General features: G+C 42.2%; 110 protein-coding genes and 5 tRNA genes (2 of these 115 only partly in view). 23 read left to right on the forward strand and 92 right to left on the reverse strand.

Annotated features, from left to right (window positions below; all coding sequences use genetic code 11):
* Together thrS and GM182_RS05830 are read right to left on the reverse strand one after the other, a co-directional pair.
* Positions 1 to 1,507: the 5' portion of a threonine--tRNA ligase gene (thrS, locus tag GM182_RS05825; RefSeq protein ID WP_449186171.1), read on the reverse strand. Its footprint begins 434 nt before the window's first position; only the first 1,507 of its 1,941 coding nucleotides appear in the window; its start codon is at positions 1,505 to 1,507; its stop codon lies beyond the left edge, outside the window.
* A 62-nt stretch (positions 1,508 to 1,569) separates the two neighbouring features.
* Positions 1,570 to 3,252, reverse strand: coding sequence for a DEAD/DEAH box helicase (locus GM182_RS05830; protein WP_449186172.1), 1,683 nt, complete (start codon positions 3,250 to 3,252; stop codon positions 1,570 to 1,572).
* Positions 3,253 to 3,352: 100 nt separating this feature from the next.
* Between GM182_RS05830 and GM182_RS05835 the strand changes: the two genes are divergently transcribed.
* From GM182_RS05835 to GM182_RS05845, 3 genes are read left to right on the forward strand one after another with little or no spacing between them, the layout of a single operon-like run.
* Positions 3,353 to 4,591 (forward strand): adenosylhomocysteinase, encoded by a 1,239-nt coding sequence (locus tag GM182_RS05835; RefSeq protein WP_449186173.1) that lies wholly within the window; start codon positions 3,353 to 3,355, stop codon positions 4,589 to 4,591.
* A gap of 1 nt (position 4,592) precedes the next feature.
* The gene (locus GM182_RS05840; protein WP_449186174.1) at positions 4,593 to 5,978 is read left to right on the forward strand and encodes a TrkH family potassium uptake protein; all 1,386 of its coding nucleotides are present in this window, start codon (positions 4,593 to 4,595) and stop codon (positions 5,976 to 5,978) included.
* An 11-nt stretch (positions 5,979 to 5,989) separates the two neighbouring features.
* Positions 5,990 to 8,383, forward strand: a complete 2,394-nt coding sequence (locus GM182_RS05845; protein ID WP_449186175.1) for a DUF2254 family protein — start codon at positions 5,990 to 5,992, stop codon at positions 8,381 to 8,383.
* A 3-nt stretch (positions 8,384 to 8,386) separates the two neighbouring features.
* On the opposite strand, the gene GM182_RS05850 is transcribed toward GM182_RS05845, so the two are convergent.
* The 28 genes from GM182_RS05850 to GM182_RS05985 all read right to left on the reverse strand — a co-directional run bounded on the left by GM182_RS05850 (position 8,387) and on the right by GM182_RS05985 (position 28,981).
* Positions 8,387 to 8,968: a metal-dependent transcriptional regulator gene (locus tag GM182_RS05850; RefSeq protein WP_449186176.1), complete on the reverse strand. Its 582-nt coding sequence runs from the start codon at positions 8,966 to 8,968 to the stop codon at positions 8,387 to 8,389.
* Positions 8,953 to 9,207, reverse strand: a complete 255-nt coding sequence (locus tag GM182_RS05855; RefSeq protein ID WP_449186177.1) for a FeoA family protein — start codon at positions 9,205 to 9,207, stop codon at positions 8,953 to 8,955. The genes GM182_RS05850 and GM182_RS05855 overlap by 16 nt, the downstream gene beginning before the upstream one ends.
* Before the next feature lie 59 nt (positions 9,208 to 9,266).
* Positions 9,267 to 11,189 (reverse strand): ferrous iron transport protein B, encoded by a 1,923-nt coding sequence (gene feoB / locus GM182_RS05860; RefSeq protein ID WP_449186178.1) that lies wholly within the window; start codon positions 11,187 to 11,189, stop codon positions 9,267 to 9,269.
* Positions 11,190 to 11,280: 91 nt separating this feature from the next.
* Complete coding sequence (locus tag GM182_RS05865; RefSeq protein WP_449186179.1) at positions 11,281 to 13,365, reverse strand: primosomal protein N'; 2,085 nt, start codon at positions 13,363 to 13,365, stop codon at positions 11,281 to 11,283.
* A complete protein-coding gene (gene metK / locus GM182_RS05870; protein WP_449186180.1) occupies positions 13,337 to 14,584 on the reverse strand; it encodes a methionine adenosyltransferase in 1,248 nt (415 codons plus the stop codon). Before metK ends, GM182_RS05865 begins: the two co-directional genes overlap by 29 nt.
* A 3-nt stretch (positions 14,585 to 14,587) precedes the next feature.
* The gene (locus GM182_RS05875) at positions 14,588 to 14,917 is read right to left on the reverse strand and encodes a hypothetical protein (RefSeq protein WP_449186181.1); all 330 of its coding nucleotides are present in this window, start codon (positions 14,915 to 14,917) and stop codon (positions 14,588 to 14,590) included.
* A gap of 6 nt (positions 14,918 to 14,923) precedes the next feature.
* Positions 14,924 to 15,763, reverse strand: coding sequence for a bifunctional 5,10-methylenetetrahydrofolate dehydrogenase/5,10-methenyltetrahydrofolate cyclohydrolase (locus GM182_RS05880; RefSeq protein ID WP_449186182.1), 840 nt, complete (start codon positions 15,761 to 15,763; stop codon positions 14,924 to 14,926).
* Between the two features lie 29 nt (positions 15,764 to 15,792).
* Positions 15,793 to 16,767 (reverse strand): riboflavin biosynthesis protein RibF, encoded by a 975-nt coding sequence (gene ribF, locus GM182_RS05885; protein ID WP_449186183.1) that lies wholly within the window; start codon positions 16,765 to 16,767, stop codon positions 15,793 to 15,795.
* Positions 16,758 to 17,666, reverse strand: coding sequence for a tRNA pseudouridine(55) synthase TruB (gene truB, locus GM182_RS05890; protein ID WP_449186184.1), 909 nt, complete (start codon positions 17,664 to 17,666; stop codon positions 16,758 to 16,760). Before truB ends, ribF begins: the two co-directional genes overlap by 10 nt.
* Complete coding sequence (locus GM182_RS05895; RefSeq protein ID WP_449186185.1) at positions 17,663 to 18,367, reverse strand: hypothetical protein; 705 nt, start codon at positions 18,365 to 18,367, stop codon at positions 17,663 to 17,665. The genes truB and GM182_RS05895 overlap by 4 nt, the downstream gene beginning before the upstream one ends.
* A complete protein-coding gene (locus GM182_RS05900) occupies positions 18,357 to 19,358 on the reverse strand; it encodes a DHH family phosphoesterase (RefSeq protein ID WP_449186186.1) in 1,002 nt (333 codons plus the stop codon). The genes GM182_RS05895 and GM182_RS05900 overlap by 11 nt, the downstream gene beginning before the upstream one ends.
* Positions 19,333 to 19,710: a 30S ribosome-binding factor RbfA gene (gene rbfA / locus GM182_RS05905; RefSeq protein ID WP_449186187.1), complete on the reverse strand. Its 378-nt coding sequence runs from the start codon at positions 19,708 to 19,710 to the stop codon at positions 19,333 to 19,335. Before rbfA ends, GM182_RS05900 begins: the two co-directional genes overlap by 26 nt.
* A gap of 4 nt (positions 19,711 to 19,714) precedes the next feature.
* Complete coding sequence (locus GM182_RS05910) at positions 19,715 to 20,002, reverse strand: DUF503 domain-containing protein (RefSeq protein ID WP_449186188.1); 288 nt, start codon at positions 20,000 to 20,002, stop codon at positions 19,715 to 19,717.
* Position 20,003: 1 nt separating this feature from the next.
* Positions 20,004 to 22,067 carry a translation initiation factor IF-2 gene (gene infB / locus GM182_RS05915; protein ID WP_449186189.1) on the reverse strand — a complete coding sequence of 688 codons (2,064 nt, stop codon included), beginning with the start codon at positions 22,065 to 22,067 and terminating at the stop codon, positions 20,004 to 20,006.
* Complete coding sequence (gene nusA / locus GM182_RS05920; RefSeq protein WP_449186190.1) at positions 22,060 to 23,214, reverse strand: transcription termination factor NusA; 1,155 nt, start codon at positions 23,212 to 23,214, stop codon at positions 22,060 to 22,062. The genes infB and nusA overlap by 8 nt, the downstream gene beginning before the upstream one ends.
* A gap of 15 nt (positions 23,215 to 23,229) precedes the next feature.
* Positions 23,230 to 23,691, reverse strand: a complete 462-nt coding sequence (gene rimP / locus GM182_RS05925; RefSeq protein WP_449186191.1) for a ribosome maturation factor RimP — start codon at positions 23,689 to 23,691, stop codon at positions 23,230 to 23,232.
* Between the two features lie 117 nt (positions 23,692 to 23,808).
* Entirely contained in the window at positions 23,809 to 24,189 is a 381-nt protein-coding gene (gene rplL / locus GM182_RS05930; RefSeq protein ID WP_449186192.1) for a 50S ribosomal protein L7/L12, read from the reverse strand.
* A gap of 57 nt (positions 24,190 to 24,246) precedes the next feature.
* Positions 24,247 to 24,792 (reverse strand): 50S ribosomal protein L10, encoded by a 546-nt coding sequence (rplJ, locus tag GM182_RS05935; protein WP_449186193.1) that lies wholly within the window; start codon positions 24,790 to 24,792, stop codon positions 24,247 to 24,249.
* Positions 24,793 to 24,951: 159 nt separating this feature from the next.
* Complete coding sequence (rplA, locus tag GM182_RS05940) at positions 24,952 to 25,668, reverse strand: 50S ribosomal protein L1 (RefSeq protein ID WP_449186194.1); 717 nt, start codon at positions 25,666 to 25,668, stop codon at positions 24,952 to 24,954.
* A gap of 53 nt (positions 25,669 to 25,721) precedes the next feature.
* Positions 25,722 to 26,165, reverse strand: a complete 444-nt coding sequence (rplK, locus tag GM182_RS05945) for a 50S ribosomal protein L11 (RefSeq protein ID WP_449186195.1) — start codon at positions 26,163 to 26,165, stop codon at positions 25,722 to 25,724.
* Positions 26,166 to 26,178: 13 nt separating this feature from the next.
* Positions 26,179 to 26,733 carry a transcription termination/antitermination protein NusG gene (gene nusG, locus GM182_RS05950; RefSeq protein ID WP_449186196.1) on the reverse strand — a complete coding sequence of 185 codons (555 nt, stop codon included), beginning with the start codon at positions 26,731 to 26,733 and terminating at the stop codon, positions 26,179 to 26,181.
* Between the two features lie 15 nt (positions 26,734 to 26,748).
* The gene (gene secE, locus GM182_RS05955; RefSeq protein ID WP_449186197.1) at positions 26,749 to 27,018 is read right to left on the reverse strand and encodes a preprotein translocase subunit SecE; all 270 of its coding nucleotides are present in this window, start codon (positions 27,016 to 27,018) and stop codon (positions 26,749 to 26,751) included.
* Positions 27,019 to 27,047: 29 nt separating this feature from the next.
* Positions 27,048 to 27,124: transfer RNA gene (locus GM182_RS05960), tRNA-Trp, on the reverse strand.
* A gap of 49 nt (positions 27,125 to 27,173) precedes the next feature.
* The gene (gene rpmG, locus GM182_RS05965; protein WP_449186198.1) at positions 27,174 to 27,338 is read right to left on the reverse strand and encodes a 50S ribosomal protein L33; all 165 of its coding nucleotides are present in this window, start codon (positions 27,336 to 27,338) and stop codon (positions 27,174 to 27,176) included.
* A gap of 87 nt (positions 27,339 to 27,425) precedes the next feature.
* Positions 27,426 to 28,673 carry an elongation factor Tu gene (gene tuf, locus GM182_RS05970; protein ID WP_449186117.1) on the reverse strand — a complete coding sequence of 416 codons (1,248 nt, stop codon included), beginning with the start codon at positions 28,671 to 28,673 and terminating at the stop codon, positions 27,426 to 27,428.
* 58 nt (positions 28,674 to 28,731) lie between these two features.
* Positions 28,732 to 28,806: transfer RNA gene (locus GM182_RS05975), tRNA-Thr, on the reverse strand.
* Between the two features lie 5 nt (positions 28,807 to 28,811).
* Positions 28,812 to 28,886 (reverse strand) — tRNA-Gly (locus GM182_RS05980).
* Between the two features lie 9 nt (positions 28,887 to 28,895).
* Positions 28,896 to 28,981: transfer RNA gene (locus tag GM182_RS05985), tRNA-Tyr, on the reverse strand.
* A gap of 121 nt (positions 28,982 to 29,102) precedes the next feature.
* On the opposite strand from GM182_RS05985, the gene GM182_RS05990 reads away from it, so the two are divergent.
* Positions 29,103 to 29,177 (forward strand) — tRNA-Val (locus GM182_RS05990).
* Between the two features lie 31 nt (positions 29,178 to 29,208).
* Here the strand turns inward: GM182_RS05990 and GM182_RS05995 are convergent.
* Complete coding sequence (locus tag GM182_RS05995; protein WP_449186199.1) at positions 29,209 to 30,048, reverse strand: DMT family transporter; 840 nt, start codon at positions 30,046 to 30,048, stop codon at positions 29,209 to 29,211.
* A 12-nt stretch (positions 30,049 to 30,060) separates the two neighbouring features.
* On the reverse strand, positions 30,061 to 30,861 hold the full coding sequence (locus tag GM182_RS06000; RefSeq protein ID WP_449186200.1) for a DODA-type extradiol aromatic ring-opening family dioxygenase: 801 nt from the start codon (positions 30,859 to 30,861) through the stop codon (positions 30,061 to 30,063).
* A 91-nt stretch (positions 30,862 to 30,952) separates the two neighbouring features.
* Between GM182_RS06000 and GM182_RS06005 the strand changes: the two genes are divergently transcribed.
* The gene (locus GM182_RS06005) at positions 30,953 to 31,534 is read left to right on the forward strand and encodes a hypothetical protein (RefSeq protein ID WP_449186201.1); all 582 of its coding nucleotides are present in this window, start codon (positions 30,953 to 30,955) and stop codon (positions 31,532 to 31,534) included.
* A gap of 494 nt (positions 31,535 to 32,028) precedes the next feature.
* On the opposite strand, the gene groL is transcribed toward GM182_RS06005, so the two are convergent.
* The 14 genes from groL to GM182_RS06075 all read right to left on the reverse strand — a co-directional run bounded on the left by groL (position 32,029) and on the right by GM182_RS06075 (position 50,494).
* Positions 32,029 to 33,654, reverse strand: a complete 1,626-nt coding sequence (gene groL, locus GM182_RS06010) for a chaperonin GroEL (RefSeq protein WP_449186202.1) — start codon at positions 33,652 to 33,654, stop codon at positions 32,029 to 32,031.
* Between the two features lie 28 nt (positions 33,655 to 33,682).
* Positions 33,683 to 33,973 (reverse strand): co-chaperone GroES, encoded by a 291-nt coding sequence (gene groES / locus GM182_RS06015; protein ID WP_449186203.1) that lies wholly within the window; start codon positions 33,971 to 33,973, stop codon positions 33,683 to 33,685.
* Between the two features lie 552 nt (positions 33,974 to 34,525).
* A complete protein-coding gene (locus GM182_RS06020) occupies positions 34,526 to 36,247 on the reverse strand; it encodes a GmrSD restriction endonuclease domain-containing protein (protein WP_449186204.1) in 1,722 nt (573 codons plus the stop codon).
* Between the two features lie 5 nt (positions 36,248 to 36,252).
* Positions 36,253 to 36,801, reverse strand: a complete 549-nt coding sequence (locus GM182_RS06025; protein ID WP_449186205.1) for a M48 metallopeptidase family protein — start codon at positions 36,799 to 36,801, stop codon at positions 36,253 to 36,255.
* Positions 36,794 to 40,105 (reverse strand): type I restriction endonuclease subunit R, encoded by a 3,312-nt coding sequence (locus tag GM182_RS06030; protein WP_449186206.1) that lies wholly within the window; start codon positions 40,103 to 40,105, stop codon positions 36,794 to 36,796. The genes GM182_RS06025 and GM182_RS06030 overlap by 8 nt, the downstream gene beginning before the upstream one ends.
* Positions 40,086 to 41,339, reverse strand: coding sequence for a restriction endonuclease subunit S (locus GM182_RS06035; RefSeq protein ID WP_449186207.1), 1,254 nt, complete (start codon positions 41,337 to 41,339; stop codon positions 40,086 to 40,088). Before GM182_RS06035 ends, GM182_RS06030 begins: the two co-directional genes overlap by 20 nt.
* Positions 41,317 to 41,826, reverse strand: coding sequence for a hypothetical protein (locus tag GM182_RS06040; RefSeq protein WP_449186208.1), 510 nt, complete (start codon positions 41,824 to 41,826; stop codon positions 41,317 to 41,319). The genes GM182_RS06035 and GM182_RS06040 overlap by 23 nt, the downstream gene beginning before the upstream one ends.
* Before the next feature lie 9 nt (positions 41,827 to 41,835).
* Complete coding sequence (locus GM182_RS06045) at positions 41,836 to 43,572, reverse strand: N-6 DNA methylase (RefSeq protein ID WP_449186209.1); 1,737 nt, start codon at positions 43,570 to 43,572, stop codon at positions 41,836 to 41,838.
* Between the two features lie 107 nt (positions 43,573 to 43,679).
* Positions 43,680 to 44,591 (reverse strand): NAD-dependent epimerase/dehydratase family protein, encoded by a 912-nt coding sequence (locus tag GM182_RS06050; RefSeq protein WP_449186210.1) that lies wholly within the window; start codon positions 44,589 to 44,591, stop codon positions 43,680 to 43,682.
* A 12-nt stretch (positions 44,592 to 44,603) separates the two neighbouring features.
* Positions 44,604 to 46,667: a phospholipase D-like domain-containing protein gene (locus GM182_RS06055; protein WP_449186211.1), complete on the reverse strand. Its 2,064-nt coding sequence runs from the start codon at positions 46,665 to 46,667 to the stop codon at positions 44,604 to 44,606.
* Positions 46,660 to 47,412, reverse strand: coding sequence for a hypothetical protein (locus GM182_RS06060; protein WP_449186212.1), 753 nt, complete (start codon positions 47,410 to 47,412; stop codon positions 46,660 to 46,662). The genes GM182_RS06055 and GM182_RS06060 overlap by 8 nt, the downstream gene beginning before the upstream one ends.
* A complete protein-coding gene (locus GM182_RS06065) occupies positions 47,402 to 48,130 on the reverse strand; it encodes a hypothetical protein (RefSeq protein WP_449186213.1) in 729 nt (242 codons plus the stop codon). The genes GM182_RS06060 and GM182_RS06065 overlap by 11 nt, the downstream gene beginning before the upstream one ends.
* Before the next feature lie 24 nt (positions 48,131 to 48,154).
* Positions 48,155 to 49,093 carry an MJ1477/TM1410 family putative glycoside hydrolase gene (locus tag GM182_RS06070; RefSeq protein WP_449186214.1) on the reverse strand — a complete coding sequence of 313 codons (939 nt, stop codon included), beginning with the start codon at positions 49,091 to 49,093 and terminating at the stop codon, positions 48,155 to 48,157.
* A 186-nt stretch (positions 49,094 to 49,279) separates the two neighbouring features.
* Positions 49,280 to 50,494: an iron-containing alcohol dehydrogenase gene (locus tag GM182_RS06075; RefSeq protein WP_449186215.1), complete on the reverse strand. Its 1,215-nt coding sequence runs from the start codon at positions 50,492 to 50,494 to the stop codon at positions 49,280 to 49,282.
* Between the two features lie 415 nt (positions 50,495 to 50,909).
* Here GM182_RS06075 and GM182_RS06080 point away from each other — a divergent pair, with 415 nt between their 5' ends.
* On the forward strand, positions 50,910 to 51,266 hold the full coding sequence (locus GM182_RS06080) for a NifB/NifX family molybdenum-iron cluster-binding protein (protein ID WP_449186216.1): 357 nt from the start codon (positions 50,910 to 50,912) through the stop codon (positions 51,264 to 51,266).
* 24 nt (positions 51,267 to 51,290) lie between these two features.
* On the opposite strand, the gene GM182_RS06085 is transcribed toward GM182_RS06080, so the two are convergent.
* The 13 genes from GM182_RS06085 to GM182_RS06145 all read right to left on the reverse strand — a co-directional run bounded on the left by GM182_RS06085 (position 51,291) and on the right by GM182_RS06145 (position 69,698).
* The gene (locus GM182_RS06085) at positions 51,291 to 52,883 is read right to left on the reverse strand and encodes an S-layer homology domain-containing protein (protein WP_449186217.1); all 1,593 of its coding nucleotides are present in this window, start codon (positions 52,881 to 52,883) and stop codon (positions 51,291 to 51,293) included.
* A 60-nt stretch (positions 52,884 to 52,943) separates the two neighbouring features.
* Positions 52,944 to 54,311 carry an MATE family efflux transporter gene (locus GM182_RS06090; RefSeq protein WP_449186218.1) on the reverse strand — a complete coding sequence of 456 codons (1,368 nt, stop codon included), beginning with the start codon at positions 54,309 to 54,311 and terminating at the stop codon, positions 52,944 to 52,946.
* 196 nt (positions 54,312 to 54,507) lie between these two features.
* Positions 54,508 to 55,278: an ABC transporter permease gene (locus tag GM182_RS06095; protein WP_449186219.1), complete on the reverse strand. Its 771-nt coding sequence runs from the start codon at positions 55,276 to 55,278 to the stop codon at positions 54,508 to 54,510.
* Positions 55,265 to 56,116: an ABC transporter permease subunit gene (locus GM182_RS06100; RefSeq protein WP_449186220.1), complete on the reverse strand. Its 852-nt coding sequence runs from the start codon at positions 56,114 to 56,116 to the stop codon at positions 55,265 to 55,267. Before GM182_RS06100 ends, GM182_RS06095 begins: the two co-directional genes overlap by 14 nt.
* Positions 56,113 to 57,543 (reverse strand): ABC transporter substrate-binding protein, encoded by a 1,431-nt coding sequence (locus GM182_RS06105; RefSeq protein WP_449186221.1) that lies wholly within the window; start codon positions 57,541 to 57,543, stop codon positions 56,113 to 56,115. Before GM182_RS06105 ends, GM182_RS06100 begins: the two co-directional genes overlap by 4 nt.
* A gap of 133 nt (positions 57,544 to 57,676) precedes the next feature.
* The gene (locus GM182_RS06110) at positions 57,677 to 59,986 is read right to left on the reverse strand and encodes a thiamine pyrophosphate-binding protein (protein ID WP_449186222.1); all 2,310 of its coding nucleotides are present in this window, start codon (positions 59,984 to 59,986) and stop codon (positions 57,677 to 57,679) included.
* A 143-nt stretch (positions 59,987 to 60,129) separates the two neighbouring features.
* The gene (locus tag GM182_RS06115; protein WP_449186223.1) at positions 60,130 to 60,492 is read right to left on the reverse strand and encodes a hypothetical protein; all 363 of its coding nucleotides are present in this window, start codon (positions 60,490 to 60,492) and stop codon (positions 60,130 to 60,132) included.
* Between the two features lie 249 nt (positions 60,493 to 60,741).
* Positions 60,742 to 61,563, reverse strand: coding sequence for a hypothetical protein (locus tag GM182_RS06120; RefSeq protein ID WP_449186224.1), 822 nt, complete (start codon positions 61,561 to 61,563; stop codon positions 60,742 to 60,744).
* Positions 61,529 to 62,110 carry a molybdenum cofactor guanylyltransferase gene (mobA, locus tag GM182_RS06125; protein ID WP_449186225.1) on the reverse strand — a complete coding sequence of 194 codons (582 nt, stop codon included), beginning with the start codon at positions 62,108 to 62,110 and terminating at the stop codon, positions 61,529 to 61,531. The genes GM182_RS06120 and mobA overlap by 35 nt, the downstream gene beginning before the upstream one ends.
* A gap of 52 nt (positions 62,111 to 62,162) precedes the next feature.
* Positions 62,163 to 62,960, reverse strand: a complete 798-nt coding sequence (locus GM182_RS06130; RefSeq protein ID WP_449187296.1) for a formate/nitrite transporter family protein — start codon at positions 62,958 to 62,960, stop codon at positions 62,163 to 62,165.
* A gap of 115 nt (positions 62,961 to 63,075) precedes the next feature.
* Positions 63,076 to 67,287, reverse strand: a complete 4,212-nt coding sequence (gene fdhF, locus GM182_RS06135; protein WP_449186226.1) for a formate dehydrogenase subunit alpha — start codon at positions 67,285 to 67,287, stop codon at positions 63,076 to 63,078.
* A 5-nt stretch (positions 67,288 to 67,292) separates the two neighbouring features.
* Positions 67,293 to 69,125 carry an NADH-quinone oxidoreductase subunit NuoF gene (locus GM182_RS06140; protein ID WP_449187297.1) on the reverse strand — a complete coding sequence of 611 codons (1,833 nt, stop codon included), beginning with the start codon at positions 69,123 to 69,125 and terminating at the stop codon, positions 67,293 to 67,295.
* Positions 69,126 to 69,188: 63 nt separating this feature from the next.
* Positions 69,189 to 69,698 carry an NADH-quinone oxidoreductase subunit NuoE family protein gene (locus GM182_RS06145; RefSeq protein WP_449186227.1) on the reverse strand — a complete coding sequence of 170 codons (510 nt, stop codon included), beginning with the start codon at positions 69,696 to 69,698 and terminating at the stop codon, positions 69,189 to 69,191.
* Positions 69,699 to 69,893: 195 nt separating this feature from the next.
* Here GM182_RS06145 and rpmB point away from each other — a divergent pair, with 195 nt between their 5' ends.
* Entirely contained in the window at positions 69,894 to 70,094 is a 201-nt protein-coding gene (rpmB, locus tag GM182_RS06150) for a 50S ribosomal protein L28 (protein ID WP_449186228.1), read from the forward strand.
* A gap of 67 nt (positions 70,095 to 70,161) precedes the next feature.
* Here rpmB and cobO read toward each other — a convergent pair whose 3' ends face one another.
* On the reverse strand, positions 70,162 to 70,710 hold the full coding sequence (cobO, locus tag GM182_RS06155; RefSeq protein WP_449186229.1) for a cob(I)yrinic acid a,c-diamide adenosyltransferase: 549 nt from the start codon (positions 70,708 to 70,710) through the stop codon (positions 70,162 to 70,164).
* Between the two features lie 72 nt (positions 70,711 to 70,782).
* On the opposite strand from cobO, the gene GM182_RS06160 reads away from it, so the two are divergent.
* Positions 70,783 to 71,559, forward strand: a complete 777-nt coding sequence (locus tag GM182_RS06160) for an undecaprenyl-diphosphate phosphatase (RefSeq protein ID WP_449186230.1) — start codon at positions 70,783 to 70,785, stop codon at positions 71,557 to 71,559.
* A gap of 23 nt (positions 71,560 to 71,582) precedes the next feature.
* Here GM182_RS06160 and surE read toward each other — a convergent pair whose 3' ends face one another.
* Positions 71,583 to 72,341, reverse strand: coding sequence for a 5'/3'-nucleotidase SurE (gene surE, locus GM182_RS06165; protein WP_449186231.1), 759 nt, complete (start codon positions 72,339 to 72,341; stop codon positions 71,583 to 71,585).
* Between the two features lie 182 nt (positions 72,342 to 72,523).
* Between surE and GM182_RS06170 the strand changes: the two genes are divergently transcribed.
* The 3 genes from GM182_RS06170 to GM182_RS06180 are packed head-to-tail and all read left to right on the forward strand — an operon-like array spanning position 72,524 to position 74,963.
* Complete coding sequence (locus tag GM182_RS06170) at positions 72,524 to 73,249, forward strand: response regulator (protein ID WP_449186232.1); 726 nt, start codon at positions 72,524 to 72,526, stop codon at positions 73,247 to 73,249.
* Positions 73,250 to 73,254: 5 nt separating this feature from the next.
* Positions 73,255 to 74,352, forward strand: coding sequence for a sensor histidine kinase (locus tag GM182_RS06175; RefSeq protein WP_449186233.1), 1,098 nt, complete (start codon positions 73,255 to 73,257; stop codon positions 74,350 to 74,352).
* Positions 74,349 to 74,963, forward strand: a complete 615-nt coding sequence (locus GM182_RS06180; protein WP_449186234.1) for a hypothetical protein — start codon at positions 74,349 to 74,351, stop codon at positions 74,961 to 74,963. The genes GM182_RS06175 and GM182_RS06180 overlap by 4 nt, the downstream gene beginning before the upstream one ends.
* Here GM182_RS06180 and GM182_RS06185 read toward each other — a convergent pair.
* From GM182_RS06185 to GM182_RS06245, 13 genes are all read right to left on the reverse strand, one after another.
* Positions 74,956 to 75,615: an N-glycosylase/DNA lyase gene (locus GM182_RS06185; RefSeq protein ID WP_449186235.1), complete on the reverse strand. Its 660-nt coding sequence runs from the start codon at positions 75,613 to 75,615 to the stop codon at positions 74,956 to 74,958. The genes GM182_RS06180 and GM182_RS06185 overlap by 8 nt on opposite strands.
* A gap of 71 nt (positions 75,616 to 75,686) precedes the next feature.
* Entirely contained in the window at positions 75,687 to 76,931 is a 1,245-nt protein-coding gene (locus GM182_RS06190) for an aminotransferase-like domain-containing protein (RefSeq protein ID WP_449186236.1), read from the reverse strand.
* Positions 76,932 to 77,008: 77 nt separating this feature from the next.
* Positions 77,009 to 77,668, reverse strand: a complete 660-nt coding sequence (locus GM182_RS06195; RefSeq protein ID WP_449186237.1) for a 5' nucleotidase, NT5C type — start codon at positions 77,666 to 77,668, stop codon at positions 77,009 to 77,011.
* A gap of 3 nt (positions 77,669 to 77,671) precedes the next feature.
* Positions 77,672 to 79,081, reverse strand: coding sequence for a S41 family peptidase (locus GM182_RS06200; RefSeq protein ID WP_449186238.1), 1,410 nt, complete (start codon positions 79,079 to 79,081; stop codon positions 77,672 to 77,674).
* Complete coding sequence (holA, locus tag GM182_RS06205) at positions 79,078 to 80,085, reverse strand: DNA polymerase III subunit delta (protein ID WP_449186239.1); 1,008 nt, start codon at positions 80,083 to 80,085, stop codon at positions 79,078 to 79,080. The genes GM182_RS06200 and holA overlap by 4 nt, the downstream gene beginning before the upstream one ends.
* A 1-nt stretch (position 80,086) precedes the next feature.
* The gene (locus tag GM182_RS06210) at positions 80,087 to 80,857 is read right to left on the reverse strand and encodes an inositol monophosphatase family protein (protein WP_449186240.1); all 771 of its coding nucleotides are present in this window, start codon (positions 80,855 to 80,857) and stop codon (positions 80,087 to 80,089) included.
* On the reverse strand, positions 80,757 to 81,695 hold the full coding sequence (locus GM182_RS06215; protein ID WP_449186241.1) for a YihY/virulence factor BrkB family protein: 939 nt from the start codon (positions 81,693 to 81,695) through the stop codon (positions 80,757 to 80,759). The genes GM182_RS06210 and GM182_RS06215 overlap by 101 nt, the downstream gene beginning before the upstream one ends.
* Entirely contained in the window at positions 81,682 to 82,476 is a 795-nt protein-coding gene (locus GM182_RS06220) for a hypothetical protein (RefSeq protein WP_449186242.1), read from the reverse strand. Before GM182_RS06220 ends, GM182_RS06215 begins: the two co-directional genes overlap by 14 nt.
* 71 nt (positions 82,477 to 82,547) lie before the next feature.
* Entirely contained in the window at positions 82,548 to 82,790 is a 243-nt protein-coding gene (locus GM182_RS06225) for a hypothetical protein (RefSeq protein WP_449186243.1), read from the reverse strand.
* A 14-nt stretch (positions 82,791 to 82,804) separates the two neighbouring features.
* The gene (locus GM182_RS06230) at positions 82,805 to 84,397 is read right to left on the reverse strand and encodes a sodium:neurotransmitter symporter family protein (RefSeq protein WP_449186244.1); all 1,593 of its coding nucleotides are present in this window, start codon (positions 84,395 to 84,397) and stop codon (positions 82,805 to 82,807) included.
* Between the two features lie 166 nt (positions 84,398 to 84,563).
* On the reverse strand, positions 84,564 to 86,258 hold the full coding sequence (gene glgP / locus GM182_RS06235) for an alpha-glucan family phosphorylase (protein WP_449186245.1): 1,695 nt from the start codon (positions 86,256 to 86,258) through the stop codon (positions 84,564 to 84,566).
* Between the two features lie 113 nt (positions 86,259 to 86,371).
* Complete coding sequence (locus GM182_RS06240) at positions 86,372 to 87,280, reverse strand: hypothetical protein (RefSeq protein ID WP_449186246.1); 909 nt, start codon at positions 87,278 to 87,280, stop codon at positions 86,372 to 86,374.
* Positions 87,270 to 88,952, reverse strand: a complete 1,683-nt coding sequence (locus tag GM182_RS06245; protein WP_449187298.1) for a uridine kinase family protein — start codon at positions 88,950 to 88,952, stop codon at positions 87,270 to 87,272. Before GM182_RS06245 ends, GM182_RS06240 begins: the two co-directional genes overlap by 11 nt.
* 120 nt (positions 88,953 to 89,072) lie before the next feature.
* On the opposite strand from GM182_RS06245, the gene asnS reads away from it, so the two are divergent.
* Together asnS and GM182_RS06255 are read left to right on the forward strand one after the other, a co-directional pair.
* A complete protein-coding gene (asnS, locus tag GM182_RS06250) occupies positions 89,073 to 90,377 on the forward strand; it encodes an asparagine--tRNA ligase (RefSeq protein ID WP_449186247.1) in 1,305 nt (434 codons plus the stop codon).
* A gap of 1 nt (position 90,378) precedes the next feature.
* Complete coding sequence (locus tag GM182_RS06255) at positions 90,379 to 91,377, forward strand: NAD(P)H-dependent glycerol-3-phosphate dehydrogenase (protein ID WP_449186248.1); 999 nt, start codon at positions 90,379 to 90,381, stop codon at positions 91,375 to 91,377.
* Here the strand turns inward: GM182_RS06255 and GM182_RS06260 are convergent.
* From GM182_RS06260 to GM182_RS06300, 9 genes are read right to left on the reverse strand one after another with little or no spacing between them, the layout of a single operon-like run.
* Positions 91,374 to 91,892, reverse strand: a complete 519-nt coding sequence (locus tag GM182_RS06260) for a type IV pilin protein (protein ID WP_449186249.1) — start codon at positions 91,890 to 91,892, stop codon at positions 91,374 to 91,376. The genes GM182_RS06255 and GM182_RS06260 overlap by 4 nt on opposite strands.
* A complete protein-coding gene (gene rpe / locus GM182_RS06265; RefSeq protein ID WP_449186250.1) occupies positions 91,837 to 92,541 on the reverse strand; it encodes a ribulose-phosphate 3-epimerase in 705 nt (234 codons plus the stop codon). The genes GM182_RS06260 and rpe overlap by 56 nt, the downstream gene beginning before the upstream one ends.
* Positions 92,514 to 93,434 carry a ribosome small subunit-dependent GTPase A gene (rsgA, locus tag GM182_RS06270; RefSeq protein ID WP_449186251.1) on the reverse strand — a complete coding sequence of 307 codons (921 nt, stop codon included), beginning with the start codon at positions 93,432 to 93,434 and terminating at the stop codon, positions 92,514 to 92,516. The genes rpe and rsgA overlap by 28 nt, the downstream gene beginning before the upstream one ends.
* A complete protein-coding gene (locus GM182_RS06275) occupies positions 93,397 to 94,137 on the reverse strand; it encodes a PASTA domain-containing protein (protein ID WP_449186252.1) in 741 nt (246 codons plus the stop codon). Before GM182_RS06275 ends, rsgA begins: the two co-directional genes overlap by 38 nt.
* Entirely contained in the window at positions 94,134 to 95,165 is a 1,032-nt protein-coding gene (gene rlmN, locus GM182_RS06280) for a dual-specificity RNA methyltransferase RlmN (RefSeq protein ID WP_449186253.1), read from the reverse strand. The genes GM182_RS06275 and rlmN overlap by 4 nt, the downstream gene beginning before the upstream one ends.
* On the reverse strand, positions 95,158 to 95,796 hold the full coding sequence (locus GM182_RS06285) for a hypothetical protein (protein WP_449186254.1): 639 nt from the start codon (positions 95,794 to 95,796) through the stop codon (positions 95,158 to 95,160). The genes rlmN and GM182_RS06285 overlap by 8 nt, the downstream gene beginning before the upstream one ends.
* Positions 95,787 to 96,704: a methionyl-tRNA formyltransferase gene (locus tag GM182_RS06290; RefSeq protein ID WP_449186255.1), complete on the reverse strand. Its 918-nt coding sequence runs from the start codon at positions 96,702 to 96,704 to the stop codon at positions 95,787 to 95,789. Before GM182_RS06290 ends, GM182_RS06285 begins: the two co-directional genes overlap by 10 nt.
* Positions 96,701 to 97,225, reverse strand: coding sequence for a peptide deformylase (def, locus tag GM182_RS06295; RefSeq protein ID WP_449186256.1), 525 nt, complete (start codon positions 97,223 to 97,225; stop codon positions 96,701 to 96,703). The genes GM182_RS06290 and def overlap by 4 nt, the downstream gene beginning before the upstream one ends.
* Positions 97,226 to 97,230: 5 nt before the next feature.
* Complete coding sequence (locus GM182_RS06300; RefSeq protein ID WP_449186257.1) at positions 97,231 to 97,827, reverse strand: phosphatase PAP2 family protein; 597 nt, start codon at positions 97,825 to 97,827, stop codon at positions 97,231 to 97,233.
* Between the two features lie 65 nt (positions 97,828 to 97,892).
* Between GM182_RS06300 and GM182_RS06305 the strand changes: the two genes are divergently transcribed.
* Together GM182_RS06305 and GM182_RS06310 are read left to right on the forward strand one after the other, a co-directional pair.
* On the forward strand, positions 97,893 to 99,569 hold the full coding sequence (locus GM182_RS06305) for a two-component system sensor histidine kinase NtrB (protein WP_449186258.1): 1,677 nt from the start codon (positions 97,893 to 97,895) through the stop codon (positions 99,567 to 99,569).
* Positions 99,566 to 100,879, forward strand: a complete 1,314-nt coding sequence (locus GM182_RS06310; RefSeq protein ID WP_449186259.1) for a hypothetical protein — start codon at positions 99,566 to 99,568, stop codon at positions 100,877 to 100,879. The genes GM182_RS06305 and GM182_RS06310 overlap by 4 nt, the downstream gene beginning before the upstream one ends.
* Here GM182_RS06310 and GM182_RS06315 read toward each other — a convergent pair.
* Positions 100,836 to 101,522 (reverse strand): metal-dependent hydrolase, encoded by a 687-nt coding sequence (locus tag GM182_RS06315; protein ID WP_449186261.1) that lies wholly within the window; start codon positions 101,520 to 101,522, stop codon positions 100,836 to 100,838. The genes GM182_RS06310 and GM182_RS06315 overlap by 44 nt on opposite strands.
* Before the next feature lie 79 nt (positions 101,523 to 101,601).
* On the opposite strand from GM182_RS06315, the gene GM182_RS06320 reads away from it, so the two are divergent.
* Genes GM182_RS06320 through panD form a run of 6 tightly spaced genes read left to right on the forward strand, consistent with a single transcriptional unit; the run spans position 101,602 to position 105,471 of the window.
* Positions 101,602 to 102,114 (forward strand): heme NO-binding domain-containing protein, encoded by a 513-nt coding sequence (locus GM182_RS06320; RefSeq protein ID WP_449186262.1) that lies wholly within the window; start codon positions 101,602 to 101,604, stop codon positions 102,112 to 102,114.
* Between the two features lie 11 nt (positions 102,115 to 102,125).
* Positions 102,126 to 102,662, forward strand: coding sequence for a [protein ADP-ribosylglutamate] hydrolase (locus GM182_RS06325; protein ID WP_449186263.1), 537 nt, complete (start codon positions 102,126 to 102,128; stop codon positions 102,660 to 102,662).
* Positions 102,663 to 102,666: 4 nt separating this feature from the next.
* Positions 102,667 to 103,455: a Rossmann-like and DUF2520 domain-containing protein gene (locus GM182_RS06330; RefSeq protein WP_449186264.1), complete on the forward strand. Its 789-nt coding sequence runs from the start codon at positions 102,667 to 102,669 to the stop codon at positions 103,453 to 103,455.
* Positions 103,436 to 104,218 (forward strand): 3-methyl-2-oxobutanoate hydroxymethyltransferase, encoded by a 783-nt coding sequence (gene panB / locus GM182_RS06335; protein ID WP_449187299.1) that lies wholly within the window; start codon positions 103,436 to 103,438, stop codon positions 104,216 to 104,218. The genes GM182_RS06330 and panB overlap by 20 nt, the downstream gene beginning before the upstream one ends.
* A gap of 13 nt (positions 104,219 to 104,231) precedes the next feature.
* Complete coding sequence (gene panC / locus GM182_RS06340) at positions 104,232 to 105,107, forward strand: pantoate--beta-alanine ligase (protein WP_449186265.1); 876 nt, start codon at positions 104,232 to 104,234, stop codon at positions 105,105 to 105,107.
* Entirely contained in the window at positions 105,097 to 105,471 is a 375-nt protein-coding gene (gene panD, locus GM182_RS06345; protein ID WP_449186266.1) for an aspartate 1-decarboxylase, read from the forward strand. The genes panC and panD overlap by 11 nt, the downstream gene beginning before the upstream one ends.
* Before the next feature lie 71 nt (positions 105,472 to 105,542).
* On the opposite strand, the gene GM182_RS06350 is transcribed toward panD, so the two are convergent.
* Genes GM182_RS06350 through infC form a run of 6 tightly spaced genes read right to left on the reverse strand, consistent with a single transcriptional unit; the run spans position 105,543 to position 112,462 of the window.
* On the reverse strand, positions 105,543 to 107,939 hold the full coding sequence (locus GM182_RS06350; RefSeq protein WP_449186267.1) for an endonuclease MutS2: 2,397 nt from the start codon (positions 107,937 to 107,939) through the stop codon (positions 105,543 to 105,545).
* Positions 107,940 to 107,942: 3 nt separating this feature from the next.
* Positions 107,943 to 110,252, reverse strand: coding sequence for a phenylalanine--tRNA ligase subunit beta (gene pheT, locus GM182_RS06355; RefSeq protein WP_449186268.1), 2,310 nt, complete (start codon positions 110,250 to 110,252; stop codon positions 107,943 to 107,945).
* 14 nt (positions 110,253 to 110,266) lie between these two features.
* Positions 110,267 to 111,280, reverse strand: a complete 1,014-nt coding sequence (locus tag GM182_RS06360) for a phenylalanine--tRNA ligase subunit alpha (protein ID WP_449186269.1) — start codon at positions 111,278 to 111,280, stop codon at positions 110,267 to 110,269.
* A 2-nt stretch (positions 111,281 to 111,282) separates the two neighbouring features.
* Positions 111,283 to 111,633 (reverse strand): 50S ribosomal protein L20, encoded by a 351-nt coding sequence (gene rplT, locus GM182_RS06365; protein WP_449186270.1) that lies wholly within the window; start codon positions 111,631 to 111,633, stop codon positions 111,283 to 111,285.
* A gap of 13 nt (positions 111,634 to 111,646) precedes the next feature.
* The gene (gene rpmI, locus GM182_RS06370) at positions 111,647 to 111,853 is read right to left on the reverse strand and encodes a 50S ribosomal protein L35 (RefSeq protein WP_449186271.1); all 207 of its coding nucleotides are present in this window, start codon (positions 111,851 to 111,853) and stop codon (positions 111,647 to 111,649) included.
* 3 nt (positions 111,854 to 111,856) lie between these two features.
* Positions 111,857 to 112,462, reverse strand: coding sequence for a translation initiation factor IF-3 (gene infC, locus GM182_RS06375; protein ID WP_449186272.1), 606 nt, complete (start codon positions 112,460 to 112,462; stop codon positions 111,857 to 111,859).
* A gap of 310 nt (positions 112,463 to 112,772) precedes the next feature.
* On the opposite strand from infC, the gene GM182_RS06380 reads away from it, so the two are divergent.
* Positions 112,773 to 113,255 carry a type II secretion system protein gene (locus tag GM182_RS06380; RefSeq protein ID WP_449186273.1) on the forward strand — a complete coding sequence of 161 codons (483 nt, stop codon included), beginning with the start codon at positions 112,773 to 112,775 and terminating at the stop codon, positions 113,253 to 113,255.
* A gap of 95 nt (positions 113,256 to 113,350) precedes the next feature.
* Positions 113,351 to 113,887, forward strand: coding sequence for a type IV pilin protein (locus GM182_RS06385; RefSeq protein WP_449186274.1), 537 nt, complete (start codon positions 113,351 to 113,353; stop codon positions 113,885 to 113,887).
* An 83-nt stretch (positions 113,888 to 113,970) separates the two neighbouring features.
* Here the strand turns inward: GM182_RS06385 and GM182_RS06390 are convergent, their stop codons facing one another.
* Positions 113,971 to 115,107, reverse strand: coding sequence for an iron-containing alcohol dehydrogenase family protein (locus tag GM182_RS06390; RefSeq protein WP_449186275.1), 1,137 nt, complete (start codon positions 115,105 to 115,107; stop codon positions 113,971 to 113,973).
* Positions 115,108 to 115,109: 2 nt separating this feature from the next.
* On the reverse strand, positions 115,110 to 115,343 hold the final stretch of the coding sequence (locus tag GM182_RS06395) for an HD domain-containing phosphohydrolase (protein ID WP_449186276.1). It continues 2,319 nt past the right edge of the window; 234 of the gene's 2,553 nt are visible here — the last part of the coding sequence; its start codon lies off the right edge, out of view — the gene reads right to left on this strand; the stop codon is at positions 115,110 to 115,112.

Raw genomic sequence — 115,343 nt, forward strand, 5'->3', positions numbered from 1 at the left:
CATCTGGCCCGATATATGTCATGCCAAAACGCCTTGGTAGGTTGAAGTCTAGCTGAACAGTTGCTGCCTGCCAGCTACGACCAATGGCATCTTTCAGTTTGATATCAATAGCCGGTCCATAGAACTTGGCCTCTCCTTCCATTCTCTTGTAAGGAAGTTTCATGTCTTCTAAAGCTTTGACAAGAGCCTTTTCTGCTATCTCCCAAATCTCATCTTCACCTACATAACCTTTTTTATTGGTGTCATCTCTTACAGATAGCTCTATGTCATACTCATCAAATCCAAATGTACGGAACATAAACAGTGCAAGGTCCAAAACTTCTTTAATTTCATCTTCAATCTGATCTGGTGTACAGAAAACATGGGCATCATCTTGGGTAAAACCTCTAACCCTCAGCAGTCCGTGAAGCACACCGCTCTTTTCATATCTATAAACGGTACCCATCTCTGCCCATCTTAGTGGCAACTCTTTATAAGAACGTTGTCTACTCTTATATATCTGTATGTGGAATGGACAGTTCATAGGCTTCACCATATATTCATGTCCTTCAACATCCATTGGTGGAAACATATTTTGCCTATAATGGTCAAGGTGACCAGAGATATCCCACAGATGAATCTTAGCTATGTGTGGTGTATAGACAAAGTCATATCCCCTTTGCCAGTGAACCTCTCTCCAAAAATCTTCAATAACCTTACGCACCATACCACCACGCGGGTGCCACAGCACAAGACCCGGTCCAATATCCTCCTGAATAGAGAACAAGTCCTGCTCTTTACCTATCTTCCTGTGGTCTCTGCGTATGGCCTCTTCACGCTGGTGAAGATATGCCTCAAGGTCTTCTTTCTTCGCCCACGCTGTACCGTATACACGGGTTAGCATCTCTCTGTTTTCATCACCACGCCAGTAAGCACCACTGACAGACAGAAGCTTAAAGTGTTTGAGGAAACCGGTAGATGGAATGTGCGGACCACGACACAGGTCTACAAAGTCTCCCTGCTTGTACAGAGACACTGTATCGCCCTCTATATCGTCAATAATCTCGAGCTTAAATATTTCACCGGCCTCCTTCATAATACGCTTTGCCTCTTCTTTAGAAACCTCGATGCGCTCAAAGGGATAATCTGCCTTGACAATATTCCTCATCTCTTCCTCTATCTTGGGAAGGTCTTCTGCAGAAATACCACCTGGAACAAGCATGTCATAGTAAAAACCATCTTTAATGGTTGGACCCACACCGAGCTTTACATCTTTTCCATACAAGTGCTTAACAGCCTGAGCCATAATGTGGGCTGCAGAGTGTCTGAGAATATCAAGTCCTTCTTCACTGTCAATATAAATCCACTCTACATTTTCCCCGCCTGTTACTGTATAAGAAAGGTCAACTGGTGTGCCATCAACCTTTGCCGCAATAATTTTCTTCTTCTTGCTTACAGGCACAAACTCAAATAGCTGTTTCTGTCCTTCAAACTCATACTCTTTACCGTCAATCTTTACGACTGCCATATCAAGCGCCCCCTTTCAACTGCTATGCTACTATTTTAAATCATTAATGAAAGAAAACAACCTTAGTCTTCTTCTGCCACTTCAAGTCTTTCCTTTAGTGGGTCTACCGATTCTACAACATCTTCTGCATCTTCAAGGGCAAACACCCTGAATAGCTCAGGATCTCTCCTATTTATAGATTTTAACCATTTTAGCCTTTGTCTTGCAGCATATAATGTTTTACCACTGATACCACCTTTCTCCATCTTCTCCTCAAGTAGTGGCAAGGCAATCAGTGGATAGGCGTCTATCTCATAATATACACCATTCCAACCACCGGCAATATATGGAAGACCTGTTTCAAAGAACCAAGAGCGACCTTCTCTCCAGCCCTCCATAAGCTCATCACCCCAAGCCTTTAGCACATGACCGGCAAACTGATTTATAGGAATACCCGTTTGCTGTGAAAGGCTGAGAAGCACAGCTGCCACTCTCTTATAGTCTGCGGGGAACACCTTCATAGGCTCAGCACCATATGTAATACTGGCAAGAAAGGCATTCTCCTGTCTGGCCACCTTTCTCATTGTCTTTTTATCTGTCTTACCCGTTTCATACACGGCCTCTACAAATGGTCTGGGAGATGGCTGTGGCAGAAGCACAAATCTGGGCTTAGCCTCCTTAAGCATCCGGGCCACCCACTTGTGTACGCTCTTTTTAAATCCACCAATAAGACCAACATCAGACAGTCCCGGTCTTCCTGCCCTTCCCGCCATCTGTAAAAACTCATTGGCAGTATAAGGCGTTCCATCGTATCTACGAGAAGAGTTAAACACAACGACATCAGCTGGCATGTTAACACCATACGCCAGCGTTGTTGTACCTACAACAACATCAACCACACCTTCTCTAAATGCTATTTCCATGGCTATCTTCTCACCTGGTAGGAGATTACCGTGATGCATTCCTACTCCCCTTTTTATAAGCTTAGCCCTTATATATCCAGATCTCTCGCCACCAACATCTTCAAGAATCTCCTTAAACCTTTTCCACTTACTTCTCACAGGAACTCTGTAAGATGCTATCTTCCGTGCTACCTCAAATGCCTCTTTATAAGAATTGACAAACACCAGTGCCTTCCTGAGTTTCTTCATGGAAAATGGATTTCTCGGCACTTTCAGTGGTACCGGTCTTTTAGTATGCACATACAGGGCAGGCTTCTTGGCCGCCAGCGATGATAAAAACTCTAACACCTCATCCATCTCTTCCCTTGTTGGAGCCAGCGTAGCCGTTAGTAGCATAGGTATGGCGTCCATATCTGCCTCACCCATCATAAGGAGCACTTCGGCAAATGTACGAGCCCTATCGGGGCTAATAGAGACATAGTGCACCTCATCAAATACAACAAGAGAGTGCTGCATCAGTCCCGGAGAGTTTCTTAGTATCTCCGTTGTTACCATTAGAAGTTGACTGGATGTGTTGACATCAACATCGCCGGTAATAATACCGGGTTCCACCCCTTCAAGCATAGAGTACTTCAGTTCCATAAACCGCTCATTAGATATGGCCTTTAGGGGAGATGCGTATATCACCCTTCGCCCCTGCCGAAGTCCCCTTTTCATCATCTCATAGGCAACAGGCGTCTTACCCGCACCTGTTGGAGCTACAACAGCAAGCATATGCTTTCCATCCATATGAGAAGAGAGATAATCTACTGCCTCTCTTTGCCATTTTCTCAAATTAATCTTTTTTCCATATATGTTATACATATATTCACCTCCATCTTTTATATAAGATACAATAACATGCCAGTTTATAAGTAAATATATACCTCGTGCTAAACTTATGGTATGAAGGGAGGGATACAAAATGGCACATGTTAAAGATATATCACTGGCACCGCACGGTTGGAAAAAGATAAACTGGGTGAAAGCCCATATGAAAGTTATGCCCCTTGTAAAAAAGAGGCTTGATGAAAAAGGCATCTTTAAAGGCGTTCGCATAGGTATGTCTATACACCTCGAGGCAAAAACGGCATACCTTGCCCTGACATTAAAGGAGTTGGGGGCATTCGTTGCCATAACATCGTCAAATCCACTGTCCACCCAAGATGATGTAGCAGCAGCCCTTGCTGATGCTGGCATTGAGGTGTTTGCATGGCGTGGAGAAACACCAGAAGAATATATGGAAAATCAGAGGAATGTTCTTCGCACAGAACCTAACCTCATACTTGACGACGGACTTGACCTGACAACGACCGTATCCAATGAAATGCCACACCTGGCCAAAAACATATGGGGAGCATCTGAAGAAACCACCACAGGCGTGCATAGGGCCCGCGCCCTTGCTCAGGCAGGCAAGCTTCCCTATCCACTCATCGCACTTAACGATGCATATATCAAGTATCTATTTGATAACAGATATGGCACAGGTGAAAGTGTACCTGTTGCCATTTCCAGAGGCACAAACCTACTTATTGCAGGCAAAACCGCCGTTATAGCCGGCTATGGCTGGTGTGGTCGAGGGGTTGCAAGAGTCATGAAAGGTATGGGAGCTCACACCATTGTTACAGAGGTAGACCCCATCAGAGCTCTTGAGGCCATATACGATGGACACCAGGTCATGACAATGGATGAGGCAGCAAAGATTGGAGATATCTTTGTTACAACAACAGGAATGAAAGATGTCATTACCGGTAGACATCTGGAATCCATGAAAGATGGTGCCATACTGAGCAACGCCGGGCATTTCAATGTAGAGATAGATGTCAAGTATTTAGAGGAAAATGCCTTAGAAAAGTGGGAAGCCCGTGACAATGTCATGGCATACAAACTGAAAAGTGGAAATACTGTATACCTTCTTGGTGAGGGTAGACTTGTTAACCTTGTTGTAGGCGATGGTCACCCAGCAGAGATTATGGATCTGTCTTTCTCCGCACAAATGTTTGCACTTGCATACATTATAGAAAACAAAGGAAAACTGGAAAACAAGGTCTATGAGTTTCCTCATCAGTACAGTATAGAAATAGCCAAGCATAAACTGCAGAGCATGAACATTCAAATAGATTCACTGACAAAGGAGCAAATAGAGTATCTAAGTAGGTGGTAATATGGCAAAGGGTAAACTCGATCCAGTAACAGAGGCAAGACGCAACATTGTAATGGGTTTTTTAGCCGTCATACTAACGGGAACTGTTCTTCTTATGCTTCCCATATCACAGGCCCAGGGTAAATTGACAAACTTTCTTGATGCCCTCTTCACATCTACATCCGCCGTGTGTGTTACAGGTCTTGTAGTGAAAGATACGGGCACATACTTCTCATTTTTTGGGCAGCTCATCATACTTCTACTTATACAAATAGGTGGTTTGGGCTATGTTACTATGATGACCCTGATATACCTTGCCCGTGGTGATCAAGTGGGGCTGAGACAAAAGATATCTGTAGCCGTTCAGCTTAACAAACCAGACTTTGGTGGCGTTACCAATCTTCTCTTGTTTTCTCTAAAAGTTTCTCTATTCTTCGAAGTCATAGGAGCTTTTTTACTATCTTTTAGGTTTATACCGCAATTTGGCCCTGTTGAAGGACTATGGGCTTCTATATTTCACTCTGTATCTGCATTCAACAACGCCGGATTTGATATTATGGGAGGCTTTAAATCCCTTATAGACTATGTATCAGACCCATTGGTAAATATTACTATCATGGGTCTCATTATTGCAGGTGGATTGGGTTTCATCGTATGGGAAGAACTCCTTGAATATTCAAAGTCATTTATAGCCGGCCTTAAGGGTGAAGGTAGACGTATGAAGATAAATGACCTATCCATTCATACCCGCATTGTCATTTCAGCAACGGTAGTGCTCATTATTGTGCCGGCTATCATGCTTCTCATCTTTGAATGGGTTAATCCCCATACCATCGGCAACCTTCCTCTTAGTGGCAAACTCTGGGCATCACTATTTCAGGCAGTCACCCCTAGAACAGCTGGTTTTGCCACACTGGATATGAGTAAGATGATGCTTCCCAGCATACTGCTTATAACCTTCCTCATGTTTGTTGGTGGTTCACCTGGAGGTACAGCTGGTGGTATTAAGACAACAACATTTGTAGTAGTACTCCAGTATCTACAAAGCATTATGCAAAATAAAAAAGCCGTTATACTCAGAAGCAGACGTATAGCAGAGGACACTGTAAGACTGGCACTAGCCATATTCATACTTCAGCTCATAACAGTTAGCATTAGCATATTGTTCCTTAGTATAGCCATGCCTAACTCTCCGTTTGAAGATATCTTCTTTGAAGCATTCTCAGCTATCGGAACGGTAGGTCTGTCAAGGGGCCTAACAACACAGCTTAACAGCCTCGGCAAGGTTATAATAATAATAACAATGTTTATGGGTAGAGTTGGAACCATATCTATACTGGCAGGCTATATCTTCACACCAACTAGAGAACTTTACACTCTACCTGAAGACGATATAGCCGTAAGCTGAGGTGAAAGTGTATGGGTGAAAGACACGAAGACATATTTGTTCACCTTCCCGAGCTTGGCAAATATGTAGAAGTATTTGAAGATGGTGAGGAAAAACCCCACAGACTGCTTGTTATCAATGTCAACCACAAGGACCGTATCGTATATTTGGCTGTACCATTTGACCTTGCATCTCATCACTGGGGCGAAAATATAAAGGTTCGTTTTGAGACAGAGGAAGGAATCTTTACATATGAAGCACATGTATATTTACCCGATACTTCACAAACCATATTGGCCCTGAAACTCACAAAACAACTAGAGGCTATTGTCAGAAGTTCTGTGCGTATTCCCATAGAAACAGAGGTTTATATCTATAAAATTAGTAAATCTCTCGGTCTTGTTCCACATTCAACAAAGATTATCACCAAGGGTAAAACAACCGACCTATCAGAACATGGAGCTGGTATCAAAGTAGACAAAGATGCTATCAAAGATAACATATTACAAAAAGGCGATATCGTATATCTCAAATTTCCTTTACCCGGAAACAGTAAACGCAGTATATATGTGAAAGCCGAAATTCGCAGTGTAACTCCGTTAGAAGATGGTTCCTACAAGTTAGGGGTAAGATTCCTCAGTCAAAGCAAAGCTGTAAAGGATGGGCTGAGATACATTATCAAATACTATACAACAGGAGAAATTCCTACTATAAGCAGATGGTGGCGACCAACCAAATACGACCATCTCATACCCGCAGCCATTGTTATGTTTGTCATTCTACTTATTACCTATCTTATATGGGTATATCAGTTTTACATGCCACAGCCAGAAAAGATATATCCTTTCTGGCCATCTAACCCTAAAAATCCTATCAACTTTATATTCTGGGGTGACCAAGACACGGCCAGATATACATACTCTGCAACGGCAACAGCCCTTGCCGCACTGGTCGGTGTCATGATATCAATGTCCATGGTAGCCGTGCAGATGATGGCATCAAAATATACCCCAAAGGTTACCACATACTACTTCAAAGACCCATGGAACATGGTTGTGTACTCTGTATCTGCATTTACCATCATTCACTCATTCTTGCTACTCGGTAGGACAAACAACAACATACCCTTACCTCTTCCTCAGATGAACTGGAATCTGTGGCTTATGTTTGGCAATATCATCTTGCTATTTGCATATGTCTACCATATAATTAAGATCCTAAACATTCAGGTTATAGCAGATAAAATTAATAGCGAAATACACTTGTATCTTGAGCTAGGGGAATACGACAAAGCTGTACAGGGAGTAGAGGAACTCTCAGATATTGTAAAGAAAAGTACACTTGATAGCGATATTACCACGGCAGAAATGATTACAAAGAAGTACTTTAGAAGCTATCTCTCTTACAACGATAACAGCAAAGAATATGCACATTTCGTCAAACAAACTCTTTATTTTATGGAGACAATCTTCAGAGTCGCCGATGTTACAGGTGAGGTACGCATTGCAGAGACAGTCCTCGATATATATATCAATGCTTTTAAAACATTTATCATCAACAAGAATAACTCGTTACTCATTCTTGCCATCTCTTCGATTAGACACATAGTAGACTTCTATACGGAAAACCCTGAAAATCCTATGACCCCCCGTGTTATAGCCACTAAGCTAAATGCATTCTCAAGAGATTTCATGACTGGCAATTACAACATTGATGTGAAAAATAAAATTACCATACTCATACTGAGCTTTTACTTCCGTATGATTAAAAACCTATATCCCAAAGGGGAGGTCGTACATAAAACAACAATTGATAACTTCATAATTAAGGATGGTCTATCGTATATTGTTGGCAAGCTAACCAAACAGGCAACAGACTTTGTACCAACACTAGAGGCTATATTATCTTTCGTGCTTGATTTGTCTGTCGAGCTTATCAAATCCAGCCGTATAGACATCGCAGCCACTATGCTTGACGCCCTAAGAGATATGTCGTTGAAGATACAGAAAAACTTACCTGACTCACCATTTATATACAAGGCAGCCAAGGCAATGTTTATTATTGGTGGTGTAGCCGTTTACACAGAAAATCCCAACGCCATAAGTCTTACAGTACACAGAGCTTCTACCATCGTGCCTACACACCTCGAAAAAGCCTATAAAGAGCTAATTGAAAACTACAAAGGCATTAGGAAATACTTCGATTATAAGATACCCGTACCATACATAATGGCTTTCTACAAACTGGTGAAAGCCTATACAAGGTTTGTCTTTATGCATCTAACAGACGAGGACAAGTTTATAAAAGAGGTTTCCGAAAAGATGGCTGTCAAGATATTGAAGGACAACTTAGAAAAGTTAAGAGCAGTATTCAGAGGCGATGATCCTGCTAAATATATTCCTGAACTGAGGAAGAATGAGGACTAAGCCTCATTCTTCCTCTTTATGTTCTCCCATCTTAGAAGCAAACGATGCAAGGTCTACATCTCTAAACTCCAACCATTTTTTCATGATATCAGGGTTGTTCTGCATGAAGCAGATAAACTTTGCCACATATCGTCTTTCTTCATCATTCATAAAATGCTCAAGGAAACATGCAATCTCCTTAGAACGCTCTTCGGTAAAGCCAAGAATATCAGCCATTAGCATAACGACTATACGACGTGCATGTAGGCTCTGGGCAAGCTGTGCACCCTTCTCTGTTAAAGTAATGCTTCTGGCATAGGGCTTAAAGTCAACATAGCCAGCTTTGGATAGTCTTCTAAGCACCTGTGAAACGGAAGAGCGACTAACACCAAGAACCTCTGCAAGCTCTTTGGCACGGCAGCATCCCTGATACCTACCTCTCTTACGGGCAATGTACAGGATAGCCACAAGATAATCCTCTGCAGAATGCTTTTTTTCACCGGCAATAAGATAATCAACAGGTAAGATGTCGGCAATGTCATTGATGTTTGTACACTTTTTACCACTCTCTAAAATTTCCTCTGTATTCTCTACTTTTTTAGCCATACCTTACTTGACACCCCTCTCCCTAATGCTATTCTTGTTCCTTCAATATCCACTATTAGTGGACCAAACGCAGAATTTCTTATTACCCTAATACGGGTACCAGGCACTATACCTAGTGCCATCATACGCTGAGCTACTCGATCGCCTCCATCTATATAGGCAACAGTGCCTTCAAACCCTTCCGGGGCCATTTCTAAGTTCATAAGTCCTTCCTTTCCCACTCCCATAGGTGTTAACATTTAGTGGCACCTCCTAACATACATAATACCATAAAAAGTTTCTATCGTTTAACTCTATACTAAACTCCCATAATTACCAATCTGGCAATAAATGCAAACACATATGCCACAGAAAAACTAAAGAGAACAGATAGAAAAACAACCTTCCAACGTTTCGTCACGCTATAGATAGCACCAAGCGTTGCCATACATGGTGTGTAAAGTGTAAAAAATACAAGAAACACAAGTATCTGTGGAACGGTAACAGCATTTTTCAACATCTGAACACCACCATATAGAACACCAATTGTAGCAATCGCAGCCTCTTTAGCGGCAAACGATGGAATCAATGTAGAAACAATACGCCAATCGGCAAGCCCAAGAGGATAAAACAGTGGTGCAATGGCCTTACCCAATATGGCCAGATAGCTATTTTCTGGCTTTACACCAAAAGGCATGTTGACAAGCATCCATATGATAATTGTGGCCACAAAGATAAGTGTACCAGCCTTGTAAATAAACTCCTTAGTGCGTATCCAAGTAGCATAAAGAACTGTCTTAACATGGGGTATATGATACGATGGCAGTTCAATAACCAGAGGCATAGTATCCCTTGCAAGTCCAAACATCTTAAGCACTTTAGCCCCAACAACAACAGCAAAGAAGCCTATAAGATACATTGATACAATAACAAGCGCCCCCGTATAACCTGTGAAGAAAGCCGACACTATAGCACTGTATACAGCAAGTCTTGCACTACATGGCATAAACCCAACAAGGTATACACCAAGCTTTCTCTCCTCCTCTTCCATCGCCGTTGTACCCATTACAGCCGGTACTGTACATCCCATACCGAGTATCAGAGGGAAAAACAGCTTTGCCGGAAGTCCAAGAAGGTGCATGAGCCTATCCATCATAGCTGCAGCACGGGCGATATATCCACTGTCTTCAAGAATAGAATACATAAGAAAGAAAGTAAAGATAATCGGAGTAAATGTTAAAACAGAACCGACACCACCAATAACGGCATCAACAATAAACGATTTCCACAGTTCAGAAGAAATAAAAGTAGACACCGTGTCACCTAGCCAACTAAAAAACATCTCTATAAGACCAGAGAGATATCCACCAAATGTAAATGTAATATAGAACATAAGAAACATGGCAAACATGAACACAACGTATCCCCATATTGGATGGGTGACAATCATATCGATTTTATCGGTAATTGTTTGTTTGGGCTCATACGATTCCACAATAAAAACATCTTTTAGAAGATTTTTCAACCATTCAGCACGAATTTGAGAAATAGCTTGAGGTTGGGGCTCAGGAATGGTAATTCCTTTTTCTTTCAAGAGCTTTATAATCTCCTCATCACCTTCTAAAGCCTTAACCGCTGCAAATTTAGGAGGATATTTACACCCATATTTCGCAAGATATTCTTCAAGAATTTCAACCTCCTGGCCATACACTGGATAAACAGGGTGGAAATGAACTTTACCACGAACAACATCCTTTAGCACCTTTTTCAGTTCATCTATACCTTGGCCTGTCACAACAACACCACCAACAACAGGTATACCCAACTTCTTAGACAACTTTTCAAGGTCTATCTTCACACCTTTAGCCTCTGCTACATCAAGCATATTGACAAAGAGTATCACACGGGGAAACAACTCAAGCAGTTGAATAGTCAACATAAGATTTCTAAATAGATTAGAGGCATCAACGACATTGATAACCACATCAATATCTTCATTGGCCAAAAACTCCCTGGTAACTTCTTCCTCGGGAGATGTCACAGTTAGGGAATAAATACCGGGAAGATCAACTACCTCAACATGGATATCATCTATATCAAAAAAACCCTCTTTTCTTTCAACTGTTTTACCGGGCCAATTTGCCGTGTGTTGATATATACCTGTAAGGACATTAAACAAGGCCGATTTGCCAACATTGGGATTTCCAGCAAGGGCGACACGAAGCCTGTGCAGTGTCTTCACCTGTGGCACCTCCTTTGTTTATATCTCTAAACTTTCAACCGTTTATGATTATACCACACCACAGGAAAATTGATACATACACCTTAACTTCTTACAGAGTGGAGAGATAATACTTCAGAGGATGCGTTCTTTCAATGAAGTCAACAAGGTCGGGGGAAATCTCTTCAACAGACATGCGTATCATCCAGCGATACAACCCATCCTTTTGATACCTACCAATAAATTCCGGAGTCCACACATCACCAAGTTTAGAAGAGACTAAAATCTCATAAAAATGTTCTACTTTAGCTTTGATATCTTTATAGTTTTCACTACCATACTCCATATGAAGGATAGATACATACGGGGGAAAAGATAAAAGCTTTCGTTCTCCTATTTCCCTATCTACAAACGAACGATATCCTTCTTCTAATCTTTCTTTCCATATATCTGCTATGTTTGTGGCAATAACAACCTCTTTTCCTACCATAGCCAGCCTATGCACCCTACGCATAGTTTCTTCCCATACTGTATATTCAGGAATAGCCCACATAAAATCCATATCGGGAATATAGACTATATCAAATCTATCTCCAACAAAGTATCTATAAAACCGAAATGTGGCAAGCACAATAGAACTACTCTCAGGACATTTTCGCCTCTGGTTAGAGCTCTGTACACACAGCATATCGCCAAAGATCTGTCTTAGCTCGCTTTCAACGAGTTCTATACCGGTACCAACCATAACAATATCCGATGAACCGCACTTGGGACAAACACTCATAGAAGGTTCCCTATGCCCGCATCTGTGGCATATCATAGTATCTTCTTTAAGGTGATAAACCATTGTAAAACCACACACCGGGCACCTCTGCACATAACCACAACTACGGCATAGCACGGCAGTTCTATACCCTAGCCTCGAGGCATAGACAAGAACTCTTCCCCCTTGCTCTATAATGTCTTTCATCCTTTCTACAGTTTCACGGTGTAATACTTCCTCTTTAGGCTTATCAACAATAGTAATGTTATCTGGAACGTAACTATCATCGACATTATCTGATATATGGGCAATAGACGGCACAGGAAACGGGGAAATATAATAAACACCATCAACATATTTACTAACAATTGGAACAAGATCAGGTACTCTTACAAAACCACCATCTCTAAAGGGTATAGATATATCATCAATATCATAAAAAATTATGCTATCAAGACCATACCATGGTTTAAAAATATATCCTGTTGGCACAACGAAAACTCCTACCATATCGGAAACAACATAAGACAGTAGCTTTTCCTTATTCAGTGTAGGAGAAATTACCCGGCTAACACCAGCTTTTGCCATTTTCTTGGCCAGCCCAACGGCTACCGAGCGATTTCTAACTACAACAGCAACCTTACCTTTCATTTGCATGACAAGAGATATCACATCGTCTACTGTGCCTTTGATGGTAAACAACCCTTTTTGATGACCATTATTTTCCCCTGCTCTTATAGAAGGCACATAATAAACAATCTTACATTTTCCACTACCAATCATGTGTGAAACAGCCTTTTTTCCAAACGACACAAGTGCCATCTCTAATGGATACTCTTTATCTTGACAAACAAGCCACACACTAGCAGAAACTTTAGGGTTATACATGCGATTACCTATGATTTCCTCTCCACAACCAGCATCCTTTAAACGTTTCCACAATCTACCAGCCTTAGAGCCAAATCTCTTCTTGACATCTCTCCACAAAAGATAACCGTGCTCCTGCAAATCAGACACGAGTATATTGAAATCTGGACTCTTCGAAATGGGACAATCTTTTCCTGTGTACATCAGCAGCCTAATTCGAGATATATCCATGAGTGTTTTATCATAAGAGATGAGAAAAATATTAAATGGGGGAATCAGTAACCTATCGGAAACATCTAAAACAAATTCTACATACCAATGTGGAAAAAGTCCTTGATAGGCAACCTGCAAGATTTCTTTTATCTCTAGAGTATCAGGCACTTCATCGGCATCCCCTACCACAACACCATACTTGGGGGCATCCCCTTTTCCAACAGGAACAACAACGAGATCACCAGTATGTAGTAAAAAAAGAGAGCGGTAGGTAAATACCGACCGCTCTCCTATCAGTGGTGTATCAACTGCAACCTTATAGTATTTATACTCCAAAGTGTTTTCTAAGCTCATCTACAAGATCTGTTGCCTCCCATGGGAAACCTTCTCTACCAAAGTGGCCATATGCAGCTGTCTGGAGATAAATAGGTCTCCTGAGGTCAAATCTCTTGATAATACCTCCTGGAGTCATGTCAATATTCTCCTCAAACCACTTGGCAATTTCTATCTCAGGCACTTTACCGGTACCACGGGTATCTATCATAAGAGATACGGGCTCGGCAACACCAATGGCATATGCAATCTGAACTGTTGCCTCATAGGCAAGGCCAGATGCAACAATATTCTTGGCAATATACCTTGCCATATATGCTGCAGAACGGTCAACCTTGGTTGGGTCTTTACCGCTGAATGCACCACCACCATGACTGGCCATAGAACCATATGTATCTACCATAATCTTACGACCTGTAAGACCTGCATCACCCTTAGGACCACCTATCACAAATCTACCTGTTGGATTGATAAAGATTCTCAATGTATCGCTATCCATGGCTGGGTCATCCTCTGGCACATTGATAACATACTTAGAGGGCATAAGCTCCTCAGGAAGTACAGGAAGAATAACATGCTCAAGAATCTTCTCGCGCAGCTCCTCCATGTCCATATCATCGTGCTGAGCAGATACAACAACATCGGTAATCTTAATAGGTCTTCTAATACCTGTCTCTGTATCAAGCTCATACTCTACAGTTACCTGGCTCTTACCATCAGGTCTGAGAAATGGAAGATCACCACGCTTACGTACATCGGCAAGTCTCTTCACAAGCTTGTGTGCGAGATAAATGGGCAGTGGCATATACACATCGGTCTCTGCAACAGCATAACCTATCATCATGCCCTGGTCTCCCGCACCAATGGTTTCCTCTTCTGTATCAGCTTCTCCCACTTTAGCCTCAAGGGATTTATTAACACCCATGGCTATGTCGGGAGACTGGCGTTTCAGTCCAAATATGATACCTACAGAATCTGCGGCAAACCCATACTCAGCCTTGGTATAGCCTATATTTCTTATGACATTGCGTATAACCTCATCAAGGTCAGGATTTGCCTGAGATGTAATCTCACCAAATACATAGACAGTACCCGTATTAACTGCAGTTTCTGCAGCAACACGGCTGTAAGGATCACCTGCAAGGTAGGCATCAAGAATAGCATCAGAAATCTGGTCGGCTACCTTATCAGGATGCCCCTCTGTAACAGACTCAGATGTAAAACGGAAATATCTCTTCACTCTCTACACCTCCTTCATAAAGCGATTTACAAGGGTATCAAACAGTAATTGTATATCAACTTCGTCTTTTTTACAAGTCTCATCAAAGTCATCAAAGATGTTATTCGGAAAATACGCTATATATTTACGCGATACAAGATAATATCCTTGCCCCTCTCTAACTATTAGGATACCATCATAGTTCTTTAGAACCTTTTCAAAAAAGCCATGTCTATCAAAAACCGTGCCAAATAAAGGCTCATCGATAAGTGCTGAATCCATACATACAACCTTTACCTCACTTCTCTTCTTTTGCCAAAATCGATGCCAGTCTTTAACTGTTCTTATATACATGGCAGTTCAGCATACATGTTTTTCCAGTAATCTCAAGAACGATGACACAATTAGTGCCGTTGTCAATGTTCCTACTCCACCGGGTACCGGAGTGTACGCAGCAGCCTTATCTTCAATAGAATAAGCATCAACATCTCCTACAATCTCATCACCTATGTAATGAATACCTATATCTACAACATAGGCCCCCTCTTTTATCATGTCACCTTTGAGAAACCGTGGACGCCCAACAGACACAAAGACTATATCTGCCATCTTTGTGTATTCTGTAATATCTGGTGTCTTTGAGTGCACTGTAGACACAGTGGCATTCATATGTGTAAGAAGAATTGACAGGGGCATACCCACAGTAGGAGATCGACCTATAACAACGGCCTTTTTACCGGCAAGGGTGACCCCATAGAACATAGGAATTAATGCCGCAGACCAAGCTGTTGCAGGGATAACATTGTATCTTTTCAAGACAAGACCTCCTATAGAGGCCTCTTTAAGGCCCTCGATATCTTTCGTATATGGAATCATACCAAGCACCTTTTTATAGTCAAGATGTTTATGAAGAGGTCTGTGTAGAAACACACCATCGGCCCACTCTATCCACTTGATAACATCTTCATAGACAGTGTCAGCAGGAATATCTGCTGGATAATGAACAAGAGATACATCAACTCCATGTTTCGTAAAAGACTTTTTTTGCATATGGGCATACCCATGAGATGAGGGATCATCTGTAAGAAGCAATATGGCAAGCCTTGATGGTCTTCCCATCTTCTCATGGCAAATTTGAAACCTTGTGCCATTAACCTTATTTATAGCCTTGGCAAACTTTCTTGTCTTCCATAACTCCATGGCAGTCCCCTCCCCTCCCAATTAGAGGCCTATCTACCATATCCAAATGGAATAACAGACATACTCCTCCATATGGTGTACGGTAAAAATGCACGATAAAAACCATGTATAAACTCGGGATCATATAACGAGATAGCCTTCTTTAAGTCCATATCTATCTGGTGCTTTAACTCATCAACACTGTCAAATTTTCTTTCTTCTCTAATAAAATGCTGAAACACAAATAGTGCCTTCTCAGGATGCAGTTCCCCCATCACCTCATCAAGGACATGGACTTCCAGTCTAGGCTCTTTTCTACCAAATGTGGGCGCCTCTCCCCAGTTGGCAACAGCCCAGACAACTTTTCCATCATCTGTGGCAAGTAATCCACTATATACCCCATAAGGAGGCATAATCTTATCAGATGGCACCTGTATGTTTATTGTGGGAAAACCCATCTTCGTGCCTATACCCCTCTCCCTAATTACAGGACCAGAGGCAAAGTAAGGATAACCAAGCATTATGCGTGCCTCTTCCAATTTGCCCTCTTCTATACTCTGGCGAATATTACTACTGGATATAATAATATCTCCCTCCATCTCAGGCTCCATAACAATGATTTTCTTGTCATGGAGTTTACCCCATTCCTTCAACATTTCAATATCTCCCTGCCTATCTCTTCCAAAACGGAAATTAAAGCCTACCACAATAATATCTACATAAGGTTCAAGCTTCCTAAGAAACTCTTCTGCCTCCATATTTCTAATACGCTCATCTTTGAAGTTCAGTACAAATATATTGTCAAAGCCCATGCCAGAGAAACCTGCTACTTTTTCCCAAAGCACAGTAATATGACCTACTCCCTCTTTAACAGCCTTGGGAACGGGATAAAAAGTTAGTACACTATCTACCCCAAATTTTCTCGCCAAACCTAACAGCGCCACATGGCCCCTGTGCAGTCCATCAAAGCTACCTATTACAACACCTTTAACCTTATATGTCGGCAGAGAGTATCTTATAACCATAGTTTTACCTTTAACACCCCTTCCTTCATTTCTGCAAGCCCAACAAACATACCGGCAGTATTTTTCACTCTAAATATGGCATCCACGCTTCCCTCATCACCAAGGGGAAGCCCCCTACCAGAGCGGAGCATATTGATATCGGTATCAGAAAGCACAATCTCAGGATATGTTCTGAGTCCGTATTCAATAGGCACAATATAATCAAGAGGATGGTCTGTCTGCCACAGCATATTCATCGTCACAGCACTATCAAGCTTAAACGGACCTGTAATCGTACGCACAAGTCCGTGCATATAACCACCAGTACCAAGTATTTTCCCCAAATCCCTGGCAATAGCCCTAATATATGTACCCTTAGAGCAACGGATACGCACAAACAGATGACCTAATCCATCCTTAATCTTGTAATCAATAATCTGCATCTCGTATATAAACACTTTGCGGGGCGGTATTTCTACCTCCCCCTCACCTTTGCCATCATCGTAAAAATACTCATGGGCCCTTCTACCCTTTACCCTAACGGCAGATACCAGTGGCGGCACCTGCATGATTTCTCCCATAAAATGCTCGCTAAGGGCATCAACAACAGTGTTTCTGTCAGGGATAGGTCCTTCGTGGACATATGTAACTTCACCTTCTATATCATGGGTCTTTGTGGATTTACCAAGCACAATATGAGAAACATATTCTTTATCCCACGATGTAAAAAAGGAGGTAAACTTACATGCTTTACCTACACACAGCGGAAACATTCCAGCCGCCATCCTGTCAAGGGTACCAGTATGGCCCATCTTTATTTTCTTACCATAGACTTTTTTCAGCCTGTGTTTGATTCTATCCACAACCTCCATAGAACGCATGCCAACAGGTTTTATCACAGGAAGTATGCCATCTGTCATATGCTATCCACCATCCCGCGAGAACCATCGGCATCAAAGTACTCATAACCCTGCTCTCTCTTCACATATACTCTGCCCTTCCCTGTGTAACGTGCCAGATAGGAAGCAACTTTAAACCATTCGGGCGGTATAAGGGTATCGTCTTTTTCGTAAACAGATACAACAATATCATCCTTCAGCTGGGCATTTTGCATAACTTCACCCCAGACATGAAACACATCAGGAGAGGAAATAACATATATGAGGTCCACATACTTGTAGTGTGGAAATCCTTTCTCCAGCAGCCTCTGAAACCACTGAAGCACTTCATCAGAAACATCATCCATTGCAAAGCCTCTGGTACCTGCATATAGTGAGACAAACAGTGCTGCAAGCACATCATCAGGCTCATCAAGTCCATCTATAAGTAGCTCTGCAGGGGTATATTTATAAGAAAACTCTTTTCCATTGAGTACAACTTTGTTCTTTTCTATGCTAACAGTAGCACCTTTTCCATCGCCAGCTAGTGGCATAGGGAAAACCCTGTTTGCCGCCGGTGGTAAATGTCCGGGCCAACTTACACATACAGTATTACCACTTTCTTCTAAAAGCTTATAGAGTGCATAAACGGCACTATAGATAACAATATCTCCCTCAAATCGGGGAGATACCCTTATACATACATCACCTTTGATATCCTTCAGATACTCCCTAAATGTCATGCTTCATCAACTCCTGTGTTAGGCGTTTCTTTACCCTCTCAAGCACAATCTCTATAGGCTCTCCCTCTACACGGGCACCGGCTGCACGGGGATGTCCACCACCGCCAAACTCTTTGGCAAGAATATGAACTTCTACAGGTGCACTACTTCTGAAACTGATACGCACCTCATTTTTATCGTCATCATATGCCTCAGACAACAATGCCACTCCATAAACCCCATCGGGGCTTCTCAGGGCAGACACAAGGCCGGCAATATCTTCCTCAAAGGTACCTGTCTTCTTCATATCGTCTCTCTTGATATAGGAGACAACTCCTCTACCCTCTGCTATAGACTCTGCACGGGAAAATCCTATACCCCACAGGTGAATCTTGCCAAATCTACTCCACCTGTCAAGATTTTCTCGCACGGTAGATATAGAAGCACCATAACTTCTCAGCTTTCTGACAACCTCTACAGTACGAGGCTTTACGCTCTCGTATGCCATAAAACCGCTATCTGTCATAATGCCATTAAGCAGAGCTTGGGCAATGTCCTTGTCAATAATGTCTTCAAAGAAGAAATAGATAATCTCTGCAGCAGCCGCAGCATCTGTGTCAACAATATTGATATCGCCAAAGCGCTCATTGGAAACATGGTGGTCTATAACAAGTACTGGTGCATTTGGAGAAGCTTCCTTAACCTGAAACCATATATCTCCCATGCGATTTTCACCTGTTAGGTCAATTGTGAGAAGAATATCATAGCGTTTTTTTACAGGCTCATGCTTGATATCATCACTGTGGGGAAGATACTTATATACATCTGGCACTGGGTCATTTAGGTAAACTTCCACATCTTTTCCCAGTTTTTTCAGCTTCATATATGCTCCTAGTATAGAACCTACACAATCACCATCGGGGGCAAGGTGGCCAAATATAGCTATAGAGTTTGCCCCCTGTATTTTTTCTTCTATTTTCTTAAGTTCATTCTTCAGTGTCTGCGTGTCCATCCTCTGCCTCCTCCTCAGAAGAAGAAATCTTCTTCAGAAGCTCAATAACTTTAAAGCCCCTATCAAGAGAATCGTTGTATATAAACATAAAGCGGGGGGTAATACGAAATCTATGTTTGCGGGAAATTTCTCCCTGCAGCTTTCTACCCAATCTCTCCAGTTTTTCCTGTATTTTAGCCTGATCGGCATCACCAATAATACTGTAATAGATACGGGCATATTTCATATCATTGGTCACTTCGACATCAAAGATGTTTACCATCTTAAGGCTCTCGTCACTACCTGTAACAAGAGCTGAAGCCACTTCATTTTTTATAATCTCCTGCATTCTATCCAGTCTTCTGGGCTTCATATCCTCACCCTCTTTCTCTCCATATGAATACTTCATCTTCTATGATGTCGCCACCACCGGCGTTATACCACTCTACTTCAAGCTTTGACAATATACTCTCCAGTAGAGCCTTGTCTGTTCCGACAATGGCAACGGTAATACCTGCCCTGTCAAGGGCATCTTGGTGGGTTGTCTCCGCGACAACCACCGGATACTTCTTCATAGCCCTATCTTTAAATGAGCGTATAACCATACGCTTTTCTTTTAGAGACATGGCCTCAACAGACAGCAGACCATACCATATAAGAACCATATTATTCCTCCTTCACCATCTCTATAACATAGGCCTCAAAGATATCTCCTTCTTTAATATCGTTGAACTTTTCAAGGCCCATACCGCATTCATAGCCTGCGGCAACCTCTCTGACATCTTCTTTGAATCTCTTAAGAGAGAGTACTTTGGTATCGGCAACAATAACACCATCTCTGATAACCCTAATACGGGCATTACGGGTCATCTTACCATCGGTAACATACAGGCCGGCAACAGTACCAACCTTAGGTACCTTAAATGTCTTACGCACCTCAGCATGGCCAATAACCTTCTCCACTTCTTTGGGCTGTAGCATGCCTTTAAGCATTGCTTCCATCTCTTCCAGTAGCTGATAGATAATACGATAGGTCTTAATAATAATACCTTTGCTCTGGGCCAGCTTCTGAACCTTGCTCGGTGGCCTAACATTGAACCCAAGAATAATGGCCTTTGAAGCCTCGGCAAGCATAACATCGTTTTCAGTAATCGCACCAATACCAGTATGGATAATATTGATATCTATATTTTCTGGCTTTTTCATCTTAAACAGGGCACCCTTAATAGCCTCAAGGGAACCATCGGTATCAGCTCTGAGAATAATATTAAGAACCTGCTTGTCACCTTGATTGACATAAAAGTCTTCAAGAGAAAGCACTTTTTGTCTCTCTTTCTGCTCCTTCTCTTTCCTCTTTTCAAGTTCCTTTTCTGCAAGCTCTCTTGCCAATCTCTCACTCTCAACAACCTTCAGTTTGGCACCGGCAGGTGGAACATCGGACAGTCCCATAATCTCACCGGGAAGCCCCGGTGTAACTTCTTTAATCTGTCTGCGTTTATCATCAAAGATAGCCCTCACTTTACCATAAACTGTCTCGATAACAACAGCATCACCTTTGTGGAGTGTGCCATCTTTAACAATAACAGTGGCAACAGGACCTCTTCCCTTATCAAGCTTAGACTCAATGATAAAACCTCTTGCCGGTGCATCATAGTTGGCAAGGAGTTTGTCTTCAAGCTCGATATCTGCAACAAGGAGAATGGTCTCCAAAAGGTCTTCAATACCTATCTTCTTCAGAGCGGAGACATTAACATATGGAGTTGTACCTCCCCACTCTTCAGGAAGTAGATCATACTGAGACAACTGCTGCTTGACAACATCGGGATTGGCACCGGGCACATCTATCTTGTTGACGGCAACAATAATAGGCACACCAGCAGCCTTGGCGTGGTTAACGGCCTCTATCGTCTGAGGCTTAACACCTTCTGTTGCAGCAACAACAAGAACAACGATATCTGTAACCTGTGCACCACGGGCACGCATAGCCGTAAATGCTTCGTGACCCGGTGTATCGATAAATGTAATCTTCCTTCCATTTATCTCAACAACAGAAGCACCAATACTCTGTGTAATACCACCGGCTTCACGGGCTGCAACCGATGTACCACGAATGGCATCAAGAAGTGTTGTCTTACCATGGTCAACATGGCCCATAACAGTAACAACCGGTGGTCTGGGCTTCAGCTTAGCCCTATCAACAACTTGTATCTCTTCCTCTTCTTCCTCCTCTGCCTCCTCTTTCCACTCATAAAGGAAAGAATATTCCTCAGAAAGCACCTCAAGGACCTCATCGTTTACCTCAGATGTGGGCTTCACCATCATGCCCTTCATAAACAGCACCTTGACAAGATCTGTGGCAGAAACACCTAACATATCTGCCACATCACTGAGTGTTGCCCCTTTTTCTATCTCCAATATCTTGATATCTTCCTCCATACTCTCTTCTTCCTCTATCTCTTCTGTAGCTTCAGACTCTGCTTTCTCCTCTTCCTTTTGTTCCTCAACAGAGGTTATCTCCTTTGTATTTTCTTCGATTTTTTCTTCATCGGAAACAACTTCTACAACTTCTTCCTCTTCACTATAAATTTCCCTTATAGCCTCTGCCGTTTCATCATCAAGTGTAGACATATGACTCTTAACCTCAACTCCTAACTCATCAAGCTTATGCATCAGTTCTTTGCTACTAACTCCTAGCTCTTTTGCAAGCTTATAAACACGAATCTTACTCATTCACACCACCCCCTTCTGTTTCCTCAGGGGCTCCCAATTCTACTATGTCTATATGCCAACCTGTCAGCTTTTCTGCCAGCTTGACATTGAGTCCCTCTTCTCCTATTGCCTGCTTCACATTACTATGATGCACATACACTTTAGCCAGCTTGTGCTCCGGGTCTACAATCTCCACATTGTCTATCTCTGCTGGGGCAAGAGCATTCTTAATATACTCTTCCGGCTCTGCAGACCAGCGTATAACATCTATCTTCTCTCCTCTTAGCTCTCGCTGCACATCTTTAATACGTCTACCCCTTGGACCTATACACACAGCTACCGGGTCTATACGGCTATCAAGGGAGAGAACAGATACCTTTGTGCGTTTACCAGGCTCTCTGGCAATGTCTTTAACCTCAACAAACCCCTTACCTATATCAGGCACTTCTCGCTCAAGCAGTAGCTCAACAAGTTTTGGATCGCTACGGGATATGATAAGGTCAAAATTACCCTTACCCTTTCCTATACGCTTAACTTCCCTCAGGTAAAAGTCATACCACTCACCGCGCTTGTATGTATCACCAATAATCTTGCCATCTTTCTTGTATGCCCTTACCTGTTCTTCAGGTGGAAGCATAGTATCGACACCTTCAATATCAACCCTTACCTTTAGCGTAGGCTGACCTCTATACATCCCCTTCTCTACACCGATAATGCGCCCTCTTACCAAAGTGCCCTCAAGAGACTTCAGATATTCATATTTATGCTCTTTCTGTGCGTTGGCAATACGCTGGTTGAATACCTGCTGAACGATGTTAACCTCATCGCGTGTAAAGTTCTTGGGATCAAACTTCAGTTCTATATGCTGACCAACCTCTGCGTCAAAACCAAGTTTTCTTGCCTCATCAACAGAAATCTGGGTAAGTGGGTCTTCTACATTTTCCACAACCTGTTTCTTATGAATAATATCAATCTCACCTGTTGTCATGTCGACATGGGCCTTCACCAAATCTTTAAGCCTTTCCCTATCCTTCTTGTCTATCCTCATGTGCCTAAAATAGGCAATAACCAAGGCATCTTCCAATGCCTCAACAACCTCATTGATAGACAAATTTTTTAGCCTACTAACATCCTCCATTGCCCTAATAAGCTCTTTTCCTGTTATCATACCCACCACACCCTTTCATATCTGTGGAATAAGTACTGCCTTTTTAATGGAAGACAACGGAATACGATAAAGGCTACCGTCTTTCTCTACAACAAGCTCTTCATCTTGTATGCCCACAAGGGTAGCCTCTGTCGTACGCACTTTACCCTCATCATCGATAAATGTGATACGGGCAATTCTTCCTTTAAAAATGTCGTACTCAAAGTCTCTTCTAATCTTTCTATCAAGTCCTGGAGATGTTACCTCCAGAATATACCTCTGCGGAATAATATCCACAGAATCAAGAAACAGTTCAACCCTTCTGCTAACTTTCTCACAATCCTTCAAGCTAACAGAAGGGTCCTTATGTATAACCACAGAAAGGATAGAAGACCTACCCTCCCTGCGATGCACCAAATCAACAAACATATAGCCTGCATCCTCTACTATCTGTTTAATCTCCGGTTCTATTTTTTCTATTACATCTGCCCAGTTCATCGCAAATCACCTCTTATATAACAAATAAAGTGGGACTCAGCATCCCACTCATAATATTATACAACAAAGGGAGGGGCAAATACCCCTCCCAAATACAATGCAAAAAGATGTTGTAAATTACTTGAGCTCGATAACGGCGCCAGCCTCTTCGAGCTTCTTCTTGATATCTTCGGCCTCTTCCTTGGAAATACCCTCTTTGATTGTAGAAGGAGCGTTGTCGACAAGCTCCTTGGCCTCTTTAAGACCAAGACCAGTAAGCTGACGAAGAACCTTAATAACATTGAGCTTCTTAGGACCGGCCTCTTTAAGGACGACATCCCACTCGGTCTTCTCCTCTGCTGGCTCAGCAGCAGCACCGGCGGCTGGCATAGCAGCCATCATTACAGGAGCGGATGCGGAAACACCAAACTCCTCCTCTATTGCTTTTACGAGATCGACAAGATCCATAACGGTCATACCCTTAAGGGCTTCAATGATCTGTTCCTTTGTGCAGGACATATCTATCTACCTCCTTTTATTCTTTCTTTTTATTTTGTTTTTTAGGTGTTCAGAGCCTTAGGCTCCCTCTTCTTCTTTCTTGTTCTTCAAAGCCTGAAGAACATTGGCAAGATCTCTTACTGGTGCCTGAAGTACGCTTGCCATGTTCTTAAGCGGCGCGGCAAATGCAGCAGCCACCATTGCAAGTGCCTGCTCTCTGGAAGGCATCTCGGCAAGCTGCTCGACCTTCTCAGGACCAAAGACCCTACCCTCAAGAATGAGTAGTTTGGGCTCAAGTACATCATACTGCTTTCTCATATCCTTGTAGAGCTTAGCAGCTACAACAGGATCATCGTAGGCAAAGATCATAGCAGTTGTATACTTAAATGCCTCAGCTGGGATATCCTCGTATCCCTCCTCTTCAAATGCGATACGGATGAGAGTGTTTTTGTAGACCTTCATCTCAAGACCGTTTTTACGAATCTCGGCACGAAGGTCCATCATATCACCGGAGGTAATACCCTCGAACTTTGTGAGAATCACAGCTGTAGCCTTTGCTATCTTCTCTCTAATCTCCTGGACCTTCTTAACCTTCTCTGGTCTGGGACTCTTACCTGTAATCACACTTTCACCTCCTCTCTATGAAAAAAGCCTGCCGACGGAGTCGGCAGGCCTATCACAAACACACCTATTTGCTTTTCGCCTATCCGACCTCCGCCGGTACCCCTTAAACGGGGGTTTGCGACCGACTTCTCAGGTCAAACCGGTTTTTATAATACCATATTATACAGACTTTTTGGTAGCAAAGTCTGTTGCGTCTTTGACATTAACCCTCACACCGGGGCCCATGGTTGGTGCAAGCACCATCTTTTTGATATAGGCACCTTTAGAAGAAGCAGGTTTTGCTGCCAAGACTGCAGCAAGAGCAGCCTTGATATTTTCAAGAAGCTTCTGTTCATCAAAAGAAGCCTTACCTACAGGTATATGAAGGTTTCCAGTCTTATCGTTTCTGAACTCAATTTTACCAGCCTTAAATTCCTTTACAGCGGCGGCAATGTCATTGGTAACAGTGCCAGCCTTGGGGTTAGGCATAAGGCCACGGGGACCAAGTATTCTTGCAATCTTGGAAACCTTTCTCATCTGATCAGGGGTAGCAATGGCTATATCAAAGTCAAGCCATCCCTTCTGAATTTTCTCTATAAGGTCATCAGAACCCACATAGTCGGCTCCTGCCTCTTTAGCCTCCTCAGCCTTTGCTCCCTCGGCAAACACAAGAACCCTCACATTCTTACCTGTACCATGAGGAAGCACAACAGAAGACCTGATATTCTGATCAGGTTTCTTTGGGTCAATACCCATTCTCATGTGGAGCTCGATGGTCTCGTCAAACTTGGCTGTTGCAAGCTCTTTAACAAGCTTTACTGCTTCCTTAATAGAATACTCTGCATTTCTGTCATACTTTTCAAGTAGTGCTTTATATCTCTTTCCTCTCTTTGCCACTGTTCATCCCTCCTTGTGGTTCTATCGGGCAAATGGCCCTCCCACTGTAGTGATTAGTCTACTACCTCAATACCCATGGAGCGGGCAGTACCCTCTATCATGCGCATAGCTGCCTCTATATCATCGGTATTGAGGTCTTTCATCTTGCTCTCAGCAATTTCTTTAACCTGCTTGCGTGTAACTTTTCCTACTTTAACCTTATTGGGCTCAGAAGAACCCTTTGCCACACCGGCTGCCCTCTTCAAAAGGAAGGAAGCTGGTGGTGTCTTAATCTCAAAAGAGAAAGACTTATCTGCATAAACGGTAACATCAACAGGAACAATAACATCACCCATCTGGGCTGTCTTTGCATTAAAGGCCTTACAGAAGGCCATGATGTTAATACCACGCTGACCAAGAATAGGACCAACTGGTGGTGCAGGAGAAGCCTTTCCTGCAGGTAACACCATCCTAAACTGGTCTACTATTTTCTTTTTGCTCTTCTTCTTAGGTGCCATTTTTCAACCCTCCTTACTTCTTCTTTCTCACCTGGACAAAGTCCAGCTCGGCAATAACCTCTCTACCAAAGACATGTATTGCCACATACACTCTCTTACGCTCGTGATCCACTTGGGTAACTCTACCCTCTTTACCCCTAAATGGACCATCAATAACCTCAACCAGGTCACCAACCTCAATATCGAGCTTGGGAGCCTGATCTTCATCGGCATTAAGTACCGCAAGCATCTCCTCATCATCTACAGGAGAGGGCCTTCCATCAACACTAACAAAACCATGAACACCCGGCGTGAACCTAATAAGTGTCCATGTATCACTATCCATAGCACCCTTTGTAGGGTCTATAACAACCTCAACAAACACATAACCAGGATAGATAACCTTCTCTACCTTCCTAGGCTTGTTGTTTTTATACTCAATACGCATCTCGGTAGGCACTTCTACCCTTAGAATCTTATCTTCAAGATGGGCAGAACGCACCCTTTTCATCAGTTCTTCTTTTACCTTTGCCTCATTTCCAGCCGATGTGTGTACCAGATACCACCTGCGATTATCAACTTCAGCCATATGTCAACCCTCCACTTATGGAGTAGATGTTCCTGTGCTACTACCAGTATTGGTAAGCGGTGTTGTAGAAGTAGATGGTGTAGTTGTATTAAATGTCTTATATGGACCAAGGTGGAATACCTTCCAGATAAGAATCATAATCCAGTCAATGACAGCAACATATATACCAATTATCAAAAATAGGCCCAAAACGGCCCCAGCTGCTCTATTTACCTCATCAAAGCTCGGCCAAGTCACCCTCTTAAGCTCTGACTTCACATCTTGGAAGTACTTTTTCAGAGACATCTTTCGGCACCCCTCTTCATTAAAAAATTTGGCAGGGGCGGAGGGACTCGAACCCCCAGCCTGTGGATTTGGAGTCCACTGCTCTGCCAAATTGAGCTACGCCCCTACCAATCTCCCTGCCAGATTTACTCGCAGCAAGCAAAACTTATTATACACTATTTGGTCTCTTTATGCAAGGTATGTCTACCACACTTTGGGCAATACTTCTTAAGCTCAAGTCTACCAGGTGTGTTGTTTCTATTTTTTTCAGTGATATAGTTGCGACTACCGCAGACAGTGCACTCCAGTATAACTTTTACCCTCAACTTGGATTTTGCCATTTCTCATCACCTCTCTAAGGCTCTCTTGTCGGCATAAAAAAGGTCGGGGAAGACCCCCGACCCCTATATATGTCTTCCGTGTATTTATTACTCAATGATCTCGGTGACAACACCAGCACCTACTGTGCGGCCACCTTCTCTGATTGCGAATCTGCTGCCCTCTTCAAGAGCAATCGGATATATAAGCTCTACCTCTAGCTCCAGGTTGTCTCCAGGCATTGCCATCTCTACGCCTTCAGGCAGCTTGATGGTTCCGGTAACATCTGTTGTCCTGATGTAGAACTGTGGTCTGTATCCGGTGAAGAATGGCTTGTGTCTTCCGCCTTCCTCTTTCTTCAAGATATATACCTGTGCTTTGAATTTACGGTGAGGCTTAATGGATCCGGGCTTTGCCAAGACCTGTCCTCTCTCTACTTCGTCTTTACCGATTCCTCTCAAGAGAACACCGATATTGTCTCCGGCGATTGCCTCATCAAGCTCTTTCCTGAACATCTCTATTCCGGTAACTACGGTCTTTCTGATCTCGTCAGACAGTCCTACGATTTCTACCTCATCACCTACATGTAGTACGCCTCTCTCTACCTTTCCGGTAACAACCGTTCCTCTTCCTGTAATGGTGAAGATGTCTTCGATTGGCATCAGGAATGGCTTGTCGGTCTCTCTCTGTGGCTCTGGAATGTAGGTGTCAAGAGCATCTAAAAGCTCCCAGATCTTGTCTACCCACTCGTTCTCGCCCCTCTGGACATTCGGATGTCCTTCTATGTACTCAAGGGCCTTCAATGCAGATCCAGCTACTACTGGTACTTCGTCGCCAGGAAAATCATACTGATTCAGCAGGTCTCTGACTTCCATCTCTACCAGCTCGATTAGCTCGGGGTCGTCTACCATGTCTACTTTGTTGATGAATACGATGATGTATGGCACGTTAACCTGTCTGGCAAGCAGTACGTGCTCTCTGGTCTGGGGCATGACACCGTCTGTTGCTGCTACTACCAAGATGGAACCGTCCATCTGGGCTGCTCCGGTGATCATGTTCTTGATGTAGTCTGCGTGTCCTGGACAGTCTATGTGTGCATAGTGTCTTCCTTTGATCTGCTTTCCATTGACTTCTCTGTCTGGGGTCTCATACTCTACGTGGGCTATGTTGATTGTGATTCCTCTCTCTTTTTCTTCCGGTGCCTTATCAATATCATAGTATCCCAAGAAGTTTGCAAGTCCTAGACCTGCCAATGTTCCTGTGATTGCTGCTGTCAGTGTTGTCTTTCCGTGGTCAATGTGTCCAATTGTTCCCACATTTAGGTGTGGCTTCGTTCTTACAAATTTCTCCTTTGCCATACCTCACTCGCCTCCTTTTTCCCTTTCTGGATTTTGGAAATTTTTACATATACAAAATTGGAGCCCAGAGCGGGGATTGAACCCGCGACCTCTTCCTTACCAAGGAAGCGCTCTACCACTGAGCTATCTGGGCCCCAATGGAGCGGGTGACGGGATTCGAACCCGCGACCCTCAGCTTGGAAGGCTGATGCTCTACCGCTGAGCTACACCCGCCCCTACGTTTGGTGGGGAGGGCTGGATTCGAACCAGCGTAGGCTTTCGCCGCGGGATTTACAGTCCCGTGCCATTGGCCGCTAGGCGACCTCCCCTCACCAAATCGCAAAGTAATTATAACAAGTGCAGGTATTTCTGTCAAGGGGTATGTCTCTCGGGTAGAAGACTTGACAACATAGTCAATCATCTGTATAATTTATTGTGCATGGTAAGGCTGGGTGCGTAGCTCAGTGGGAGAGCGCTACTCTGACACAGTAGAGGTCGGAGGTTCAATTCCTCCCGCACCCACCAAAGCGAAGGAGGGGATAACCCCTCCTTCTTTTCATTTACCAGCCTGCATAACAGACACCATAATGGTGCTACCCAGTAGAAGCATTGCTCCTATCCACTGCGTTGGGGTCAATACCTCACCTAAAATTAGGTAAGAGAAAATATATGCGAATACCGGCTCCATAGTAAAAATCAGAGCTGATGTATTACTAGATACAACCTTTTGATACTTCAGCTGTGCCCATATACCATAGACAGTAGCGGTTAGTGCGGCAAAGATGGCAACACCCCATGTACGCAAAGACACGGCAAAGGAATGACCTGCCATCAGTGCTACTATGCCATTGACAAACCACACCATAAAAAACTGCCAAAACAGCAGATGTTCTTCTTTGACAATACGGGAAAACACCGTGATAAGGACAACATGAAGACCAAATAGTATAGCACATATCAGGGTAAGAAATTCCCCAAGTCCAAACCCCACCTCACCATGAGTAAGAAGAAGTATACCCACCATAGCCACAATAAAGGCAATAACATGGTATACAGTAGGCTTTTTCTTCTCTATAAGATATGAAAAGAATGGTACAAAGATAACAAATAAAGCCGTGATAAAACCACTACGAGACGATGTTGTGAGTGATAGTCCCCATGTCTGAGCTAAATAGCTAATAGCCAGTATCACGCCCAATATAGAGCCATACTTAAAATTACCGGGCCCCCACAAGATAAAAACCACAGCCGAGGCCACGAAAAACCGCAGGGTATTATATACAAACGGCGATACATTTGCATCAAGTACAATTTTCTGTATGGGAAATGTTATTCCCCAAAAGAAAGTGGCTAGCAGAAGAAAAAGTATACCCTTCCAATACTCCTTTTTCTCCACAATTTTCACCCCTTATTTGGCATATGCAACCATATAACCAACACCAAAGGGAGCCTCATAAGACAGCACTTCAGAAGATGCATGTTCTCCTGCAAAGCCCATACCACTGGCAAATGACAGATAGCCACACTCACCGGCATCTTCTCTCAGATCATCAGGTATAGACAAGTATAGGTCCTTGTCCCAATCGCTTATAGCCTTTACCACCAGAGCATCAAATTCTGCACCCCGAGGATTATAACCAGCTGGTGCATCAGGTGTAAGTCTATGAGATAAGTCTCCAGAAGCGAGATATAAAACCTTAAGGCCTGCAAAGTTCTTCTCTATATAGTCCCTAAAGAACATACCCAAGTTGTAATAGTCCTCTCCTGAGGCCAATATATCGTATCCAATAAGCACCATTACCGGCATTTGTCTATTCTGAAGTACATACTCGTCCCATAGATAATACAATGGCACCAAAGAGGCATGGTCAAGGTATGTATAGCCATAAAACTTGATATACGGTGGTCTATCTTTTAGCAATTTCTCTACAAAATCGAGCCATAGTGGCATACCAATAGCAAAAGAGGAGCCAAACTGGTAGAGGTTACCAAGATACTTGCCATGTTCTGGCACAAATATCGGCACAGCCCCTTTATCAACAGGTGCATGGGGCGACACAAGAAGCATAACATCAGGCCTAAACTCTACAACCTTACGTGCCAATTGTTTCATGGCCGTTACTGTTTTCTGGGCTTTGGCAAGCTCTGGCCCTCCTATATCAGGCACTATAATTGGTGGATGCGGTGTAAATGCTGTGAAGAATTCCATATGCATCCCCTCCTTCCCTATATACACTTTACCTAATTTGGTGGATTATTTATAACATATAAATATGAATACTTATGGGCAACTCATACTAATGCTAAAAAAGGCAATGACCGACATTGTGGCACTGAAAAAACATGTGCCCCGCAAATATGACTATGGTCTAAAATTAGAAAGTGCCACACTAAAATGGTTGGGATATTTAGGTATGATTAGTTTTCCCCTTGCACAGCTGCATATAGACGATTTCTCTATATCGTCGCTGGCCTACTACATAGGTATACTGCTGGAAATACCCACTGTATACAATGATGTACTATCTATCCTTACCCACCGCTGGCAGGAAAATATAAAGATAGAAAGCATTGGTGTAGCCCTTGATGTGATAGACAGACTGCTAATAATAGAGAACTACAAAGACAAAGCCGAAGCATCACTAGACGATGCCTACAAATACCTTTTAAAAGACTTCTTCTCCGAACATGCCTATAAATTATCTGCTCTCAACATGCTCGCTATGGCCAAAGTATCAGACCGCGTAGACATACACCCAGATATAAAAAGCCGTGTCATAGATACTATAAGACAATATCACCTTGCCTCACCTGATGATATTAAATACCTTATAAGGCTAAAAGCAGATGGCAGTATACCAGATATGCTGTGGAAACACTAACAGCACACATCCAAACGATTTCTAGGGCAGAAATATAAAACATGGATGATATATATACTGAAAGTAGAAAATACCTACCTTGTCTTAAAGAACCTCAACATTGCAAAACACAGCTGATAGACATATATACACATAAGAGCCCTAGTTTTACTTTGCCATACATATAACGTATCAATACTATACTATCTGAAAAATACTTATTAAAGTCTTTCTACTCCTATCATATATATGTCACGTATATACCTAATGAAGGATATAAATTTTCATAATAAAAACCCACTCTTAAACACAGCAACCTTTGAGTTTTAAGCAAACAGGTTCTCTAGGACCAACCGCCCTACCTCACCATCTTAACTTTGACTATACGCGCATGAGCCAATTCTATAAATGAAACAAGAATTTTCCCCAACTGCCCAGAAAAACTCAACAGTCCTCTCAAAACGAAAAAGGGAGGCGACGCAGGTCGCCTCCCCATTATCTTCTATAAGAGGTTATTAGAAGTCCATTCCGCCCATTCCTGGAGCTGGAGCGGGTGTCTCCTTCTCAGGCTCCTCGGCAACGAGTGCCTCGGTTGTGATAATCATTGCAGCGATAGATGCAGCATTCTGGAGTGCTGCACGGGTGACCTTAGCTGGATCGATGATACCAGCCTCGAACATATTCTCATATTCACCCTTGGCTGCATTGAAGCCTATTGGATACTCTCTCTTCTTCATCTCCTCAACGATGACAGCACCCTCATAACCGGCATTGTCAGCAATAACCCTTGCTGGCCAGTGGAGTGCCCTGTAGACGATGCGCACACCAGTTGCCTCGTCGCCCTCGAGCTCGCTCTCGAGCTCTTCAAGTGTCTTGAGTGTGTGGAGGTATGTTGTACCACCACCGGCAACGACACCCTCCTCGACGGCTGCCTTGGTTGCATTGACGGCATCCTCTACTCTGTGCTTCTTCTCCTTCATCTCGGTCTCGGTTGCAGCACCGACACGGATGACTGCTACACCACCGGCGAGCTTAGCAAGACGCTCCTGGAGCTTCTCCTTCTCATACTCAGAATCGGTCTGCTCCATCTGCTTCTTAATCTGCTCAATACGAGCCTTGATTGCCTCAGGATCGCCCTTACCATCAACGATGATGGTGCGGTCCTTGTTGATACGTACGAGCTTTGCACGACCGAACATATCAGGTGTTGCATTCTCAAAGGTAATGCCAAGTTCCTCAGAGATAACCTGACCGCCAGTCAGGATAGCGATATCCTGGAGCATAGCCTTTCTTCTCTCACCAAAGCCAGGAGCCTTAACAGCAGCAGCTGTGAATGTGCCTCTGAGCTTGTTGACAATCAGTGTAGCAAGAGCCTCGCCCTCGACATCCTCAGCAATGATAAGGAATGTACGGCTTGTCTGCACAATCTTCTCAAGCAGTGGCAGGAACTCCTGGAGATTGGAGATCTTCTTATCGGTGATGACGATAACAGGATCCTCAAGAACAACCTCCATCTTCTCAGGATCAGTGATGAAGTATGGAGAAATGTATCCACGGTCAAACTCCATACCCTCGACAACCTCAAGCTCTATGTCAAGGCCCTTACCCTCCTCAACGGTGATAACACCGTCACGGCCGACCTTGTCCATAGCTTCTGCAATAATCTCACCAATCTTTGGATCCTTAGCAGAAATTGTGGCAACCTCTGCAATCTCCTTCTTGTCCTTAACCTCACGGGCAAGCTTCTTAATCTCCTCAACAACCTTCTCAACTGCTTTCTCAATACCCCTTCTCAGGGCTATTGGATTGGCACCGGCCTCAACATTCTTCAGACCCTCACGAACAAGAGCCTGTGCAAGAACGATAGCGGTTGTTGTACCGTCACCGGCAACATCATTTGTCTTAGAGGCAACCTCCTTAGCAAGCTGAGCACCAAGGTTCTCAAACTTATCGGGAAGGTCAATCTCCTTTGCTATGGTAACACCATCGTTTGTAATCAGAGGAGAACCAAACTTCCTCTCCAGAACAACATATCTCCCTTTAGGACCAAGTGTCCTTTTGACAGCCTCGGCAAGCTTATTTACACCGCGCTCAAGAGCCTTACGACCCTCTACGCCAAACTCGAGCATCTTTGCAGCCATGGCTCCCACCTCCCTTTCTTAATTTTTATTACTCTTCTACGATGGCGAGAACGTCTCTCTCAGAGAGAATGAGATACTTCTCGTCACCAATCTTTACCTCTGTACCGGCATACTTGGAGAAGATAACCTTATCTCCAACCTTTACCTCCATCTCGGCACGCTGACCATTGTCAAGGAGCTTACCCTTACCTACTGCGACAACCTCGCCCTCCTGTGGCTTCTCCTTGGCAGTGTCAGGAATGAGAATACCGCTCTTTGTCTTGACTTCCTTCTCAAGGGGTTTTACTACGATTCTGTCACCTAGTGGTCTCAGCTTCATAGCCCCGTCACCTCCCTATCAGTTTTAGCAATCTTTGTATTTTATTGCTACTCAGGTTCAATTAGATTATACCACAAAGCCATGCAAAATATACATCACTTTTAGCAATATGTTGAAAGTATTGCTAATGCAGTGTGAGAGCGATGTTTACATCAAAAAACACATGTAAATGTCTTAATACCGACCGCTGAGATTTTCAAGAAAAGTAAGAGAAATAGCAGCTCATAGCACTGTTATACCATGAATGAAATAACAAAGGGTTTTCTCTATTCCTTTGACTTTTCCATAGAGTACTACTTTCCATCTGCAACGGTATTATATTCAATGTCCCAGAATACCACTATGGGAATGTAGCCTAACCCGGTCGGCGGAAAAAGAAAAAAACAGATAGGATATAGTCGCTCATATCCACAATGTGTATCACATACAGGACATTTCCCAGAAAAAGTGTCTTACCAGCAGGACACTTTTTGTGGAATTTGTATCACACACAGGACAGACAATAACGCACTACCATCTAAGACAAAACAACCGAATATATTCTCCCAATAGTCACATTACCAAAGTTTTAATTTCCTTTTTTATCAGTTCTTCCCGCATATGAATAAACTCCCTAAACCGTTCTTCTACTATGGAAGCTGGTGTATCATCATCCACACTTTGGAGTATTTCTAGCATCTCACCATTAATAAAATGCTTATCCAGAATAAGTCTTACTGCCTCTTTACTACCATGAATTTTGATCATTTCTTGTATATAAGAAGCCGGAGATTTACTACTAATATGACGATTGGTAGATGATAAGATGAGTGTTCTGTTAAGTACAGAGTCCACCTCTTCCTTTATCCCTTTTCTCTCTAAAAATTTTTTAGGAAATATATGATGGTCATCCAAATCACCCTGAGAAAAGCTAATAGTATCCTTTTCATAGAAATCCCAAGCCCCTTTTCTAAAGAGTAGATTAAATACTCCCTTGTACTTTGAACTACCGGCACTTTTTGTACTAATTTTCACAAGAGGAAACTCATTCCAAAATCTTAAAACAGTTTCTGGGAGCCTTTTATTATCTTTCAGCCATTCTACAAGATCTTTAAAATCTTTTGTAAGTCGAGAATCCGTTGAACTCGAGTATCTTTCAGAAAATATAGCACTCCAATACCACTTATCTATTTTGGAAATATCTATATTCAGTTCGCCTTTTCTATCTTTTAAAAACAATCCAAGGAAAACAGTAATCATTGCAGGATATGAAAACCATTTTCGATCAGGAATACCGTAGTTACTATCAAACAATCTTTTTAAGATCTTCTCTTCTAGAAGATCCACAGCAATAACCCACGAGTCTTCGTTAATAATATCAGAATCAATTTTAACAAGTTCCCTCGCTTTCAAATTCAAATCATGAGATAAGGCAATTCCTTGTACTATATAATATGGAACTTTAGTATTCTTTACATCTTCTCCTGCAAACTTTCTAATGTGATATCCATTCTCATATGCTTGTTCCCATAACCTTCTTAAGTTAATAAACTTGTATAGGCGGGCTGTTAACAAATCAAATACAGACAATTTAACTCCTGTCCTGTTAATTCTCTCAAATAAAACCGCTATTTTATCAGGCTTTTCACTTATGGAAATAGTTAACAGATGAACATGATAATCCATAAGATTACTTAAATAACTATAGATTTTTTCCGCAGTTTTTTCATCGAATACATGTTCAAAATGTTTATACCAATACTTTGAAAAACTCCTCTCACTTTTTAGGAAAGATACAGGTATAATCTTTCTATGGACCAACTTGTCAATATCATAATCTCCATCCCCCATGAGAGCTCTATATTCTCTCCACTCCTTAGACCAGCTAAAGACCGCTTCTTCCACATTACCTTCAGCCAAAGCATCTAGTTTTATAAAAAACACATATGGATTAGATGTATTTTTTAATGGTATATCTGGCTCATACAGAGCATAGAAAATTGAGGTAATACGCTGCTGCCCATCAAGGATAATCATATTAGGATTTGGGGAAAACTCGTTATTGACCATTGTAACTCCCTCTATAGGAATTACATTAAAATGGACATTAGTCGGGTCAACTTGCTGAACAAGAAATGTACCTATAAACATCTTCTCCAATATGGAAACAATAAGCTCCTCTATATCATTTCTAGACCATACAAAACTTCTTTGAAAATCAGGTAAAACAACCTCTCCTCTATATGCCTTCCTAACTAAATCTAACACTTTTTCTTTTCTCCATCCAAGCTCCATGCGTATCACTTCCTTTCTTGTATAGCATATAGGTAAGATGACAATTTCTTATGTATTTTTTCATGGTCTCCAAACAACTCGTCTATAACACGCCAAAAAGCCTTGTTGTGATTTCTATATACAAAGTGGAGCATTTCGTGAAAGACAATGTAATCAATAAGATGTTTTGGCAAATACCGGGCAAGGGTATTTATTGTAATATTGCCCTTTGAAGAATTGCTACCCCATCTTGTACGCATCAGCCTAAACAACACCTTATTAGGTCTGTTTCCAACTATAGGTGCATATTCCTCTATCTTGCTGAGAACATATTCTCTAAACTCAGTCATGGACATAGGATTGATACTAACCTGTTTTGAAAGCCTTGCTATTTCATCCTCCACGCTCTTTATATGCTTTTGCCTATCATCTATTTTCTTCTTATACTTTTCATAGACCATCTTCGCCACTTCATCGCTTGGGGCAATAACAATAATCTCCTGTGGAGTTATCTTAATGCGAGGATGCTTTACCTTTCTATAAACAACCTTGTAGGGCAACCTTCGCTTACTCATTGTCCTCTTCCTCAAGAACATTTCTTATTGTGTCAAGAATCTCATCAATAAAGTTTCCTAAATCGTCAATCTGGTCAACAATTTTGAACTCAGGATCTAAAAGTTCCAGCTCATCAACAATAATCTCGGTCATCATCTTGGTAGAACCAAACGACTCAATTAACCGCTTCACCACCCTCTTCACACCTTCTGCATTTTTCTTCAAAGAAAACTCTGGAAAATATAGTTTCAAAGCCCTATAAACTCTATACTCCTCATCGGTTAAATCGTATTTCTCCCTCTCCTCCAGCACCTCTCTGTAAGCATCAAGAAGCTCTATAACATTGCTCTTTATCTCTTCCTCATACGCCTCTTTACCCCTTCTGAGAATCTTATAAACCCTTTTAATCTTTTCCTTTAAATCAACGGGAACATAGTCAGATATAGACAGCTCCCTCAAGATATCATCAACCGTCATACCGCTCACGGTTATTTCCATCTCAAGAACTGCACCCTTAGCAGGCGTAGCCTTGCCACTAATCTGTTTGACAACTTGCTCCACAAACTGGGCATCTATCCTGGCAACCTTTGAATCCCTTACCTCATCAGGTTCCTCAAATTCCAATGTGGGCATGACAGCAGCCGACACCGATTTCTTGTATCTTCTTGCCAGTTTCCTAACTCCACGATTCATTTTCTCTTCCACTTCAAGAACAAATGAAGTTATCACATAAGCCCTATCAATCACATTTTTTTCATCACGGGAAAGGGACACCTGCACCATCTTAAGCGTGGCAAGTTTGCTTCTTATCTTCTTAGCAAGCATGACAACCTGCCGCCAAATAAGGACCTCTTCATTGTCACTGCCATACAAGCTTTTCTGTGAGGCAATGCGTCTAGCAAGCTCCGCAGAAAGCCAATTTCTCTCATTACTCCCAAGCCTGTAAATATCTTCAACATTTAAATACTCTTCATCTTTCACTCTGATATTCTTCAGCTCTGCGATAAGCCTCACAAGAAGGGCATCTATTTCATCAACAACCTTTTTCGGGTCATTGAAGGTTTTTAACACATCTCCCTTTTCCTGATACTCCAGAAGTGCCCTTTCAATATTCTTAAGAATTCCTACATAGTCAAACACAATACCGCTATCTTTGCCGGGATATGGCCTATTTGTGCGGGCCAGTGCCTGCAGAAGTCCTCCATCTGTCATAAATCTATCAAAATACATAACCCTTAAGACTGGGACATCATAGCCAGTCAAGAGCATATTGGTAACAACAAGTATTCTCGGCTCTGCACTCCTGTCATAATCCCCTCTGAAATTATCTATAAACTCTTTTTTTAGCAATTCATAGGGCTTGCCATACCTCTTCTCAGCATCAAGTATGTATTCCTGAATATACCCTGATGAATGCGTTGCATCATTTTCACTAAAGACAGCCTCTACCCACGAAGGAGAATATTCAACACCCCTTTCTTTCGTCTCTTCTCTAAGATACTTATCAATAAGCATGCGGTACTTTGCCGCAAGCTCACGGGAAGCGGCAACAACAAGCGCCTTGAACTTACCGTTTACCTCATCAAGGAAATGCTTTGTTATATCTCTGGCTATGATATTCATTCTCTGCTCGTGTCCAAGAAAATCCGCAAGCTTCAGATTCTTGGCAACTTCCTCCTCAATATCCCCAACACTGACATAAGCCCCTTCCTGCTTCATAGCCTCCTGAAGTCTTCTACGAACCTCCTTCAGTGCCTCATCAATCTTCTCATCTTTTAGATGCACATCAGGAAGCCTATCCACAAGGACAATGGGAAGTGTATATCCGTCTTCCAATGAATCGGCAATAAAATACCTATCAAGTATTGGTCCAAAAATGCTTGTTGTATCTTTCTCCTCTTTCTCAGAAAACTTCGGTGTTCCAGTAAATGCAAACATCGGGGCTTTTGCAAGGAGGGTTCTCATAAACCTTCCCATTTTGCCAGCCTGTGAGCGATGTCCCTCATCGATGAAAACGGTTATCTTCTTGCTCGTCCTAACAGTCTCGTGTCCGACTCTCTCTTCCTGCTCACACAGCTTTATAAGCTCATCAAAGGCATCCTCTTGAAACTTGTGAATAAGTGTAACAATGTGTCCCCTCTTGCCCTGACAACCAGAGGTCTTTATAGTCTTCACAAGGTCCTCAATGGTCTCCATCATGTAAGGCTTATCTACACCTTTAGGCTCTATGGACATAAGCACCTTGTAAATCTGCTCCGCAAGAGATTTCCTATCCACAACAAAGAAAACAGACTTGGCTATATCTTTACCATCACGAGACACTTCCAACTTCTCGGTGCTGAGCTTGATAGCCGCAAAAGCCATTGTCAAACTCTTACCCGTTCCCTGCCAATGCCATATGACACCACCGGGCTTTTCGTCCTCTGGCATCTCTCCAGAGACATAGCGTTTCACTCGTGTAAATATCTTTGATGCAGCCCTATACTGCATATAGCGGGCAATGATTTTATCCTCTTTATCTGGCCTGACATAGATGTAATATTTGAGGATATCAAGGAGAACAGGGGGATACAGAAAGCCTAAACGATACAGAAGAGGACTTTCCACATCCTTAGAAGTGCCATCGGGCAGTATAAGTTTTGTATCCCATATAGTGGCTATTTTCTCTTTGTCAAGCAATGAATAGCCCCCGTAACTCCGCCACGGCATTGTGGCAAAGTATCGTATACCCCTGTCCTCCGGTTCAATATTTCCCTGTGCTGCCACACCTATTTGAACCATCGTATACAACTCGGGAAATTTTCTCTGATATGCACTAATTTGGTCAAATGCTTCTTCCCAAGACACCTCTTCTCCTCCGGGATTTTTCAGCTCTATATTCACAATGGGAATACCGTTGATGAAAAGCACAATATCAAGCCTGTATCTGTCCACTCTCAGCTGACTGGCAAGCACAAAGCTGTTATTCTCCACCCGCTTAAAGTCAATATATTTGTAGTTGCCACTGTCTGATATATAACCACCTCTTATGAGCCCTAAAAACTCCTTAGCGCTGTGTATAAGACCGGTATCGCTGGCACCAGTGACCTGAACAATCTCCTTCAACCTCTGCACCATCTCAGAAACTATAGCATTGTGGTATGGGGTATCAGAGAGATTATTGATACGTTTTATCTGCCTTCGTAGTTCCTCCTCCCAAACAGGGAAATCGGGGGATACCAGCTCTATATTCTTGCCCGGAACATGCTGCCAGCCCCAAAGGGATAAAGCATCTATAAGGTCTTTTTCATATTCGGCCTCACTACTATATGTTAGAGACTGCATCTACCTTCACCCGCCTTTTACCGGTGATGAGGTCATTCAAAAGTCCCTTTTTCACCTGCTCAAGGTGTTTCTTCTTCTCCCTAAGCGTTTGTATATATTCATCAACAGTGGAGAGTATCTCGGCTATCTTTTTCTGCTCTGGAAGTGGGGGGAGAGGGAGAAGAAGGGACTTTATTTGTTCTTTCGTAACACTTTTAAAAGTACTACCTCCAGAAATATTTTTCAATGTATCACCAAGAAAAGAGAGAAAAGAATAAAACAAATAAAAATTGTCTATTTCTTTTCTACTTCGTAAAGCCGCCAAGCCCCTTCCCAAAGCTATACGCATATTGGATATATTAACTTCTCCAACCGGAGCCCTGACCGATAACAATACATCTCCAACTTCTGAAACTTTGTTATACATAGAGGTATACATGGAAGGATTAGGATAAATCGCACCAAACTCATTCTTACCCTGCATAAAGGGCAATCCTTCTCCCTCTGTATTGTAATATTCCGATGGAGGAGATTGTCCCATTACTACTTCCACCACATTACCTAACTTCACAACTTGCCAATCCTTTGGGATTCTACCAATCTCGGTTTCTTTAAACTCTGTATGGCCTATTCCCTCTGTAAGAAGTTTGCTAAGAAGTCCTTTCTTCATTCTCTCTGCATGCTCTATTTCCCTATCTACCGTTGATATCTCCTCATCAACAGTAGAAAGTATCTCGGCTATTTTCTTCTGCTCTGGAAGTGGGGGCAGGGGAAGGGGAAGATTTTCTATAGAATAAAAATGGATTCGCTTTGAACCAGTTCCATCTGCAAAATTTTCTAACCATGTATAGAACTCAGGTCTAGAAAAGTAATAAAACAAATAATAAGGATCTATCAAACTTATATCTATATCAAAAGCAGGAACATCCCTGGTGGATAAATATCCATCAAGACTATCTGGCACTATACCTAAAGCGCCCTTATGCAAGTTTTGTTTTCCATATATGAATTGTCCTTTTCTTCTGACATAATATGTAGTATTCGGAGAAACCTTAACATCCTTATCTTTGTATTCTCTTTTCACAACACCTTTTACTCTCAACTTAACAGTCAATATTCTGTCTTCTCTAACCACCTGTGCCTTTTCAAATGATTCAGTCAAAACCTCCCCCAAGTTCACAACCCTCCAATCTTCAGGAATACAGCCTATTTCTGTTTCCTTATAGCCTTGCTTACACATCAGAATCACCTTCATTCTCCCTCCCGTAGAATACTGCTTCTATAAAACGGTACTTAGAAATAAACTTCGAAAAGGTCTTTGATAAAAACCATCTTATCCCATAAATAGCTATAATAACTACTATAACCAAAGAAAAAATTACTAATCCTTCAGCAAACGTACCCACTACATAATTCTTAATGAGTTTGCTATAATCTTGCATATCAAATCCAATATAATTACCAACAGAAATTATTACACTCCATATCAGCAATATAAAAAACATGGAAGTAATAATTTTAATAGCCTCTTTAATGACATCAACTAATTGACAAAACAGTTCCCCACTTAAAATAAACAGGCTGATTACGATCACTAACACAATATTAAACCCAAATGCATATCCTCGATCAATCAAAAAGAAAGCTAACCATATCAAAGATAAAACCACAATATTGTATCCTGTAAAAAAAATCAACAAATTATTTACACATCCCAATGTTTTTTCGTCTTTCTTTGCCATATTATTTCCTCACCCCCTTATCCCTATATCTCTCAAATACTCCTCTATCTTCTGCCTCAACTTACTTTCCTTCTCTGTGAGATCCTCTATCTTCTTCCACTCTGAGGCAATATCTATCTCTTCAACTTCAATCTTGGGGAACACATATCTTTGAACGCTGAGGTTATAATCATTCTTCTTTATTTCCTTTATATCCACAATCTTGGCAAAATGGGGCTCCTCTTTCCAGTCTATGGCATGCTCTGCTATCTTTGCCCTCTGCTCTGGTGTTATGGTGTTCAGTTTTCTAACAGTAGGATGGGGAGCATATAGCTCAGAGGCATTGATAAACAGTACCTTACCCTTTCTATCCTCTGCTTTATTCTTGTTGAGAATGATAATAACACCCGGGGCAGATGTGTTGTAAAAGAGTTTTTCAGGTAGCAGAATAATAGTCTCTATAAGGTCCTCTTCAAGTATAGCCTTTCTTATTGCCTTTTCTCTGCTACCTCTGAACAAAAGCCCTGTATCAAAGACAACGGCAATCTTGTTCTTTCCCGTGCTTGATGCAAGCATATGCTGTATCCATGCCCAATCCGCGGAACTCTTTGTAGTGTATCCATATTTAAACCTTTCGTCTGCCATAGGAGAAGAGGCAAGGTCTCCGGGGTCTATACCCTTAAGGTTCCATGGCGGATTGGCTATGACAATGTCAAACTTCATCAGCTTACCATTTTCTATAAACTTGGAGTTTCTGAGGGTATCTCCTTCCTCTATCTTCACCCTCTCTGTGCTTATATCGTGAATAAACAGGTTCATACGGGCAAGAGCTGCCGTCACTGTATTGACCTCCTGTCCGTAGAGCTTTGTTTTTTCTCTCTCATCTTCATAATGGTTTTTCAGATATTTATCAACAGCTATGAGCATACCGCCAGAGCCACAAGCGGGGTCATATACGCTCTGGCCGGGTTTGGGCTCTATAATATCAACCATCAGCTCTATAACTTCACGGGGAGTGTATATTTCTCCCTGTTTTGCCTTTTCTGGGGCAAAGTTTCTCAGTATATACTCATAGGCATCTCCCAAAAGGTCGGTTGAAAAGTCGGCAAAATTCAGGGCATCAAACATATAAAGAAGCTGCAAGATGGTTGCACGGTTATCTTCACTTCTGAGGAAATCCACAAACTCATTTCTGTTGATAACACCGGCAAGTTGAGGGTTTGCCTTGGCTATGGCATTTAGAGCCTCCATAAGTGCGGCAACGGGGTTTTCTGAGCTCATGACATTTTTCCATAAATGCTCTTCAGGCACCACAAAGTTGTGAAGATGCTTCAATTTGGCAAGTTTTTCGGCAACAGGGCGCGGTTTACCCTCAGATACATATCTGTTTACCCTGTCAGTGTATTCCTTTTCCCATTTATCGCTTATGGCTTTGTAGAAGAGTATGACAAGAAGGAATGTATAATCAACCCTGTTTCTAATGGTATCTGTAGCTCTCTTAAGGAGTGCCTCAAGTTCACCCTTGGATGTGATATCTTTGACACTCTCGGTTTCTTTAACTTTGTAAAGCTTCTTACGGCGGTCGGTTTGAGACGGGGTCACCTCAATGAGATCCTCTGCTTTCAGTTCAGACAACACCTTTTTAACTGTCGTTTCATCGTCTCCAAAGGCTTCTGACAAGGCGGATAGTGCATCTTCAAAGCCAAAGGATTTATGGTCATAGTACTCAAGGAGCTTTTCAAATCTCTTTTTCAACCACTCTGTCATAATGTTATCCCCTCCTTATAAGGTTTACACAAAAACATTATACCACCATATAGGTGAGTATAAACCATTTTGCTCACCTATTAGTATTGGAGGGGATATACTTCCATCTACACTTCCGCTTTTTTCCACCACTCTATGGTTTTCTTTATGCCTTCTTCTACAGATACTTCGGGCTTCCAGCCGTGGCTTTGTAGCTTCCCACTGCTCATGACAGAGCGTCTGACATCGCCGGGGCGTGGTTCTTTCTGCTCCACGACAATATCGGGTATCTCCTTTTTTATGGCATCTACGATTTGCCAGAGGTTTGTCTCCACACCGGTAGATACATTGTATATACCATCGGGTAGGTCTTCAAGGGCCAGAAGGTTGGCCCTTGCCACATCTTCTACATATGTATAATCTCTCGTCTGGTAGCCATCGCCAAAGATATAAAGGGTCTTGCCCTGTAGTGCCCTGCTGATGAATTTGCCTATGACACCGGCCTCACCGCCAAGGCCCTGTCTGGGCCCGTATATGTTGGCATATCTCAGAGATACATATGAGATACCCATAAATGTCAGGTACATATCCACTGTCAGTTTATCGGCACCGTAGGGGTTCATGGGGTGAGGAAGATACTCTTCATCGGGCAATACACCCTCGGGCACATCGCCATATATGGCACCACCTGAAGAGGCAAATATAAAGCGTTTGACACCATATTTCTTTGCAAGTGTTATAAGGTTTACCGATGCCCTTATGTTTATGTCTATATCAAGCAGTGGGTTTTCAAGAGATTTCACCACATCTATTTGGGCTGCCTGATGGTTGATAACATCGGGCCTAAAATCCTTCATGAGAGTCTCCATAACATCCTCGTTTGTGATATCTGCTACAACAAGCCTTGCACCACGGGGTACATTTGCCTTCATACCATTAGAAAGGTCGTCTACTATGAGCACATCGTGGCCCTCACTTATATAAAACTCGGCTATGTGTGAGCCTATAAATCCTGCACCACCTGTTATCAATATTTTCATGTTATCCCTCCTTCATCTTTGCCCTTTTCTCATATTAACAAATACTGGAAACGGTAGAGACAAACCGCTAAGAAGTGCCATACCTGTTTTCAGAGATGGTAGTTTACTCAGAACATCGGCACCGGCATATTCTATGGCAGACATCACAGCATCAAGGTCATTTTTATTGACAAGCCTAAAAATGGCATATGTGCCCATCTGAGACAGCACATATTTATTTACTGAGGCCGGTCTCTGGGTGATAATGACCATGCCAAGTCCGAACTTTCTACCCTCTGCGGCAACTTTAGAGATGGCGGTAAGTGACATGTTGTCTTTACTGGCAGAGGTCTCACCATATCCTTTTTCGGGGGCAAAGTTGTGGGCTTCTTCTACCACAAGTATAGTTGAGGCGTCTTCACCTTTGTCTTTCATCTGCCTCATCTTGTTAAAAAATGACATGACAATAAGACCAGCTATATCTGTTCTCATACTGCTATCGAGAACATCGGCAAGGTTGATAACTATGACAGGTTCCTCTGAATCCTCTGTAGTAAGGTCAAACACACTGGCTTTAAGAGAAGCAGCATCTTCTTTTAACACTTCAGAAATCTCTGAGACGACAATATCATCAAGTGGCTTATCCTCTGCATTTTTACCAGAGGTTTTGTATACCTCCTTAAACTGACCTATGGCATCGGCAAGCTCATTAAGAAAATAAGGATAATCACTATCACCCTTGTGATTTCTCAGTATCTCCCAAAACACTTTTTTATTATGCTTTCCTGCCCCATCGCTACCTCCAAATTTGACATCAAATGCCCCAAAAAACTTTCTCCACTGGTCTTCACTATACGACAGTGGCACTGTAAACTCAGGGACTTTTACCTCTTTAATAGGTATAGATTGCTCACGTAGCTTTTCAGACCATTCACCATGAGGGTCTATAACGACGATTTTAAACCAGTCTTTGAATAGTCCTTCTTTACTAACAGTTTCCAAGATACCTGGAACTAAAATCTTCTGGGCAAAAAAGCTCTTACCAGAGCCTGTAGTACCCAACACCGCCATATGTCTTGCCCTATCTCTGCGGGCAAGATAAGATACATCCACATGGATGGGCACCTTTGTACCATAAAGCACACCAATTTCTACAGGTATATCCATAGGGGTACCAGACATATCTTTTCTTAGCATTTCTGCCAACTTACCGCTACTGTCTTTATATACAGGCAAGCCTATTGGTGGGGCAGAAAACAAAGGCTCTATTCTACTCTTATCATCATCCACCACATGAACACCCAGCACACTACACCGTGCCATATAAAAGTTGCTACTCTTTTCTACATATGAAAGCAGTGCTCCCACACGCCATGCATGGGGCTTGTCCTCATCGTTGACAAATGTAATCTCGGCCGGATTGGGAAATATACCAGAGCTCTCACTACCAAATGGATTCAAGAAAAAGCCTGTGTTATAGGCAATAACTGAATCTACCCTGAGGATGATTTCTACCCTACCATCTTCGGTATCCCACGGTACAAGAAGCAGTGTTCCCTCGGGCACTTCATAAGATGGACGAAGGAGAAGCACCTCAAGGTGGGAGGAGCGAGATGGGTTCATTATCATACCTACAAGGTCAGGGCTATACTCGTATGCCTCTTTCCAAATGTTCTGAAAATACTCTGCCAGCTCAGATACAGTATCCTCATCTTCAACAAGTATGGCAACCTCTCTATTGCCATTTTCTGTTAATCCAGAATATGTGATATTGGCAGACCCTATCAATGCCTTTTTGCCATCTACAATTATCATCTTGGCATGAAGGTTGGGATGATATGCGTATTTCACCCCTTCTATATCAAACACGCCGGGGTCCGTTATTTCAAAGTCTTTCTTCTCACTACCCCTGACAACAAGCCTAATATCTACACTATTTCTGTCTATCTTATTGATCAGTCTTCTAAACATACCTCCCTTGACCCATGCAGAGGCAAAGTAAACATAATCTGTAGACTCAGAAACAAGCCTCTCCACATAATTTGTAAAATCCCCCTCTGTGAGCACCTTGCCTTTAATGTCTCTAAAATCACTCATGCCAATACCCCCTTAAATAGTGGTGATACATAATATCTACATCAAGAAGTTCATTGCCCTGAAAGAGTATATACATGCCCCCAGTCCTGCCTTTTATGTTCTGCCATACCTTTTGCCTGAGGATATAAGAAAATATCTGCATATCAGAGCGGGACAGCCACAGTGGCTTGGCAAATAGCAGAACAAAGTAATAGACATCTCTTCCTTTTATAATGCTTTTTTCCAATGTTTCATATGTAGACAGATACTTCTCTATCAGCCTTTCTTGGAGAAAAGACACCTTGCGAACTTTCAGCCTCATTACCTTTTCGTACAGGTTATGCCATACATCCTCTGGCATGGTGCGTATAAACTCCATAAGTGGCTCCACATCTTCATAGCCACGGGGCAAGACAAATGAGGGTTGTCTTAGTTTAAATAGCAGTGTTTTCCACCCACTACCCCATGGTAGTGCCTTATCTGATATCTTGTCATCCTCAAGAAGTCGTTTCACCACACCAAGCACAGCCCTTGGATGTGCAAACCTCTTCACCTCTATAAATATGACACTGTCTTCATAGTCATAAACGGCATCAACAAGAGGTGGTACCCTTCTGTCCTCTCGGTGAGATCGTGCATATTCTTTGAGGTCATCGCCGGCTATACCATCTTTGCTTGAAAGCATAACAAGAAAGGGCTCTCTACCTTCACACTTCATACCATAGAGAATATCGTCTCTGTCCCACACAAAGTGATTACATGGCACCTTCAAGCACCTCTATTGGCACCCTGAGTATAGGGGCATCGTCGGGTATACCTTGAGACATGGGTATAGAGGAAATAACATTCTCGGTAAAGTAGAATATCTTTCCATCGGTTACCTTACTTCTTACATATGTATATACAAAGAAGTCGTGGGTAGTTATAAACACCTGCACACCATCGTGGGCAAGCCCAGAGAGCTTATCTATCCACCACTTCCACAGTATGGCATCAACCCCGGCCTCAGGCAAATCCACAAGAATAATATCTCCACTCTTTATCTCCTGAAGAACTGCCATAAACACCTTTGCCTTCATGAGCCCTCCATATGAGGCAGATATGCCAAGCTCCCTTTCCGCCTGTGCGTCAAAGTCGTAGCCGCGTTTTTTCCATGAATTGTAAACCCCAATGGTCTTACGTATATGCAATGGCAGCTCTGTATAAGCTCCTGATTCAAAGTATGCCTCACAGCTGGGAAAGTAAAACACCGTACCATTAAAGGCAGAGTCAAACTGCAAAAACATCTTTGCATCGCTATCAAACCTCATCTGAGACTTAATCTCTTCTATAGGCACACCGGTTCTCGTATTGCATATAGAGGCAAACAAAGATTTTAGAAAGAGGGTTTTGCCTGTGCCACTACGCCCAATAAGCATGTTAAAACCAGAGGGCTGAAACACATACTCTTTACCATCGGTGATATATGAAATATTTTCTATCATAATGTTCATCTCCCCACAAATATGTTATCTATACAAAAGATAGCACATAGCACACCCAGAATATGAAATAAAAGGCTGGATGGGAAATATGGGATTTACCCCACTAAGAGATTCATCATACCGTGCAATGTATGGAATAAAGCCATGATACAAGTTTTTCCTTATGGCATCTTCTACTCTGCTGGCATTATCTCCTGCAAAGCCACTACCGTCATCTGCATACTCCACAACAAGCACCAGTTTGCCACTACTGTGAAACCGACTTAGATAAAACAGTCTATGGCCGGTGGCACTGTCAGGCTGCGGTGTAGTACCATCATAAAAGAGAGACTCTACCCCTATGCCGTCTATGGCATTTAAAATCTCGTCATTTTTATACCTCACGATATCTTCAGCATTTTGTATAAACACATAAAATGGCTGTTTTTGGATCCTCACATAGCGAGAAATCCTTTCCACAAAGTCTATCATCAAAGAGGCTGTTTCCTCCTCTCTGAGATAGAAACCTTCACCATTATCTTCATCTGCCCAATACTCGTAGATATCCACCTTGTCAAGGTATACACCTTCAAAGCCTTGGGCTATCACCCTGTCAAGATACTGAAAAATAATGCGCTGCCACTGAGGATACCAAAACTTTACGGCATAGTTACCTTGCCAACTGGGGTTTTCCCTACCAAGCCACGGAGGTGGCTCTCTATACCAGCTATCTTGCCAATACCACCTGTAGTCTTCAGCCTCACCAATACTGATATACACAATGGGCACAATACCCGCATCTTTCAGCTTCTGTAAATCTTCAGGGCTATATGCCCCTTCTTCTGTACCATCATATGAGTAATCCATGACGACTATATCCGGATGCATGGCAATAATATCATCAATCTTCCCATCTTGCAAAACATAAACCCAAGAAGAAACTCTATGGACGATATGAGAAGAATATGAAATATTTTCCGCCAAGACATCGAAACCCCAACATAGGCCAATTATCATACATAAAACAACACACACTTTTTTCATATAGATATCACCATAAATATTTTAGAGCCAAAAGAGGAAGGCCGACCCTAAGGTCGGCCTATATATATATACAGGTGCGGGGGAGGGAGTTTATATAAAAGGGGATCCTTGGGAGGTAAGCCCCTTTTAAGCTATAGGCTTCATACTGTCACGATAGATAGCCTCAATAACCTCATCAGTTGCTGGTACAGGAGCCATAGACAACAAGAGGTCAAGTGATGGAGTTGTCTTAGCAAGTTCAACAAGTTTGGGGATATCGTCTTCTGTGAAACCTACATCGGCAAGCTTTTCAGGAACCCCAACAGCCCTGAGCCATGCCTCTATGCCGGCTGCTGCCTTTTCAGCCTCGCCTGCTACACCTTTGATATCTGGCAGTATAGGTTCAAAGATATCTGCAAGGACCTCTGCCTTAGCTGGCCAAATGTACTTCACAACAGCAGGAAGTAGCATAGCAAGTCCAAGACCGTGTGGCAGATTGGGTTTCAAAGCACTCAGTGGATGCTCAAGTGCATGTGTGAAGTGTAGAAGTCCATTGTCAAAGGAAATACCTGCAATGGTAGATGCATACAAGAGATAGTAACGAGCGGTGAGGTCATCAGGATGTGCCAAAGCCTGTGGGAGATACTTGGTTATGAGACGAATGGTCTCCTTGGCAAGAAGAATAGAATATGGGCTTGCCACAAGTGTTGTTGCAGCTTCTGTCACATGGTTAATAGCATCAATGGCTGTATATCTTGTCTGATTGGCAGGCAGTGTTTTGGTAAGCACTGGGTCATCAATGGCAAACATTGGGTAGAGACAATCATATGCAATAGCGGGTTTGTAGTGTTTGTCAAGCAAGGAGACCACAGCAAATCTGTCAACCTCTGTTCCTGTTCCATGGGTGGTATTAATGGCAATGATAGGAGCAGCCTTCTCTGGAACAAACTTAAGTTCATACAGAGTGTGAGCGTTTTCACCTGGATACTCAAGAAGCACAGCAACACTCTTTGCCGTGTCAATGTGACTACCACCACCAACACCAATAACAGCCTTTGCTCCAAAGTCTTTGGCCATTTTGGTTGCCTCATCTACATTCTCAGCTGTGGGATTAGGAACAACTTTGTCAAACAGCACAAAGTCAATTCCCTTAGCTTTCAGAGCCTTCTCAACTTCGACACCTGCACCGGTTACATCGTAGACAATTTTGTCAGTGATGATAATAACTTTGTCAATACCTTTTTTCTTTAGAACCTCCGCAATATCATTAATTTTTTTAATGGCTCCAACGCCAAAGAAACATGTCGTCTTGCATCTGAGCTCCAATACCTGGTTGACATTCATTTTAGATTCCCATTTCATTTTACATACCCCCTTCTGGATATTTTGTTTAGGACCTTTTCGGTCCTTCACCTTATTTATAACAGGTTATAACAATGTAGGAACAAAACGAAAGTGAAAGCACATAATTAACAACAGAGCAGATTTTTCCCATGGTACGGACAATTCAATACTGGTATTATGACAAATGATAAACTTAGGCTAATTGTTCATCTTGCATATATTTATATGTATAAACAATCAGCAATAAACCATTTTTCCTGTTCGGTTGTTTATCATATCGAAAGTAAAGTTTAGTTTGAACTTGCATATGTTTATAGGTATTAATTTTTACAAATAAATGAGCAGTAGCAGTAAAAGTCTCCATACTAAAAGAAAAATCCGTATAATATATGTAGAATGTATGTACATACTGAACTCAGTGAGGTGACCAAACATGAAAATAGCAATACCTGTAAAGGAAAACCGTGGATGGGACAGCTCCATATGTGAACACTTTGGTCATGCACCATACTTTGCCTTTGTAGATACAGACACAGACACTGTTGATGTCATAGCCAATCCGCTCATGGAACATGGACCCGGAGAACTACCCCAGTGGATAGCTTCTCAAAACTGCCACATACTTGTTGTAAGAGGCATAGGAGGTAAGGCAATAGGCTATTTTAACGAGTTTGGCATACAAGTATACAGAGGGGCCAGTGGCACGGTGAAAGATATTGTGGAAGCTATAAAGATGGGACATATTGCAGATGTACCATATGAGGTCAGTGAAAAATTTCACAGACACTGAGAAATGGTGAGGGGACACCTCCCCTCACCTTATCATGCGATAGATAAACACCGCCGTTTGCGCCCTAGTGGCAGGCACACCTAGATGAAACTTACCGTCGGTAATATGTGGATCATTTTTCTTCACAATACCATGCTGCAAAGCCGTTTCTATATACCTATATGACCAGTGAGATTTGGAAACATCGGGGAATGTTGGAGTAGATGGATTTATAAGAGTCCAACCCTTAACTCTAACAATCGTAGTAAGAATTTCTTCCTTCTTGACCTTATTGTTCGGACCAAACCGACCACCACCATAACCCCTCATATAGCCAGCTTTAACAACAGCTGTAACATATGGACAGAACCAATCACCGGCATGGACATCTACATATATTTCCGGTAAAGTATCGTCACATCGGGGATCTAAATTCATAGCCAATGCAAGCATCTTGGCAAATTCTGCACGGGTAACACTTTTTTCTGGTCTGAAAGTTCCATCGGGATAACCGTTGATAATACCCAACTCAGACAAATATCTTATGGCATCGTATGCCCAGTAGTCTTCCGAAATGTCACTGAACTGTAGAGAATTGCTTATAACCCCAATTTTCTTTTCACCGGTGGCAACATAAACGTATCCATCTTTCACGGCTATCGAATAAACGGGCTTTTTCAAATCTATCTGCCAGAGTATACCTACCCTTTCGTGTTTCACATCTACATTAAATGCAAAGATTCTTCCCTTAGGTGTAGCACCATAGAGATATGTGCCATCTGTTGCCACTCTGTATATATTGGCTGGCACTTCAACAGTAAAGCTTTTGCCACTGTCAAGGTCTACAACCCTAATAAGGTCATACTGCTTATCGGGCAACATGACATAATGTTTCCAAACGGTGAAACCACCTTGCATGGCACTATCGGGATCAAGGTCATATCTGCTATCTACATCTTTATCGATATAAGACTTTACAAGCTTAAGGCCTGCTCCGTCTTGCTTAAAGAATAAAACTCCTCCAACTCCAAGACCGACAATATAATCTTTATACGGAAAAACAACATAGAGTGCTATTCCCACATCATTGGTTTGACTGATACTATGCTGAATGTTTCCGGTTAGGTCTGTGAATTTACCATTGGAAAGATCAATAGTCCCTATAGTGCCAAAGCGGGTAGCATAAACTTTTCCATCTATAACACTCATGTCATCAAGTCCAGCACCATTGCCGTATAACTTCGGTTTACTTACCGATAGAGGCCAGATGTAATATCCGTGAATAGTAGAAATAATCATCGTTCTACCTGTATACACTATGGCTGTAACAGGAGCCTCTTCATATTGTTGATAAATGATTAAGGATGTTTTACGCGGTGGCACCCAGTATGTGCTAATGTTTATATTCTCACCAGATATCGTACCTAGTCCCATATCAATAACACGTCTCATAGAATTGTCAACATCGTCATGTGCCATAGTCGTTCCACCAATATAAACTGTTTCACCTTCAAAGACAATATGACTAACCTCGAAGGGAACATCAATCCAACGAATTTTTGTCACAGCATTTGAGGAGAGTAGAAATACCAATGATAGAACTAAAGAGAAAATAACGATAAAAGATAGTTGTTTCATATTAAACACCCCCTACACTAATATTCTATTAATGTATACGCGTGTAGGGGGTGTAGGGTATCAACTTTCGTGAATAATACCTTTTTTCCAATCGGTAAATCGATAGAACAAATAGGCCACAACCATAGCCATAATATTACTTATAAGCATGGCTATAAAAATACCCCTGTAGCCTTCGAGTTTAGAGAGTGTGAAAACAAGAGGAATACGAATGCCCCATAACCTGACAACATTAGCTATAGTTGCCTGCAAAGATTTACCCGCTCCGTTAAGGGCATTGATAAAAATATTCATAGAGCCAAAGAATGGTATAGAAAAAGATACATACTTAAACATCTCAGCTCCTACCTCAATAACCTTGGGGTCATTGATAAAGAAGTGGGTAATATTCTTACCATATAGAAATGTCAAAGTAGACAATGCACCTATAAAGACCATCGTCATCCAAAATGCTGTCCACACTGTTTTCTCTGCATCTTCATACCTACGAGCACCAATAAACTGGCCTACCATAACCGATACGGCCATACCGATCCCCATAGAGAGCATGGTTATAAAACCTATAATACGGTTGCCAATACCATAAGCAGAGACAACAACAGGGCCAAATCTTGCCACGGCCTTCATTACCACGACAAAGCCAAACGATGTGATGACTTGTCCCACACTGCCCGGTACACCAACTTTAACAGCCTTTTTAATAAGATTCCAATCTGGAACAAAGTCCGAGAGGTGAAGCTTAAAACCCCTTTTACCAGTAAAGAGAATATATAGTGCCATGGAAACAGCAACAAGCCTTGATATCGTTGTTGCCCATGCAGCACCTGATACTCCAAATGCAGGTATCGGTCCCCAACCAAAGATAAGGATAGGATCAAGAATAATGTTAACCATAGAAGATATCAGTATAAGCTCCATCGCAAATTTTGCATCACCAAGGCCTCTAAATATGCTCGAAGACACATTAAACAGATAAGCAAATACAATACCATATATAACAATCTTGAAATATCTCAATGCATATGGAAGAACTTCCGCGTTTTCCTTGCCTCCAAGGGCGTAAACCATAGGTTTAGCAAACAGAAGTGCAAATGTAATAACCACAAGACCTATGGCAACCATGATTAACATAACCTGTGCTGCCGATTTTTCCGCTCTTCGTTCATCTCCAGCACCAATATATTGGGCAACTAAAGCACTGCCTGCTACCCCAAATCCCATACCTATTGCGATAAATGTAAATACTAGCGGAAATACCATAGTAGGTGCAGCAAACTCGGTGGTACCTAGCTTGCCCAGAAAGTAGGCATCTACCATGTTATAAACTGTCTGGAATGCAAAAGACAACATCATGGGCACAGATAACTTAAGTAGTGCCTTCCATATAGGCATGTTCAGAATATCTACTCTTTTTCCCCTTCCCCTCATATATACACCTCTCCTTATAACTTCTTTTACCGTTTAGTATAGCATCTCTAAATGTCAATTGCTATTAACAACAGCACCATAACTTTTAAGGCATAGTGATTACCCGTGATCGAGAAAGTGATATAAATTTACAATAGTATGTTAATTTTATACTTTTTGTCACTTCCCCAAAACTCTTACAATATGCTAACACCTTTCATCGAGAAATATGAAGATGAGAAGACAAAACAAGAAGACCAGTTGTCAGGGCCAACAAAAATAGAGGGGGAAATACATACCACCAGAACATAGAGGTATATAGGGCACCAGGGGTAGACACCGCCTCTCTTAACATAGTGCCAAGGCCAGGACGAGACACATCACCCACACCAAGAAATGACATACCACCATCGGCATATACAGCCCAGCCCACAGACACTGCCCATTGACCTACTACAGTAGGCAAAATAGGGCGCAGATAGTAATTAATAAGAAGTCGCCACCCTCTCACACCAACGGCACGAGCAGATTCCATAAATGGCATATGCTTCATGGTTGCCATAGACGATGAAATAACCCTAAGCGCAGGAAATACTATAAGTAAGGCTATGATAATAGCAACAAATACGGTATTGCTGGGAATAAGCATACCCAAGAGTAAAAGAACAAACATGCGAGGTACACTCATAAACACATCGGTGAGACTATCAATGGCATCTTTACCTATCGGATGAAGAGAGGCAAAAGCAAGAAATACGGCAACTAAAATGCCAACAGTAGCGGCAAGCACCCCAACAAGCACGCTATAGTGCCAACTTACAAGTAAAAGAGAGAGTATATCCCTTCCGAGTTTATCAGTACCAAGAATATGGCTATGAGAAGGAGGCATTAAAGTACTATATCCTCCATGTATCGAACATATACAAAGCAAAGGAAAAACAATCACCAGTACACTCAGCCATGTAATAATCTTCTCAATCCACTTCATGATGTCTCACATCCCTATAAGTACGGGATAACATAACAGCAATTAATGAAAACAGGGATACTGCCATAACACAGCCTCTGATAAGGACCAAATCACCAGATACTATTGCCCTAAATGTCAAATATCCAATACCGGCATACGCCCATATAATCTCAACAAATGGCACCCCACCAAGCACATGTGGTAGTTTGGAGGCAAACACTTGCAGTATATGGGGTAGAGCAGGTTTAAGTCCCCTCCTGTATAACCTCAAACCGCCAATACCATAAGCCTCAGCATAGAGCATATATTTATAGGCATTTTCGGTAGTTAGAACACCTCTAATGGCAAGATAAAACGATGAAAGCTCAGAGATAAACAAAGATATAGCTACACCCCAGAGAGGTGATACATATCTAGAAAAGAAGGCGTACAGTAAGAAAGCCCATATAAAAACAGGTACACTGTGCAGTAAGGCCAGCAAGATAAAGGGAACTTTCCGCACCATCCGTATATCTATAATTGCCAATACAACGCCAAGAATAAAAGCTATGACATATGTAGGTATCAACACATAAAGGGTAGCTACGATATGCCTAATCACAATAGATGAGACATCTTCCCCACCGTACAGAATAGAACGTCCCCAATTGAAGGTAAGAAAGTCTTTTAGGCCTTCAACAAATGACTTGTTATATCCAAGCGCATCTTTCAGCATATTAATCGTATCTTCTGACAATCTGAACCCATATTCTCCAGAAAATAAAGTTGTCTCAGAATACAAGTAGATACTGGGAAGAACCCAGATGAGATATAAAATGCCTACCCCCCAGATGAGATAAAATATCAATCTTCTCATTTTCTTATGAATATCACCTTATTAACAGGAATAGGTATACCGGCACCAATACCCCTTGGGGTAAAGAAAAACTCTACAGGTAAATCTTCCTTCTGGAATAACATAACATCCGGTGTATATATAGGAAGAACGGGCACTTCTTCGGAAAGTACGGCTTTTATATTCTCTTTCAGTTCATCTGGGGAATAGAATTTTAACTTCTCTGCTACAACATTCCATTTCTGGGAATGATAACCTTGATAAGGCCAGGTGATATTCACCCATGCAGGACCATAGGCAAGACCACCATGGGCTATTACGGCTATATCAAACTCACCTTTTCTGATAGCCTCATCAGATGCCCCCATAGGAAGCATCTTTACGTTGACATCAACTCCTGCCTTTTTCAGCTGGTCCTTGATAGCCAAAGCTATTGTCTCAAATTTGGGGGAGGTCACCATCTGAAGCGTCTTGATATCTTTGAGGATATTCTGTGCTTCATCTTTTCCTATCTGCACATCTATAAGGTCTGGAACATTTCCATATCCATGGGCTACCTTATCTACAATAGACTGTCTATCTATAACAGATGCCAAGGCCTTTCTTACATAAACAGGCAACTTCTCCGTATTAAATATAAGGAAATACATTAGATAAGATTCTCCTCTTTTGGTCAGAAAGCCTTTACCAAGCACTTTCTTGGCAGAGTATATGTCACTGCCCCAGAGATAAACCATATCCAGTTTACCGGCGGCTGCATCCCCAACAGGTGATGGGCTATTCACAAACTCAACAGTATATGGAATCGTGCCTCCCCACCAGTCTTTCTTCGGTTTATATACATAAAGTCCTGTTGTGGAATCATATTTTTCAAGGATAAAAGGGCCTGTGCCAATAAAAGCATCTTTTTTCGTATATGTATACGGGTTATCCACATGCTCCCATATATGCTTAGGTAGTATAAACACAGTGGAGACTGCAAGGTCTAAAAATTCCGGTGTATCTTTTACAGGCACTATCTTAACCGTATGGTCATCTATTTTGGATACAGACTTCACCATATAAAATGCTCCCCAAATGAAACCTTTGGGCGGATGTTGCTTGTAGTAATTGTATGAGAACACCACATCATCGGCGGTAAAGGGGACCTCATCTGCCCATTTCACATCGTTTCTTAAATGAAATATATATCCAGAGGCAGTTTTTTCATAAGAGGTGGCAAGCCATGGTATGAAACCGTCTTTCCCTTTCCACAAAAGGGTGTCATGTGTCATAGAGACCCTAATAAATGAAGGACCCCTTGGCACCGAGGCAAACGGCGTAGGATATCCAAAATTCCCCATTCCATCTATGCGAATAGTGAGATCACTCGTATTCGTTTGTCCACAAGCAACGAAAACACCTATCAACACGGCTATACCAAGCACTAAGCTTATTAGCCTTTTCATATAACCACCTCCGTATGAAAACCTATAAATTTTTCATACCACTATAAGATATATACCATAAACCACCACAATAGGATACAGAAATAAAAAAGGGACAGGCATATGCCTGTCCCCTAATATCACGGAGGTAGATTTATCTTTCCTCTGGAATATTCAGCTTTCTTCTTCTCTCCCTCTTGTCCTCAACAAATCTCTTGATACCTTCAAGGAGATGCTCAGGATCAAGGTGGGCTTCTTCAACAACCTCTTCAACAGTACCACCTGTACGCCATCTGTTATCCCAATCGGAGGTCATGGCATACTGTTCGGAGACATAGGAAGATACCCACTGTCTCATAACCTTACGGGACTCATTGGAGATAATGGTAGAGTCGAGATAATCTTCTCTTGGTAATACCTTCTCCTTATACTCCTCGGGCTGGAGGTCAAAGAGCTCTCTGGAGATGGCTGCCACAATCTTAAGGTTGTACTTCTCGTCAAGTTCGGGCAGTATCTTCAAAAGATTGTATGTAGACATAGTACCTCTAACTATGAGCACACCATCTTTGGGCTCTCCTTCTTTGAAGTCTCTAATGAGGTAGGCACCCTTAGCTGCCTCAAAGTAATGAGGCATACCAAGCTTCTCTCTATCAGGAACCTCTATCTTAGGTCTTGTCAGATGTAGGGCAACAATATGGAATTTTTCACGGAATGCTGCAGCAAGAACAACAGGAACCTCATTGGCCTCCCATGGATAGAGGTTAACAACATGGCCATCGGGGAACAGCTGTGTCACACCGGTGGCAAATATACCGAAGTGTGTACGGGAATCTTCAGCTGTCTCAGGACCAGAGTGACCTGCTACCCACAGAACCTTACCCAATCTGACCTCACAATCCTGAACCATCTGGCTAAATAGTCTGTATGGACCATACTTCAGATAGGAGAAGGAACCATATGTAGATGTTGCCATTAAGAAACCGGCAAAGTCTTTGTAAACATCTTTGGCTATATTGACAGAACCAACACCCGTGGATATGGCGGCATTGGCAAACTCTGTAATAGCCTGTGGGAGAAGGGCTCCATCTGGATTATAAACTCGGTCATACCAGCCCCAGCCCTCAAACTCTGCATATCCCTCACCAAAACCATGAAGGTTAGTAGACTCTGTTAGGTCAGCAGAAGCGGCAAGGAAGATAGGCTGTCCATATTTCTTCCAGCCAAGGTAGTTGATATATGCACCCCATGTCTTCAGACCATTTCTATTGGCTGCTTTTTCACCGGGCTTGAAGAAGATATCTTCAGGATACTTCTCGTAATCCCAAAGCTCAGGGTCATCAAATATGGTTTTATCGGTAACAACCTTGATGGTCTCCTTAACATCTTCATGAGATGGCACACTCTCGGCAATCTCTATGAGCCTGTCGGTAATAAAGTCAACAAGCTCAGGATACTTATCAAAGAGGCTAAGTGCAATCTGGATATTCTTCCATGTCTGCTCCTTGAATGCCTCGGGGTCAGATGGTGCTGGCTGGAATGCACCTTCAAACTCAATACCATATTTCTCCATGAAGTATCTGCGGCTTTCCCAGAACTCTGGGCTATTGGGTTTATGTGGGCTACCATGAGACTTGTTGTCATACTTTCCATACTTGTAGCCCTTGCGGGTGCGGAACCACATAACATTAGGTCTGTTCTCGGTGGCATTCTCCACTGCATCGGCAATAACTCTGAGAATCTCTTTGTAGTTAGTACCCTCAGGAGTACCTACAACATGCCATCCATATGGCTCAAACCACTCTTCAGGTGTACCGTGAACAACAGAGGAGAATGGTCTGTCGTCGATACCATAGTCGTTCCAGTCAATCATCCAGAAGAGATTACCTACACCAAGACCGTAGGCAGAGTTTTTGGCCTCATGAGAACCACCGGGGGTCAGTCCACCCTCACCCTCAATGGCCCAGACCTTCACACCCCCAAGACCTGCTCTCTTAAGGGAAAATGCCTCTCCTACAGATGCAGGAAGACCATGGCCAGAAGGACCGGTGTTGTACTTGATAAATAGTGTCTTACCGGCAAACTCTGCATGTCCAGACAATCCTCCACGATGTCTAAATTTCATCATGTCTTCGGGAAGAACAATCTTTTCAGGATCAATGTAATACTTCTTGTCACCTGTCTCCTTATATTTTCTGCGGAATGCCTCAGAGATAACGGCAAATGTTGCATATACCATAGGAATAGTATGGCCAGCAGACAGGATAAATCTATCTCCCAGCGGATGCTCAGGATTTCTAATATCGAACTTCATAAAACCGGAGAACATAAGACCCAAGAACATTGGAGTCTTAGAATGAGAACCTCCCGGGTGACCACTCTGACGCCAGTTTAGGGTGAAGTCCATCACCTGGAAGACAAGGTCCTCTATCATCTCAAGATGTTTAAAATGCTTTTCGTTTAGCATGTGCCCGCCTCCTTTCCCCTCACAAAGTTTTTTGTGTGGCACTACTACCTTATAGTTTACCATTTATGTGTAAAAATATAGAACTATAGTGGATTTTCACCACTATGAAAACTTAAGCGATAAAAGTCTTTTCTACAGAGAACCTACTTCTCCCTATAAGCCTTTACCACCCAAATACCCGCCTTACCCTTCTTTACAGGTTGAGTCAGCCACAGCTCAAGGGTTTTCCCATCCTTAAGTTTAACAGAGCAAATGAAATCCTCACCTTTTTCTTTGCACTCTACCTTTGCCCCATCTGCTAAGTGGAATTTATGTTGTGATGCGAATTCATAAGCAACATTTTCCTTATCGAGATATCCCGGCTGATGACCTTCATCTACAGATTTCTGGATAGCCTGAAGCTTGGCATTGTCTAAATTGATATAGGTCCACCCCGAGGAAGAACAAGAAACAAACAACAAGACAACAACAAATAAAATAACAATACTTCTAAAAAACCTCTTCATCTCGCATCCCCCTTAAATATAACTTGCTAAACCATTATATCATTATTTAAATCAAGTTTGTAAGAAAGAGATATAATAAACATAGAGGTGAGCAAGATGAAAAAGGCAATAGCGTTAATCTTGATTATAAGTGTATGCCTATTAATGGGAGGTTGCAGCACAGCAAACACTCAATCTGGTAATACGGCAACGATATCCAACATCGATACATCGGGATGTATTGACCCAAGTATGATAGAAGATCTTGCCTCACAGACAGCTACGCCCTAAAAACATATTTACCCTATCCATAAGCTCATACCAAGGATAGTAACCATGTTTGATCTTGAGAAGAATCTTGCTTTCAGGTAGTGGAAAGAACACCTCAGAAAATACGCTGTAGGCCGAAAACTCAGCAGTAGCCCTTATGGCATGCATCATGTTTTTATAGCGAAAGTCTGCTCTCAACCGCGACACATAAAGACTTCTCAATATATCTACTGCTTTATCCACAGAGACATCTTGAATCTTTTTGTTATACACAGAAACACCAATCCTTTTCTTGCCCGATATTTCATAGGTATAAGTATCAAGGGGGATTTCTACTCTGCTTAAAATATCCCACAGTGGGATATCACTCCTATAAAGAGAGAAAATCTCTATAGTCTTCCTTATTTTCCAAAGCATACTGCCATAGACAGGATAGCCCCTCAGTTCTTCATAAATGTAAGAACACACAGATGACACATGCCAGTTTAGATATGGCACAAAGACCTTTATATAATCGGCACTGCCCCAAAGTATACATGAAGGACATGTATAGGAAAATAGAATATCAATAGCCTTAATATCTCCTGCTCTTAGCCGTCTTACAAATTCCTCTTCTGGCAGAAGCAGTATATCTATGTCATCTTTGGTATTGGGACTATTATCTCTTGCTGTGGAAAAGTGAAACACCTCTCTACATCTACATATACCCCAGATATCGGTGTCAGAATTGTCATCTGCCGTGCCATAAAGATGAGAACCTCCCAGCGTGAGATACAAAATCTCAATATCAGCGGGAATATACCTCTTCACATACGAGAGCATTGAGGTCCTCCTTCGTATTGATGTTATAAAATGAGCGTAGCTTTCTCCTGTCTTTTACACGGTATGGAGTATATAGATGTTTTCTGTGTTTAAAAAACCACTGAAGGCCTCGTCCTCCACTATCTACATAAGATATAAGTTCACCTAATATGCACTTGCTATAGACAGCATGTAGTGGCTCAAGTAGACCTACAGAGTGAGTGGGTATGACGGTGCACCTTCCCCGTCCGCTGATATGTATAAGTTTTTTCAAAAAACCTTTGTCTAAAAAGGGCATATCACCGGCAACAAGGAGAGCACTATCTCTCTGCAAGGCGGTGATAACACCACCTATAGGACCAATAAGATATGAATCTATAAGCGTATGGTAGCCCCTTTTCATAAAAGACTCTGCCCTATCCTCTGATGTAATGATATACACAGGGTAGCCAAGCGAAGACATCTTATCGTAAACAATATCAATAAGAGGCTTATCACCTACAGGATGATGAAGTTTATCACCACCAAACCGTTTGGCCTTACCTCCAGCCAGTATACCCACTATCATAAAACCACCTCTTAATTAGTATAAAGGGCGGGGATGCCCCCGCCCCTATATCTTAGTTTGTCTCTACTGCTTCTTTACCGTGGGCAAGGTGATATACAACACCTATAAGGAGCAGACCTCCAACAATATTACCGAGTATAACAGGAATAAGGTTCCAGTACAGGAACTGCCCCCAGGATACTTTAGCACCAAGCATCATACCAACAGGAACAAAGTACATATTGGCAACACTGTGCTCAAAGCCTGTGGTGACAAATGCCATTATGGGGAACCAGATACCAAGCATTTTACCCACAGCATCTTCTGCCACAAAGGCAAGGAGTATGGCAAGATTGACAAGCATATTACAACCAATGGCCTTCATAAAAACACTCCACAAGCCAAATGCACCGGCACTTTGATATGTGAGCACCTTAGCCTCGGCAATCTTAATGGCCGCCTGCCCAAACACATTAGGTGTGGCACCCGATGCAGAGAGAGACACAAAAGGACCTACACTCATAAGATATGCCCAGAAAATACTGCCAAAGAAATTACCAATGATAACCCAGAGCCAAACTCTCCACACCTTGTTCCATGTTGTTTTCTTTTGAAATACCGCTACGGGTACACACATGACATCTCCTGTGAATAGTTCCATACCTGTAAGGACAATGGCAATAAGGCCCACAGGGAAGACAGCACCAAGCATAAACTTCTTCAATCCGATAGAAGAAATACCTGTACTGGCAACAGTGGCAAGGGCACCACCTACGGCAATAAACATGCCTCCCATAAAGCCTCTCAGCAGCAGCTGAAAGGTAGACAGCTCACCTTTCTTCCTGCCAACATTACCTATGGCCTTCATCATTTCTACAGGATTTTTGATGTAAGCCAAGATAAACCCCTCCTTTCAACGGAATTTTTATATACCTAAAAACTCGGGTTGTATATAAAAGAAGGGGGGAAAGATTCCCCCCTTACGATCAGATTTTTTCTATCTTTACAGCAGACACCTTGTACTCAGGAATCTTCGCATAAGGGTCGAGTACATCGGGAGTGAGCCTATTGGCTGGTGCTTCTTTAAAGTGGAACGCCATGAATACTACACCCTTTGGCACAATATCTGTTACCCATGCATAGACCTCTACAGAGCCTCTACGGGAAGATACTCTAACCTTGTCACCATCTTTGATACCAAGACGTTCGGCATCCTCAGGATTAATCTGGACGAATGGCTTATCCATAAGCTCATTCAGTGCCCTTGTTCTCCTTGTCATGGTGCCAGTGTGGAAGTGCTGGAGCACCCTACCTGTTGTCATGATAAATGGATACTCTTCATCGGGCTCTTCCCATGGACCCTGATATGGCACAGCATAAAATCTACCTTTACCATCAGGGTGGGCAAACTTATCTGTATGCAGTATTGGGGTACCAGGGTGGTCCAGTCCCCGGACAGGCCAGTGCAGCACCTCTCCACGCTCAAGACGCTCGTAAGTTACACCAGCATAAATTGGGGCCACCCTGCGAATCTCCTCCATAATCTCCGCGGGACTGCTGTAGTGCATATCATATCCCATATAGCGAGCAAGCTCCTGTATGATTACCCAGTCGGGTTTAGCACTACCTATTGGCTCAAATGCCTTTCTTACACGCTGGATACGTCTATCAGAGTTTGTATATGTTCCCTCTTTCTCAAGGAATGCCGCTGCAGGAAGCACGACATCGGCAAGCTCTGCTGTCTCTGTCATGAAGATATCCTGCACCACAAGGAACTCAAGTGCTTTAAGGTTTTCTATAACCTCATTTGTATTGGGGTCAGAAATCACAGGATTTTCACCCATGATATACAGGGCTTTAATCTTACCTTCCTTAACACCATGAACCATCTCAACAATGGTGAGACCCTTCTTGGAAGAGAGGTAATCTACATTCCATGCCTGCATAAACTTCATAACTGCCTCGGGATCGGTAACCTTCTGATAACCGGGGAAGACATTGGGCAATGCTGCCATATCACAGGCACCCTGGACATTGTTTTGACCTCTCAGTGGGTTAACACCTGTGCCGGGCTTACCTACATTGCCTGTAAGCATGGCAAGGTTGGCAAGGGAAAGGACATTGCCAACACCATGGGCATGCTGTGTAATACCCATGCAGTAGACAATAGAGGCACGCTCTGCTGTGGCATATACCTTAGCAGCCTTTTCTATAAGCTCGGCAGGCACACCGGTAATCTTCTCTGCCCACTCTGGGGTCATATCTTTAACAGTCTGGGCAACTTCTTCAAAGCCCAGTGTTCTCTCTTTGACAAACTGTTTATCCCACAAGCCATCTCTGATGATGACATGCATCATGGCACCAATCAGGGCTATATCTGTACCGGGTTTCAGCTGGAGGAATATATCTGCCTCTCTGGCAAGGTCTATCTTTCTTGGATCGGCAACAATGAGGGTTGCACCGTTTCTATGTGCCTTTCTGATGTAGTAAGAGGTTACAGGATGTGTCTCTGTGGTATTGGAGCCTATAACAAATATGACATTTGCATCAAGGGCAAGGTCTGGTATGGTATTGGTCATTGCAGCGGAGCCGAAGGCTCGGGCAAGACCGGTAACAGTAGATGCATGGCACAGTCTTGCACAGTGGTCAACATTGTTGGTGCCAATGACAGCACGCATGAACTTCTGGAAGAGATAGTTTTCTTCATTGGTGCACTTGGCAGAGGCAAAACCACCTATGGCATCAGGACCATACTTCTCCTTAATCTCGGTAAGACGCTGTGCTACATAGGAAAGAGCCTCGTCCCAAGATACTTCAACAAACTTGCCATCTTTCTTTATCAGTGGTTTCTTCAATCTATCGGGAGAACTGACAAAATCAAGGCCAAATCTACCCTTGACACATGTCTCTCCAATAGTACCATTGACCTCTTTTTCATCGTGCACACCGTAAACCTCTACAACCTTTCTCTCCTCAGGCTGAACTCTAACCTCAAGTTGACAACCCACACCGCAGTAAGGACATGTCGTTCTAACAGTTGTTGTGCGATAGTATCTTTCTCTGGGCTCATCAACTCTCTTTTTAATAATGGCACCAGTAGGACATACCTGCAAACAGTTACCACAGGACACACATGCCGTCTCACCCAGTGGATCTCCCATCCACGCAACGACCTGTGTATCTTCTCCCCTCTTTGCAAGGGTAAGAATACCAAGACCTGTTACCTCTTCACAGGCCCTAATACACTTTTCACAGAGAATACATTTCTTGGGGTCAATCTCTATAACAGCAGATGATGTATCTTTCTCACCACTGCGTGGTTTGTGGTCAATATTTTCGTAATCTACGGCAAAGAATGTGGCATACTCTCTGAGCTGACATCTGTCTACGGCATCACAGCCACATTCCATACAGCGGGAGGTTTCTCCTCTAATTTCTTCTTCTGCATAGGGAAGCTCTATTTCCCCAAAATCTTTAACCCTTTCCTCAGCAGGTCTACGCTTGTGAGGCAGTCTGCTAGCTGGTTTAACATCGCTATAGTCTATCTCACCCTCTTTATAGAAGTGGTTGTAAGGTTTCCACTCCATTATGAGATCTTTTATTTCATTGTCAGAGTAAATCTCATTTATGTACTTCCACGGCTCATTAAATGCCTTCTTCACAAGGTCAAGCTTGCCCTTGTGGTACATATCTACCATATCAGCTGCCCTTCTACCCTGTGCTATAGCCTCAATAACTGTGCGTGGACCCATAGCGGCATCGCCTATAATAAACACATCACCAAGAGAGGTCTGGAGTGTGTGCTTGTCATACTTTGCCCAGCCCCTATCTGTCTCAATACCCAGTTTTTCAAAGAGGCTGCCATCGGGTTTCTGGCCTATGGCAATAAAGACACTATCGGCTTCCATGAAGAAGTTAGAGCCTTCTATGGGTATAGGTCTTCTTCTACCTCTTTCGTCAGGCTCTCCCAGTTTCATCCTTACAAGCTCCACTTTTCCACCCTCATGGAATGCCACAGGTGTAGCAAGGAACTCAAACTTTACGCCTTCCTCCTCTGCCTCAAGGACCTCTATATCGTGGGCTGGCATCTCTGCCCTACTACGACGATATACAACAGTCACATCGGCACCAAGACGGCGGGAGATACGGGCAACATCCATTGCCACATCTCCACCACCAATAACCAGTACCTTTTTGCCAACCTTTACCTTTTCACCGTTGTGGAACTTGGTAATAAAGTCTACACCTACCTGTACATAGGGCAAATCTTCACCAGGTATGTTCATCTTTCTCGATTTCCACGCACCGGTGGCTATAACAACACTGTCAAACTGGGAGCGTATTTCATCAAAGGATATGTCTTTTCCTATCTCCACACCGGTCTTTACATGAATACCATAAAGGAGTGAAGAGGCAATATCTTTATCAAGCACCTCACGGGGCAGTCTGTATTCAGGAATACCATAACGAAGCATACCACCGAGCTTAGGCATCTTCTCAAATATCGTTACCTCATAACCTTTTAATCGGAGATAGTAAGCAGCAGACAAACCACCGGGACCACCACCTATGACCGCAACCTTCTTTCCATTAAAGGGTGGTAATTGGGGCATCCATGGACCATCTTCAAGGTCTCTATCTGCTGCAAACTTCTTAGCCTGCCTAATAGATACGGCACCTTCAAGTTCACCTCTATGGCATCTATCTTCACAAAATGCCGGACACACCCTACCAAGAACAGCTGCAAGAATATAGGATTTCTTCATTACAGCAACGGCCTCGTGGTATTTGCCTTCCTTTATAAGTCTAAGGTATGTTGGGATATCGGAGTGAGCGGGACATGCATCAATACATGGAGCTATACAATCACCGCAGTGGTGCACCATATTCATTTCCATAAGCTGCATACGATAATCCAAGATATCTGGGGTATCGGTATAAACCTCCATACCCTCTTGAACTTCAGTAGTACAGGCAGTGACAATCATGGACTGTGGACCTGTACCATTTTTATTGAGCCACCTATCACCTATTTTTATCTTCACACCACACATACGACACACACCAACAGGAGAAAGCCCTTTTTCATGGCATAGATGGGGAATATAAAAGCCATTCTCTATAGCTGTGTCGAGGACATTGGCTCCCTTTTTCGCCTTCACAGGTATTCCATTGATTTTAATGTTTACATACTCCACGCTCCTCACTCCTTTCCAAAAGCATCAATCTTCACAACGGCATCAAATGGACATACAGCCATACATGTGCCACATTTCACACAGGCTTCGGGATCAATGACATGTACCTTACCGGGCTCACCGGATATGGCATTTACAGGACAGTTCTTAGCACAAATGGTACATCCTTTACATGCCTCGGGCACAATGTAATATTCAATTAGTGGCAAACATGCCTTGGCCGGACACTTCTTTTCTTCAATGTGGGCTATATACTCATCTTTAAAGTATCTCAGCGTAGAAAGGACTGGTCCCGGAGCTGTCTGTCCCAAACCACATAAAGATGTATTCTTCACCGTCACAGCCATCTTCTCCAATTTCTCCAGATCCTCCATGGTTCCCTTGCCCTGTGTGATACGCTCAAGAATATCATACATCTCCACAAGGCCATCTCGGCATGGTGTACACTGGCCACAAGACTCATTCTTTGTAAACTCAATGAAGAACTTGGCGACATCAACCATACAAGAGGTCTCGTCAAGGGCAATAACACCACCAGATCCCATAATGGCACCAAGAGAGCCTAGGCTTTCATAGTCTATGGGAGCATCAAAGTGCTCTGTGGGCACACAACCACCAGAAGGACCACCAAGCTGAACGGCTTTCAGAGTATGACCTTCTGGTGCACCTCTACCTATATCTTCAAGCAACACTTTTATCGGGGTACCCAGCGATACTTCCGCAAGACCACTAACACTAAGGGAACCGGCAAGGGCAAAGACTTTGGTACCAGGACTTCTATCTGTACCAAATTGTCTAAACCACTGGGCTCCTCTTTCCATGATAAGGGCAACATTTATTAGTGTCTCAACATTGTTAATAATGGTAGGCTTGCCGAAGAGACCTTTCTGGGCTGGAAATGGTGGTCTTGGTCTTGGCCTTCCAGCCTTACCTTCAATAGAGGCAATAAGGGCTGTCTCCTCACCGCACACAAATGCACCAGCACCTTTAAATACCTCTATGTCAAAGGAAAACCCTGTACCTAAGATATTCTCACCAAGAAGTCCTTTCTCTTTGGCAACTTTAATAGCATGCTCAAGAAGATGTGCTGCCAGTGGATACTCTGCCCTTGTATATATATATCCTTTAGAAGCACCTATAGCATAACCAGCAATGGTCAGGCCCTCTATAAGGGCAAAGGGGGCTCCCTCCATCTCTGCCCTATTCATATATGCACCGGGGTCACCTTCATCACCATTGGCAATAACATACTTGGGCTCACCCTGTGCCTGCCTGGCAAATTTCCACTTCAGTCCTGTGGGAAATCCTGCACCACCACGGCCTCTCAGTCCACTATCGTAAACTTCCTGTATAACATCATCGGGAGACATTTGCAGAGCACGAGCAAGGCCAAAATAACCACCAGCCCCAATATACTCCTCTATACTTGTTGGGTCTATAAGACCTACCCTTTCAAGAACAACACTCTCTTGATACTTGAAAAATGGAATATCCCACATGTGATAAATAACTTCTCCTGTTATAGGATCTTTATAGTGGTGACCATCGACATATGGATTTTCACTCAGTGCTGCATCTATTATCTGCTTTGCCGTCTCTTCATCTTTCACCTTTGTATACAAAACACCACCGGGATACATGGCCACAAGGGGACCTTCAGAACACATACGCATACAACCAACATTAATAACCTCTACCTTATCCTCAAGACCCTCTTTTTCTACTATCTCCTTAAAGAGCCGGTATGTAGGTTTCTCACCACCAATACTGAGACACGATGTACCACCACATGTAAGAATATATTTCTTACCTGGCTCTAGCGTTCTCTTCCTTCTTATCTCTATACGTTCTTTGTACTCATCCCTTATTTTCTCCAAAGTTTCAAATGTATATCTCACCGCTTACACCCCCACACCTTGAGACTGTATCTGCTCTTTAATCTTCTTCACAACCTCGCGTGCCTTCTGAGGTGTGAGATATCCGAATATCTCTTCCTTACCATCCTTAATAACAACCATATTGGGACCAGTGCTACAACAACCAATACAACCAACAGATTCCAGTGTGAATTTACCATCGGGAGTTGTTCCTTCACCCTGAAGACCAAGCTCATCTATAAGCTCATTCATAATAATGCCACTACCCATAACATGGCAGGCCGTTCCACGACACACCCTTATTATGACTTCGCCCTTAGGCTCAAGGGAGAAAAAGTGATAAAAAGTCGCCGTGCTGTATATAACAGCAGGTGAAACCTTCAATACATCTGCAAGATACTCCATAGCCTCACGGGGAAGATAGCCGTAAGTTTCCTGAATCTCCTCTAGAACAGGCAAAATAACCTCTGTCGTTCTACCTTTTCTCTCTATATGCTTCTTTACAATCTCCTCATAAGTTAATTTATCTGGCAAGATACTCACCTCCCAAGGTTCTTGTCTACGACTATGGTAACAAAAGTTCAAAATGTAGGGACTATATTAATTTAATTCATATACCTTAACTTTATAAGACTGCATTTTGTGCTACAATATATCTGCGTCTTGCGTCTAGCCCATGTTCGTGGTAAAATAGCCTTTGACTTGTATAGACATCAGGAGGTGGATAAAATGGCAGCCAGGTGCGATATATGCGGAAAAGGCACTATGTTTGGTCATAATGTGTCTCACTCCAATAGGAGAACAAAGAGAGTATTTAAGGCAAACCTGAGAAAGGTTAGAGTTATTGAAAATGGCAAGAAAAAGACCATTAAGGTCTGCATGAAGTGCTACAAGAGACTCCTTAAAGAGGGTAAAGTCGTATTTGCCTAATGTAAGTTCTTTGTACTTCCGCCGGCGGAAAAAGAAGGGGGCACAAGTGGTGCCCCCTTCCTTATTGTTAATATTCTATACCTTCACGAGCAGGCACACCGGCATTAAAGTAATGCTTAACCTCACACATCTCTGTGACAAGGTCGGCCATTTCCTTAATCTCTTCTGGAGCATATCTACCTGTCAAAATAAGTTCCGTATTTTCAGGCTTGACCTTTATAAGCCTCTTAACATCTTCCACACTGAGTAGTTTGAATTTTACAGCAACATTGATTTCATCAACAACAACAATATCAAATTGCTCTTTCTCCATCATATCTAAGACAAACTGCAATCCTTTTTTAGCCTCCTCTATACTTTTTTCATCGGGAGCATTAGGGTCTACAAAGTAGTCTGTGCCAAATTTCTTGTGTACTATAGGGAAACCTGCCTTCTGAAGTGCATCAAATGTCTTCTCCTCACCATATGTATAGGCAGGTCCTTTCATAAGGCTAACAAAGAGCACCTTCTTACCATGTCCCAAAGCCCTTGTAGTAAGACCTATGGCAGCTGTCGTTTTACCCTTACCGTTACCAGTGTATACCTGCACCTTTCCCGTAATTTTCTTTTCACCCATACACAAACCCCTCCTTAGATATAAAATAGTTAGGTTATTATATAGCGAAATACATAGTGGGAGGGATTTTATATGCATCTGACAACATGGCAGGCAATCATACTGGGTATTGTTCAGGGTATAGGCGAGTTTCTACCCATCTCCTCTTCAGCACATCTTATCATTGTTAGAGACCTACTGGGCATTCCAGATCCCGGTCTTGCCTACGATGTGTTTTTACACGGTGCTACACTACTGGCAACACTTGCAGTATTGGGATATGCCCTCTATATAGATATTAAAAAACACCCCAAGGTGCTATGGCTCATCCTCATAGGTATCATTCCAGCTGGTGTGATAGGAGTGCTATTTAAAGACACTATAGAAAATCTCATTAGAGAAAATCTCCTCATCATTGCACTGTCACTCATCATATGGTCTATACTAATGCTCATAGCCGATGAAAGATGGCAAGATAAAAAGATGGAAGAGCTCTCCCCATTAGGGGCATTTGTTATTGGTATCTTTCAGGCATTTGCCCTTATACCCGGTACATCACGTTCAGGTTCAACCATTGTAGGTGCATCGTTTATGGGGCTATCCCGTGATGAAGCTTTTCGTTTTTCGTTTTATCTTTCCATACCCACAGTAGGTGGGGCATTTTTACTTGCCCTGAAAGATTTAGTATCCTCCGGTGAGGCTATCACATCGGCATTTTGGATAGGGGCCAGTGTATCATTTGTTGTAGGAGTTATCTCACTCATACTACTAAGGAATATCATTAAGAAATTCGGACTAAGACCATTTGCCATATACAGAAGTGCTTTAGGTATATTCCTTATTGTTTACTACTTTGTGAAAATGCACTAAAAGAAGGGCTCTGGAGCCCTTCTTTACATATTTTCTAAAAACTTTTTGATACCATCCATATACTTATAACCTGTCATATCAAGTGAGATTGGTGTAATAGAAACATACCCATGCTTTACAGCCCATATATCGGTATCCTCTGCATCTTCATACACAGGCCTACCATCAAGCCAGTAATACACCCGCCCTCTAGGATCAACTCTCTTAACAACCCAGTCTTCAAATGCCTTACCTCCCATTCGGGCAAGCTTATAACCCTTGATGTTCTCTATGGGAACAGATGGAACATTTATGTTTAGCACATATTCAGATGATAGGATCGTTTGCACTCCCTTATCAAGTAAATCAATGACAACCTGGGCCGCTGTCTCAGCATATATCCCTTCCCACGAATCAACAGAAACAGCCATAGACGGAATACCATGAAGTATACCCTCTATAGCGGCGGCAACTGTTCCAGAGTAGATAATATCGTGTCCAACATTGGCACCATGATTAATTCCAGATATGAGAATATCGGCATCTTTAACAATATCTCCAAGTCCTATAAGCACACAATCAGACGGTGAACCGTTAACTACTGCATATCCATGACATCCGCAAGGCATCTTAACCTCCCTCAGAGGTAAGATCATATCCAGTGTAATAGCATGACTTGATGCACTCTTAGGCCTATCAGGTGCAACAACGACAACATCATATCCCTTGTCTATTAAGGCCTTTGTCAAAGTATTAATACCCTCTGCCCATATACCATCATCATTTGTAACCATTATCTTCATACTAATCGCCTCCTACAGTGCATTATACACTTGCTCCAAGTACTTAACACAGTAAAACAAAACATATGCATTGTAAACTACTTAAAGTAGTAGACGAATAAGAATAATATTTGTATAATGATATTAAGCGAGGGGTTTATAACATTTCTAATAAAGAAATCGTATAAAAAGGAGGGAGCACAATGAGTGCAAAGACAAAGGTATTACTTGTTGAAGATGATGACGCTATTTTGGAGCAACTAAGAAGGGTCCTTACCGATGAGGGCTATGAGGTTGTATCTGCTATGAATGGCAACGAGGCCATTGAGAAATTTAAGGCAGATAGACCCGACCTGATACTTCTCGACCTGTACCTTCCACTAAAAGATGGTATGGATGTTTTAAGAGAAATTAGAAGGGAGTCCGATGTACCTATCATTATCATCACAGCCAGAGATGCAGACATTGACAAGGTTAAGGGACTGGAAATTGGTGCCGATGATTATATCACCAAACCATTTTCTCTTATTGAGCTGCTTGCACGCATGAAGGCAGTACTGAGGAGAGCACATCATGGTTATCGCTTCAATATGTCTAATGTCAGCCAGCTCAGAGCACCAGGACTTATTCTTGACCTGAAGACACATCAGGTTATTGTAGAAAGAGATGGCAGAGAGGAAGTTAGACACCTACCACGTAAGCAGTTTGAGCTTCTTAAGATTCTCATGCTCAAGGCACCTGAGGTACTTGAGAGAGAATGGCTGCTTAAAGAGATTTGGGGCAACTTCATGAGCAATGCCCGTACACTCGATGTACATATTCACTGGCTAAGAAATAAGATTGAAGAGGATCCTAACAATCCCGAGTATATCCTTACTGTTAGGAAAGTTGGTTATCGCTTCGGAAAACCTGTTGAGAAGATTAGATAACAGCTATGCCGTGGTGGAAAAAGGCGGGAGATGACCTCTCCCGCCCATTTTCAGAAAATGAAGAGGCACGACCACTAATTAGAAAAATATTGGGGGAAACTTCTATCCTCGATGTTATTGAGCATCTACCATTTGGCGTATTCCTCTTAGATGAAGACCTTAATATCGTCTATAAAAATCCCAAGTTTTCAGAGATTTTAGAGGAGGATTTTCCAGTTCCTACCCCACTTCACGATGTCATTCCCGATTATGAAGTATTAAAAACAGCGGAAAAAGTACTTGCTAAAGATAAATTTGCAACAGCCAGTGTATCCCTTATTAAAAAGGAACTTTTAGGTGTTAAAAAGGCCCAGATATTCTTTCTCAAGGTTGACCACGGTATTGTAGGCCATGTCAGTAGTGCAGCAGATGCAGCAAAGAGTGAAGAGGTGGAAGTCTTTCAGCGTATTATACACGAACTCCGAACACCTCTTACTGCCATGAGCCTAATAGCAGAACACCTTGAAGACTATGCAGAATCCCCCGATATGCTTGATACCATACAAAAGCTTAAATGGGAGATAGATAGGCTATACCACCTTGTAGAAGATTTCATATCCCTAATCAGACTTGATAGGGGCATCTCCCCTATGAAAACAGGCAAAGTAGATATTGCCCAACTTATCAAAGACAGCCTCTGGCAATATGGTTTTATTGTAAGAGATAAAAATATTCAGATTGTATACGAACTAAAAGAACCACTACCACCAGTGTTGGGAAGTAAAAGTCTTTTAAAGAGCCTTATACTTAATCTCATAGACAACAGTGTAAAATACTCACCTGAAGGAGAAAAAATCATCGTAAGAGCATATACAGACGAGGACGGATATGTGGTACTCGAGGTTGAAAATCACGGTGAAAATATATCAGAAGATATGAAGAAAAAGATATTTGATAAATATGTTACCCGTGGTAAAGGCAAAGAAAAAGGTGGCTTGGGACTGGGTATGATGATTGTCAAGGAAGTTGTCAGATGGCATAACGGAAAAATCGACATACTCCAAGCAAAGCCCCAAGGGGTTATATTCCAAATTAAACTTCCTCCTGCGGAGGATAAACGGTGAAGTGGAAAAACTCCCTTGAACGACATGTTGTTATGATCATATCCCTCTTACAGCGTCAAGTAGACAGAACCATTGTATTTCTTGATATGAGTGGACAAGATGAAAATATATTAGAAATTTCCCACCTTGAGGAGCTTATAGACAATGAACTGGGGGACATATACAGTCTTAGCATAAAATTCTTAGCCTCGACTCATAACGAAACAGAAATACTGGCCATTTTGACATTACTTGAGCTGGCCCTGAAAATTGAAGAGAGCAGTGATTTGATACTCTCCAATATACGAATGTTAAGAGAACTTCCGGGAATTCCGGGATATACAGCATCTGTTATGAAACAGATGCTTGAAATCCTCAAAGAAACTTATGGTGACCTTGTGCCACTATCTGCACCTTTTAAACTAAAACCGGAACAAAGAGATATGGTTATAGATATTCAATACAGGCAGATCACAGAAGTCCTTGAAGAAGAAGATATACCAAGAAGTTCAATGATTGTATTAGGTCGAATATCTAGGCACATTGAGCTTTTAGGAGACACTGCGAAAGAGACAATAAGGCTGAAACAAATCTATCTTGATGCACTCACCAAGATAAGACAAGCTATTTAAATACCTCTCCTGCCTCAAGATACCACAGTAAAAGGTCTAAGTGATCCATAGGTATGTCTATGTTCTGTGCAAGTTTCCTCATAGCTTCTTCTATCTCGATGTAACGTTTCTTCGTTAAAGATTTAGGAACCTCCGGGATAGCCCCCACTCTCACAAGGTTTTTCAGGATATGTCTATCCAGTATGGCAATATCTTTTCCAAATCCAATATTGCGTAAGAAATGACTTGCCTCTTTGTATCCCATACCTTTAACATGTTCTACGAGATATTCTCTGGCGGATATTACATCATCGGGAAGGCCGATATCCACAAGAAATTGTCTAAAGCCACCGGGCCAGTTCCAATACTGCTCACGAGACCTAATAATATAACCTGCCTTGTTATTCTTAAATCGCACCCCAACAAGACAGCTTTTTACTGCCTCTTCTTGACCTTGCAACAAAAAACCTTTCTCTCTTAAACACTCTACTGCTTTCCAGCACACTTTAGCCTTGCTTTGAGGAGTAAGATGGCAGAAAACAAACTCCGCAAACAACCTCTCTTCATCTGCATATTTCCAAACATCAGCAAATTCAGAAAGTCTTGTCTCAATAATATCTTTTATTTCCAAATACTTTTCTCTCCACATATCTATGACATCTTGACTATACATTACTTCTCCACCTCTTCATTAAAAATGGGGAGGGCTACCCCTCCCCTCCCATTTTATAATAAGCACACCCTTTACATAGCTCTATCTTCTCTATACTTATCGTAGGCAAGTCTCAATCTTCTAATACCCTCTTTAATATCATCGGCTGTTGGCAGAGAGAAGTTCAATCTCAGTGTATTGCGCTTGCCAAGTTCAGGATATGGATAGAATGCAGAACCATAAACATAAACAACACCAGCATCAACAGCATATCTAAACATTTCATATGTATCTACCCATTCAGACAATTCCATCCAGATAAAGAAGCCACCTTTAGGCACAGACCACTTGACACCTTCTACGTCGCCAAAGTGCTCCTGCAAAGCATCAAGCATAACCCTCATCTTGGCTCCATAGCTCTCAATAAGTGTCTTGAGATGCTCCTCAAAGAAACCAAGATTCATGTACTCAAGTGTCGCGTACTGGACAAAGGCAGCAGTACAGAGGTCTGCAGCCTGCTTGGCAACAATCATCTTTCTTATAACTTCAGGATGTCCTACTGCAAAACCCAGTCTGAAACCGGGAACAAGAGTCTTAGAATATGTGGAAAGATAAATAACAGTGGAGGCATCATCAAAGGATTTAATTGTAGGTGGTCTTTCACCTTCATATACAAGATATCCATATGGATCATCTTCTATAACAAGTACATTGTACTCTTTGGCAAGTTCCACAAGTCTTCTTCTTCTTTCAACACTCATCATGTAACCTGCTGGGTTCTGGAATGTTGGAATAGTGTAAATGGCCTTAACAGGATCGCCCTTTGCACGATGTTTCTTCAACTTCTGCTCAAGGATATCCATGTCCATACCATTCTCATCCATAGGAACACCCACAAAGCGAGCCTGCATAGAACGGAATGCAACAAGACCACCAACATAGGTAGGTTCTTCTACAATGATAATATCTCCTGGATCGATAAGAACCTGAGACAGAAGACTTAAAGCCTGCTGAGAGGCGCTAACCACCATTACTGACTCTTCGTCACAGTGATGACAACCCTCTTTCTCTCTCATAAACCAACGGAGATACTCAAGAAACTCGGGCACACCCTGAGTAGGAGAATACTGCATCATCTTAGGCCCATACTTATCTATTGCAGAATTGACAGCCTGTCTGATTTTATCCAGTGGGAACAGACCCGGCTCTGGATAACCACCGGCAAGGGAAATAATACCATTTACACCTGTGTATTTGAAAATCTCTCTTATGGCTGACGGATTTAGGGACTTAGCCCTCGTACTAAGTAATTTTTCTGCATCAAGAAAACCGGCCATATACATATCGCCTCCCGTAGAATTAATATTTTGGGGTTCCCCTTATCTATTATACCGCACATTGCATATATGCTAGATTATGCAAAGAATAATCTATGGTATTTATTCATCAAATATTCAAAGAGAATGATAAGCTCACGCCACGAAGATACAGAAAAATCACATGGAGCCATCTTATTGTATGGCATATCCCACCGCACCACAGGGAAACCCATACGATGAGTTTCTTCAAGATTATGAGGACTGTCATCTACAAACATGACAATACGTGCACCTTTCATATACAGACGTCGAAGCACTCGCTCCTTACCACCCCGCTCAAATGGAGCATTGACAAAGGGAAAATCACCTAGCCCATATAGAGCCAGATTTTTTTTCGCGGCCTCTTCTATATAGATAGTGCGTTTAGTAAGAAACATAACCTGAGCCCCTTGCTCCTGCATATAAAAAATACCCTCTTGAGCCCCTTTTCTCAGGGGAATCATAGCTTTGGCAACCTTTCGAAAAATCTGTACAGCCTCATGAAAAGGAACTGTGCCATCTTTAACCCATGGGGCATAGGCTATACTCCATCTTCTGGCTTCATTAATAGAGTAATTCTTACCATACGTCTTATTAACATAATTGACGATAGCCTGCATAGTATCAAACACAACATCATCAAGATCAAGAACAACAATAGGTCTCTTCGTTATTACAACGGAATCCAACACAACCTCAATATCATGCCATCTCATAGTTTATCGCCCCAAATCCGATGGATGCAAAATACCATTTTTAAATAGCTTGATAGCCTCATCTTTAGCGTATAAAGTCATAGACCATACATGGGGAAGAATACCTGCCCCATTCAAAACTTCACCTTTGGGCCCTAACACTTCGTATGCTGTCAGGACAAGCATACTGCCATCATCGAGTTTATATACAGCAGAAGCTACTCCCTTACCATAGGTTGTCTCACCCACAAGAATTGCCCTATCATAAGACTTCATAGCCATGGCAAAGACCTCTGCAGCCGATGTTGTACCCTCATCAATAAGAACATATATAGGTCTACTCCATGAAAGCATCCACTGGCTAACAGGTGCATACACAGGTGTTTCGTTACCATCTCCATCTACCAGAGTATATACTTTCTTTCCACCAACGAAAAAACTCAGTAGATTACGAGCAGCTTCTAAATCTCCGCCAAAATTGCCCCTAAGGTCAAGGATATATGCATCTGCCTCACCACGATGAGTGAAAAATATCTTCTTTAAAGCATCGTCCATTTGCTTGACAACATCGCTATCAATAGTTTTTATACGAATATAGGCAACTATCTTGTCACCTACAGAGATAAGGGAATATGAAAAAGGCGAGGCACTAACATAAGATGTTTTTACCTTAAATGTCATAGCAGTACCACTACGAATAATATCCAATTTCACCTCTTTACTAGTTGTAGAGGAAAGCATCATCTTGACATCGTCAAATGGCATATCACGAATATATGTTCCATCAATGGCCTTAACAACATCACCTGGCATAAGCCCAGCATAGTATGCTGGAGAACCTTTAATAACATCTAAAATGATGTATTTACCAGAAGACCTTGTCAGCTCAATTCCCACAGTTTGCACATTACTGCTGAGTAAAATCTTTCTCTTTTCCACCTCCTCAGGGGTGAAAAAGCGAGTATATTTATCATAAAGAGAAGCAACTACCCCTTTAATGGCACTATATGTCAAAGATTTAATGGATACATCATTTTTATATAGATAGTTCTCCGTTATCAGTTTAATAACATCGCCGTATACACCTACACTATCGACCTGGGCCTGAAGTTTAGATATTTCCTGCTCTTTCTCATCGAGTTCTGTCAGCATAGAGATAAAATCAGGTACATACATTGTGGCATATCTCTCTGTAGCATTCCAAGTAATTGTAGCCCCTATAAGATTGGATACTGTGCGAATAGGCACATACAACCTGTTGTTGACAATAATCGGTTTTGATGCAGTAGATACTGTCTGACCATTCAGCTTAACAAGGCCACTATCAGGGTAGAACTCAATAACATTGACATTCCATGCTCCAGCATAGTTTACTCCTAAAAGTGCTATGACAAGCAACAACAATCCCCCTACAAGATACAATCGTCTCTTCATAACACTTTCCCCCGCATGGATATGATATAGGACAGCACAGCATCAAGGGCATCAATATCTGTTATCTCTCCTGTTTTTATTCCCTTATCCAGTTCGTACAACTTTTGCAATAGATTTATCGCGCCCTCTATACCTATAGTATCGTAGATGCCCAATAATTTGCCAACATAATATGGATTTTTAGATGTCACAGAAGCTATATCTTTCACAGAATACCCTTTGTGTCTTAGCTGTCCTACCTCCAACACTCCCCGTATGAAAGTGGCAATAGTGGCCAGTATCTGGGCAGGTGGAGTACCAGACAGTAAAATAGCCTGTTTCATCTCACCGGCCACACCTGTATCTCCGTTCCACAGGGCATCCCAAAATACAAACACATTACCCTCAGCCTGCAAGGCAAAGTACTGAGAGATAATATCTTCGGTAATAACATTCTCTTCAATGAGATCCAGTTTATCCAGTTCTGTTACGATGAGACTGAGCTTTCCACCAGATAAAGACACCAGCATATCAAGGGCACTACCTGTAATATCTTTACCTCTTTTCTTTATAGCAGCCTTAATAAATGCCTTTAGCGAACGACCCTTTAGAGGAGCACATGACACATCAACCCTGTCCCCCACGGTCTTAATGGTAAATCCAGAACGAGATGATGTATCAATAGAAACAACATAATACAAATCTTCATCTTCTATAAAAAACCTCTCCCAAGATGCAAGCACTTTCTTGTTTTTGGGTGTTTGCCAATACTTGATAATATATAGCTTTCCTGAGGAAAACATGCCTCCACCACCGGTGTTTTCAGGAGCAGAAGAAAGCTCATCGGCATATATCACCTCTACATCTATACCCTGCTTTTCTGCCCACCCTTTCATAGCCTTTATAACAACATCGTGAAAATACACCTCTGCCCCTTTAAGAACATATAAGTGGTGAACTTTGCCTTTTTTGATATCACTGACAGCATCAAGGGCTGTATAAGATTGTGTTTTCCTCTTGGCCATGTCAATCACCTAGCGCCATATCTATCATATGTTTGATATCAGAGGCAATAACAGGAGTACCTGCAATAATATTGCCTGTATCCCATATATCACTACCGGCAAAGGTATACACGCTACCACCGGCCTCTTTGACAAGGAGAATACCTGCAGCAATATCCCAAGGAGAAAGTCCAAACTCAAAAAATCCGTCAAAGATACCGGCAGCGCTGTAGGCAAGATCTATGGCTGCAGCCCCCATGCGGCGCAAGTCGCCTATATAAGGATAAAGGGTGGTAAACACCCTTGTGTAACCATCAAATAGATGCTTTTTCCTGAATGGAAATCCAGTTGCAATAATACTTCCTTCAAGTTTCGTACGACCAGACACCTTTATAGGCTTACCATTCATATAAGCTCCTTTACCCATTTCGGCATAAAACAGTTCTTCTCTCTCCGGAAAATAAATAACACCAAGTGTGGGAACATTCCCATCCATCAGTGCAATAGATATTGCATAAATAGGCACACCTCTTATAAAATTGGCCGTGCCATCTATCGGATCTACAAGCCAGTATTTAGCCCTATCGCCACTCTCACCTGTCTCTTCACCATGCCAACCTATACCTTCTGCAGTGAGAAGAATTTCTCTTATAGTCTGCTCTACGGCAACATCCGCTTCAGAAACAAAGTCATCAGGACTCTTCTGACGATACTCCAGAGGTTTCCTGAAATATGTCTTCGCTACCTGTCCCCCTTTTAATGCGGCATCTATCGCTAAATTTATTAAGTTCATCCCACAAATCACCTCTGTCTATATGATAAAGGAAATAACCAACTTCTGCTCCTATTAGGATAATATACCCCATAAGGTAGAACCAAAACAACAAGAACATCACATCGGCTATAACCCTATACAGCTGAAAAATTCGCCCCATAGTAATATAGGTAACAAAAATCCACTCAAGTAGTATCGTACCCAATGTTGCAACAGCAGCGGATGCCACAGCATACTTGACTCTAATTCTCCGTGTTGGAGCAAGATAATATATAACACTATATACAACAAACATAAGAAGCCATCTATCTATACCTGACAATATCCATACCATTAGCGAATTACCTTGAATACCAAGCATCTTCTCGAATAGATTAAACAGTCTGGAGATATATAGAAGAACAGGCTGAAATACGGCAAACAATAAAAATGCAAAAACTATGGCCGTACCCCACAATCTGCCCTTCCATATACCCTTAGAGGGAAAACCCCATACAGAATTTACCATCTGTTCTACAAGATAAAACAACGATGTACCCGTCCATGCAAGGGGAATAATACCCAAGAAACCCCATGTTTTTATAGACATAGCTTCTTCCAGCAAATGCTCTAAGAACTCACCTGACACAGGAACAAGTTTGGGTATACCATGCATAATAATCTCTTTCAGTGAATCTGCTCCCCATAGCGAAAATAACCACATAAAAACAAGGAGAAGGGGAATAAGCGAGAAAAATGTAAAGTAAGCAATAGCTGCCGCCGAGATACCTAATCTATCATTGCCCAACTTGGCAAGTATTAAACAACCTTTGTCATACCACTTTTTCCATATACCATCTATATTAAACAAACGCATCTCTGTATCGCCACATGAGATAGGCGTAATAAATAGACACAAAGAACAGAAGGACTCCGGCAAAAATCATCGAAAGCACCAGAACCTTACTAATAGCATTGTGGTATGATAACACTTCTTGAATAACAGGGGTATAAAGAACACTTCTTAGTGTCATAGCACCGGCAAAGAGTCCCATAGGTATCATAAGGGCCAATAGGAACCAACCAGACTTCGATCTCCTTCTTAAAGCACCTCTACCGGCAAAGTATGGAAGAACAAACACCATAGCAGTAATAAAAGTTATCTTGTCAAACAAACCCGAGGCAGGAAGACCCAAGAAAAATGTAATACCAAACAGTGTTGTCCAAGTATACAGTTTATCTAACTCTCTTTTCTTGTCAGAAAAATCATAAAGGGCGCCCTCAAGATATGTAAGGAAAGACATAGCTATCTTGTATACAACATTAGACGGATTCTTCTTTAGCATTTTCTCCACATTCTTTGCCGCCTTTTCACCCATAACCTCGGTGAGAATATTCAAAATTTCATCTGGAGAATCAGTTTCAAGAATAGGAGAAAGCTTATTTTCCCAATAATTTACCACACCTTTATAAACCTCATTTAGTCTCTCATCAAACTTCTTGACAAACTGGGCCTCTTCATATTTCTTTTTTACCTCTTCCCATTTCTTTAGCAGTTTTTCCTTCTGCTTATCTGTAAGTAATGGTGATGCCTCAACCTTTTTTCTGTACTCTTCCAAGATATCCAAGAGTTTTCCCTTCTTTATATCTACTGACACACATGTCACCTCCTAAAAGAAAAAGCCGTGGGTAAATACCCACGGCTTTATTCTACCAAATAATACCTCTCTTATTTGCCTGCCGAATCGATAGTTGTCAATGTTGGCACTGTGGCATCTACAAACCAGAAAATGAATGCCCATGCCAAAGCCATAAATGCGGCAGAAGATTTTGACATACCCAGTGCTGTCATGGTCATGTACCAGCCAATACCACCAACGATAAAGGCAGATACCAACTTCACCCAAACATTACTGGCAACCCAACCGTAAGCAACACCTGCTAAAAATAGTATCAATCCTATCCATGCCATAATGGGTCACCCCCTTATCTACGAATGAGGACCTTGCCCTGGGCAATTTCCTCACCATAAGATCTCTTGATAGACTTGTAGCTGACAAAGAAACCAATTACAAGAACAACTATGATGACAATACGAGCTGTAAGAACCCAAGGACCAAGCTTAGGATCAACGCCCAGATATTTCACCAATGTATCAGGATTGAAGGAGAAGTATCCACCTTTGGCATAGTCGAGTGTAGAGAAGAACAGGATAACGGCAATGTAGATAGGTGTAATCCATCTCATAAATATGTCGAAGTACCATTTTGGAACTTTGACATAAGCGCCTCTGTTCATCTCTTCCCATGCACCATGTCCCCACATGGTAGCTGTAACGAGAACCTCTATAAGACCAAGTACAACGAGGAAGTAAGAACCAACCCAGTTGTCAAGCTCTGTAAGATATGCCAAGTCGGCCGTCTTTGTGAGAATTGGCTCAAGTGCAACAGGAAGACCAATAATGAAGAATGTCAATGCTGCAACATAAGCACCAACTCTTCTGTTGATACCGGCATCCTCTTCAAGCATAGCTGCAAGATAGTTGAACATAGCTATAGCAGAAGTGAAACCGGCAATGAACAGGAGGAAGAACCACATGGCTCCCCACAGCTGACCACCAGGAAGATCTCTAAAGACATTAGGCAGAGAAATAAATGACAGACCTACACCAGCACCTACGCCCTTAGGACCAAGATATGCATAGGCTATAGGAATAGCAATAGAACCACCAAGAATAACCTCTGCAAACTCGTTAAGAGATACTGTTGCAAGACCAGACAACACAATGTCATCATCGGGTTTCAGATAAGATGCATAGTTCTGAATAATACCCATACCGACGGACAATGTGAAGAATATCTGACCTGCAGCGGCAAGTGCAGATTTCCATGTCAGATCAGCCCATCTGGGTTCCCACAAGTAATCAAGTCCTTTAATAGCAGACCACTCTGGCTTCACAGGTGCTCCAAGGGTAATAGCCCTGATAGCCAAGATAACACCAAATACATACAGAATTGGCATCATAACAGATGCCCACTTTTCAATACCGCCCTGAACACCTCCGGAAACGGTATATGCCATAAGAACAAGGGCAATACCCCAGAAAACAAAGACATACACAGGATTCTGAATGTAATTAACGAAGAACTGTCCTGTATTAACGGCCTTATCCATATAGGCACCAGTAAGGGAGAGATAAGAATAACCAAGTGTCCAACCAATAATCTGAGAATAGTAAGAGGTCAGAAGTGCCATAACGGAGAATGCAAACATACCACCAAGAGCACCGATAATAGCAGCTGCTGATGGACTAACAGCTTCTCTTGCGTGGAGATACAGCATTGGTGCAACAGTACCATGTCCATACTTACCACCTGTACGACCCTGGGTCCACTCAACAAGCATTAGTGGGATACCCAAAAGGAACAGGGCAAAGAAGTAAGGAATCATAAAACTACCGCCACCATTAGAAGCGGCCTGATACGGGAAACGCCAGAAGTTACCAAGACCTACAGCATTACCGGCCATGGCAAGAATAAGACCAATCTTCGTTCCCCAAGTGTCACGGGTTTCTGCCATATACTTCACCCCCTCAAAATATTTTCATGCTACGGCGTAGGGCTAGGTCTTATTAACATTATATATTAAGCAGCATATTTATGCAACCAGATAGCTAAAAGATGGATTTTATGAGCATTATATATTGCTCAAACACTTTAAATATCCCTCTTTTAACAAATCCGATTTAGATAGTTTTTACCTTCATATACATCTTGTCTATGTACTCTTTGAACATACGAACAGTATTAAACTGCGGTGCCAGTGTCAAGAACGAATGCTCTACCATCTCCCACCAGAACTGTTTATGCTTTCTGTATATGAGATATGCCTGTTCCATGAGTGTGATAAGTGCCTCTGCATCTCTGTCATCACCAGTACCTTCCCATCCCCATCCGTTCATGCCATCATATCCCTCTATCCACCAACCATCAAGAATAGATATATTAAGACCGGCATTGTAAATAATCTTCTGACCAGATGTACCACTGGCCTCCTTAGGAGGAATAGGGTTATTCAGCCATAGATCTACACCGCCAACAAGATAGCTGGCAACATCCATATTGTAGTTAGGCACATAGACAATCTTATCTTGCCAACCATAACGCTCAATAGTGGCATGTAGGTTTTCTATAATCTCATGTCCTTTAGCATCTGCAGGATGTGCTTTACCAGAGTAGATAATACGAAGGCCTTGGTCAAGGAGTTTACCTAGTCTATCAGGATCTCTGGCTATGAGGTCAGCCCTCTTATAGGGAGCTACTCTCCTGGCAAAGCCTACTATGAGATCATCTTCATTCCACCTCACACCCATACGTCTCAGGTAAAGAAGCAGCCTCTTTTTCTGAAGAGATTTAGCCAGCTTTATATGGTTCTTACGAAGAATCACCGAGCTCCAGAAGTCGATGTTATCAACTTCTGTTTCCCAACCCTCACCACCTACATCACTCATAATCTCACGCATCTGATCTCCAGCCCATGTGGGCACATGTACACCATTGGTAATGTGGAATATAGGCACATCGTCGGCACGGGGTACATCAAAGATGTGCTTCCACATATTCCTGGAAACCTCACCGTGCTTTTTACTAACAGCATTGGTCAAACCGGCAAGTCTTATGGCTATAACTGTCATACTAAGTCCACCTTCAGTCTGAACACTGGCAAGATCAAGAACTTTATCCCATGGCTGACCAGACTCTTCCCACCACTTTCTTAAATACCTCTCAGCAAGGGAAACATCAAAGACCTCATTACCTGCTGGAACAGGGGTATGAGTTGTAAAGACGAGGTGTCTTCTCACACGCTGAAGTGCCTCTTCCCAATCCATACCTGCTATGAGAAACTCTCGCAGCAGTGCAAGTCCTGAAAAGGCAGAATGTCCTTCATTAAGATGCCATACGTCATAACCAGGATACACTTCTCTAAGGAATTGAGCTCCACCTATACCCAGTAGAATTTCTTGTCTAATACGCTCCGGTCTATCAGCTGTATAAAGCTTATAGGTTGTTGTCTTCCATTCAGGTGTATTTTCATGAAGCTCACTGTCAATAAGATACAGGGGCACCCTTCCTACCATGGCACGCCATACAATATAATGTACGGTCTCATCGCCAAGGGTAAATTCTCCTTTGTACACCTCTGTCATGCCGAAGTCTCTTGGATGATAATACGGATACTCTTCTCTCTGCTTACCATCTTCTATAATTTGAGTGAAGTAACCATTATGATAGAAAAGTCCCAGTCCAATAAGCGGATAATGCAAATCACTGGCAGTTTTTAAAATATCGCCTGCAAGCACACCAAGGCCTCCTGCATAAATAGGCCAATCAGGATGTGCTCCAAACTCAACACTAAGATATGCAACACGTGGTTGTTTCATACATCCCCACCTCCAAGTAGTTATCCTTACAGTTTTGTTATACAGCAAACAGTGGGGATATAGAACAAAAGAAAGACGCTTAAATATATTTATGCTGTGAAAATATGCATAAATTACTTAGGCTTGCATACCTTTAGAGGCAAATAATAGGCGGTAGACCCTTTAGGAGGATTAAGAACAACATCTACCTGTCCCAATACCTGATGAAAATCAATATCAAGTCCTGAAGACATAAACGAATGAATAAAATCAAACGATACACTACTGCACTGGAAATCTTCTAAAGGAGATAATACTATATACAATACGCCCCAGTCGGCATACCACATATCGGTATTGACAAGATAATTACCCCACCAGATAGCCTGTCTCTTTAAAAACCGCTCATAAAACTTTGTATAGTAGGCAGTAGCTGGAAGACCTACAGAGGGGATAGGTTGGTCAAAGTATCCTCTTGGCACTGTGCTTGTACCCATAACATACTTCATATGAATGTAACCTGTTGCCCTATCTACGGCAAAGAAAGAATCCCACCATCTAAAACCCATGTAGTCTGGACTGTCATCCATATCCGGGATACCAGAATACCGAAAGATGGCAACAAGATGAAGCTTGCCATCTATCCACTTACCAAACACAGCAAGGCGAAGTGTGGGATTGCCAGAGTAGGTCTTGGCAAGGGTATCATATCCTATATCTCTGAATATCGAAGCGGCAAAGTCAAGTGTACGAATCTGACCATACTGTACCGGTTGCCCTCCGTGCATCTTTCCCCATCTGGTAAGAATTTTCATAAACTCATCGTAAGAAACATCGTAACCTTTCATAGATGAAATGGCATCATATAAACTGCTAAAACCATCAAAATCGTCAGCAGTTTTCACATAGCCTCTTAGAGGAGGATTCATTACAACATGTTCTACCCGTGTGCGGTAGTATATCAAAACAGCGGCGGCGCTTACAATAAGCACCGCCACCAGCAAGAATTTCCATTTGCCCTTACGTGATACCTTAGTATTCAAAAAGACTACCTCCCACAAACTCTCTAAGAAGTGAGGTGCGAGGTACAAATGTCGTAGACAATGGCTCAAAGTGTCTGATGAACTTAAGAAGTCTCTCTGCCTCAGCATACTCGGGATACAGTTTGGGCACAGCTTGTAAAAGTGGCTCTACCAGTGGTCTAAGAACACTAAGCTCATATGGTAGTGCCGAGTTAAAGAATACATCGGCCTCTTCTTGATATGGGAAGATATATCTATCTTCTCCCCTCCTCACCAGTGGCCACTGTCTAAGGGTATCTATAACACCATATCCCCTAAACAGACTATCTCTCACCATACGGCGAATGAGACGGGCATCTGTAGTAGGTATGCGATTATGGTCATCTATATTGAGCTGTGTCAGAGCACTAACATATATCTTAAACTTCGTATATCCGGGCACCTGAGCTGTGGTAATAGGATTAAGAGCATGAATACCTTCTACAACAATGACACTATTCTTGTCAAGCTTCACAAATTTACCAGAGGGCTCTCTAACACCTCGTATAAAGTTGTATCTTGGTAGTTCTATCTCCTCACCCTTCAGAAGTGCCATAAGCTGCTGGTTAAAGAACTCCACATCCATAGCCTCAATGCTATCAAAATCTGGTCTACCCTCTTCATCTCTGGGTGTCTTGTCTCTGGGCACAAAGTAGTCATCGGTAGATATGACAATCGGATTGATACCATTGACCCTGAGCTGGATACCCAACCTCTTAGAGAAAGTTGTCTTGCCAGAAGAAGAGGGTCCGGCAATAAGCACAAGTCTGACATCACTGATATTCTCAGCTATCTTATCGGCAATCTCGGCTATCTTCTTCTCCTGTAGAGCTTCTGCCACCATTATTATCTCCTTAGCCTTACCGGAAACAATCATCTTATTGAGAGCACCAACATCGGGAAGTCCCATAAGAGAAAGCCAGTTTCTATGTTCCTGAAATGCCTTATAGAGCATAACAATTTCTTCAAACTTAGCAGGTTTACGGTAGTTCTTAGGCTCGGGAAGAACAAGTACAAAGCCCGGTGGATATATGATCAGGTCAAATGCATTAAGATAGCTGGTATCTGGGACAAGTGGCAGGAACACATAATCATAGTAATCAGTACCTTCGGCCTTGTATAAAGTGACCGTCTTGGTATACATCGTTTCAAAGAGTCTAACCTTATCATCACGATTTTCCTTCTTAAACAGCTCTATAGCCTCTTTTCTGTCCATCTCCACAAACTCAAACTTGATAGCCTTCTTGACATATTCCCACATCTTCTCTTTAATCTGTTCAATTTCACTATATGTGATCTCTCTGTCACGAAGTCTGCCATAAAGTCCCTGGTTATAAGAATGCTCCACAAGAACATTTTCATTGCCCAGCACATCACGAGCGGCAAGGGTTAGAAGAAACACATAGCTTCTTTCAATGATACGACGTCCTGTTACAGTGTGTGCATCTATAAAATCAAGCTTAACATCCCTTATCAGTTTATAGTGAAGGTCTACAAGGTGACCATCTACCCTTGCAGCAACAACATTATCAAGAGAACCATACTTTTCCTCAATGAGGTCTTTAACCTGGGGAAGAACATCTAAAATCTTGGTGCCCTCTGGTACTTCTACACGCATACCCTTCTCTACTGTTACAAACACCTTTCCATCCATCACTGCTTCACCTCCTAAGACTGGGATAAACTTTCTTTATAAGCGTATAGATATTCTACCACCACATGGTGTTAGGTATAAAACAGATATAATTAGAAAAAAGGCACGGAGGTGTGACATATGCAGAAATACAGGGTTGCAGACTTAGGAAAATATGTTGGCCAAGAGGTAGAACTAAAAGGCTGGCTTTACAACAAGAGAGATATTGGTAAGGTAAGGTTTATTCTCGTTAGAGATGGTAGCGGCATTGTTCAGGGTGTTATGGTGAAAAACAATCTGCCTGAAGAGGTATGGGATAAATTTGATGACCTCACACTGGAAACCTCTCTGATCGTTAGAGGCACAGTGAGGGAGGAAAAGAGAGCCCCCGGAGGATATGAGCTTGATGTTACAGACATTGAAATCTTCCAGATAGCCGATGGCTACCCCATTACAAAGAAATCTCACGGTGTCGAGTTCCTTATGGACCACAGACATCTATGGCTACGCTCCAAAAAGCAGTGGGCTATTATGCGTATTAGAGATGAGATACAGAGCGCCATTATGGACTTTCTCAGAGAGCAGGGGTTTGTAAGAATCGATGCCCCTATTCTCACATCATCTGCCGCTGAGGGAACAACAACGCTGTTTGAGGTAGATTACCACGGCGATAAGGCATATCTGTCTCAAAGTGGTCAGCTATACATGGAAGCTGCTGCTATGGCACACGGCAAAGTCTATTGCTTTGGTCCTGCCTTTAGAGCAGAAAAATCTAAGACGAGAAGACACTTACTTGAGTTTTGGATGGTAGAACCTGAAATGGCATGGGTAACCTTTGAAGAAAACCTTGAGATACAGGAAAACATGGTTTCATACATTGTTGAAAGAGTGCTGAAAAACCGCAGAAACGAACTTGAAATACTCGAAAGACCTATTGAGCCACTGGAAAAGGTTAAACCACCATTCCCCCGTGTTACATATGATGAAGCTATAGAAATGCTGAAGAAGTCTGGCGACCCAGAGCTTGAAAAGATAGAGTGGGGAGAAGACTTTGGAGCACCACATGAAACATATATCTCCAATAAGTTTGACAAACCCGTATTTATTACCCACTTCCCCACCAAGATGAAGGCTTTTTATATGCAACCTGATCCGAATAGGCCTGAAGTAGTACTTGCAGCAGACCTTCTTGCACCAGAGGGCTACGGTGAAATTATAGGTGGTAGTGAACGTATATATGATTATGACCTTCTCAAGCAGCGTATCCAGGAGTGGGGACTTCCCGAAGAAGATTATCAGTGGTATCTTGACCTGAGAAAGTATGGAACAGTACCTCACTCTGGTTTTGGACTGGGTCTTGAAAGAACAGTAGCCTGGATAGCCAAACTACCACACATTAGAGAGACCATTCCATTCCCAAGAATGCTTCACAGGATGGTGCCGTAAAGTGAAGATAGGAATACTGGGAACGGGCAGCTTGGGCACAGCCCTCGCTGCCCATTTTTACAAGCTGGGCTATGATGTGCTGTGGTGGGGAAGAGACCCTGAGCTTGTAGAACATATCAATGCACATCATCGCAACCCCAAACACATGAGCGAGTTTCTACTGCCATATGACCTCAAAGCTACCAATGATATGAGTCTTGTTGCTAACGCTCCACATATCATTTCAGCTGTACCCACACCATATCTGAGAAATGTTTGGGGCAAACTAAAAGAGCACATAGAAAACCCCATTATCATCAATACCTCAAAGGGTATTGAGGTAGACACGGGCATGTTTGCCCATGAGATATTTAGAGAGATATTCCCCCTAGGCACTTTCTTAGCCTTGTCTGGGCCATCATTTGCTAGAGAAATACTCAAGGGTTTCCCCACAGCTGTTGTACTAGTGGGTCCAGAAAAACACACATGTCAGCTGATAAAGGATTGGTCGACTCCAGCACTAAGAATATATAGTGCCGAAGACCTTGTTGGAGTAGAACTGGCAGGTGCATATAAAAATGTACTTGCTATTGCTAGTGGTGCCGTTGCTGGGTTAGGACTGGGAGAAAACACAAGGGCAGCACTTATAACACGAGGGGTAGCCGAATTGACAAGACTTGGTATAGCACTAGGAGCTCAAATGAAAACTTTTATGGGACTGGCCGGTGTAGGAGATATTATTCTGACATGCTCATCTAAAGAATCGAGAAACTATTCATTGGGTTGGAACATAGGCAGAGGTCTGAGTGTAGATGACGCCCTCTCAAGGCTCAAAGGATATCCTGAAGGATACAAAACCTCACTGGCAATGAAAAAACTTTCTCACGAGCTGAGTGTAGAAACACCCATTGTTGATGCCGTAGCCTCTGTTTTACACGAAGGAAAACCAATACGCAGGGTACTCGCCGACCTACTATCTCGTCCACCAAAGAAGGAATTTTGGGGTATTGAAGAAAACTAAGGCTTGCAATATATAACCACAGGTGGACTATAACCATCTGGAGACAAATAGTATATGAGATGGGCATACCCTTTGTCGCAGGATTTTATACCGGGAATATCATATACACAGTCTGTAAAGGCATAAGGTTTTCCATTTAAGGGACAGATTGGAGGATGATCAAATGCCAAAGGATTCGCTTTGTCTCCCCAGCCTGTCAGGCCCAAAGCAAGTGTCCACTCCCACAGATTAGATTCCCCGCAAGAGGTAGGTGTGGTAGCAAAGTATGGATACGGACGTTTACCTTCCATCTCTCGAATAAGAGCATATTCTTCGGCTTTCATCAATATGTTGTGAACATTTTCCATATGCGCCTTTATCTTGGCCACTTGTATGGCATTTTCATAGCGAGGTAAAGCAATGGCCAGAAGTATACCCAATATAACAATGACAACAAGAAGCTCTACCAGGGCAAATCCACTATCGTCTAAGGGACTCTGCAATATTTTCTGCCGATACAAATGCCTCTTTAACATCACTTGCCCCCATAATGGCACTACCCATAACAATAAGGTCTGCTCCCTTCTCAAGAACATTTTCAAGATTATGATGCTTAACCCCTCCATCAACCTCAATGAGGTAGTTATATTCAGGCTCCCTTCTAATCTCAGACAACACCCTTACCTTATCAAGGGCATAGGGTATAAGTTTCTGACCACCGAAACCGGGGTTGACTGTCATGACAAGTATCACATCAACAAAGGGCATTACCATCTGGATAGCAGATATAGGTGTCGCAGGGTTAAGGGAGACCCCAGCAAGAAGTCCTTTATCTTTAATATAATTAAGCGTTCTGTCAAGATGATTCTCGGCTTCTACATGAACGGTAACAATATCTGCACCGGCATCGGCAAAAACATCGATGTACTGGGCTGGATGCTCTATCATTAGGTGAACAGAGTAGATAATATCCGGAAAATGTTTCTTGAGAGACCCCAGTATCTGGGGACCTATAGCAAGGTTAGGCACAAAGTGACCATCCATGACATCTATATGGAGCATCTTTAGACCATTATCGATTAGTGTCTGAATAGCATTTCCTAAAGTAACAAAATCTGCTGAAAGTATAGAAGGTTCTATAACAGGGGCAAGATTTCTTATCTCCTCTTTTTTCTGCGACGCCATTTTCTCTCTTCCTCCTTTTCCTTTACAGCCTCAAGAATCTTGAGATAGCTTTCATATCTATGTAGTGCTATTTCTCCCTTTTCCACAGCCTCTCTAACAGCACACCCCGGCTCATCAACATGGAGACAACCGGGGTAAGCACATAGATGCTCTCTCTCTGCAATTTCCGGAAAACCACTGGATACCTCTTTCACCTCTATATCGTCTGGCACCTCAAGAAGGGAAAAACCGGGGGTATCAACAACATAGGTCTTTTCACCAACCCTTATAAGCTTAGTATATGTTGTCGTATGTCTTCCCCTACCAATCTTCTCCGACACCGCACCAACAGATAGATTTAAGCCGTACATAGTATTGATAAGAGAACTCTTACCCACACCTGACATACCGGCAAATACAATAGTTCCTTTGTCAAGTAGGGCCTTAAGCTCTTCTATACCCTCTTTTTTTTCAACCGATGTCCATATCACAGGATAGCCTAAATTCTCATATGTCTTCATAACCTCCTTAGCATACTGAAGTTCCTCATCGGAAAGGAGGTCTACCTTATTGACGACAATATAAGGTTTGATATGTTCGTGTATAACATTCATGAGAAACAGGTCAAGATAAAAGAGGTAACCCTCAGGCTGTTTGAAGGTGTGAACATATATAGCCTTGGATACATTGGCCACAGTAGGTCTTTTCAAAATGTTTTTACGGGGCACAATCTTTTCAACAGCGTATTCTCTACCTCTGATAACCTCAGATACCCATGCATAATCACCGGGATATATGCCCGTATCTCTAAGTACTCTTTTTCTTACATGGGCATACTTTTCCTCTCCATCTATTTCAACCCAAGCATTATATCTATCAATTTTGATCACTCTGGACAGTCTTCTGATAGTCACCAGTCCACACCTCCAAATCTACTGTTTCACCTTTCCATCTGTATATACCTGAACGGGGGAATTGTGCCTTTACCGTCTCAAGTTTGATACCCTCAACATACTTATATGTAATCTTGCCAACCTTTAACCCTACATCTGTAATCTTCTTTTCAGCTATAGGTAGTGGTAATCCTACAACATAAGGGACTCTTACCTCTTCAGGAATAGATACGGTAAGAACAACACCCTCACCCAAGGCCAGTTTGGAACCCGGTCCCGGAGTTATGGATTTCACAACAAAATTACCACCATCGGGCACCTCAATAACATCTTTAACCCGAAGACCTGCATCTCTGACTTTCTTGATAGCATCAGCTGCATCCATACCCACTACAGCTGGTACCGTAGCCGTATTCAGCCCTGTGCTGACAATAAGTGTGACCTTCTCACCACTACCCATCAAAGTACCGGGAACAGGTATTTGGGCCACAACATAGCCGACACTAATATCTGCCTGTATAGGTTTAATGTCAAAGGATAAATCGCTTTCCCACAGCTTGGTAATGGCATCAGAAATATACATATCTGAAACATCAGGAGCCCTACGACCTACAGAAACTCTTTCTCTATCTGTTAACCAGTAATACATACCAAGCCCAATAACACCCCATATAAGCGTGGCTAGGAGTAGAACATGAACAAGATATCTTAAAACTTTTCTCATAGGTTTCGCCTCCTAAGCATGCCACAGGCTGCATCGACATCTTTACCCACAGATTTTCTCACTGTAACAATAAAGCCCTTATCTTTAAGGTGGTTTTGAAAGGCTAATATTCTTTCCTCAGGTGGCCTACGAAAACCGGCAAATGTATCATTGTAGGGAATAAGATTAATGCGTTTGACTTTCCCTCTCAGAAGCCTTGCCAATGCTTCTGCATGCTCTAAGGAATCATTAATACCATCGAGCATGACATATTCAGCTGTTAGTCTAACACCTCTATCTTTAGCATACTGATGAGCCATATCGAGCACCTTATCTATGGGATTAGAATCCTCTACTGGAACAAGTGACATTCTCAAATCATGCAATGGAGCATGCACTGAAACAGCCAAATGCACCTTTAAATCGCTATCAAGAAGCTTTTTCATACCCTCAATAATACCAACAGTAGAGAGAGTAATTCTACGGGGAGACATACCAAATGCCCTTTTATCGGTAAAAACTTTGATAGACTTATACACATTATCAAAGTTCAAAAGAGGTTCTCCCATTCCCATAAATACGATGCGGTCAACCTCTTTTTTCATGTGCTCAAAAATCCATATCTGCCCTATAATTTCACCAGCTGTAAGGTTACGTGAAAAACCACTAAGTCCTGTCTGGCAAAACTTACAACCCACAGGACATCCCACCTGCACGGAAATGCATGCTGTATGCCAAGTATCATCTTTACCTTCAAAATTCATATACACGGCTTCTATCAGTTCTCCATCTATCTTCGAACGGAGAAGATACTTAGTACTATCTGTGCCCTCAGACGCTTCTACAATATCATACGGCGACAAATAGAAATGTTCTTTCAAATATTCTCTGAGTGTCTTGGGAATATTGGCCATTTCATCAAAAGAACCTACAAACTTACCATACATCCAATCCCATATCTGCTTAGCCCTATATCCTTGAAAGCCCGCCTCTTGCAAAATGGTCTTGAGTTCATCGAGACTATAATCCATAATTAATTTCTTATCCACTTTTATTTCTCCCTCCCACAACGGCAATAATATCAAGAGGAGTTCGGAGTACAAGGAACAAAGAAAACGGATAAAAGCGTAAAGAGTGAAGGTAATCTTGTATCTCCTCTGAAAGATCTGCTTGTTGTGTATACATAATGAGAGCTCTAATATATCCGTCTGTATCCCAGTATGCAACAAACAACAGTAGCACAACGATAATAAACAAATCCCATGCTAACGCTGGTTTACCACCTATCCACCATAAAACAGGCGAGAATATAAACAGCCACTTAGCAATAATCTCAAACCATCTACGAATAGGTACAAACCATTCACCAGATAGAGACTGTAATACCCTACCAATGATAAATAGCAGACATACTTGTTTGCCTAATTTAATATCTCCCATAAAGAACTTAGGGATAATAAGCACCCTTCCCTTATCTTCATAGTAAAACATTGTAGGAAACCTTCTCTTGACAACAACCGTTACAAATGGAAACAAAAATTCCTTCGCAATATGGGAAGGAGAAACAGGCAAAACACCTTTAGCACCAATAGCACCAATATGCCAACCATACCAAACAATATTCCACAGCAGATAAAGCCCCGTTATTAGCAGTAATGTACTATAAAAATCTAAGACCAAATGTCACCAACCTCCGGCTTATACCCCCTAATAAAATCTTCTACAGACATGGCCTTCTTACCCTCGGGCTTCAGTTCAAGGGGAATATAAACACCCCTACCCGTCTGTATACCAAATCTGTCTTTATCGGCCCATATAACGCTACCGACCTCTCCATGAGACCCTGTACTTTCGCATTCACCATATAGTATCTTTACCCTCTTCCCTTTAAAGATACCATATGCACCGGGAACATCGGCAAGCGAGCGGATAAGTCTATCAATTTCATCACATGGTTTTCTAAAATCTATATGAAACATAGACTTTTCGAACATAGGTGCATATGTATAATTTTCCCCTTGAGGTATAGGCTCTATCTTTCCCTTTTTATACAAATCTATAAACGTCTCCCAAACCGCGGGAACCTTATTGGCGAGCATTTCTTCGAGTTGGGTAGCCTTTTCTCTTCCTGTAAGGGGATACTCTATCTGATACAAAATATCACCTGCATCTATTTCCTTGGCCACTTTGTGGAAGGTAATACCTGTCTTCGTATCACCACTATATATTGTCCACTGGATAGGTGCCGGTCCTCTCCAACGTGGGAGCAGAGACGGGTGAACATTAACCATAAATGGTGCCTTTTCACCGTAAAAGTACGATGGAATATATATACCATAATCTATAACTACGGCCACATCAACATCATATGTAAGATATTGCTGAAATAGGTCTCTGTTTAACCTGTCTGATTTAATCACTTCCACATCACCATCAACAAGCTCTGCCACAGGCGTAGGTTTCAGTTTCATTCCCCTACCCTTGGGCTTGTCCGTCTTGGTAAACACTAATGCGAGCTCTCCCTTATCTTTAAGGTGCTGAGTAATAGGTAATGCAAACTCTCCGCTGGCAAAAATAGCAACCTTCACCTCAGAACCCCCTTATCTTCAAGCAACTTTACAACTGTAGGATACTTAAAGGCAAAAGGTCTTACATCAACAAGAGACCAATCTGTAATTTTATCGATAAACAAGATACCCTGAAGGTGGTCCATTTCATGCTGGACAACCCTTGCATCAAAGTCTACAAACTTCTCTTTTTTCTTTTTTCCTGCTACATCTTGATACTCAACCACAACCCATTTATATCGCTCAACAGGACCATACACACCGGGTACACTGAGGCATCCTTCTTCTCCCACCTCTGTTTCTTTCGAATGAGAAACAATCTTGGGGTTAATCATTACACCACTTTTACCACCAATATCGTATACAAATAAAGACTTGGATATCCCTATCTGCGGTGCTGCAAGGCCCACACCACCAGTCTCGCCACCTTCATACATAGCTTTGAACATACGAGCTACAAGACGTCTAAGATCCTCATCAAAACGAATAATCTTCTCTGCCTTCTTTCTCAAGACAGGTTCACCGAGAACAACTATCTCCATATGTATCACCCCACTAGAAGTTTAATTGAGAGGAAACCGAGGGTAAATCCTAATAGACCACCGGCAAATACTTGGGCCCAAGTATGCACACCTTTGTATACACGGGACCAGCCAATAACAACAGTAAGAAAGAGGAAAATCAATCCTGCCACGAAGTTATAATGAAAGACAAACGAAGAAAATAAGCCCATAGAGAAACCATGAAATGATATTTTCCACTTAAGATTGACCAAGCCACATATAAGCACACCTAACATCACCGACATAACAACAGCATGTAACATAGGATACTCGGGTAATCTCGCAGGAGCAATAAGCCATAGTATAAGATATCCAACAAACGATGCGAGATATGGGAGATATCTATCTTCTCTCTCGATAATATCCATATTAGGGAGGTTTCTTCTAATCTTCACCCATAAAGCAGATGCCACAAGCATAGAACCAACTATTAATGTGGTCCAAAGTAAAAATAACATAACATCTTTAGCAGGGTATCTTTCTATATAGGCAACGAAAAAATACAACATGGTAATCACAATAAGAGGATTACCTATATCAGATAATATTCTTGCCCATTTGCTCTTCATATTTTCTCCCATTATCATTTCCTTCACCATAGCATTAGAGATTATACTATTATAGTGTACAAAAGGGAGGGTATATTGTGGCAGGTAAAAAAGGTAAAGGTTCTATCAAAACTCGCTTTCTTATGCTGGCTATACTTATCATTATTGCCAACTCTGTTTTAGGCATTTATGTCATTAAAACCCAAGTAGAAAACATACTGCTCAATGAAAGAAGTAAAACATTAGAAGGCATAGCTGGTATTATCACTGTAAAACTAAAAGAAATATATAATAACCAGATACTAAAGATGAATACAAGTGATATATATACCCTTCCCCTGCCTCAACAAGAAGCATTCTTTGAGGAAATACGAAACGAAACAGAACCATACCTAAAAACCATTAATGAAACTTTCCCATCTGTGGGTATAACGATATCCAGCAAAAATGGTATCCCCATTATCGAGCTAAAACCTGCAACGGGCTCAGGAAATCCAGATTTTACATACACTATTGTCAAAGACATCGAAATAGACGGCATGCCTGTTTTTAAGGTTGTGGTCTGGGAAGATAAAAGCAGTATTCAGAGGTACACATCTGAGATATCGTCCAAACTCATTAATGCCATAGGAATACTTCTTATCATGTCAATTATCCTTACATTAGCCCTTGTATCACAGATGACGAGGGACATTGAAAAACTGGTAAATGATATAGAAGAAATAGCTCAGAGTCCTAAGCACAAGATAGATACAGGACTTCCCAAAGAGCTTGCCACCATAGCTGAAACAGTTAATGATATCTCCGAGAGGTTATGGAAAAACACAGAACTACTAAAAGATATCATAGAGGCCAGTCCAATGGCCTTAATACTCCTCGATAAGGAGGGACATATACGATATAAACATCAAATGTCAGAACATGTCTTTGGCGGCCTCTTTCCTATATCCGAGTGGTTGGAAGTTATTATGCCGGAGATAAAAGAGTATATCCGATACAAGGAGTACCACATCCTTAATCGTGTCAGATTGGGCGATAGAATTGTCAATATACATGTCATACCTGTTAGAGAGGGAACACTGCTTGCCCTTGAAGATATTACCGATATATCGAAGATGGAAGAACAGATGAGACAGAAAGAAAGGCTGGCAGCACTGGGTACACTGTCTGCAGGTATAGCCCATGAAGTGAGAAACCCATTAACGGCTATTAAGGGCTTTGCCCAAATGATAGCCAAGAGGCCAACCTCGGAAAAAAATGCCAAATACATAAAGTTCATAATAGATGAGGTTTCAAAGCTGGAAAACCTTGTTAGGGAAATACTGGACTTTGCGAAGGAGAAGAAACCATCAAAATCTTATATAAGCCTAGACAACATATTGCAAAGTATCAGGGCTATTATTAGTGACATAGACATACAGCTAGAAAATAATACCCCCATATGTGCCGATGAAAATCTTATGAGTAGCGTATTTCTCAATATCATTAAAAACGCCAGAGACGCAGGTGCAACAAAAGTGCTTATAAAAGCCAATAAAAAGGATAGAGAAACAGAAATCAAGATAATCAACAACGGCCCACCTATACCAGAGGATATATTACCCCACATATTTGAACCATTTAGCACCAAGAAATCAAAGGGAACCGGTCTGGGACTTGCTATAGTACATAACATCATCACAAGTCATGGAGGAACCATTAAGGCATACAACGACATTGATGGCGTTGTTTTTTCCATAACACTACCTGATGATTGCCAAGGTGATAACTCATGAAAAAAGTAGGCTATATATTGGCATTCATACTCGCTATGATTATTGCTTTGGCAGGGGGTATTATGTGGTATCACAACTATCCAAGCACTTCACTATGCAATATCATAACACCTTCCATGGGAACCCGTGACTTGCCACTAATATACCCTACCAAAACCGGTGTTTTGGGCTCACTATCTCTCAGCTTTCACTATACAAGCAACATCCCTACCGAAGCATTATGCGGTCCTATAGAGCCATTCACCCCAACAACCAAGCTCGTTGGAGACGTTCTCAGTGGGGCCCCATCCTTCATTCACGGACTTATATGCCCTAACTCTGCTTACAACTACAGTGCGTTCGCACACCTTGTTAGCGGACCTTATACCGAGAAAAGGGCATATACAGATCCAAATCTATCACTTCTATATCGACTCATTGGTCATATCGGAGACGGAAGATTATACGTTACAGAAAATAAACCCGCAGATATCAATGTGTATATTACCTCGAACAACATATGTGTCTCAGGCAAGGTAAAAACATCCCCCAGAAAACTCTTGCCCACAATATCGGCACTTATTGGTATCCCATATCCTATATGGGGAGAAGAACCCGACTGGAATATCTTATCGGGTTACTACCCAGATGATGAAATAACTTTAATGAAAATCCGATACCTAGAACTATTGGCATACAGGGTAGAATACCTATCACTTCTTGACGGCAAACCAACAGACTATAGGCAGATGTATATTGTCCCATATCTCTATCAAATTGAAGGATTTTACCAGAAATCAGCAAGCATTACCCAGCACAACATCACAACACTAAAAGAGCAAAATATGGAACTCATATCCCAATATGAATCTCATATGAGAAAAAGGCGTGTTTTTTCCCTCCTGATCGGACTACTACTTGTTGTAATTATTATATTAGGATATTTCTGGGAGTCCGTTGTGGGTATTGCAGCTGGCCTTGCCATTATAGCAATCTCACCGGGCATGCAAATAGGATATCTCATGCTAACCCTCTTTATCATGTACCTTGTTGTCATATTCTTCTGTCTATGGGCTATCAAAAAAAATGTGGCCATAACGCTGAGCGTTATGGCCATCACATTGTTTGCCCCCACAATTGTTGTCATTACATGGCTAGGGGTACTTCCTTTGCTAAAAGAGCCCTCTCCATTTATGGCTCACCTTATGAGTCTCACCATACCATCGGCAACAATAACCTCAATTACAACTTTGTTAGCATTCTTTATTCAAGAACTCGTCACTTCTATCAGAGCTCAACATACTCACCGGGAGCAACAACCAGAGCATTGATACCCAGTCTTTTAGCTTCTTTGACAAATTCTTCCGGATCTGCATCTATAACAGGAAATGTCTTATAGTGCATGGGAATAGCCAACTTAGGTTTCACAAATGAAGCTGCCTTGGCAGCATCTTTAACATCCATGGTATAGTTACCACCTATAGGCAGAAGAGCCACATCAATTAGCTCATCGGCCAACAGCTTCATATCCAATGTCAGCCCTGTATCTCCTGCATGATATATAGCCTTATCATCCATAAACACAACAACACCAGCAGGATTACCACCATATATAACATCTTTACCATCGATAATGGCACTACCATGTAAAGCAGGTGTCAGTTTAAAACCTACCCCATCGGAAAAGACATATTTACCCCCTATATGCATGCTATGCACATTCTGTATTCCCTTAGAAGAAAGATAAAGACTAATTTCATAGTTAGCTACTACCGTGGCACCACTATGACGTGCTATATCGTAGGTATCACCAAGATGGTCACCATGTCCATGTGTTACAACAATATAATCAACATCATATAAATCTTCTACCTTTACCTTTGCCTGCGGATTCCCTGTAATAAACGGGTCGATAACAACTTTTTTACTTCCCTCAATAAGCCATGCTGAATGTCCTAAAAATTTCAGCTTCATACACATTCCCCCCTTCCTTTTAATCCGTTTTAATTATAACCTGTATGTTAAAATTGTAGAGAGAGGAGATAAGGGGAGTGTGAAAACTGTGGAAAAACTGCTAATAAAAAATTTGCAACGATATGTTGAACATATAGGTGGTCCGGGTATCTGGAACGACATATGGTCTGAATATGGAAAAGAAGATGTAGAAGCCCCAGAAGACATGATTAAGCTCTTGCGACTGTCGGCATCAACCCTCAATCGTGAATATCAGTTTTTCCTATTTACATTCGGAAAATGGTTTATCACCATAGGTGAACCTATTATGTTTAAACAATATACTAGCAACTACCACAAATTCTGCAAATTCATGGAAAGTGAAGAGGCAATCAACTTTATTACAGATAATGTACCATGGCATGAAAACACCATAGAAATACGCAAAAATAGCGACACCCATTTTACCGTATATTATCGTTCAAAGCTCAGGTTGTTTTCTCTCATAAAAGGCATGTATGCAGGCATAGCTGAACTCATGGGGGTCTCTGTGCTTGTCAGACATAGGGCTAAAGGTGCAGAGCTAACCCTTATTGACATCATTGTTGGATAAGGGGGGATACTATGAAAGAGGAAATTATCCCCACAGGCAACGGTCAGATAAAAATTACTTATGGTGATATCACCAAGATAAAAGCCGATGCCATTGTCAATGCCGCCAATAAATATCTCTCACATGGGGGTGGAGTTGCCCTTGCTATTGCACGAGCTGCCGCAGGAGATCCAGAATTATACACAAGAATATCCCAAGAAGAATGTTTAAAACAAATAGGTAGAAACTATATCAATCATGGTGAAGTTGTCGTTACCCCGGCAATGAACTTAGAAAAATTTGGCATCAAATACGTCATACATACTGTAGGTCCTATATGCCGTGGTACATGGGATGATGATAAAGCAGATAAACTCTACAAAGCCTATATAGGAGCTATGAAAAAAGCTGATGAATTAGGGTTAAAAAGCATAGCCTTCCCACTCATCAGTGCAGGTATATATGGTTGCCCCAAGGAAAAATCTCTTGAGACATTCAAGAAAGCTGCAGAAGATTTTCTTAAAAACTCCAAACATGTCAAAGAGGTCATCATGGTGCTAAGGGGCTGATGATATGCCCAAAGAACCTTTATGTATCGTCGGCACCGGAAAAGTTGCTCAGGCACTAATAAAAAATCTCAAAGACCACTATCTTATTCATATATCATCACCATCAGAAGATAGGGCAAAAGAGCTGGCAGAAAAATATGCCATAAACTATATACCCTATAGGGGCCCACTAACCTGTCATAGAGTTATTATTGTAAGAAGAGATTCAGATATAGAGAAAACCTCTGAAGAGCTGATAAGATTTGCCCCGTTTACCAGCCACATACACATGAGCGGCATGCTATCTTCACAGGTACTGAAAAGTGAAAAAAAGTGTAGCATGCACCCCATTATGAGCATTACACCAGATACATCTTTCAAAGGGGTATTATTTGCCGTTGAAGGCAATATAGATATTTGCACCGATATTATAGAGACACTCGGTGGTAAGTACTTTGAAATAGAAACAGAGAAAAAAGCACTTTATCATACAGCACTTGTCTTTATATCCAACTTTACAGCACTAAACACATTAATGGGGCTTGCCCTACTGAGAGAGGTAGGAAAACTCCCCCCAGAGATCATAGAGAGTGTTAGAAATCTTGCATACAGAAGTATTGACAATGTGTTAAAGCACGGCAAGGACGGGCTAACAGGCCCAGCTGCTCGAGGAGACTTGGAGACAATAGACATTGAATCCTCACTACTTGAGGGTTTTCTAAGAGAGCTATACATTCTCCAAAGTGATGTAATATATAAACTGCATAGTGACGGAGGCGATAATAGTGAAAAGGATGACAGTTCCAAGATTTAAAAGGCTCAAAGGCAAACGCAAACTGGTAATGGTAACAGTATATGACTATACATTTGCCAAACTCATAGAAGCATGTCAGTGTATAGATGCCGTGCTTGTTGGTGATTCATTGGGTAATGTTATACAGGGACTTGACACCACACTACCCGTAGAGGTACAGCATATTGCCTACCACACAAAAGCCGTTAGCAGGGCATTGGGTACACCTCTTATTGTGGCAGATATGCCATTTATGTCATACTACAACAAAGATACTGCAGCTAAGACCGCCGAAGTACTTATGAAATCAGGTGCCCATGCTGTAAAGCTAGAAGGTGGAATAGAAAAGGCAGATATAGTGAAGTTTCTCACCCAGCAAGGCATTCCCGTTATGGGACATATTGGCATGACACCACAATCTGTAAATATGCTCGGCGGTTATAAGATACAGGGAAAGAGGCCCGAGCTGGCAGAATACCTTATAGAGTCTGCAAAGGCACTACAGGAGGCAGGTGCATTTTCCATCGTTATAGAGACAACCAAGAAAGAGGTGGCAAAGGCCATAACAGAGGCCATTTCCATACCTACCATAGGCATAGGAGCAGGCAAACACACAGATGGACAAGTACTCGTTCTTTACGATATGCTTGGCATGGATCCAGACATCAACTTCACATTCCTGAAAAAATATGCCAACTTGGCAGATACTATAACAAACGCACTACAAACATACTCTAAAGAGGTGAGGGAAGAGATATTCCCAGACGATGAGCATTCATTTTGAGGGAGGGGGATATATGGAAATTATAAAGAGCATAGAAAAGCTAAGAAAGGTGTTGTGGGAACACAGAAAAAGTGGCAAGTCCATAGGCTTTGTTCCCACAATGGGTTATCTTCATGAAGGACACCTTAACCTTGTCAGACAGGCACGAAAAGACAATGATATCGTCGTTGTCAGCATTTTTGTCAATCCAACCCAGTTTGGAGAGGGAGAAGACTTTGATTCTTATCCCAGAGACCTTGAGAGAGACGCACGCCTGTGTGAAAAAGAGGGTGTAGACTACATCTTTGCACCAGATACCCATGAGATGTATCCCGATGGTGCACCACTGGTGTATGTTGATGTGCTGAAGCTATCTGACCATCTATGTGGCAGGTTCAGACCTGGGCACTTTAGAGGGGTGCTTACCGTTGTCGCCAAACTCTTCAACATCGTTATGCCAGACAGGGCATATTTTGGCAAAAAAGACATACAGCAGCTAAGAATTATCATGCAGATGGTAAAAGACCTCAACTTTCCTATAGAAATTGTGCCTGTGGAGACAACAAGAGAACCCGATGGGCTGGCCATGTCCTCACGCAACACATATCTATCACCAGAGGAAAGGGCTGTGGCCCCACGCATCTATGAATCACTAAAAGAAGGTTTCCAGATAATAAAAGATGGCGAAAGAGATGCCACCAAAGTTGTAGAACATGTCCTTGAAAAACTTGAGGCCATCCCCGGAGCAAGGCCACAATATGTGCAGATTGTATCGTGGGACGACATGCAGCCTGTAAAAGAGCTGAAAGATGGTATATATGTCTTAGCAACAGCAGTATTCTTAGGCCCAGCAAGGCTCATTGACAATATCAGATTTAAGATAGAAGGCGGTGATGTAGATGTATATTAAGGTGCTTGCAGGTAAAATTCACAGGGCACGCATAACCGATAAACATATATCTTATATGGGCTCTATTACCATAGATCCAGACCTTTATGAGGCAGCAGGTCTTCACCCATGGCAAGAGGTTCTTGTTGTCAATGAAAATAACGGATCACGACTGTATACATACGTCATTCCCGGCAAGAGGGGTAGCGGTGAAATCATACTCAATGGGCCCTCTGCAAGGCTGGGAGAAGTAGGAGATATTGTCGTTATTATGGCGTTTGCCTATATTACTCCAGATGAAGATGTCCCTCCACCAAAGGCCGTATTTGTCGATGAAAATAATAAGCTCAAAGAAGTTATGGACTATACACTACCAGAAGAATGAAAATCATCTTATCAAAACAACATAAGGGGAGCAAAAGCTTGCTCCCCTTTTTATATTAGTTGACATACATTTTAATTAAAGTAGACAATAGTTACCCCATCGCCACCCTCGTCGGAATTGGCAGCGCGGAAAGATTTCACAAAGGGATAACTACGAAGCTTTCTACGAATAGCACTCTTTAGTGCCCCAGAACCCACTCCATGCACAATATACACAAACGAATAACCTGACGCATGGGCTTTAGACAGATAACTATCAAGCATTTCCAGAGCGTCTTCTACCCTCTGACCATGAAGGTCAAGTTTCATAGGCACAGCAGACATAGTTGTTTCAACATTGACATTCTTCTTCAGAGCCTCAGGATTAATATCTACCACCCTTATCTCAGATACTGGAACGGTAATTGTCATAGTCTTGAGGAGAATCTCTGCCTTTTTACCTCTAATAGTAATAACAACACCAAGTTGTCCCCCCATGGCCTCAACAAGAACATTGTCCCCTGGCTCGGGCTTCTTATCAACAAAGATATAAGGAGATACCTTTTTCTTCTGGGTTATCTCTTTACGCTTCTTCTCTATATTCTTAACCTCTTCGTGAGAAGATAGCTTATGCTTCTGCACTGCCTCACGAAGTTTTTTAAGACGAGTACGAGCCTCATATGCCTCCTTATCGGCAACAGACTTATCTTTTAAAACCCTGATAAGTCGCTTAGCCTCTTCATCAACGGCCTTGATAATCTCTTCGGCCTCCTGCCAAGCCCTTGTCATAACCCTTTCCTCTTTCTGCTTGAGCCTAAGTCCTAGCTCCTGAAGTTCCTTCTCTTTTTCTATCAGTTCCAGCTCTTTTTCTTTTATCTCTTTTGTCAGTTTTTCGAGCTCTTGCCTCTTCCCCTCAAGCTCTTTGATAAGCACTTCTGCCTCTTTGCGACCTTCGGGAATATAACTCGATGCCTTTTTCAGCACATCCTCTGGCATCCCCAACCTTTTGGCTATCTCTATGGCAAACGATTTACCGGGTATCCCAACAATGAGCCTATATGTAGGGGTTAGCGATTCTTGGTCAAATTCCATAGACGCATTAATAGCCCTTTTTGTCTGTGCAACAAACGATTTCAGCTCACCATGATGGGTTGTAACCAGAGACAATGCTCCTATTTCAAGAAGCCTCTCAAGTACAGCTCTTGCAATGGCAATTCCCTCAATAGGGTCAGTGCCTGCACCAAGCTCATCTATAAGTACAAGACTATTCTTTGTAGCCTCTTTAAGAATTTTAATAATCTGCACCATATGAGCAGAGAAGGTAGATAGAGACTGCTCTATACTCTGCTCATCACCAATATCGGCAAATATGTTGTCCATAATGGGTATAGTTGTATCAGGATCAGCCGGGATAGGAACACCTGTCTGAGCAAGAGCTACCATAAGGCCAACAGTTTTCAATGTCACGGTCTTACCACCAGTATTAGGCCCGGTGATAAGCATAAGGCGATTCTCTCCACCTAGCTCTAGAGACAGAGGTACTACCCTTTCCCGCGGAATAAGGGGATGCCTCGCTCGGCGAATTTTCAGCTTTCGCTCTTTTGTGATAGTAGGAATGGCACCATCAACAGACATAGCCCAAGATGCACGGGCAAACGCAAAGTCTATCTCACCAAGACTATCAAGGGCTACATCTATAGATATGCCACTATCTTCCATTTGTTCCCTCAGCTCATCGGAGAGTTTTCTCAGTATCCAGGCAATTTCTTTCTGCTCTTTCTCGTAAAGTTCTTCAAGCTCGTTATTCATAGAGACGAGTTCCATAGGTTCTATGTAAATGGTCTTTCCACTCTCCGAATGTCCATGAACAATACCCTTTACACGGGAGGCATGTGTAGAAAGCACAGGTATGACATACCTTCCCTGAATAATACGATAAGGTGGATTCTCGGCAATAGCACCACGAAAGCGTCTACGCAGTTGTTCGATTTTCTTTTTAATAGCAGCTATCTGCTCAGATTGCCTTTTTCTAATCTCAGCAAGCCGTGGTGTTGCCCTATCGTCAACTTGACCATTATCTTTAATCTTACCCTCAACCTCAAGCACCCAGTGTTTAAAATCCCACAGGTCTTTAACAAGCCTATGTAGATAAGGATACTTCTCTCTGTCTACCTTGCTTTTCAGTCTCCACATAAGGTCAAGGAGGTCTTTAACGGCAAGCACTCCCTCAATAGAAAGTGCTCCACCACGCTTAACTTCAGAAAGATATCCTCTAACCTCTTCAGAAACAGCGCGAAGAAATGGGGTGCCATGGGCACCAAGAAACTCAGTGGCATCTTTGGCCTGACCAAGCAGCTCCTTTACTACATCATAGTAAGGAGAAGGTTTTACAGAAGAGACAAGTGCCCTACCCCAAGGGGTAGAGCACCCTCTCTCTATCTTCTTCATTATTTTGTCATATTCTATAGCCGTAAGGGACCTATCGTCCATTGACTACCTCCTGATGGTAATATTCATAGATTCAAGTCTATTATAAATGTTTTCCATGTATTTATCGGCCTCTTCAGACTCTATAGCACCATCTGGTTTCCTAAACACAAGTCTCACGGCAATAGACCTGAGGTCTTTTCCTATCTTCTTTTCATCTTCGAAGACATCAAATATATCTATACTCTCAAGATATTGACCAGCTGAGTCTTTTATAGCCTTTATTATCTCTTCCATTGGAAGACCTTTAGGAACAATCATAGAGATATCGCGCCACAAGGCAGGCGACTTCACGGGTACCTGTGCCTTAGGTATTCTATTCACGTACTTCTCAAACAGTTCAAAGTCTATAAATGCCACCACTGGGCGCTTCCGGAGATCAAAGGCATCTACAATATCAGGATGTAGGTCTCCTATAACACCTACTTCTTCCCCATCGACAACAATAGCCGCTGCCCTTGCAGGGTGTAAATATGGTTTCTCCGTAGGTCTGTACTCAGCCTGTATACCCCATCTTCTAAAGATGTCTTCAAGAATACCTTTAAGGAAGAAAAAGTCTGCAGGTACACTAAGATGTCTCCAATCAGACAAGACAAAGTTTCCTGACACCAGTATACCAACCTGTCTCTGTTCTTTCAGCTCGGGGAATATTTTACCTATTTCAAACAAAAACACATCTTCTATACCATATGCCTCATTGGATTTCTGTGCAATAAGTAGAGATGGAAGAAGATGTGGCCTCATAACGCTATACAGTTTACTGACAGGGTTGAGCAGTGGTACACCTTCACCCACACGGGCCTTTTTCACATCATCGGGATCCATAAGACTTAGTGTCCACACTTCCATAAGCCCATGTGCAGCAAGTTCGTGGGAGAGTCTTTCATCAACTCTTACAACTTCATCATCTGGTTCCCATGTCACGGCATATGTGGGAAGCTCCTCCTCCACTGCTTCATATCCCCACTTCTTCACTACCTCATCAACAATGTCTTCTGTGATATTAAGGTCATGCCTAAAAGACGGCACAATAACCTTATCATCTTTATGCTCAAACCCAAGGTCTACAACCTCTTTTTTCCAATCAAGCTCTTTACCAACAAGGATATTGGCCTTCTTTTCGTTCAGCTCTACTTCTTTGCTGTCCCACTCAGCGCCAACCTTCTCAAAAGATATAATCTGGCCACCTGCCATCTTCACAATATCTTCTGCAGCCATCTTGGCATACGCAGAAATCTTCGATGGATCTATACCACGCTCAAAGCGATAAGATGCATCTGTACGGAGTGCCAGTTTACGGGAAGAGCGGGCAACAACAATAGGTGTAAAGTAGGCAACCTCAAGGAAAATATTTTCCGTATCCTCAGAAACCTCTGTATTCTCACCGCCCATAACACCGGCAATGGCTATAGGTCTTTCGGCATCGGCTATAACAAGTATATCTTCATCAAGCTTCCTTTCCACACCGTCAAGTGTGGTGATAACCTCACCGTCTCTAGCCCTTCTGACAATAACCTTGCCACCTTTGACCTTATCCCAGTCAAAGGCATGCATGGGCTGGCCATATACGGCAAGGTAATAGTTGGTGATATCAACGACATTGTATATAGGTCTGATACCAAGATATGCCAGTGTACGCTGAAGCTCCCAAGGAGACTCTTCTATACGAACACCTTTTATCAGCACACCAGCATATATAGGGGTATCGTCTAAAGATTCTATAGACACAATATCCCCCTCGGAAATATCTACCTTGGGAAACTCTGGCCTCTTTATCTCCACCCCAAACACCCTACCAAGTTCTCTAACAAAGCCCCATACAGAACCAAGATCACCACGGGGAGGTGCAATGTAAATATCAAATATTTTATCGGGTAGTCCTAAAGCCTCCTCAAGGGGAGTCCCAACCTCTACATCGTATGGAAATACAGGCACACCCCCCTCTGATGGTAGCATTGCCACCTCAGGAATACCAAGCATAGACAATGTAGGAATGATACCCTCATACTGCCCACGTTTTTCGACGGTGGTGTCACCTATCACAGCACCAACAGGTGCAACGGCAACCTGCATATAACGGGGCAAATCCACTGCGCCAAACGATGATACCAATATTTGTTTGTCTCCTATATCAACAACATAACCTTTGTCTTTTTTATCTATAATTCTTCCAACAACAACATCGTAAAAATTCTGCACAAGGTCGTATGTCTCTTCAACCTCCACCTCAAGGTGGTGCTCAAGCCTGTGCATTATGTCGTCTATATTGACATCGTCACCTAAAAACTTCTTCATCATGCTAAGAGAAACTATCACCTGAGCCCACCCCCTTAAACGCTTCTAAGAAACTTCTGATTGCCATCAAACAGTAGCCTGATATCGTTGATACCATACTTCAGCATGACCATTCTATCTACACCCATACCAAAGGCAAATCCTGTATATTCTTCTGGATCGTAGCCAACAGCCCTAAGCACATTGGGATGCACCATACCTGCACCAAGTATTTCAAGCCAACCACTATACTGGCAAACTTTACAACCTTTACCACCGCAGAACACACACTCTACATCGACTTCCATACCCGGCTCCACAAATGGAAAGTAGCTGGGACGGAAACGAAGCTTATATCCGGGACCAAAGAAACCCTTGATAAACTCGGCCAGCACACCCTTGAGGTGACCTATAGAGACCTTCTTATCTATCCATAGACCTTCCGCCTGATGGAAGGCAAGGAACTTTCTTGCCGTTACCTCTTCTCTGCGGTACACTCTACCCACGGTAAAAATTCTTACTGGTGGCTTTTTTCTCTGCAGTGCCCTTATCTGCACGGCACTGGTGTGTGTTCTCAGAAGCAAACCACCGGGCAGAAATAGGGTATCTTGCATATCACGAGACGGATGGTACGGAGGAAAATTTAGTGCCTCAAAGTTGTGGAAGTCATCTTCAACCTCTGGCCCATCAACAATGGTAAAACCGAGCTTACGTGCAATGTACTGAAGTTCTTCCTTAGCTTTACGAAGGATATGTGTGCTACCCCACGCAAGCTCGGTTCCCGGCATCGTTACATCTATACGCTCACGCTCTACTTGCTGTTTCCTTTCCTCTTCAAGGAGTCTTTCCCTAACAGAGGCTAGCCTTTCCTCTACCTCTTTCCTGAGATCATTCAGGAGCTTACCCATAGCCTTTTTCTCTTCTGGAGGTAGCTCCTTTAGCTTCTTAAAACCCTGCTGAATAACGCCCTTTTTACCTAAAAAGCGCACCCTTAGAGCCTCAAGCTCTTCAAGGGTGCGCACATTTTCAAAACTCTTTAGTAGCTCCTCACGGATGGAGCGAACATCCATGATTATAAGGCCTCCTTGACTCTCTCCACGATAGCCTTGAATGCCTCAGGATCGGTCACGGCAAGCTCTGCAAGGGCCTTTCTATTAAGCTGGATACCGGCCTTTTTCAGACCGTGTATAAACTGACTATAAGACAGGTCATACTGTCTAACTGCTGCATTGATACGAGAAATCCACAGTCTGCGGAAGTTTCTCTTCTTCAGCTTTCTATCTCTATATGCATGCTCTCCAGCCTTCAGAAGAGCCTCGTTTGCCCTTCTAAAGCTGCGGGAGTGGGCTCCATAGAAGCCCCTTGCCATCTTCATTATCTTCTTATGTCTTTTTCTGCGCTGAACGCTGTATTTTACTCTCACCCTTCATCCCTCCTTACTTCTTCTTCATACCATTGAGAAGGTCTGCAAGTAGAAATCTCTTCTCATGGGGTACAACAGACATCTTAGACAGTCTGCGAAGTCTCTTCTTGCTCTTCTTCCTGTTAAGGTGGTCCTTACCACTGTGTTTATACATGATCTTACCCTTTCCCGTAATCTTGAAACGCTTGGCTGCTGTTCTGCTAATCTTTGCCTTACCCATCGTTTACTCCTCCTTTCCTTCCTCTTCTCGTCTCTCTTTACGATGTCTTGAACGAGCTCTTTCCTTTTGACGCTGCCCCCTGTCTTTTTGTTTGACAGGGTGAAGTACCATAGTATACCTCTTACCCTCCATAGAGGGCTTTTTCTCCACATAGCCCACATCTTTCATCTCTTCAGCAATCTCATTGAGAATCTCTTCTGCTCTATCCAGGTGAACCATCTCACGACCTCTTATAAAGATACCCACCTTTACCTTGTCACCATCTTCAAGAAACTCTCTGATCTTCTTCTTCTTGACATTGAGGTCGTGAGTGTCTATGTTGTATGTCATACGAATCTCTTTAATTTTCATTACAACCTGTTTCTTTCTTGCCTCTTTCTCTTTCTTTGCCAGCTCATATCTGTACTTGTCATAGTTAATGAACTTGCAAACTGGTGGATTGGCATTTGGAGCAACCTCAACAAGATCATAACCTCTACTACGGGCCATTCTAATAGCCTCTTCAAGCACCATAACCCCAATCTGCTTACCATTCTCATCAACTACTCTAACCTTGTCTGCCCTAATCTGCTCATTAACCCTGATACCATTGTCTTTGTTTTTCTTCAAAGAAGAAACACCTCCTTATATAATAAAACATGCAGGCATATACATACAACATAAAGCCTGCAACGGCAGATTCACAAACCTCCTAAGCCTTTGGCCGGAGGTGGAGGGCCTGCCATCCCTCACTTCATGTTCGCACATGTATTATATCACAGGAAATTTGGTATATAAAAGGATGAAAAGGCTTGATATCGCAACATAGATTCTTTAGAAGCATTAAAAAAGTTCTTGCGTCTTTCATAAGTGGTATAATAATAGTGTCGCAGGGAAATGTTAACCTGCAGTTCTTAACAATTCACGGAGGTGAAGAATTATGAGAAGAAGAGAAAGAGGTTTCACACTAGTTGAACTCATGGTAGTTATTGCTATCATTGCCCTTTTGGCAGCTATTCTATTCCCTAATCTTACTAAGGCTGTACAGAAAGGCAGAGTAAGCACTGTTATTTCCAGTGCAAACAACTTCTACAAAGAGATGACCATTTACTACACTGACAATGGTTACTATCCAGTAGAAGGCACAGGCTCTACCGGTGCATGGTCTGACGATTTCAATATTGATGCCGCATGGCCGTGGGACAAGAATACTACAATGAAGGCTACAGCAAGTATAGTCATAATGACTGCTGAAAACGGTCACATGCAGTCTGGTTATGTTTATTGGGCTATGCCAGAACCAGCCAAGGGAGTAGCCGAGGACATGGCTAAAGTCTCTTGTCCAACACCGGTTGCAAATAAGCCAGCTGTAGTTATTGACCTTATGCCCAATGCAACACAGTCTGTTTATGTATGTAAGTAATCACGCATAACTTTTAGACATTCTCAAAAGCCGCCGCTCCTTGCGGCGGCTTTTTTTCAAGAGTAAAGAGTAAATAACCATAGGAGATGGTTAATATGAAACATTCCACATTCAAAGCAGAAAGGGGATTTACACTGGTAGAAATGATGGTGGTTATAGCCATAATTGCACTCCTTGCCTCTATATTATTTGGGTCATACGCCATATATATGGAAAAGGCAAGAATTAGTGCTATGTTCCACAACGGATATGAAATAAGACGCACATTATTTCTTTTCTACAATGATAATTCACGATTTCCAAAAGACAGAGACGAAGCTATTGAGGTGTTACGAGAAAAACTACAACCTTACAATCTGGCATACCCTTGGCTTCACACAACAATATTAGATAGTCGTGTATACACAAAGTCATGTTATAAACCCATGCCCGCAGGTTCAGATATGCCCTCAAACTATATATGGCTATGGCCTTTGCCAAAGAGTCTTTTGACAGAGCAAGCTGCCAAGGCATTTTTTCCTGTCGTTAAAGAGATCCCCTATGACACAAATTGTCCTAATGCCCCCGAGGGAACAAAGTACTTTATAGCAGTTACCTCAACGCAGGTGCTAATTGTAGCAGAGGAAGAATAAATATTGCTTTCATTTTGCCAAATCATTTGAGAAGCCCCAGCGATAGAGCTGGGGCTTCTTTATTAGACCTTGCACAACAAACATTAACCTCTCAAGACTTTGAGATATATCTCCCTTACCTCCTCCTCGGTGGGTACATAAGGTAAAGAGGTTTTATATGCCTTTATACGATGCATGGCTCTACGGGTCCAGTCATTTATGTCCATACGGGTATCGGCACCCCACTCAACAAGGCTGTGGGGCATATTGAATTTATCTCTCAGGTTATATATAAATTCTAATATATCCATGCCAAGGCGGAGTTTCATAAGCTCCACTTTACCGTGAATAAGTGGACCACCACGGGCTATATTCTTTTCAAGCACAGGAGGAAGGAGAAGCGCATTAATGAGACCATGGGGTACATCTAAATCCTCTGAAATAGGAAATCCAAGAAAATGGGTAAGGCCTACGCCGGCATCGTTGATAACAATGCCACCAAGCAGAGCAGCAAGGGACATATCTGAGCGGGCCTCTATATCTTTCCCTTTTTCTGCAGCACGAACGAAGCTTTTCTGAACAAGATATATACCTTTAAGGGCAAGTGGCTCGATAATAGGGTTAGAATGGCAAGAGAAATAACCTTCTATAAGATGGGCAACAGCCTCAAAACCACTATACACAGTATTTTCATAGTCAAGGGTGAGCGTAGTAGTAGGATCCACCACAGCAACCTTGGGAACAATCTTCGAAGAGTGTATGACATCCCACTTGCCATTTACCGATATCTGGGCATAGTGGGTAACCTCTCCACCACTTCCAGCAGTTGTTGGGACAGCAATAATGGGAAGTGCCATCTTTACCTTACCCTTGCCCAGATAATCTTCAACAATACCATGCCTGCTCACAGCGGCAACAGCTACTCCCTTTGTTGCATCCATAACACTACCGCCACCTATAGCCATAAGCACATCGGCCTTCATCTCTTTAACAAGTGAGGCTATATGATTGATAACCTCAAATGGCCTATGGTTGTCTTCAAGCGAATAAATATGATAATGGATATCAGCCTCGGAAAGCATATTTTCCAATTTATCAAGCAACCCGGCAATACGTAAAGATTTTCTAGTGGTAATAACAAACACAGAATCTCCCATTGGTTTAACAATCTCTGGTAACATGTCAAATGTGCTTTCGCCAAATATGACCTTTGTAGGCATAAAATGCATAAACTGTCTCAACATTAGTCCCCCCTAAGCAGTCTTTTTATATCTTCCATGAAGACAATGGGTCTGCCCATTGTCTTAGCAAGCAACAATAGTACATTTGCATAATGCAATATACTACGACGATCTGTAAAATCTTCTGGATACCTTAAAACAGCTATCTTAAAGATATCCCTATTTAAGGGTATCACATCATGGATCTTACTCCGCAACTTGGCAAGCAAACGCTCTATTTCTTCCTTTGACGGGTA

Origin of the sequence: Zhurongbacter thermophilus (genome assembly GCF_026184435.1) — a bacterium.
Classification (GTDB): domain Bacteria; phylum Coprothermobacterota; class Coprothermobacteria; order Coprothermobacterales; family JAADFF01; genus JAADFF01.

Bases quoted from the DNA above. Each gene is read 5' to 3' on its own strand.
- GM182_RS05830 (WP_449186172.1), bottom strand. From the start codon at position 3,252: ATGTATAACATATATGGAAAAAAGATTAATTTGAGAAAATGGCAAAGA.
- GM182_RS05835 (WP_449186173.1), top strand. From the start codon at position 3,353: ATGGCACATGTTAAAGATATATCACTGGCACCGCACGGTTGGAAAAAG.
- GM182_RS05840 (WP_449186174.1), top strand. From the start codon at position 4,593: ATGGCAAAGGGTAAACTCGATCCAGTAACAGAGGCAAGACGCAACATT.
- GM182_RS05845 (WP_449186175.1), top strand. From the start codon at position 5,990: ATGGGTGAAAGACACGAAGACATATTTGTTCACCTTCCCGAGCTTGGC.
- GM182_RS05850 (WP_449186176.1), bottom strand. From the start codon at position 8,968: ATGGCTAAAAAAGTAGAGAATACAGAGGAAATTTTAGAGAGTGGTAAA.
- GM182_RS05855 (WP_449186177.1), bottom strand. From the start codon at position 9,207: ATGTTAACACCTATGGGAGTGGGAAAGGAAGGACTTATGAACTTAGAA.
- GM182_RS05865 (WP_449186179.1), bottom strand. From the start codon at position 13,365: ATGAGCTTAGAAAACACTTTGGAGTATAAATACTATAAGGTTGCAGTT.
- GM182_RS05875 (WP_449186181.1), bottom strand. From the start codon at position 14,917: ATGTATATAAGAACAGTTAAAGACTGGCATCGATTTTGGCAAAAGAAG.
- GM182_RS05880 (WP_449186182.1), bottom strand. From the start codon at position 15,763: ATGGAGTTATGGAAGACAAGAAAGTTTGCCAAGGCTATAAATAAGGTT.
- ribF (WP_449186183.1), bottom strand. From the start codon at position 16,767: ATGGTTATAAGATACTCTCTGCCGACATATAAGGTTAAAGGTGTTGTA.
- truB (WP_449186184.1), bottom strand. From the start codon at position 17,666: ATGACAGATGGCATACTTCCTGTGATAAAACCTGTTGGCATGCGTTCT.
- GM182_RS05895 (WP_449186185.1), bottom strand. From the start codon at position 18,367: ATGACATTTAGGGAGTATCTGAAGGATATCAAAGGTGATGTATGTATA.
- GM182_RS05900 (WP_449186186.1), bottom strand. From the start codon at position 19,358: ATGGACACGCAGACACTGAAGAATGAACTTAAGAAAATAGAAGAAAAA.
- rbfA (WP_449186187.1), bottom strand. From the start codon at position 19,710: ATGAAGCCCAGAAGACTGGATAGAATGCAGGAGATTATAAAAAATGAA.
- GM182_RS05910 (WP_449186188.1), bottom strand. From the start codon at position 20,002: ATGGTTCTTATATGGTATGGTCTGCTGTCTGTTGAGGCCATGTCTCTA.
- infB (WP_449186189.1), bottom strand. From the start codon at position 22,067: ATGAGTAAGATTCGTGTTTATAAGCTTGCAAAAGAGCTAGGAGTTAGT.
- nusA (WP_449186190.1), bottom strand. From the start codon at position 23,214: ATGATAACAGGAAAAGAGCTTATTAGGGCAATGGAGGATGTTAGTAGG.
- rimP (WP_449186191.1), bottom strand. From the start codon at position 23,691: ATGAACTGGGCAGATGTAATAGAAAAAATAGAACCGGAGATTAAACAG.
- rplL (WP_449186192.1), bottom strand. From the start codon at position 24,189: ATGTCCTGCACAAAGGAACAGATCATTGAAGCCCTTAAGGGTATGACC.
- rplK (WP_449186195.1), bottom strand. From the start codon at position 26,165: ATGGCACCTAAGAAGAAGAGCAAAAAGAAAATAGTAGACCAGTTTAGG.
- nusG (WP_449186196.1), bottom strand. From the start codon at position 26,733: ATGGCTGAAGTTGATAATCGCAGGTGGTATCTGGTACACACATCGGCT.
- secE (WP_449186197.1), bottom strand. From the start codon at position 27,018: ATGTCTCTGAAAAAGTACTTCCAAGATGTGAAGTCAGAGCTTAAGAGG.
- rpmG (WP_449186198.1), bottom strand. From the start codon at position 27,338: ATGGCAAAATCCAAGTTGAGGGTAAAAGTTATACTGGAGTGCACTGTC.
- tuf (WP_449186117.1), bottom strand. From the start codon at position 28,673: ATGGCAAAGGAGAAATTTGTAAGAACGAAGCCACACCTAAATGTGGGA.
- GM182_RS06000 (WP_449186200.1), bottom strand. From the start codon at position 30,861: ATGGAATTCTTCACAGCATTTACACCGCATCCACCAATTATAGTGCCT.
- GM182_RS06005 (WP_449186201.1), top strand. From the start codon at position 30,953: ATGCTAAAAAAGGCAATGACCGACATTGTGGCACTGAAAAAACATGTG.
- groL (WP_449186202.1), bottom strand. From the start codon at position 33,654: ATGGCTGCAAAGATGCTCGAGTTTGGCGTAGAGGGTCGTAAGGCTCTT.
- groES (WP_449186203.1), bottom strand. From the start codon at position 33,973: ATGAAGCTGAGACCACTAGGTGACAGAATCGTAGTAAAACCCCTTGAG.
- GM182_RS06020 (WP_449186204.1), bottom strand. From the start codon at position 36,247: ATGGAGCTTGGATGGAGAAAAGAAAAAGTGTTAGATTTAGTTAGGAAG.
- GM182_RS06025 (WP_449186205.1), bottom strand. From the start codon at position 36,801: ATGAGTAAGCGAAGGTTGCCCTACAAGGTTGTTTATAGAAAGGTAAAG.
- GM182_RS06030 (WP_449186206.1), bottom strand. From the start codon at position 40,105: ATGCAGTCTCTAACATATAGTAGTGAGGCCGAATATGAAAAAGACCTT.
- GM182_RS06035 (WP_449186207.1), bottom strand. From the start codon at position 41,339: ATGAAGGTGATTCTGATGTGTAAGCAAGGCTATAAGGAAACAGAAATA.
- GM182_RS06040 (WP_449186208.1), bottom strand. From the start codon at position 41,826: ATGGCAAAGAAAGACGAAAAAACATTGGGATGTGTAAATAATTTGTTG.
- GM182_RS06045 (WP_449186209.1), bottom strand. From the start codon at position 43,572: ATGACAGAGTGGTTGAAAAAGAGATTTGAAAAGCTCCTTGAGTACTAT.
- GM182_RS06050 (WP_449186210.1), bottom strand. From the start codon at position 44,591: ATGAAAATATTGATAACAGGTGGTGCAGGATTTATAGGCTCACACATA.
- GM182_RS06055 (WP_449186211.1), bottom strand. From the start codon at position 46,667: ATGAGTGATTTTAGAGACATTAAAGGCAAGGTGCTCACAGAGGGGGAT.
- GM182_RS06065 (WP_449186213.1), bottom strand. From the start codon at position 48,130: ATGATAGAAAATATTTCATATATCACCGATGGTAAAGAGTATGTGTTT.
- GM182_RS06075 (WP_449186215.1), bottom strand. From the start codon at position 50,494: ATGAAATGGGAATCTAAAATGAATGTCAACCAGGTATTGGAGCTCAGA.
- GM182_RS06080 (WP_449186216.1), top strand. From the start codon at position 50,910: ATGAAAATAGCAATACCTGTAAAGGAAAACCGTGGATGGGACAGCTCC.
- GM182_RS06085 (WP_449186217.1), bottom strand. From the start codon at position 52,883: ATGAAACAACTATCTTTTATCGTTATTTTCTCTTTAGTTCTATCATTG.
- GM182_RS06090 (WP_449186218.1), bottom strand. From the start codon at position 54,311: ATGAGGGGAAGGGGAAAAAGAGTAGATATTCTGAACATGCCTATATGG.
- GM182_RS06095 (WP_449186219.1), bottom strand. From the start codon at position 55,278: ATGAAGTGGATTGAGAAGATTATTACATGGCTGAGTGTACTGGTGATT.
- GM182_RS06100 (WP_449186220.1), bottom strand. From the start codon at position 56,116: ATGAGAAGATTGATATTTTATCTCATCTGGGGGGTAGGCATTTTATAT.
- GM182_RS06105 (WP_449186221.1), bottom strand. From the start codon at position 57,543: ATGAAAAGGCTAATAAGCTTAGTGCTTGGTATAGCCGTGTTGATAGGT.
- GM182_RS06110 (WP_449186222.1), bottom strand. From the start codon at position 59,986: ATGCTAAACGAAAAGCATTTTAAACATCTTGAGATGATAGAGGACCTT.
- GM182_RS06115 (WP_449186223.1), bottom strand. From the start codon at position 60,492: ATGAAGAGGTTTTTTAGAAGTATTGTTATTTTATTTGTTGTTGTCTTG.
- GM182_RS06120 (WP_449186224.1), bottom strand. From the start codon at position 61,563: ATGCTCTCGTATGTGAAGAGGTATATTCCCGCTGATATTGAGATTTTG.
- mobA (WP_449186225.1), bottom strand. From the start codon at position 62,110: ATGATAGTGGGTATACTGGCTGGAGGTAAGGCCAAACGGTTTGGTGGT.
- GM182_RS06130 (WP_449187296.1), bottom strand. From the start codon at position 62,960: ATGATGAAGGCCATAGGTAATGTTGGCAGGAAGAAAGGTGAGCTGTCT.
- rpmB (WP_449186228.1), top strand. From the start codon at position 69,894: ATGGCAGCCAGGTGCGATATATGCGGAAAAGGCACTATGTTTGGTCAT.
- cobO (WP_449186229.1), bottom strand. From the start codon at position 70,710: ATGGGTGAAAAGAAAATTACGGGAAAGGTGCAGGTATACACTGGTAAC.
- GM182_RS06160 (WP_449186230.1), top strand. From the start codon at position 70,783: ATGCATCTGACAACATGGCAGGCAATCATACTGGGTATTGTTCAGGGT.
- surE (WP_449186231.1), bottom strand. From the start codon at position 72,341: ATGAAGATAATGGTTACAAATGATGATGGTATATGGGCAGAGGGTATT.
- GM182_RS06170 (WP_449186232.1), top strand. From the start codon at position 72,524: ATGAGTGCAAAGACAAAGGTATTACTTGTTGAAGATGATGACGCTATT.
- GM182_RS06175 (WP_449186233.1), top strand. From the start codon at position 73,255: ATGCCGTGGTGGAAAAAGGCGGGAGATGACCTCTCCCGCCCATTTTCA.
- GM182_RS06185 (WP_449186235.1), bottom strand. From the start codon at position 75,615: ATGTATAGTCAAGATGTCATAGATATGTGGAGAGAAAAGTATTTGGAA.
- GM182_RS06190 (WP_449186236.1), bottom strand. From the start codon at position 76,931: ATGGCCGGTTTTCTTGATGCAGAAAAATTACTTAGTACGAGGGCTAAG.
- GM182_RS06195 (WP_449186237.1), bottom strand. From the start codon at position 77,668: ATGAGATGGCATGATATTGAGGTTGTGTTGGATTCCGTTGTAATAACG.
- GM182_RS06200 (WP_449186238.1), bottom strand. From the start codon at position 79,081: ATGAAGAGACGATTGTATCTTGTAGGGGGATTGTTGTTGCTTGTCATA.
- holA (WP_449186239.1), bottom strand. From the start codon at position 80,085: ATGGCCAAGAGGAAAACACAATCTTATACAGCCCTTGATGCTGTCAGT.
- GM182_RS06210 (WP_449186240.1), bottom strand. From the start codon at position 80,857: ATGAACTTAATAAATTTAGCGATAGATGCCGCATTAAAAGGGGGACAG.
- GM182_RS06215 (WP_449186241.1), bottom strand. From the start codon at position 81,695: ATGCGTTTGTTTAATATAGATGGTATATGGAAAAAGTGGTATGACAAA.
- GM182_RS06225 (WP_449186243.1), bottom strand. From the start codon at position 82,790: ATGGCATGGATAGGATTGATACTATTTTTAGCAGGTGTTGCTTACGGT.
- GM182_RS06230 (WP_449186244.1), bottom strand. From the start codon at position 84,397: ATGGCAGAAACCCGTGACACTTGGGGAACGAAGATTGGTCTTATTCTT.
- glgP (WP_449186245.1), bottom strand. From the start codon at position 86,258: ATGAAACAACCACGTGTTGCATATCTTAGTGTTGAGTTTGGAGCACAT.
- GM182_RS06245 (WP_449187298.1), bottom strand. From the start codon at position 88,952: ATGGATGGAAAGGTGTTTGTAACAGTAGAGAAGGGTATGCGTGTAGAA.
- asnS (WP_449186247.1), top strand. From the start codon at position 89,073: ATGCAGAAATACAGGGTTGCAGACTTAGGAAAATATGTTGGCCAAGAG.
- GM182_RS06260 (WP_449186249.1), bottom strand. From the start codon at position 91,892: ATGTTAAAGAGGCATTTGTATCGGCAGAAAATATTGCAGAGTCCCTTA.
- rpe (WP_449186250.1), bottom strand. From the start codon at position 92,541: ATGGCGTCGCAGAAAAAAGAGGAGATAAGAAATCTTGCCCCTGTTATA.
- GM182_RS06275 (WP_449186252.1), bottom strand. From the start codon at position 94,137: ATGAGAAAAGTTTTAAGATATCTTGTTCATGTTCTACTCCTAGCCACG.
- def (WP_449186256.1), bottom strand. From the start codon at position 97,225: ATGGAGATAGTTGTTCTCGGTGAACCTGTCTTGAGAAAGAAGGCAGAG.
- GM182_RS06300 (WP_449186257.1), bottom strand. From the start codon at position 97,827: ATGGGAGAAAATATGAAGAGCAAATGGGCAAGAATATTATCTGATATA.
- GM182_RS06310 (WP_449186259.1), top strand. From the start codon at position 99,566: ATGAAAAAAGTAGGCTATATATTGGCATTCATACTCGCTATGATTATT.
- GM182_RS06315 (WP_449186261.1), bottom strand. From the start codon at position 101,522: ATGAAGCTGAAATTTTTAGGACATTCAGCATGGCTTATTGAGGGAAGT.
- GM182_RS06325 (WP_449186263.1), top strand. From the start codon at position 102,126: ATGAAAGAGGAAATTATCCCCACAGGCAACGGTCAGATAAAAATTACT.
- GM182_RS06330 (WP_449186264.1), top strand. From the start codon at position 102,667: ATGCCCAAAGAACCTTTATGTATCGTCGGCACCGGAAAAGTTGCTCAG.
- panB (WP_449187299.1), top strand. From the start codon at position 103,436: ATGACAGTTCCAAGATTTAAAAGGCTCAAAGGCAAACGCAAACTGGTA.
- panC (WP_449186265.1), top strand. From the start codon at position 104,232: ATGGAAATTATAAAGAGCATAGAAAAGCTAAGAAAGGTGTTGTGGGAA.
- panD (WP_449186266.1), top strand. From the start codon at position 105,097: ATGTATATTAAGGTGCTTGCAGGTAAAATTCACAGGGCACGCATAACC.
- GM182_RS06350 (WP_449186267.1), bottom strand. From the start codon at position 107,939: ATGGACGATAGGTCCCTTACGGCTATAGAATATGACAAAATAATGAAG.
- GM182_RS06360 (WP_449186269.1), bottom strand. From the start codon at position 111,280: ATGGATGTTCGCTCCATCCGTGAGGAGCTACTAAAGAGTTTTGAAAAT.
- rpmI (WP_449186271.1), bottom strand. From the start codon at position 111,853: ATGGGTAAGGCAAAGATTAGCAGAACAGCAGCCAAGCGTTTCAAGATT.
- GM182_RS06380 (WP_449186273.1), top strand. From the start codon at position 112,773: ATGAGAAGAAGAGAAAGAGGTTTCACACTAGTTGAACTCATGGTAGTT.
- GM182_RS06385 (WP_449186274.1), top strand. From the start codon at position 113,351: ATGAAACATTCCACATTCAAAGCAGAAAGGGGATTTACACTGGTAGAA.